Annotated in this window: 108 protein-coding genes, 1 tRNA gene, 2 pseudogenes and 1 riboswitch (1 of these 112 only partly in view); of the genes and pseudogenes, 46 read left to right on the top strand and 65 right to left on the bottom strand. The window is 39.9% G+C overall.

Features of this window, described 5'->3' with window-relative positions; all coding sequences use genetic code 11:
* Together dapE and PNEUHYL_RS07365 are read left to right on the top strand one after the other, a co-directional pair.
* A protein-coding gene (dapE, locus tag PNEUHYL_RS07370; RefSeq protein ID WP_059366674.1) for a succinyl-diaminopimelate desuccinylase crosses the window boundary here: on the top strand, nt 1-32 show its 3' portion. Its footprint begins 1,102 nt before the window's first position; only the last 32 of its 1,134 coding nucleotides appear in the window; the start codon falls outside the window, past its left edge; the stop codon is at nt 30-32.
* 2 nt (nt 33-34) lie between these two features.
* A complete protein-coding gene (locus PNEUHYL_RS07365) occupies nt 35-715 on the top strand; it encodes a M15 family metallopeptidase (RefSeq protein WP_059366671.1) in 681 nt (226 codons plus the stop codon).
* 203 nt (nt 716-918) lie between these two features.
* On the opposite strand, the gene rapZ is transcribed toward PNEUHYL_RS07365, so the two are convergent.
* The 6 genes from rapZ to yjgA form a co-directional block, all read right to left on the bottom strand.
* Nucleotides 919-1,776 (bottom strand): RNase adapter RapZ, encoded by an 858-nt coding sequence (gene rapZ, locus PNEUHYL_RS07360; protein ID WP_059366668.1) that lies wholly within the window; start codon nt 1,774-1,776, stop codon nt 919-921.
* Between the two features lie 18 nt (nt 1,777-1,794).
* Nucleotides 1,795-2,298 (bottom strand): PTS IIA-like nitrogen regulatory protein PtsN, encoded by a 504-nt coding sequence (ptsN, locus tag PNEUHYL_RS07355; protein ID WP_059366667.1) that lies wholly within the window; start codon nt 2,296-2,298, stop codon nt 1,795-1,797.
* A 2-nt stretch (nt 2,299-2,300) separates the two neighbouring features.
* The gene (gene lptB, locus PNEUHYL_RS07350; protein WP_059366665.1) at nt 2,301-3,026 is read right to left on the bottom strand and encodes an LPS export ABC transporter ATP-binding protein; all 726 of its coding nucleotides are present in this window, start codon (nt 3,024-3,026) and stop codon (nt 2,301-2,303) included.
* Between the two features lie 3 nt (nt 3,027-3,029).
* Complete coding sequence (lptA, locus tag PNEUHYL_RS07345; protein ID WP_059366663.1) at nt 3,030-3,545, bottom strand: lipopolysaccharide transport periplasmic protein LptA; 516 nt, start codon at nt 3,543-3,545, stop codon at nt 3,030-3,032.
* A complete protein-coding gene (gene lptC / locus PNEUHYL_RS07340) occupies nt 3,526-4,131 on the bottom strand; it encodes an LPS export ABC transporter periplasmic protein LptC (RefSeq protein ID WP_059366661.1) in 606 nt (201 codons plus the stop codon). The genes lptA and lptC overlap by 20 nt, the downstream gene beginning before the upstream one ends.
* Nucleotides 4,132-4,219: 88 nt before the next feature.
* Nucleotides 4,220-4,756: a ribosome biogenesis factor YjgA gene (gene yjgA / locus PNEUHYL_RS07335; protein ID WP_059366659.1), complete on the bottom strand. Its 537-nt coding sequence runs from the start codon at nt 4,754-4,756 to the stop codon at nt 4,220-4,222.
* A gap of 88 nt (nt 4,757-4,844) precedes the next feature.
* Between yjgA and pmbA the strand changes: the two genes are divergently transcribed.
* Nucleotides 4,845-6,200 carry a metalloprotease PmbA gene (gene pmbA, locus PNEUHYL_RS07330; RefSeq protein ID WP_059366656.1) on the top strand — a complete coding sequence of 452 codons (1,356 nt, stop codon included), beginning with the start codon at nt 4,845-4,847 and terminating at the stop codon, nt 6,198-6,200.
* Nucleotides 6,201-6,411: 211 nt separating this feature from the next.
* Complete coding sequence (gene hpt, locus PNEUHYL_RS07325) at nt 6,412-6,951, top strand: hypoxanthine phosphoribosyltransferase (RefSeq protein WP_059366654.1); 540 nt, start codon at nt 6,412-6,414, stop codon at nt 6,949-6,951.
* Between the two features lie 70 nt (nt 6,952-7,021).
* Here hpt and PNEUHYL_RS07320 read toward each other — a convergent pair whose 3' ends face one another.
* From PNEUHYL_RS07320 to moeA, 4 genes are all read right to left on the bottom strand, one after another.
* Entirely contained in the window at nt 7,022-7,510 is a 489-nt protein-coding gene (locus tag PNEUHYL_RS07320; protein ID WP_059366653.1) for a nuclear transport factor 2 family protein, read from the bottom strand.
* 5 nt (nt 7,511-7,515) lie between these two features.
* Nucleotides 7,516-8,586 carry an MFS transporter gene (locus PNEUHYL_RS07315; protein WP_059366651.1) on the bottom strand — a complete coding sequence of 357 codons (1,071 nt, stop codon included), beginning with the start codon at nt 8,584-8,586 and terminating at the stop codon, nt 7,516-7,518.
* A gap of 240 nt (nt 8,587-8,826) precedes the next feature.
* Nucleotides 8,827-9,558: a molybdopterin-synthase adenylyltransferase MoeB gene (gene moeB, locus PNEUHYL_RS07310; RefSeq protein WP_059366649.1), complete on the bottom strand. Its 732-nt coding sequence runs from the start codon at nt 9,556-9,558 to the stop codon at nt 8,827-8,829.
* Nucleotides 9,558-10,775 (bottom strand): molybdopterin molybdotransferase MoeA, encoded by a 1,218-nt coding sequence (gene moeA, locus PNEUHYL_RS07305; RefSeq protein WP_059366647.1) that lies wholly within the window; start codon nt 10,773-10,775, stop codon nt 9,558-9,560. Before moeA ends, moeB begins: the two co-directional genes overlap by 1 nt.
* A 180-nt stretch (nt 10,776-10,955) precedes the next feature.
* Here moeA and folE point away from each other — a divergent pair, with 180 nt between their 5' ends.
* The gene (gene folE, locus PNEUHYL_RS07300; RefSeq protein WP_059366645.1) at nt 10,956-11,612 is read left to right on the top strand and encodes a GTP cyclohydrolase I FolE; all 657 of its coding nucleotides are present in this window, start codon (nt 10,956-10,958) and stop codon (nt 11,610-11,612) included.
* A gap of 65 nt (nt 11,613-11,677) precedes the next feature.
* Here folE and PNEUHYL_RS07295 read toward each other — a convergent pair whose 3' ends face one another.
* From PNEUHYL_RS07295 to PNEUHYL_RS07235, 15 genes and pseudogenes are all read right to left on the bottom strand, one after another.
* A complete protein-coding gene (locus tag PNEUHYL_RS07295) occupies nt 11,678-13,060 on the bottom strand; it encodes an SLC13 family permease (protein WP_059366643.1) in 1,383 nt (460 codons plus the stop codon).
* A 588-nt stretch (nt 13,061-13,648) separates the two neighbouring features.
* Nucleotides 13,649-14,230, bottom strand: a pseudogene (locus PNEUHYL_RS07290) (NAD(P)H-dependent oxidoreductase).
* A 144-nt stretch (nt 14,231-14,374) separates the two neighbouring features.
* Nucleotides 14,375-15,203 (bottom strand): annotated as a pseudogene (locus PNEUHYL_RS13585) (TonB-dependent receptor domain-containing protein).
* Nucleotides 15,098-15,553 (bottom strand): hypothetical protein, encoded by a 456-nt coding sequence (locus PNEUHYL_RS13750; RefSeq protein ID WP_059366639.1) that lies wholly within the window; start codon nt 15,551-15,553, stop codon nt 15,098-15,100. The pseudogene PNEUHYL_RS13585 and the gene PNEUHYL_RS13750 overlap by 106 nt, the downstream one beginning before the upstream one ends.
* 143 nt (nt 15,554-15,696) lie before the next feature.
* A complete protein-coding gene (locus PNEUHYL_RS07280; protein ID WP_059366637.1) occupies nt 15,697-16,416 on the bottom strand; it encodes a TonB-dependent receptor plug domain-containing protein in 720 nt (239 codons plus the stop codon).
* Nucleotides 16,417-16,496: 80 nt separating this feature from the next.
* A complete protein-coding gene (locus PNEUHYL_RS07275; RefSeq protein ID WP_237184495.1) occupies nt 16,497-16,772 on the bottom strand; it encodes a PQQ-dependent sugar dehydrogenase in 276 nt (91 codons plus the stop codon).
* Complete coding sequence (locus PNEUHYL_RS07270) at nt 16,745-16,954, bottom strand: hypothetical protein (protein WP_059366634.1); 210 nt, start codon at nt 16,952-16,954, stop codon at nt 16,745-16,747. Before PNEUHYL_RS07270 ends, PNEUHYL_RS07275 begins: the two co-directional genes overlap by 28 nt.
* A gap of 301 nt (nt 16,955-17,255) precedes the next feature.
* Nucleotides 17,256-17,741, bottom strand: coding sequence for a pirin family protein (locus PNEUHYL_RS07265; protein ID WP_237184465.1), 486 nt, complete (start codon nt 17,739-17,741; stop codon nt 17,256-17,258).
* 36 nt (nt 17,742-17,777) lie between these two features.
* The gene (locus PNEUHYL_RS13745; protein ID WP_239690351.1) at nt 17,778-17,927 is read right to left on the bottom strand and encodes a cupin domain-containing protein; all 150 of its coding nucleotides are present in this window, start codon (nt 17,925-17,927) and stop codon (nt 17,778-17,780) included.
* Between the two features lie 211 nt (nt 17,928-18,138).
* The gene (nrdB, locus tag PNEUHYL_RS07260) at nt 18,139-19,269 is read right to left on the bottom strand and encodes a class Ia ribonucleoside-diphosphate reductase subunit beta (RefSeq protein WP_059366632.1); all 1,131 of its coding nucleotides are present in this window, start codon (nt 19,267-19,269) and stop codon (nt 18,139-18,141) included.
* A gap of 66 nt (nt 19,270-19,335) precedes the next feature.
* A complete protein-coding gene (gene nrdA / locus PNEUHYL_RS07255) occupies nt 19,336-21,606 on the bottom strand; it encodes a class 1a ribonucleoside-diphosphate reductase subunit alpha (RefSeq protein ID WP_059366630.1) in 2,271 nt (756 codons plus the stop codon).
* Nucleotides 21,607-21,880: 274 nt separating this feature from the next.
* A complete protein-coding gene (dolP, locus tag PNEUHYL_RS07250) occupies nt 21,881-22,462 on the bottom strand; it encodes a division/outer membrane stress-associated lipid-binding lipoprotein (protein WP_059366629.1) in 582 nt (193 codons plus the stop codon).
* 93 nt (nt 22,463-22,555) lie between these two features.
* A complete protein-coding gene (locus tag PNEUHYL_RS07245) occupies nt 22,556-23,140 on the bottom strand; it encodes a D-sedoheptulose-7-phosphate isomerase (RefSeq protein WP_059366627.1) in 585 nt (194 codons plus the stop codon).
* Between the two features lie 14 nt (nt 23,141-23,154).
* Nucleotides 23,155-23,514: a YraN family protein gene (locus PNEUHYL_RS07240; RefSeq protein WP_059366625.1), complete on the bottom strand. Its 360-nt coding sequence runs from the start codon at nt 23,512-23,514 to the stop codon at nt 23,155-23,157.
* A gap of 1 nt (nt 23,515) precedes the next feature.
* Nucleotides 23,516-25,237 (bottom strand): penicillin-binding protein activator, encoded by a 1,722-nt coding sequence (locus tag PNEUHYL_RS07235; protein WP_059366623.1) that lies wholly within the window; start codon nt 25,235-25,237, stop codon nt 23,516-23,518.
* A gap of 75 nt (nt 25,238-25,312) precedes the next feature.
* Here PNEUHYL_RS07235 and rsmI point away from each other — a divergent pair, with 75 nt between their 5' ends.
* Nucleotides 25,313-26,161, top strand: coding sequence for a 16S rRNA (cytidine(1402)-2'-O)-methyltransferase (gene rsmI / locus PNEUHYL_RS07230; protein ID WP_059366621.1), 849 nt, complete (start codon nt 25,313-25,315; stop codon nt 26,159-26,161).
* An 80-nt stretch (nt 26,162-26,241) separates the two neighbouring features.
* Nucleotides 26,242-27,690 (top strand): metalloprotease TldD, encoded by a 1,449-nt coding sequence (tldD, locus tag PNEUHYL_RS07225; RefSeq protein WP_059366619.1) that lies wholly within the window; start codon nt 26,242-26,244, stop codon nt 27,688-27,690.
* A gap of 115 nt (nt 27,691-27,805) precedes the next feature.
* Here the strand turns inward: tldD and PNEUHYL_RS07220 are convergent, their stop codons facing one another.
* The 3 genes from PNEUHYL_RS07220 to PNEUHYL_RS07210 form a co-directional block, all read right to left on the bottom strand.
* A complete protein-coding gene (locus PNEUHYL_RS07220; protein WP_059366617.1) occupies nt 27,806-28,486 on the bottom strand; it encodes a 3-keto-L-gulonate-6-phosphate decarboxylase UlaD in 681 nt (226 codons plus the stop codon).
* Nucleotides 28,487-28,560: 74 nt separating this feature from the next.
* Nucleotides 28,561-29,028 carry a PTS sugar transporter subunit IIA gene (locus tag PNEUHYL_RS07215; protein ID WP_059366614.1) on the bottom strand — a complete coding sequence of 156 codons (468 nt, stop codon included), beginning with the start codon at nt 29,026-29,028 and terminating at the stop codon, nt 28,561-28,563.
* 77 nt (nt 29,029-29,105) lie between these two features.
* The gene (locus PNEUHYL_RS07210) at nt 29,106-30,920 is read right to left on the bottom strand and encodes a PTS ascorbate-specific subunit IIBC (RefSeq protein WP_059366612.1); all 1,815 of its coding nucleotides are present in this window, start codon (nt 30,918-30,920) and stop codon (nt 29,106-29,108) included.
* 361 nt (nt 30,921-31,281) lie between these two features.
* On the opposite strand from PNEUHYL_RS07210, the gene ulaG reads away from it, so the two are divergent.
* The 5 genes from ulaG (at nt 31,282) to PNEUHYL_RS07185 (ending at nt 35,662) form a co-directional block, all read left to right on the top strand.
* Nucleotides 31,282-32,373 carry an L-ascorbate 6-phosphate lactonase gene (gene ulaG, locus PNEUHYL_RS07205; protein ID WP_059366610.1) on the top strand — a complete coding sequence of 364 codons (1,092 nt, stop codon included), beginning with the start codon at nt 31,282-31,284 and terminating at the stop codon, nt 32,371-32,373.
* 81 nt (nt 32,374-32,454) lie between these two features.
* Nucleotides 32,455-33,201, top strand: a complete 747-nt coding sequence (gene ulaR / locus PNEUHYL_RS07200) for an HTH-type transcriptional regulator UlaR (RefSeq protein WP_059366608.1) — start codon at nt 32,455-32,457, stop codon at nt 33,199-33,201.
* Nucleotides 33,202-33,236: 35 nt separating this feature from the next.
* The gene (locus PNEUHYL_RS07195) at nt 33,237-34,097 is read left to right on the top strand and encodes an L-ribulose-5-phosphate 3-epimerase (protein ID WP_059366606.1); all 861 of its coding nucleotides are present in this window, start codon (nt 33,237-33,239) and stop codon (nt 34,095-34,097) included.
* Entirely contained in the window at nt 34,091-34,786 is a 696-nt protein-coding gene (gene araD / locus PNEUHYL_RS07190; RefSeq protein ID WP_059366604.1) for an L-ribulose-5-phosphate 4-epimerase, read from the top strand. Before PNEUHYL_RS07195 ends, araD begins: the two co-directional genes overlap by 7 nt.
* Before the next feature lie 57 nt (nt 34,787-34,843).
* Nucleotides 34,844-35,662, top strand: coding sequence for a pyridoxal phosphatase (locus PNEUHYL_RS07185; protein WP_059366601.1), 819 nt, complete (start codon nt 34,844-34,846; stop codon nt 35,660-35,662).
* A 110-nt stretch (nt 35,663-35,772) separates the two neighbouring features.
* On the opposite strand, the gene torA is transcribed toward PNEUHYL_RS07185, so the two are convergent.
* The 8 genes from torA to PNEUHYL_RS07145 form a co-directional block, all read right to left on the bottom strand.
* The gene (torA, locus tag PNEUHYL_RS07180; RefSeq protein ID WP_059366600.1) at nt 35,773-38,253 is read right to left on the bottom strand and encodes a trimethylamine-N-oxide reductase TorA; all 2,481 of its coding nucleotides are present in this window, start codon (nt 38,251-38,253) and stop codon (nt 35,773-35,775) included.
* A gap of 30 nt (nt 38,254-38,283) precedes the next feature.
* Nucleotides 38,284-39,381 (bottom strand): NapC/NirT family cytochrome c, encoded by a 1,098-nt coding sequence (locus PNEUHYL_RS07175; RefSeq protein ID WP_059366598.1) that lies wholly within the window; start codon nt 39,379-39,381, stop codon nt 38,284-38,286.
* A 246-nt stretch (nt 39,382-39,627) separates the two neighbouring features.
* Nucleotides 39,628-40,710 (bottom strand): extracellular solute-binding protein, encoded by a 1,083-nt coding sequence (locus PNEUHYL_RS07170; RefSeq protein WP_059366596.1) that lies wholly within the window; start codon nt 40,708-40,710, stop codon nt 39,628-39,630.
* 133 nt (nt 40,711-40,843) lie between these two features.
* The gene (gene potC / locus PNEUHYL_RS07165; RefSeq protein WP_059366594.1) at nt 40,844-41,614 is read right to left on the bottom strand and encodes a spermidine/putrescine ABC transporter permease PotC; all 771 of its coding nucleotides are present in this window, start codon (nt 41,612-41,614) and stop codon (nt 40,844-40,846) included.
* Entirely contained in the window at nt 41,614-42,474 is an 861-nt protein-coding gene (gene potB, locus PNEUHYL_RS07160) for a spermidine/putrescine ABC transporter permease PotB (RefSeq protein WP_059366592.1), read from the bottom strand. The genes potC and potB overlap by 1 nt, the downstream gene beginning before the upstream one ends.
* Complete coding sequence (gene potA, locus PNEUHYL_RS07155) at nt 42,461-43,576, bottom strand: spermidine/putrescine ABC transporter ATP-binding protein PotA (protein ID WP_059366591.1); 1,116 nt, start codon at nt 43,574-43,576, stop codon at nt 42,461-42,463. Before potA ends, potB begins: the two co-directional genes overlap by 14 nt.
* 504 nt (nt 43,577-44,080) lie before the next feature.
* A complete protein-coding gene (locus tag PNEUHYL_RS07150) occupies nt 44,081-46,756 on the bottom strand; it encodes a PqiB family protein (RefSeq protein ID WP_059366590.1) in 2,676 nt (891 codons plus the stop codon).
* Nucleotides 46,731-47,996: a paraquat-inducible protein A gene (locus tag PNEUHYL_RS07145; RefSeq protein ID WP_059368839.1), complete on the bottom strand. Its 1,266-nt coding sequence runs from the start codon at nt 47,994-47,996 to the stop codon at nt 46,731-46,733. Before PNEUHYL_RS07145 ends, PNEUHYL_RS07150 begins: the two co-directional genes overlap by 26 nt.
* Before the next feature lie 210 nt (nt 47,997-48,206).
* On the opposite strand from PNEUHYL_RS07145, the gene proQ reads away from it, so the two are divergent.
* The 5 genes from proQ to PNEUHYL_RS07120 all read left to right on the top strand — a co-directional run bounded on the left by proQ (nt 48,207) and on the right by PNEUHYL_RS07120 (nt 53,799).
* The gene (proQ, locus tag PNEUHYL_RS07140) at nt 48,207-48,848 is read left to right on the top strand and encodes an RNA chaperone ProQ (RefSeq protein WP_059366588.1); all 642 of its coding nucleotides are present in this window, start codon (nt 48,207-48,209) and stop codon (nt 48,846-48,848) included.
* A 34-nt stretch (nt 48,849-48,882) separates the two neighbouring features.
* Nucleotides 48,883-50,958 (top strand): carboxy terminal-processing peptidase, encoded by a 2,076-nt coding sequence (gene prc / locus PNEUHYL_RS07135; RefSeq protein ID WP_059366586.1) that lies wholly within the window; start codon nt 48,883-48,885, stop codon nt 50,956-50,958.
* 62 nt (nt 50,959-51,020) lie between these two features.
* Nucleotides 51,021-52,484, top strand: a complete 1,464-nt coding sequence (locus PNEUHYL_RS07130) for a L,D-transpeptidase family protein (RefSeq protein WP_059366582.1) — start codon at nt 51,021-51,023, stop codon at nt 52,482-52,484.
* Nucleotides 52,485-52,558: 74 nt separating this feature from the next.
* Nucleotides 52,559-53,119: a peptidoglycan L,D-endopeptidase MepK gene (mepK, locus tag PNEUHYL_RS07125; RefSeq protein ID WP_059366581.1), complete on the top strand. Its 561-nt coding sequence runs from the start codon at nt 52,559-52,561 to the stop codon at nt 53,117-53,119.
* 53 nt (nt 53,120-53,172) lie between these two features.
* Entirely contained in the window at nt 53,173-53,799 is a 627-nt protein-coding gene (locus tag PNEUHYL_RS07120) for an MBL fold metallo-hydrolase (RefSeq protein ID WP_059366579.1), read from the top strand.
* Between the two features lie 38 nt (nt 53,800-53,837).
* Here the strand turns inward: PNEUHYL_RS07120 and argS are convergent, their stop codons facing one another.
* On the bottom strand, nt 53,838-55,571 hold the full coding sequence (argS, locus tag PNEUHYL_RS07115) for an arginine--tRNA ligase (RefSeq protein WP_059366576.1): 1,734 nt from the start codon (nt 55,569-55,571) through the stop codon (nt 53,838-53,840).
* Between the two features lie 79 nt (nt 55,572-55,650).
* On the opposite strand from argS, the gene PNEUHYL_RS07110 reads away from it, so the two are divergent.
* From PNEUHYL_RS07110 to PNEUHYL_RS07100, 3 genes are read left to right on the top strand one after another with little or no spacing between them, the layout of a single operon-like run.
* Nucleotides 55,651-56,217 carry a VOC family protein gene (locus PNEUHYL_RS07110; RefSeq protein WP_059366574.1) on the top strand — a complete coding sequence of 189 codons (567 nt, stop codon included), beginning with the start codon at nt 55,651-55,653 and terminating at the stop codon, nt 56,215-56,217.
* A gap of 4 nt (nt 56,218-56,221) precedes the next feature.
* Nucleotides 56,222-56,521, top strand: coding sequence for a hypothetical protein (locus PNEUHYL_RS07105; RefSeq protein WP_059366571.1), 300 nt, complete (start codon nt 56,222-56,224; stop codon nt 56,519-56,521).
* 26 nt (nt 56,522-56,547) lie between these two features.
* Complete coding sequence (locus tag PNEUHYL_RS07100) at nt 56,548-57,012, top strand: outer membrane lipoprotein (RefSeq protein WP_059366569.1); 465 nt, start codon at nt 56,548-56,550, stop codon at nt 57,010-57,012.
* 86 nt (nt 57,013-57,098) lie between these two features.
* On the opposite strand, the gene aroA is transcribed toward PNEUHYL_RS07100, so the two are convergent.
* The 3 genes from aroA to PNEUHYL_RS07085 form a co-directional block, all read right to left on the bottom strand.
* A complete protein-coding gene (gene aroA / locus PNEUHYL_RS07095) occupies nt 57,099-58,397 on the bottom strand; it encodes a 3-phosphoshikimate 1-carboxyvinyltransferase (RefSeq protein WP_059366566.1) in 1,299 nt (432 codons plus the stop codon).
* The gene (gene purU, locus PNEUHYL_RS07090; RefSeq protein WP_059366564.1) at nt 58,397-59,233 is read right to left on the bottom strand and encodes a formyltetrahydrofolate deformylase; all 837 of its coding nucleotides are present in this window, start codon (nt 59,231-59,233) and stop codon (nt 58,397-58,399) included. Before purU ends, aroA begins: the two co-directional genes overlap by 1 nt.
* A gap of 76 nt (nt 59,234-59,309) precedes the next feature.
* Complete coding sequence (locus tag PNEUHYL_RS07085) at nt 59,310-59,714, bottom strand: H-NS family histone-like protein (protein ID WP_059366562.1); 405 nt, start codon at nt 59,712-59,714, stop codon at nt 59,310-59,312.
* A 231-nt stretch (nt 59,715-59,945) separates the two neighbouring features.
* A riboswitch (Lysine riboswitch) is annotated at nt 59,946-60,116 on the top strand.
* A gap of 60 nt (nt 60,117-60,176) precedes the next feature.
* Here PNEUHYL_RS07085 and PNEUHYL_RS07080 point away from each other — a divergent pair.
* From PNEUHYL_RS07080 to ilvN, 3 genes are all read left to right on the top strand, one after another.
* Nucleotides 60,177-61,697, top strand: coding sequence for a Na+/H+ antiporter NhaC family protein (locus tag PNEUHYL_RS07080; RefSeq protein ID WP_059366560.1), 1,521 nt, complete (start codon nt 60,177-60,179; stop codon nt 61,695-61,697).
* Between the two features lie 271 nt (nt 61,698-61,968).
* Nucleotides 61,969-63,693 carry an acetolactate synthase 3 large subunit gene (locus PNEUHYL_RS07075; protein ID WP_059366558.1) on the top strand — a complete coding sequence of 575 codons (1,725 nt, stop codon included), beginning with the start codon at nt 61,969-61,971 and terminating at the stop codon, nt 63,691-63,693.
* The gene (gene ilvN, locus PNEUHYL_RS07070; RefSeq protein WP_059366557.1) at nt 63,693-64,184 is read left to right on the top strand and encodes an acetolactate synthase small subunit; all 492 of its coding nucleotides are present in this window, start codon (nt 63,693-63,695) and stop codon (nt 64,182-64,184) included. Before PNEUHYL_RS07075 ends, ilvN begins: the two co-directional genes overlap by 1 nt.
* Before the next feature lie 206 nt (nt 64,185-64,390).
* Here the strand turns inward: ilvN and lysS are convergent, their stop codons facing one another.
* Entirely contained in the window at nt 64,391-65,899 is a 1,509-nt protein-coding gene (gene lysS, locus PNEUHYL_RS07065; RefSeq protein ID WP_059366554.1) for a lysine--tRNA ligase, read from the bottom strand.
* Between the two features lie 311 nt (nt 65,900-66,210).
* Between lysS and cadB the strand changes: the two genes are divergently transcribed.
* Both cadB and PNEUHYL_RS07055 read left to right on the top strand, forming a co-directional pair.
* Nucleotides 66,211-67,533 (top strand): cadaverine/lysine antiporter, encoded by a 1,323-nt coding sequence (gene cadB, locus PNEUHYL_RS07060; RefSeq protein WP_059366552.1) that lies wholly within the window; start codon nt 66,211-66,213, stop codon nt 67,531-67,533.
* A 1-nt stretch (nt 67,534) separates the two neighbouring features.
* Nucleotides 67,535-69,673, top strand: coding sequence for a lysine decarboxylase LdcC (locus PNEUHYL_RS07055; RefSeq protein ID WP_059366550.1), 2,139 nt, complete (start codon nt 67,535-67,537; stop codon nt 69,671-69,673).
* A 110-nt stretch (nt 69,674-69,783) separates the two neighbouring features.
* Here PNEUHYL_RS07055 and PNEUHYL_RS07050 read toward each other — a convergent pair whose 3' ends face one another.
* Both PNEUHYL_RS07050 and prfB read right to left on the bottom strand, forming a co-directional pair.
* Entirely contained in the window at nt 69,784-70,677 is an 894-nt protein-coding gene (locus tag PNEUHYL_RS07050) for a LysR family transcriptional regulator ArgP (protein WP_059366548.1), read from the bottom strand.
* A 42-nt stretch (nt 70,678-70,719) separates the two neighbouring features.
* Nucleotides 70,720-71,818 (bottom strand): peptide chain release factor 2 gene (gene prfB / locus PNEUHYL_RS07045; RefSeq protein ID WP_110890447.1). Its coding sequence is split into 2 segments (ribosomal slippage): nt 70,720-71,742 and nt 71,744-71,818, totalling 1,098 coding nucleotides; the frame shifts between segments, so codons are not numbered across the junction.
* Between the two features lie 132 nt (nt 71,819-71,950).
* Here prfB and dsbC point away from each other — a divergent pair.
* From dsbC to yciH, 11 genes are all read left to right on the top strand, one after another.
* Complete coding sequence (dsbC, locus tag PNEUHYL_RS07040) at nt 71,951-72,637, top strand: bifunctional protein-disulfide isomerase/oxidoreductase DsbC (protein ID WP_059366544.1); 687 nt, start codon at nt 71,951-71,953, stop codon at nt 72,635-72,637.
* Nucleotides 72,638-72,724: 87 nt separating this feature from the next.
* Nucleotides 72,725-74,452, top strand: a complete 1,728-nt coding sequence (gene recJ, locus PNEUHYL_RS07035) for a single-stranded-DNA-specific exonuclease RecJ (RefSeq protein ID WP_059366542.1) — start codon at nt 72,725-72,727, stop codon at nt 74,450-74,452.
* The gene (locus PNEUHYL_RS07030) at nt 74,445-75,152 is read left to right on the top strand and encodes a thiol:disulfide interchange protein DsbA/DsbL (RefSeq protein WP_059366540.1); all 708 of its coding nucleotides are present in this window, start codon (nt 74,445-74,447) and stop codon (nt 75,150-75,152) included. The genes recJ and PNEUHYL_RS07030 overlap by 8 nt, the downstream gene beginning before the upstream one ends.
* On the top strand, nt 75,149-75,838 hold the full coding sequence (locus PNEUHYL_RS07025) for a 5'-methylthioadenosine/adenosylhomocysteine nucleosidase (RefSeq protein ID WP_059366538.1): 690 nt from the start codon (nt 75,149-75,151) through the stop codon (nt 75,836-75,838). Before PNEUHYL_RS07030 ends, PNEUHYL_RS07025 begins: the two co-directional genes overlap by 4 nt.
* 8 nt (nt 75,839-75,846) lie before the next feature.
* Nucleotides 75,847-76,518, top strand: a complete 672-nt coding sequence (gene cmk, locus PNEUHYL_RS07020) for a (d)CMP kinase (RefSeq protein ID WP_059366536.1) — start codon at nt 75,847-75,849, stop codon at nt 76,516-76,518.
* Between the two features lie 95 nt (nt 76,519-76,613).
* Nucleotides 76,614-78,263, top strand: a complete 1,650-nt coding sequence (gene rpsA / locus PNEUHYL_RS07015; RefSeq protein WP_059366535.1) for a 30S ribosomal protein S1 — start codon at nt 76,614-76,616, stop codon at nt 78,261-78,263.
* 136 nt (nt 78,264-78,399) lie between these two features.
* Nucleotides 78,400-78,684 (top strand): integration host factor subunit beta, encoded by a 285-nt coding sequence (locus tag PNEUHYL_RS07010; protein ID WP_059366533.1) that lies wholly within the window; start codon nt 78,400-78,402, stop codon nt 78,682-78,684.
* 85 nt (nt 78,685-78,769) lie between these two features.
* Nucleotides 78,770-79,069 (top strand): LapA family protein, encoded by a 300-nt coding sequence (locus PNEUHYL_RS07005; protein WP_059366530.1) that lies wholly within the window; start codon nt 78,770-78,772, stop codon nt 79,067-79,069.
* Entirely contained in the window at nt 79,069-80,259 is a 1,191-nt protein-coding gene (gene lapB / locus PNEUHYL_RS07000; protein WP_059366528.1) for a lipopolysaccharide assembly protein LapB, read from the top strand. The genes PNEUHYL_RS07005 and lapB overlap by 1 nt, the downstream gene beginning before the upstream one ends.
* A 12-nt stretch (nt 80,260-80,271) precedes the next feature.
* Nucleotides 80,272-80,967, top strand: a complete 696-nt coding sequence (gene pyrF, locus PNEUHYL_RS06995) for an orotidine-5'-phosphate decarboxylase (protein ID WP_059366526.1) — start codon at nt 80,272-80,274, stop codon at nt 80,965-80,967.
* A 2-nt stretch (nt 80,968-80,969) separates the two neighbouring features.
* Nucleotides 80,970-81,290 carry a stress response translation initiation inhibitor YciH gene (yciH, locus tag PNEUHYL_RS06990; RefSeq protein WP_059366525.1) on the top strand — a complete coding sequence of 107 codons (321 nt, stop codon included), beginning with the start codon at nt 80,970-80,972 and terminating at the stop codon, nt 81,288-81,290.
* 51 nt (nt 81,291-81,341) lie between these two features.
* Here the strand turns inward: yciH and PNEUHYL_RS06985 are convergent, their stop codons facing one another.
* The 3 genes from PNEUHYL_RS06985 to ettA are packed head-to-tail and all read right to left on the bottom strand — an operon-like array spanning nt 81,342 to nt 83,982.
* Nucleotides 81,342-81,683 (bottom strand): SirB2 family protein, encoded by a 342-nt coding sequence (locus PNEUHYL_RS06985; protein WP_059366523.1) that lies wholly within the window; start codon nt 81,681-81,683, stop codon nt 81,342-81,344.
* Between the two features lie 27 nt (nt 81,684-81,710).
* Entirely contained in the window at nt 81,711-82,256 is a 546-nt protein-coding gene (locus PNEUHYL_RS06980; RefSeq protein WP_059366521.1) for a hypothetical protein, read from the bottom strand.
* 55 nt (nt 82,257-82,311) lie between these two features.
* Nucleotides 82,312-83,982 carry an energy-dependent translational throttle protein EttA gene (ettA, locus tag PNEUHYL_RS06975; protein ID WP_059366515.1) on the bottom strand — a complete coding sequence of 557 codons (1,671 nt, stop codon included), beginning with the start codon at nt 83,980-83,982 and terminating at the stop codon, nt 82,312-82,314.
* Between the two features lie 341 nt (nt 83,983-84,323).
* Between ettA and zevA the strand changes: the two genes are divergently transcribed.
* Nucleotides 84,324-84,944, top strand: a complete 621-nt coding sequence (gene zevA, locus PNEUHYL_RS06970) for a zinc transporter binding subunit ZevA (RefSeq protein WP_059366510.1) — start codon at nt 84,324-84,326, stop codon at nt 84,942-84,944.
* 8 nt (nt 84,945-84,952) lie between these two features.
* Nucleotides 84,953-85,924, top strand: coding sequence for a zinc transporter permease subunit ZevB (zevB, locus tag PNEUHYL_RS06965; RefSeq protein ID WP_059366508.1), 972 nt, complete (start codon nt 84,953-84,955; stop codon nt 85,922-85,924).
* 103 nt (nt 85,925-86,027) lie between these two features.
* Here the strand turns inward: zevB and PNEUHYL_RS06960 are convergent.
* Nucleotides 86,028-86,103: transfer RNA gene (locus tag PNEUHYL_RS06960), tRNA-Asn, on the bottom strand.
* Nucleotides 86,104-86,503: 400 nt separating this feature from the next.
* Between PNEUHYL_RS06960 and uvrB the strand changes: the two genes are divergently transcribed.
* Nucleotides 86,504-88,540: an excinuclease ABC subunit UvrB gene (gene uvrB, locus PNEUHYL_RS06955; RefSeq protein WP_059366506.1), complete on the top strand. Its 2,037-nt coding sequence runs from the start codon at nt 86,504-86,506 to the stop codon at nt 88,538-88,540.
* A 23-nt stretch (nt 88,541-88,563) separates the two neighbouring features.
* Here the strand turns inward: uvrB and PNEUHYL_RS13970 are convergent, their stop codons facing one another.
* The 8 genes from PNEUHYL_RS13970 to melR form a co-directional block, all read right to left on the bottom strand.
* Nucleotides 88,564-88,911: an AzlD domain-containing protein gene (locus PNEUHYL_RS13970; protein ID WP_059366504.1), complete on the bottom strand. Its 348-nt coding sequence runs from the start codon at nt 88,909-88,911 to the stop codon at nt 88,564-88,566.
* Nucleotides 88,908-89,597, bottom strand: coding sequence for an AzlC family ABC transporter permease (locus tag PNEUHYL_RS06945; protein WP_059366502.1), 690 nt, complete (start codon nt 89,595-89,597; stop codon nt 88,908-88,910). Before PNEUHYL_RS06945 ends, PNEUHYL_RS13970 begins: the two co-directional genes overlap by 4 nt.
* Before the next feature lie 225 nt (nt 89,598-89,822).
* Nucleotides 89,823-90,680: a cysteine ABC transporter substrate-binding protein gene (locus tag PNEUHYL_RS06940; protein WP_059366500.1), complete on the bottom strand. Its 858-nt coding sequence runs from the start codon at nt 90,678-90,680 to the stop codon at nt 89,823-89,825.
* Entirely contained in the window at nt 90,664-91,428 is a 765-nt protein-coding gene (locus tag PNEUHYL_RS06935; RefSeq protein WP_059366498.1) for an amino acid ABC transporter ATP-binding protein, read from the bottom strand. The genes PNEUHYL_RS06940 and PNEUHYL_RS06935 overlap by 17 nt, the downstream gene beginning before the upstream one ends.
* Before the next feature lie 9 nt (nt 91,429-91,437).
* Nucleotides 91,438-92,106 (bottom strand): amino acid ABC transporter permease, encoded by a 669-nt coding sequence (locus PNEUHYL_RS06930; protein WP_059366493.1) that lies wholly within the window; start codon nt 92,104-92,106, stop codon nt 91,438-91,440.
* Nucleotides 92,096-92,755 carry an amino acid ABC transporter permease gene (locus tag PNEUHYL_RS06925; RefSeq protein WP_059366491.1) on the bottom strand — a complete coding sequence of 220 codons (660 nt, stop codon included), beginning with the start codon at nt 92,753-92,755 and terminating at the stop codon, nt 92,096-92,098. The genes PNEUHYL_RS06930 and PNEUHYL_RS06925 overlap by 11 nt, the downstream gene beginning before the upstream one ends.
* A 306-nt stretch (nt 92,756-93,061) precedes the next feature.
* Entirely contained in the window at nt 93,062-93,778 is a 717-nt protein-coding gene (sfsA, locus tag PNEUHYL_RS06920; protein ID WP_059366489.1) for a DNA/RNA nuclease SfsA, read from the bottom strand.
* A gap of 39 nt (nt 93,779-93,817) precedes the next feature.
* Entirely contained in the window at nt 93,818-94,753 is a 936-nt protein-coding gene (melR, locus tag PNEUHYL_RS06915) for a transcriptional regulator MelR (RefSeq protein WP_059366488.1), read from the bottom strand.
* 222 nt (nt 94,754-94,975) lie between these two features.
* Here melR and melB point away from each other — a divergent pair, with 222 nt between their 5' ends.
* On the top strand, nt 94,976-96,355 hold the full coding sequence (gene melB, locus PNEUHYL_RS06910) for a melibiose:sodium transporter MelB (RefSeq protein ID WP_059366485.1): 1,380 nt from the start codon (nt 94,976-94,978) through the stop codon (nt 96,353-96,355).
* Nucleotides 96,356-96,367: 12 nt separating this feature from the next.
* Entirely contained in the window at nt 96,368-98,506 is a 2,139-nt protein-coding gene (locus PNEUHYL_RS06905; RefSeq protein ID WP_059366479.1) for an alpha-galactosidase, read from the top strand.
* Nucleotides 98,507-98,725: 219 nt separating this feature from the next.
* Here PNEUHYL_RS06905 and yedF read toward each other — a convergent pair whose 3' ends face one another.
* Both yedF and yedE read right to left on the bottom strand, forming a co-directional pair.
* Nucleotides 98,726-98,995, bottom strand: a complete 270-nt coding sequence (gene yedF, locus PNEUHYL_RS06900; protein ID WP_059366477.1) for a sulfurtransferase-like selenium metabolism protein YedF — start codon at nt 98,993-98,995, stop codon at nt 98,726-98,728.
* Between the two features lie 27 nt (nt 98,996-99,022).
* Nucleotides 99,023-100,243 (bottom strand): selenium metabolism membrane protein YedE/FdhT, encoded by a 1,221-nt coding sequence (yedE, locus tag PNEUHYL_RS06895; RefSeq protein ID WP_059366475.1) that lies wholly within the window; start codon nt 100,241-100,243, stop codon nt 99,023-99,025.
* A gap of 201 nt (nt 100,244-100,444) precedes the next feature.
* Between yedE and ppk1 the strand changes: the two genes are divergently transcribed.
* A complete protein-coding gene (gene ppk1 / locus PNEUHYL_RS06890; protein WP_077664000.1) occupies nt 100,445-102,568 on the top strand; it encodes a polyphosphate kinase 1 in 2,124 nt (707 codons plus the stop codon).
* Nucleotides 102,569-102,668: 100 nt separating this feature from the next.
* Here the strand turns inward: ppk1 and PNEUHYL_RS06885 are convergent, their stop codons facing one another.
* Nucleotides 102,669-103,502 (bottom strand): FkbM family methyltransferase, encoded by an 834-nt coding sequence (locus PNEUHYL_RS06885; RefSeq protein ID WP_059366471.1) that lies wholly within the window; start codon nt 103,500-103,502, stop codon nt 102,669-102,671.
* Nucleotides 103,503-104,149: 647 nt separating this feature from the next.
* Between PNEUHYL_RS06885 and infC the strand changes: the two genes are divergently transcribed.
* The 4 genes from infC (at nt 104,150) to PNEUHYL_RS06865 (ending at nt 107,573) form a co-directional block, all read left to right on the top strand.
* A complete protein-coding gene (gene infC / locus PNEUHYL_RS06880; RefSeq protein ID WP_059366468.1) occupies nt 104,150-104,683 on the top strand; it encodes a translation initiation factor IF-3 in 534 nt (177 codons plus the stop codon).
* A 202-nt stretch (nt 104,684-104,885) separates the two neighbouring features.
* On the top strand, nt 104,886-105,083 hold the full coding sequence (gene rpmI, locus PNEUHYL_RS06875) for a 50S ribosomal protein L35 (RefSeq protein ID WP_034613912.1): 198 nt from the start codon (nt 104,886-104,888) through the stop codon (nt 105,081-105,083).
* Nucleotides 105,084-105,148: 65 nt separating this feature from the next.
* Nucleotides 105,149-105,502, top strand: coding sequence for a 50S ribosomal protein L20 (rplT, locus tag PNEUHYL_RS06870; protein ID WP_005596075.1), 354 nt, complete (start codon nt 105,149-105,151; stop codon nt 105,500-105,502).
* A gap of 133 nt (nt 105,503-105,635) precedes the next feature.
* Nucleotides 105,636-107,573: an ABC transporter ATP-binding protein gene (locus PNEUHYL_RS06865; protein WP_059366467.1), complete on the top strand. Its 1,938-nt coding sequence runs from the start codon at nt 105,636-105,638 to the stop codon at nt 107,571-107,573.
* Between the two features lie 38 nt (nt 107,574-107,611).
* Here PNEUHYL_RS06865 and PNEUHYL_RS06860 read toward each other — a convergent pair whose 3' ends face one another.
* From PNEUHYL_RS06860 to rsxB, 7 genes are all read right to left on the bottom strand, one after another.
* Nucleotides 107,612-108,985 carry a sodium-dependent transporter gene (locus tag PNEUHYL_RS06860; protein WP_059366465.1) on the bottom strand — a complete coding sequence of 458 codons (1,374 nt, stop codon included), beginning with the start codon at nt 108,983-108,985 and terminating at the stop codon, nt 107,612-107,614.
* A 44-nt stretch (nt 108,986-109,029) separates the two neighbouring features.
* The gene (nth, locus tag PNEUHYL_RS06855; RefSeq protein ID WP_059366464.1) at nt 109,030-109,665 is read right to left on the bottom strand and encodes an endonuclease III; all 636 of its coding nucleotides are present in this window, start codon (nt 109,663-109,665) and stop codon (nt 109,030-109,032) included.
* Nucleotides 109,666-109,864: 199 nt separating this feature from the next.
* Nucleotides 109,865-110,578, bottom strand: a complete 714-nt coding sequence (locus PNEUHYL_RS06850; protein ID WP_059366462.1) for an electron transport complex subunit E — start codon at nt 110,576-110,578, stop codon at nt 109,865-109,867.
* 1 nt (nt 110,579) lies between these two features.
* Complete coding sequence (gene rsxG, locus PNEUHYL_RS06845; RefSeq protein WP_059366459.1) at nt 110,580-111,206, bottom strand: electron transport complex subunit RsxG; 627 nt, start codon at nt 111,204-111,206, stop codon at nt 110,580-110,582.
* Nucleotides 111,206-112,285: an electron transport complex subunit RsxD gene (rsxD, locus tag PNEUHYL_RS06840; RefSeq protein ID WP_059366457.1), complete on the bottom strand. Its 1,080-nt coding sequence runs from the start codon at nt 112,283-112,285 to the stop codon at nt 111,206-111,208. Before rsxD ends, rsxG begins: the two co-directional genes overlap by 1 nt.
* Before the next feature lie 3 nt (nt 112,286-112,288).
* The gene (gene rsxC / locus PNEUHYL_RS06835; RefSeq protein WP_059366455.1) at nt 112,289-114,742 is read right to left on the bottom strand and encodes an electron transport complex subunit RsxC; all 2,454 of its coding nucleotides are present in this window, start codon (nt 114,740-114,742) and stop codon (nt 112,289-112,291) included.
* Nucleotides 114,743-115,324, bottom strand: coding sequence for an electron transport complex subunit RsxB (gene rsxB / locus PNEUHYL_RS06830; RefSeq protein ID WP_059366453.1), 582 nt, complete (start codon nt 115,322-115,324; stop codon nt 114,743-114,745).
* Nucleotides 115,325-115,343 lie beyond the last annotated feature (19 nt).

Here is a 115,343-nt window from a genome sequence, read left to right as displayed (position 1 = left end):
ATCAAATGTTAGTGAATTTATTGGATAAGTAAACATGAAATTAACTTCGGAAATGCTCACGGGAAAATCGCGCGAACATTTAGTGAATTTACCCACTCCGCATTCAATAAACCATTTTTTGCAGGCACAAGCCGTAAAAGCATTTCAAAGTTTGCAGCAACGTGCGGTCAAAAATGGCTTTAATTTACAACCGGCAAGTAGTTTTCGAGATTTTCAACGCCAACAGTTGATTTGGAACGGTAAATTTAGCGGTGAGCGTAAAGTACATGATGATGACGGTCATAGCTTGGATCTCACATTATGGGATGATTGGCAAAAATGCCAAGCTATTTTACGTTGGTCGGCGTTGCCGGGCGGGAGTCGGCATCATTGGGGAACGGAAATTGATATTTTCGATCCGGATCTGTTACCACAAGGGCAATCCTTACAGCTTGAACCTTGGGAATATGAAAAAGGCGGCTATTTTTGCGAGTTAAGTGAATTTCTTGTTAAAAATTTACCGCACTTCGATTTTGCGCTTCCGTTTATGCAGCAATCCATAGGCAAAAAAATGGGGCGTGAACCTTGGCATATTAGCTATTTACCCTTAGCGGAGCAGGCGAGGGCACAATTTTCATCTGAGGTTTTATTACATGCTTGGCAAAATGAAGAAATTGGCGGAAAGGATATTTTGCGGAAATATATAGAGCAAATTTTTGAACAATTTATGGTATAGCAAAAGTGCGGTCAAATTTGACGGTATTATGTAGCAGTTGTATAAACTTAAATTTTATCTCATAGGTAGGGACGCCACGTTGGCGTCCGCCATACAACTTTTTAAAATCATTTAATTCTTTACGGACGCCAGCGTGGCGTCCCTACATTTTTCTTTAAATTGTACATTTACTACATAATGCCGAAATTTGACCGCACTTTTGCTTATTTATTTTTATTCTTTTCTAAGGATTTATGCTGAATTTTGACATTTTTTCCTTTAGCTTGGAAATATTCGCCAAGTTGCTGGGCAATGTAAACCGAGCGATGTTTTCCTCCGGTACAACCGATCGCAATGGTTAAGTAGCTGCGGTTGTTTTGTTCTAACATTGGCAACCATGTTTCAATGTAGTTACGGGTGAGGTAGATGAAATTATTGACATCATCATGGCTGTTCAAAAAACGGGCGACCGGTTCGTCTAATCCCGTCATTGGGCGAAGCTCGGGATCCCAGTGCGGATTCGGCAAAAAACGAACGTCAAATACATAGTCCGCATCAAGAGGAATACCGTATTTAAAACCGAAGGACTCTACAACAATTTTGAGCTCTTTTTCCGTATTCCCCCGTAAGCATTCACGCAATTTTTCTGCTAAAGTATGCGTAGAAATATGTGTCGTATCAATAACGAAATTTGCGTGTTGGAGCAATGGTTCTAATTGTTGGTGTTCGGCATCAATGGCAGCCTCAAGGGAGAGATCGTTGGCTGAAAGAGGATGAAGTCGGCGAGAGTCGCTGTATCGGCGAATCAGTGTGCTACGATCAGAATCTAAAAAAATGATTTTAGTTGCGTAATGACGTTGAATGTCCGTTAGAATTTGCTCAAGAGATTGTGCCGATTCGGGTAAATTACGAATATCAAGGCTGATGGCGACAGCAGTTTGATTTTTGGCTAAAATCTCCGTGAGCTGGGGTAATAGATCCAGTGGAAGGTTATCAACACAATAGTAGCCCATATCTTCCAGCGCACGTAATGCCACTGACTTTCCCGCTCCGGAGCGACCGCTGATAATGATAATTTCCATACAGTTCCCCCTGTAAGATTATGTTTCACTCTCGGTTAAAGAATGCGTTTCTTCTGTTGTTTGATCCGCCATCTCAAAAACTTGCCAGATTTCACCCGCACTTTTCGCTGAACGCAATTGTTTAAGAAAATTTTTGTCTGTGATTTTTTCCGTTAAATGAGAAAGTACGGGAATATAGGTTTGGCACTGATTTTCCGGTACAAGCACGGCGAAAACGAGATCTATGGGTTTACCATCTTGTGCATCGTAATCAATCGGTGTTTCTAATTGAAGAAATACGGCAAGGGCTTTATCGGTTGCTTTCGCAGGTAATTTTGCTTTTGGCATTGCCACACCGTTGCCTAATCCTGAGTTCCCCAATTTTTCACGTTCAAATAAGCATTCAAAGCAAGCTTGTTCGCCTTTTTCACCGTGTAATTGTTCTACGATAAAATGAGCAATGGATTCAAATAATCGCTTTTTACTTGAAAAGCAAACACCCTGACGTATATTTTCAGGGTGAAAGAGTTCTGTTAATTTCATCTTTATAACTTAAATTCTTCGCCAAGGTACACGCGTTTTACATGTTCATCATTCATCACTTCTTCTGGAGTGCCGGTGGCGATGATTTGACCTTTCCCTACAATATAAGCCCGTTCACAGACATCTAGAGTCTCGCGCACATTATGATCGGTGATTAACACACCCAAACCGCGGTTACGCAGATCGGTAATAATCTTTTTAATGTCCGTAACGGAAATCGGATCAACCCCTGCAAAAGGTTCGTCCAATAAAATAAATTTGGGATTGGCGGCAAGAGCACGTGCAATTTCTACACGGCGACGCTCACCACCGGAAAGGGATTGACCAAGGCTATTACGAATATGTCCGATATTAAATTCTTCAATTAATTCATCCGCTCTTTCCCTGCGTTGTTCAGGTGTGAGATCTTTGCGAATTTCCAGCACCGCCATTAAGTTATCGTAAACGCTTAAACGGCGAAAAATTGACGCTTCTTGCGGAAGATAGCCTATGCCGCGTTGTGCACGGTTATGCATTGGTAAGAGACTAATGTCTTCACCGTCAATAGTAATTTTACCCTGATCTTGGCGCACAAGCCCTACGACCATATAGAATGTGGTGGTTTTGCCGGCACCATTCGGACCTAATAGCCCGACGATTTCATTAGAATTAACCGTAAGGCTGACATCAGAAACAACTTTACGATTTTTATAACTTTTAGCCAAAAATTCAGCATGTAATACGGACATCAGTTATTTTTTACCTTTTTGTTGTAATTGGGTCGGAATTAATACGGTTTTAACACGCGATTTACCGCCATTTGCTTTTAGCTGCTGTTTTTTCACATCATAAGTAATGCGTTCGCCATTTATTTTACTATCAAGTTGTCTGAGCTCCGCATTGCCTGTTAGCGTTAAAAATTCCGTACCGAGATCATAATGTACTTGGTTTGCTTTGCCGTCCACCGGTTTGCCATCGTCTAATAATTGGTGGAAAGTCACCGGCGTGCTGAAAGCTTCTACGGTTTCTTTTTTACCGGAGTTTTCAGGCGGTCGGGTGATGACCACTTTATTCGCTTTAATCAGAATGGAACCTTGCGTAATTACCACATTATCAGTGAAAGTAACCACACTGTTTTCCATATCCAAAGATTGGTTATCGGAGACGATGTTAATCGGTTGATTTGTATCATCTTTTAGGGCGAAAGCTGAAAGGGAGACCATCGCCAATGTTGTAGTGAGAAGAATCTTACGGGTTACTGATTTCATAATATGTTTTTACCTGTTCCTTTAGAGTTGCCACTTGTTGGCGCAAGTTACCCACCATTTTTAAGCCGGTGGAATTAAAATTTTGTCCGTTAATTTTTACCATTGTGTCGGATGTAATATCTTGTGTTTTTAAATTAACGACAGCCGATTGTGTTTCTACGCGTTGAAGTCGGGAAGTCGGTTCTAGGCTTTCTGCTACGACGTTTCCCTCTAAATAAAGGATTTCATCTTTTGTTAAAACAGCTTTTTGCGCACTTAACTTCCAACTTTGCGATTCCAGTAATTTTGCCGTTTCGTTTTTCTGTTTTTGATTATCGTCGGTGGTATCAAAAAGATAAACGAGCGGAGCGGTAAAATTTGTTTTCCCGTCATGACTAAAATGTTCAACTTCGTCTGAAATCGCTAAATATTGTTTTTTGCCGTCCGGTGAAAAGATGGTTGTTTCCATTTTTTGTCCGACATAATCAGGGCTATCCGGTGCTTTGACCAAACTTTGTAAATCACCATGATCTTGATTTAGTGAATAATACCAACCAAGCAGGCAAAGTGCCATAATACCGAGAATAATATTCCAACGAATATTCATAAAAATAGTTTGTCCTGTTTAAAATGGGGGCGAATCATACCATAATTTTGAGACCGCTCTAAAACCAAGTGCGGTCAAAAATAATTTTTTAATCCGGTAAAATAATCTCTTTCAATACCTGATAAATTTCACGATAAGCTTTCAAGGGTTTATTTTGTGCTTTTTCTTTTTGCGCCGCTCGAATTAAATTGCGTAATTGCTGGCGATCAGCTGTTGGATATTCATTGAGTAAATCGCTGAGTGCTGTATCCCCTTGTTCGACCAACTCATCACGCAATATTTCCAATTTTTGCAGCATTGCCTGTTGTAGATTATGTTTATTCTCAATTTTATCTAAGGATTCGCGAATCGGTTCAACATCAGTGCCACGTAATAATTTGCCGATATACTGCAATTGGCGGCGGCGCGCTTCTTTTTGCAAACGTTGCGCCAACTCAATGGCTTCTAATAATGAATCATCAAGTGGCACTTTAGTCAGATTGGTTTTGGTTAAGTTCACCAACTTTTCACCGAGTTGTTTTAGCTCCTCAGCATCACGTTTGATTTCACTTTTACTTACCCAAATGATTTCTTCTTGTTGTTCCTCTTCCCAATCAAATACTTCTTTTTTCTTACGCTTTGCCATGTTATTCCTTCTTAGAAATTTAGTGCGCATTTTAGCATAAACTTTGAAAATAAGATAAAATGCGAAAAATTTTTAACGGGAAAACAGAATGAAAACAGCAGAAAATCAGACCGCACTTTTGAAACAACAGGAGCAAGAATTGCGTCAAGCGGTGGGGGTCGCCCTTGCAGTCGCCCAAAAAGCCGGAGCGACCGCCGAGGTTGGCGTTACGAAAGTGAGCGGGTTATCCGTTTCAACCCGTTTGCAGGAAATTGAAAACGTGGAATTTACCAATGACGGCGCACTTGGGATCTCAGTCTATTTAGGACAACAAAAAGGCAATGCTTCAACTTCCGATTTAAGCGAACAGGCGATTAAAAATACCGTTGAAGCGGCTTTGGCGATTGCTAAATGTACTTCGCCGGATGATTGTACCGGTTTAGCCGAAAAAGAATTAATGGCATTTGAGGCTGCCGATTTAGCCCTTTATCACGCTGCTGATATTGATGTAGAGAAGGCTACGGCACTTGCGTTGCAAGCAGAAAAGGCCGCATTGGAGGCAGATAAACGAATTGTTAATAGTAACGGAGCGAGTTTTAACTCCCATACGGGTGTACGTGTATATGGCAATACGCACGGAATGTTGCAAAGTTATTTATCAAGCCGTTATTCTTTATCTTGTTCGGTCATCGGTGGGGTGGAAGATGGGCTGGAAAATGACTATGAATATACAGTTTCACGCAATTTTAACAAATTGGAATCGGCAGAATGGGTCGGGAAAAATAGTGCGAAAAAAGTCGTTGCCCGTTTGAATCCACAAAAACTCACCACCCGAGAAGTACCGGTGATCTTTTTAAATGATGTGGCGACAGGTATTATTTCACATTTTGCCGCCGCTATTAGTGGGGGAAGTTTATACTGTAAATCAAGTTTCTTGTTAGATCATTTAGGGAAACAAGTGTTACCGACATGGTTTAATATTAGTGAACGTCCGCATTTGTTGAGCCGTTTGGCCTCAACTCCTTTTGACAGCGAAGGCGTACGCACACAAGATTTGGAAATCGTACAAGACGGTATTTTACAGACGTATTTATTGACTCATTACAGCGGTAAAAAAATGGGCATGAAAAGCACCGGTCATGCCGGTGGGATTCATAACTGGTTGGTTCAGCCCAATTTAACCGGCGGATTGACCGCACTTTTAGGTGAAATGGGAACCGGATTATTAGTCACGGATGTGATGGGACAAGGCGTGAATATTGTGACCGGTGATTATTCCCGTGGTGCGTCAGGTTTTTGGGTGGAAAACGGAGAAATTCAATATCCGGTATCTGAGATTACCATTGCAGGACAATTGCCGGATATGCTGAGAAATATCGTAGCGATTAGTGATGATGTGGAGCATCGTTCTAATATCCAAACCGGCTCAATTTTGTTAGATAAAATGAAAGTCTCAGGTAATTAATTTTTGAGAATAATTCTTATTGACAAAATAATTGATTCTGCTACTATGCAAATACCTGTTTAGATGCGATTGCAGATTGCTCCAACAGGTAGAGAGTAAAAGTAAATTCATCCGTGTTGAAAAGCTGAAGATTTAAACTTCAGCTTTTTTTTGTTTTTCTTTGTATAATGGGCGGACTAATTGATCTCATTATTTAATTTAAGGACAAAAAATGAAAAAACATCATGTTGATGTATTAATTTCTGAAGCCGATGTGAAAGCGCGTATTGCCTCATTGGGAGAGGAAATTACGGCTTTTTATCAGCAAAAACAGGTCAATAAACTGATTGTTGTTGGCTTATTACGCGGTTCATTTATTTTTATGGCTGATTTAGTACGTGAATTGGCATTGCCGATAGAAATTGAGTTTATGACAACATCAAGTTACGGTAGTGGGATGACAACCAACCATGATGTAAAAATCAGCAAAGATTTAGAAGGCGATATTCGAGGCGAACATGTACTTATTGTCGAAGACATTATTGATACCGGTTATACGCTTGAGAAAGTTCGTGAAATTTTGAATTTACGTGATCCGGCGAGTTTGGCGATTTGCACATTATTAGACAAACCGTCGAGAAGAGAAGTTAGTGTGCCGGTGGAATGGGTCGGCTTTGAAATTCCTGATGAATTTGTTGTGGGCTGCGGTATTGATTATGCCCAACGATATCGCAACTTAGGCTATATTGGCAAGGTTGTATTGGAAGAGTAAGTTTTCAACATAGAAAGTGCGGTCAATTTTAATGAAGTTATGATACTTTGTTTTTGACCGCACATTGTTTTTACCGGCTGAGTGAATGTTCGGCATTTTTATCCCAATCAATCCACATTCTCTGGATTTTATGTTCCCCGTCTTGCATTTTCGTACGAAAATACATTTTTATTTTCATTGCCTCAATTTTTTCACCCAAGAAAGACGCTTTTAAATCATAGGTTGCGGTTAATCGGTTTTTACCAATCGGTAACACTTTAATTGCGGTTAGCATATCGTAGTATAGCGTGCCGTCTTTTAAATTGTTTATCCAGTCGGTTTTCGCAAAACGTTTCCGTTTCGAGTCGCGAATCACGGTGAGTACAAAATCGTCAGAGAGTAATTTATCCAGCTCAATGTAATTTCCCTTTTCAAGAGAGGTGACAAGTTGTGAGTATAAATCAGCTAATTCAGCCTGTTCGGTTTCCCGATTTTGCAGATCATAAAGGGCGGGGGCAATTGCGATTATACTGATGGTAAGTGATAGCAATAGCGAAAAGAAAATATGACGTAACTTCATTTTATCTACCAAATTAAAAAAACGACAGGAATAATATTCATCACAAGGGCTGTTGTACCGGCCAAGATAAGTTTTGAGGTGCCGAACATCAAGCCTTGATTAACGCCTTTATCCAATTTCACTAACATATTTGCTAGGGCGGTATTGGCGAATAATCCTACAAAGGCAAAGATAATCAAATAAATATAGGCTGTTATAAATGACAGAAAATCAATCACGTAGAACCATGGCACAATGAGTGTAATGACTAAGAGCGGGGCAATATAAGTTAGTTTTACAACGCCAAAACTTAATTTTCGAGAGAAATGGCTCTGAAATAGCACGGCAATTAGGTTATTAATAAAAAAAGCAATAGGGATCGATTCCGGATTATCTAATAGATTGCTGAAAATATAGGGGAAAATAATATAAAACGAAGTTCCCATAGCCAATGGAATAAATAATAACAAATGAGCAAAAACAAAGCGTTTGCTTAATACTTGGCGGATATGGCTTAGCCGAAATCGGGTTGCCCGTACTGTGCATGAGGTTTCTTGCACGGTTAGCAACATAAAAATTAGCATTGCCACTTCAATACCACAACTGACCCAAATCAACATTTCAGGCAGTTGAAACTGTAAAAAGGGTAAAGCAAGTAACGGTGCAAACATTGAAGCTAGGCTTTGAATACGTAAAAATTTACCTTGGGCTTTCGCTTTATCTTGGTAATTATTTGCTGCGGTAGAAAGGAGTAGGGCACGAGCATTTGTACCAAACAGTGTACTACCCAAACCAAAAAAGAAGGTGGTTAAGAGTAAAAGCGGGTAGTAATCCGTGGTGATAAGTAAAATATAGGCAATTGCATCCATTAAACAGCCGATCAACATCATTTTTGAACGGCCGAAACGATCGCCCCAATATCCAGCGAATAAAGAGAAAACTTGGCTGGCAAACACCAATAGGGAAAATGCAGTAGTAATTTGAGCGGTATCGAAACCTTTATTGCCTTGTAAGTAGATGAAAAAGACACTTTGCATGGCGGTATAAGCGATACCGGAGAAAAAACGCCGCCATAAAATTACATTTTGAATATTCATTTTTAGATACTTTCCGAAATTAACCGACGAATCATATCAATTATGGTGAATTTTCTCTTAGACGTTCATTGAATAAATCAAAGAGAAAGCCGATTCTAGTTTGACAATAGGGAGACATATAAACGCCCCATTGTTTATTGATATGATAAGGGTAATTAAAATATTAATGCTATAAGTTGATAGTTATGACCCGTGATTTTGAGTATTTTCGTTACAATAGCGAGCCGAAATAAAAAAATATTAAGCCGTTTTTATCGGTAATCTCATTTCTCTTATTTTCATTGTCATCCCATCGATCATTAACAAGCGACCGGATAAATTCTCACCAATGTTTAATCTAACCTTAATCGCCTCTAATGCTTGAATCGAACCTACAATCCCTACGATTGGTGCGAGCACGCCTGCTTCCACGCAACTTAACACGTTTTGCCCGAAAAGTTGGCTGAGATCATGGTAAGTCGGGGTGTTAGGTTCATAAGTAAAGACAGATACTTGTCCTTCCATACGAATTGCTGCACCGGAAATTAGCGGAACATGATTTTTCTTACATTGGCGATCAAGCCGATTACGGATATCGACATTATCGGTACAATCAAGAATAACCTGAAAGTGCGGTATAATTTCACCGAGTTTTTCTTCGTCCAATTTATCGTTAATTGTCTCAATCTCAATATGCGGATTGATTTGCTGCAAGGCAATTTTGGCAGAATCAACCTTTGGCATATTAAGTCTTGCATCACAATGTAGTATTTGACGCTGGAGGTTAGAAAGCGAAACCTGATCAAAATCCAGCAGGGTTAAATGCCCCACACCGGCAGCCGCAAGATATTGTGCTGCGGCACACCCTAAACCGCCTAAGCCGACAATCAACATTTTGCTGCCTTTTAGTTTTTCTTGCCCGTCAAAATCAATCGATTTCATAATAATTTGGCGGTTATAACGCAATTCTTCTTCATGGCTTAGTGTTGACATTATTGCCCCAATAGATGATTAAACGGTTCAATAGTAACGGTTTCACCGGCAGCAACATTACCGCGATCTTTTTCTAATACGATGAAACAATTACTTTTCACAAAAGAACTGAATAAATGCGAACCTTGGAATCCGACCGGTTGAACTTCGATTTGTCCGTTCTCATTCATTTGATAGTAACCCCGTTGGAAATCTAAACGACCCGGCGCTTTTTTCAAATTGGTTGTTGCGATGGCGGTAAAGTGCGGTTGTTTTTTCGGATGTTTTTGACCGCTTAATTGCAAAATTGCCGGTTGTACGAGCTGATAGAACGTGACCAAGGCTGAAACCGGATTGCCCGGTAATCCGCAGAACCAAGCATTTTGCAATTTTCCAAAGGCAAAAGGTTTGCCCGGTTTCATGGCGATTTTCCAGAAATTAACCGTACCGACTTTTTCTAACACGGCTTTGGTGAAATCCGCTTCGCCTACGGAAACCCCGCCGCTGGTAATGACTAGATCGGCTTGGCGTTGGGCTTCAACAAATGCCTTTTCAAATTCAACTTCGTTATCGGCTAATAAACCCAAATCCAATACCTCACAATTTAATTGTTGCAGCATAAGTTTTATAGTGAAACGGTTTGTGTCGTAGATTTGCCCCTCTTTTAATGGTTGACCGACCTGGACTAATTCATCTCCGGTAGAAAGTACTGCAACTTTTAAACGAGGATAAACTTTTACTTCAGCAATACCGAGTGAGGCAAGCAATGGTAAGGACACGGCATTCAGCGCATCACCTTGTTGTAAGACAATATCACCTTTTTTTATATCTTCACCAATACGGCGAATGTTTTGGTTGGCTTTCGGGTATTCGTTTAGTGTGATCGTACCGTCCTCATTGACGACAACTTGTTCCTGCATAACTACTGCATCCGTACCTGGAGGAATCATTGCACCGGTCATAATACGCACCGCACTTTGCGCTATCCATTCACCGTTGAAAGGATTGCCCGCAAAAGACTTGCCGGCAACGGAGAGGGTTAATGATTGCGCCAAATCCGCTAAACGTACCGCATAGCCATCCATCGCCGAATTATCAAAGGAAGGAACATTGATTGGGGATACCACATCTTCGGCACATACCTGGTTTGTCGCCTCGCTTAAAGAAAGCGTTTCGCATTGTGTCGGGAAAGGAAGCCGGCTAAGCATCTGGTTCAAAGCTTGATCTAACGAAAGCATAAAAATCCTGTGTAAACGTTGAGAAAATTTGTCGGGTATTTTATCGTGAAATCGTTTCTAATTTAAGGATTAAATTCTGAAATGATGAATGAGATCAATAAATATTGGTGATTTTTCTCATTTTACGATGTACTTATATTTTGCTAGAATGCCGCATTATTTTTTAGGAACGGAAAGTAAATGAGCAATATTTCACAAGATGCGCTAAATGTGCGTGATGCCCTGGTTGCCAAGGGCATAGAAACTCCAATGATAACCCTTAACCCAAATAAAGACGAACGCCGTTCCGGTATCGCCAGCCATATGCGAGAGGTGATGAAACTGATTGGGCTGGATTTAGGCGATGATAGTTTAGAAGAAACGCCGAATCGTTTGGCAAAAATGTTCGTTGATGAAATTTTTAGCGGAATGGATTATGCCAATTTCCCTAAAATGACAAAAATTAAAAATCAAATGAAAGTCAGTGAAATGGTGCAAGTCAATGATATTACCCTCACCAGTACTTGCGAACATCATTTTGTCACCATTGATGGCAATGTTGCTGTTGCTTACTACCCGAAAGATTGGGTAATCGGGCTTTCTAAAATTAATCGAATCGTTGCTTTTTTTGCACAGCGCCCGCAGGTACAGGAACGTTTAACCGAGCAACTTTTAACGGCTTTTCAAACTATTTTGGAAACTGACGATGTTGCCGTTTATGTGAAAGCGACCCATTTTTGTGTAAAAGCCCGTGGGGTAAAAGATACCAATAGTTATACGGTGACGTCCGCTTATGGCGGTGTCTTTTTGGAAGATCGTGAAACCCGCAAAGAGTTTCTAGCCTCAATCCAAAAATAAAAAACGTTATTAGAAATGACCGCACTTTAAGCAATTAAAGTGCGGTCGTTTTTTGTGGTTTTATTTTAGAGCCACATAAAATAGGCGAATCCGCCAATCACTGCAATACAGAATAAGTTCAGAATTAAGCCGACTTTTGCCATATCAATTTGTTTAACGTGCCCTGTCGAGAAAACAATGGCATTAGGTGGCGTTGCGATAGGAAGCATAAAGGCACAGCTGGCACCGCAGGCAATAATTGCCGCAAGTGCAATCGGCGGTAGAGCCATAGATTGTGCAACGGAAATAACAATAGGAATAATTAATGCGGCACTTGCCGTATTAGAGGTAAATTCCGTTAAAAAGATAATGAAACCGGCAATCGCAAAGCATAGTACCCAAAGCGGTTTCTCCTGTACAAATTGTACGATAGTATCCGCCATAATTTTACTCGCCCCTGAATCTTTCATCACAATGCTGAGGGTTAAGCCGCCGCCAAAGAGTAAAAGCACGCCCCATTCTACACGCTCTTGAATTTCTTTCCAGCGGGCAACCCCAGAAATGCAAATTAAAATAACGACGAGTAGGGCAATGACCGTATCGAAATTTTCAATGTTTTTCGGGAGTGCTAAGAATTGACTGATCAAGGGGTTAATCACCGATCCAAACAATAATAAAATGGTCATAAAAATAAAAATGCCAAGGGTAAGTATATTTTTCTGATTGAGTTCCACTTTTTCGATTGACGGTGAAAAATCGACCGAAAAATCAGGACGTAACACAACCCATAATGCAAAAATCATAGATGGAATTAAGAGCAGCATCACCGGAAATCCATAGGCTAACCATTCGGTAAACGTAACCTGAATTTGAGAGGCTAAAATGGCATTAGGGGCACTGCCGACAAGCGTTCCGATACCACCAATATTTGCACTAAATGCCATTCCGAGTAATACGAAACAATAGAGGCGATAATTTTTCTGAGCATTAATGCCTTTTAGCATACCCATCGTCAGAGGTAACATCATTGCGGCAACGGCGGTATTATTTATCCACATAGAAAGAAAAATTGTTACACCGAACAGATAGGCGACGGATAACTTTAAATTACCTTTCGCCAAGCGGATAATGTAGTTAGCGATAATTTTGTCGAGATTTTGGATTTGTAGAACCGCAGCAACAACAAATCCGCCAAAAAACATATAAATAATCGGTGTGGAAAACGGTGCTAAGGCTTTTTGTGTATTAATCAACCCCAAACCAATGGCTACGATCGGCACCATAAGGGAGGTTACAGTAATATTAAATGCCTCGGTCAGCCATAAAATCCCGACAAAAACCAGCAAAGCAAGACCACGATTTTCTTGTGGGGAGAAGGGTAGAATCTTAATTAAAACAAGTATTAGCATAAAATCTAAGGCGAGTATAATTAAACCTTTATATTTGGAAAAATATGTTGTTTTTTGCATTGTATAACCTCCATTATGAAGTTTTTTGTTATTAAATTGTATATTTCCCAATTAGGCTTTTAACAGAGTTTATAATTTAGATCAAATGATTTTAACAAATAACGGCAGGTTAAAAGGTTGGGTAAAAAATAAAAAATTTTGATGTTGTAAATAATCTTATAAAAAGTTTAACGGATAAAAATGTAATTTCTTAATCAAGAAAGTCAGTTAGGCGAAATGGTGAGAGAAAAAATAGTTAAGATGATGTGAAAGTCTCTTCGATAAGGAAATATTTAACAAAAAAAGAGCGGTCAATTTTTTATGTGAATTTGTAAAATTGTCCAACGTTATGTTAAAACGCACAAAATAAAAAAATCTATACAAAATAGAGGCGTTGAATACGTATTCTAAATTCACTGCCCGATAGTCGGCAGTATTGCCGTTAAACGTAACAATACGTTTACAAAGCAAAATTTTATTCCTTAGGGTAACGTCTGGATAAATCCGCTCGTATCAAAGCACGTTTAGGCGGTTAATTTTTATTGAGTAAAAAAGCTGGGGAAATCCCGAGCCTTTTTGTTTTCAATATGATAGTGATGAGCACCAATATTAACCAAACACGCGATTTAAATGCGCTTTGTAATCAGCGATGTATTTCGGCACATCAGGTGATTTAATCACATCATTACATATAAATGTCGGTAAGCGCTCGGTCATGCCAATAAACTCATTGGCTTTGTGGAAATGTAAATAAACCCCGTCCACACCTTGTGCTTCAAAGAAATCCCCTTCACGGCTAAAGGCTTCAATCGGCGCATTCCAAGTGAGCTACAACATATGTTTTTTACCGCCCAATAAACCGCCTGTGCCGTATCCCTCTGTCGGATTAACACGGTGACGACCGTCGCTTTGATATAATTTGCCGTGTCCTGCGGTAAATACTTCGTCAATGTATTTTTTTACTGTCCAAGGTTCGCCCATCCACCAGCCGGGCATTTGCCAAATTACCGCGTCCATCCATAAAAATTTTTCGATTTCCGTCGTAATCTCATAGCCCTGCTCAATGACAGTTTCTTGCACTTGATGCCCCAAGTTTGCCAATACTTCGCGTGCCGTGGCGTGCAGGGTATGGTTTAATTGCCCGTTAGAATGACCAAAGGTTTTTCCACCGTCTAATAATAAAATGTTCATTTTGCTCTCCTGATAGGTTTAATAATAGCTTAAGTGGTTAGATTTTTCGATTGTTTGGCGTTGGCACAATGCCCAATATATCCAATTTTAGATATCGCCGACATTGTGCCAAAATTTCGCTAAAACTAACCGCACTTTTAGTCGTTAGAATGCATATTTTACATTCATTCCAACATTAAAATTGCGTTTTAGTGCCGGTTCGTAATAGCGGCCGTTGGCGTCATTGATAACCACATTGGCATAATCTTTATCAAATAGATTATTGACACGTAAGTGGTGATCAATCTGCCAGTTGCCTTTTTCCCACAAGTAGCCCGCATAAGTTCCCACTACGGTGTAGCTTGGGGCGTATTCGCTATTCGCGTTATTGACCGCTACTCTGCCGTGATAACGGGCATCTGCACCTATGCGCCAGCCTTGTTGGTCGTGCCAGCCAAGGCTTGCGTAGACATTATGCTTCGCTACGCCGGCAATACGATTTCCTTGGCGAATATTCGCTCCGACAGTTTGGCGGAAACGAGCGTCCACAAAAGTATAGCTTAATTGCATTTTTAAATCTTGCCAAAGCGTACCACTCCAAGCCAATTCCGCACCTTGACGACGGGTTTTGCCGGCATTACGGAAGGTTGCCCGACCGCCCATGGTACCTGCCGAAACAATGTCATCTTTACTGTCGGTACGGTAAAGTGCCATTGTCAGTATTCCATCGCCCAAGCCTTTTTTCAGCCCGATTTCATAATTATCTGTAGTAAGCGGTTTGAGGTCGAAATTCAAGCCGGATTGCCCGTCCGGACGATAAGAATGTGCCTGTTTCAAAGCCACGGCTGTAAGAGGCATAGAGATTGGTATCTGCCAGCCCCTGCCAACTTAGCCCGATACTTGGCAGCCATTTTTCATCTTTTTTGCGCCCGCTGTCATCGCCGTTGCGTAGATAGTGATCCTTCGATTTAAATGTAGTCGTGCTGTATCGCAAGCCACTGTGAAAACCCAATTCGGCAAGAATGCCCATTGTGTTTGCACATAGGGCTCGATGTTGTAAATTTTATTGGTTTCATCACGGCGTAACGCACCTTTTACCTCATTGATCGTGCCGTTAAAATTTTCATAGCCTTTACGTTTATCTTGCATATAGTCGAATGCAAGACCTGTGATCACATTAAAGTTGTCGGTAAAATCGTGCTGTAAATACACATCCGTACCGGCATAATAGCGGGTGAAGTCAATCACGCCGCCAGCGTGCCCGGCGTTACGGATTTGGGTAATGCGGGGAATGGGCAAATACTGTTCAAGACTGCGTTCACCAAGGTAGGCGGTTAAATTCAAACGATTTTTTCATCTAATTTTTGGCGATAACTCAAGCCAAGTTGAGTTTGACGCACGTTTTTGCGTGCATTAAACATTTCAAGATTGGTCGCAACTTGATTACGGTTTGCTTTCCATTGTTCGTAGCTTAATGCTCCTGGATCTTATGCTTTAATATCGCTATGGTTGAAAGTAATGTCCACTTCCGCTTGGTTTTCCGTTGTCCAATCCGCTTTGAAATTCACCTGATTTTTGCGTGCGGCGCTGTGATCCCGCTCACCTTCCGTTGTGAAACGATTAACGCTCAATACATACGCCGGTACATATTTATTGTCGCCACCACCTTGTGCTTTGAAACTATAATGCCATGTACCGTTACTCTCGCCGTCCACACTGGTTTCAATGCTCGGTGGGTTTTGTCCTTTTTGGCTGTGTACTAAAATTGTGCCTGCCGAAGAATTGCCGTAAAGCGATGAAAAAGGGCCTTTAAGTATTTCAATGCGTCCGAGGGAATTAAGATCGATATGACTGGTTACCCCTTGACCGTCCGGCATGGTGGCGGGAATGCCGTCCACATATAACTGTACGCCGCCCCCCCCCATACGAGAACCGCGCGTGGAAAGATTAATATCTTGTGCATAATTATGCCGATCCACGGCAACCAAACCGGCAATGCCTTGCAAAGCTTCGCTTAAGCTGACATTCATTCCGCTTTTTTGGCGCACATCCTCTCCTTCGATTACATCAATGGAAGCAGGGGTACTAAAAGGGTTCATTTCTGCTCGAACAGCGGTTACGGTAATTTCATCTAATGTTGTTTCATTGTTGGCAAAACTATTGACTGCGCTAGAGGCAATCAATGTTGCGATAACCGTTTTCTTCATTTAAAAGAAAGGCATCTTTAACGATGCCTTGAAATATTTACAAATTTTGGTCGAGAACAGACCGTTTATAAGAGTTAGGATTATTTACCGGTGTATTCAAACACGACAATAGCGCCTTTATTTTGCATTTCGGTGTTCGGCTTGCCGTTTTTACCTAAACCATAACCAACCGCATCGGTCGCCACATAGATTTTGCGTGTATCCGGACTGATTACCGCATTACGGTAACGGTTATCGGTTTTGAAGTGTTTGCTGAAATCGCCTTGCACTTGTTCCGATTTGCCGTCTAATTTAACACGATAAATCGCACCGCTCTTTAAGGTGGTGATTAACAAGGAATTTTGCCACTCTTTGATCGCCCCGTCTTTCGGGTAGTAAATAATGCTTGACGGCGCAATGGTCGGCCAGCATAAGAATAATATAAAACGGTACGTTTTCCGCTTTTTGGATCGATTTTAACAATATTTTTGCCTTGACGATCGGTAATCCAAAGTCGGTTATCCTTCCCAAAGTATTTCTCAAGAGCTTTCCAAGCCATCGACTAACACTGTTGCGTTAAACGATTCGGCAATATCCACTTTATTGTCGGCTTTCGTATAAAGATTGCTACTAGTAACCGATAATATGTAAGCAAGTGTTGTTTTTTTTTATTAAATCTCCTAATAAGATTATGGTTGATAAAATCGTCGAGTAAAAGTGCGTTCGGAAAATCCAACGAATTTGGGATATTGAATTTACCGACCGACTAAAATGAAAAATGTCATTTTAGTGATTTTAAAGGGCTTGGCAAGAAGGGCTATAAATGAGCGGTAATCACCGCTCATTGAGGCTTTGCCGTCTTACGCCATGCTAAGTTCCATTGGTACTTCCATCAACAAAATTTCAGCATCGTCTGTTGCTTCCACGTTGAAGTTCTCAACATCCCAAACGCCTAAGCCATCACGTTCGGAAAGATCGAAACCAGCTACTTTTGCGGTACCTTTAATGACGAAGACATAGACACCATTTTTCGTGTCGTTTAAGCGGTATTCTTTCTTTGTACCTTTGTCAAATTTTGCCAAGTTGAACCATGCATTTTGGTGAATCCATACCCCTTCATCGTCTGCATTTGGCGATAAAATTTGTTGGAAATCGTTTGGTTTTGCGCCCTCCGCAATACTTATTTGTTGATAACGCGGTGTCACATTACGTTTATTTGGGAACACCCAAATTTGTAAAAATTTCACCGGTATATCCGCATTTGGATTCATTTCGCTATGGGTAATACCTGTACCGGCAGACATCACTTGAATATCGCCGTGATGAATGACACTGCCGTTACCCATATTATCGTGTGGGTGTGTACCAAAACCGCGTCCGCCCTAGACAAAGTCATCATTGATTACACGTAATGCACCGAAGTGAATACGATCAGGATCGTAATAATTGGCGAAACTAAACGTATGACGGCTTTTTAACCAGCTGTGATCTGCGTTACCATGAGAATTTGCTGAATGAAATACAGTTTTCATAGATACTCCTTAACTTTTTAAAATAAGCTACACATTGCTGTGCGTTCTTGATGTGGCGTATGCTACGCTTTCTTAAAAAAGAAAAAGACGATCTTTGTTAAAAGATTATTTACTAAGAGTGAATAATTGAAAGGGTTAGTATTTTAATGATTACGATCATTTAGAATATAAAAAGAGCCGGCAAAACCGGCTCTTTTAGCTATCATCTTAATTAAAGATCGAAATCGCCAAAATCTTTGGTATCCACTTTAGAATCAATCTGACCCACAAGATAAGAGCTCACTTCGACTTCTTGTGGTGCCACTTGTACGTTATCGGAAACCAACCAAGCATTGATCCAAGGGATTGGGTTGGAACGTGCTTGGAACGGCAATGGTAAGCCAACCGCCTGCATACGGATGTTGGTGATATATTCTACATATTGAACCAAAATATCTTTGTTTAAGCCGATCATTGAACCGTCTTTAAACAAATAATCCGCCCATTCTTTTTCCTGTTCCGCCGCAGCAAGGAATAAATCATAGGCTTCCTGTTTGCATTCTTCAGCAATTTCCGCCATTTCAGGATCATCCTGACCCGCCGCCATAATGTTTAAAATATGCTGTGTCCCAGTTAGGTGTAGCGCTTCGTCACGGGCGATAAATTTAATAATTTTTGCGTTACCTTCCATTAATTGGCGTTCCGCAAAAGCAAAAGAGCAGGCAAAAGACACATAGAAACGGATCGCTTCAAGGGCATTTACGCTCATTAAGCAAAGATAAAGCTGTCTTTTGAGGTTACGTAAGGTAACGACACATTCTTTGCCATCTACCGTGTAAGTGCCTTCTCCGTATAAACTATAAAGTTGGCTATCACGGATTAAATCATCATAGTAAGAAGAAATATCTCGTGCACGTTTGATAATTTCTTCGTTGGTGACGATATCATCAAAGACGATAGACGGATCATTCACAATATTACGAATAATATGGGTGTAAGAACGGCTGTGAATGGTTTCAGAGAACGTCCATGTTTCAATCCAAGTTTCCAATTCCGGAATGGATACCAATGGCAATAATGCCACATTCGGGCTACGACCTTGGATAGAATCCAGCAAGGTTTGATATTTTAAGTTACTGATGAAAATATGTTTTTCATGTTCCGGCAACGCAGCGTAATCGATACGATCTTGCGACACATCCACTTCTTCCGGACGCCAGAAGAAAGACAGTTGTTTTTCAATGAGCTTTTCAAAAGTCTCATATTTTTGTTGATCGTAACGTGCCACGTTTACATTTTGACCAAAGAACATAGGCTCTTTGAGTTGGTCGTTTTTGGTTTGTGAGAAAGTGGTATATGCCATTTGGGTTTCCTCTGTTTTTTAAAAAAATGCGGTCGATTTTAACCGCACTTTTAAAGGTTTGATTAATTAGATTTTACACGCCCCACCTGCGCAACCATCATCAAGATCTTCTTGGGCATCTTCAGCGCCGTCGCGGGTGTTTTGGTAGTAAAGGGTTTTTAAGCCGTACTTGTAAGCGGTTAATAAGTCTTTTAATAGTACTTTCATTGGGACTTTACTGTCTTCAAAACGTTTTGGATCGTAGTTAGTGTTTGCGGAAATCGCTTGATCCACGAATTTTTGCATAATACCGACTAAGTGGAGATAGCCGTCATTGTTTGGGATATCCCACAGCAATTCGTAATTGTCGCTTAAGTTTTCGTAATCCGGCACCACTTGTTTTAAGATCCCGTCTTTTGAGGCTTTCACGCTGACATGACCGCGCGGCGGCTCAATACCATTGGTGGCGTTAGAAATCTGTGATGACGTTTCTGACGGCATTAGTGCGGTGAGGGTCGAGTTACGTAAGCCGAATTCTTGAATATCTTTACGCAAACTTTCCCAATCGTAGTGCAACGGCTCTTGTGTGAGCGAGTCCAAATCTTTTTTATAGGTATCAATCGGTAAAATACCTTGTGAGTAGGTGGTTTGATTGAAATATTCGCAGGCACCTTGTTCTTTGGCTAAATTCATTGAAGCTTTCAATAAATAATATTGAATCGCTTCAAAAGTGCGGTGGGTTAAGTCATTCGCACTGCCATCAGAGTAACGTACGCCATTTTTCGCTAAGTAATAGGCATAGTTAATTACACCAATACCGAGAGAACGACGGGCAAGGGAACTGCGTTTTGCTGCGGCAACAGGGTAGTCTTGATAATCTAATAAGGCGTCTAATGCACGAACGGCAAGATTTGCTAATTCTTCCAATTCATCAAGATTTTCAATTTTGCCTAAGTTAAATGCGGAAAGAGTACAAAGGGCAATCTCACCGTTTTCATCATGAATATGATTCAATGGTTTGGTTGGTAAGGCAATTTCTAAGCATAAGTTAGATTGGCGTACCGGTGCCACTTGCGGATCAAATGGTGAATGCGTATTACAGTGATCCACATTTTGAATGTAGATACGACCGGTTGAGGCGCGTTCTTGCATTAACAAAGAGAAAATTTCAACCGCTTTAACGGAACGCTTACGAATGCTCGGATCTTGCTCGTATTTGAGGTAAAGTTCTTCAAATTTCTCTTGATCGGCAAAGAAGGCTTCGTAAAGTCCCGGTACATCGGAAGGACTGAATAAGGTAATATCACCGCCCTTAATTAAGCGTTGATACATTAATTTATTTAATTGCACACCGTAGTCCATGTGGCGCACACGGTTATCTTCCACACCACGGTTATTTTTCAATACCAATAGGCTTTCAGCCTCTAAATGCCATAACGGGTAGTAAACCGTTGCCGCACCGCCACGCACACCGCCTTGTGAACAAGATTTTACCGCCGTTTGGAAATACTTATAGAACGGAATACAACCGGTATGGAAAGCCTCACCGCCACGAATTTCACTGCCCAGGGCACGAATTGCACCGGCATTAATCCCGATTCCCGCCCGTTGGGAAACATATTTCACAATGGCAGAAGCGGTGGCATTGATGGAATCCAAGCTGTCGCCACATTCAATTAATACGCAAGAACTGAACTGACGAGTTGGCGTTCTTACCCCCGCCATAATTGGGGTCGGCAAGGAAATTTTAAATGTAGAAGTCGCATCGTAGAAACGCTTGATATAGTCCAAGCGGGTCTCTTGCGGATATTTTGAAAACAAACTCGCCGCGACCAATAAATACAGGAATTGTGCAGATTCGTAAATCTCACCAGTTACACGGTTTTGTACTAAATATTTCCCTTCCAGTTGTTTTACTGCCGCATAAGAAAAGGTCATATCACGCCAGTGATCGATAAAACCGTCCATTTCATCCCATTCTTCACGGGTGTAATCGTCTAAAAGAGCATGATCATATTTGCCCATGCGCACGAGTTTTTTGACGTGATCATATAAACGGGGCGGATCGAAATGACCGTAAGCTTTTTTGCGCAAATGGAAAATCGCTAAACGAGCAGCAAGATATTGATAATCCGGAGTATCTTTACTAATTAAATCTGCCGCAGCTTTGATGATGGTTTCGTGAATATCGGAAGTACGAATGCCTTCGTAAAACTGAATATGTGAACGTAACTCCACTTGAGAGACGGAAACATTTTCTAATCCTTCTGCCGCCCAAGTAATCACTCGGTGAATTTTATCAAGATTGATTTGTTCTTGCGAACCATCACGCTTGGTAACCTTTAAACTCTTGTTCATGAATACGACCCCTGCAATTGCTATGATATGTTTTTGAACACAATATATAGTGTTATAAAAATAATGATGCACAAGATAATGTGTTTTTTAGGTCAGATCAAGCAATAAATTTTTTGTTAAAACGATTGACAAAAAATTTGTTATTAAAAAACAAATACTTTTTTGATAATTGTAAAGATATGAATTTTTTCTTGAAAAAATACAAAAAGTGCGGTCGAAAATTGCCTTGTTTTTGACCGCACTTTGATGAATAAAATGATTTATTTTAGGAAGATTAGTTTAAATATTTGAATACTTTAACGACTTTTTGCACGCCGCTGATTTTGCTGGCGATCTCGGCGGCGGCATCCGCTTGTGATTGGGTGACATTGCCGAGTAAGAATACTTCGCCGTTTTCGGTGATCACTTTGACATCCGTCGATTTCACACGATCATCAATCAACATTTTGGATTTAACTTGCGTGGTGATCCAACTGTCTTTGCTAATTTGCCCGATAGTGATTTTAGCGCCGACTCGTAATTCATTATAGACATCGGTGACGCCATCTACACCTTTTGCCAGACTAGTGGCGGTTTCCTTTGTACTCTCACTCGGTACTTGACCGATTAACAATACGCGCGCACTGTAAGAGATGGCATTTACACGTGCTTCAGATTTGATTTGTTCATCTTTGTCTAGGGCATTTTCTACCTTAAATTCAAGGGTTTCATCATCTACCTGTGTACCCATTGTACGCGGATCCGTTGCCACTTTTGTGCCTGCTGCGGCACCGCCCAGTACTGCGGCGACACAGCCTTGTAACAGAACGGAGGCGCTTATAATAAATGCCAGTTTTTTAAATGAGGTTAGTTTCATTTTCTCTCTCCTTTATTTAAATGAATCAGTTAGTTAGTCAAATAAATGGTGAAATAGTTTAGGAGCCGGCCCCTAATGATAATCGGCATTCTATCAAACTCTTGGAAATAGTGTTTGATCAATCAATTCGCAAAGCGCATTAATCACAAATAAATGATTTTCTAAAATACGGCTTTCTTTATTGGTGGGAATGGAAATTTCCAAATCTTGTTCTGCTAATAGACCTTGAATAGCATCATTATTTGAACCAGTTAAAGCAATGACATTAATTTCTTTACTCACCGCATTGGCTATGGTGTTTAGTACGGCTTTTTCCACGCCAAGCGGAGCAAACGCAATAAGTAAATCGCCGGGTTTTGCCATGGCGTTAAATTGATGTTGATAGAGATTTTCCGGTGAATGATCGAAAACTAATGAAGATCCGACCGCACTTTCCAGACTCAGCAGTACGGAGGGAAAGCTTGGTCTTTCAATGTCATAGCGGTTAAGCAGGTTGGACACTAAAAATTGTGCGTTGGCATAAGAGCGTGCAATGCCGCAAGCAATGACTTTATTGCCGCCAAGTAAGCATTGAATGACCTTTTGGCTTGCATTGGCAATATTTTCTGTGAGTAAACTGGAGGCGGAAATTTGAATTTGAATACTTTCGCTATAAATGTCTTTAACTTGTTGTAACATAATTGAAAATAAAATTAGTCGAGAAAATTAGGAATCCATTGAATATCTTGTGTAGTTTTGCCGAAAGCGACGAGATCAAAACGGCAATCGGCATCTTCTAAGCTAAGATTATGATTGGCAAGCCACAGATTGGCGGCATCAAGCCATTTTTGTTGTTTGTTCCAATCAACACTCTCGATAGCCGAGCCAAAGTGCGCATTTGAACGTTGTCGTACTTCTACAAACACAATCGTTTGTCCGTCTTGCATAATAAGATCTAATTCGCCACATTTGAAATACTGATTTGCTGCAATAAAATTCAGCCCTTTTGATTCCAAAAAAAGGCGGGCTTGATGCTCAAAGCCCGCTCCTTGTTGACGTTTTAACGAAAACATATTAGTTGGCTACCGGTATCACTTGACCGTCTTGATATTGGAACCAAGTCATATCGCGCTCTACATTACAGTTTGGCCCTGCACTTAAGATGCCGGTTAAACCGCTTAATTGATAGCCCGGTACTTGGCGTAATTCATTGAAATGATTGATTAACAACCACGCATCCGAACCCATGGCATACAAACGCATTAGCTGATATTCACCACCGGTTGAGCCCGCCACTTTTTGATATTGTGCCGATGTAGATTCTTTGAAAAACGGAATATCGCTAAATTGTACGCCGTTCATTTGCGCTACATATTCGGCAGAATTGCTTGCCGCATTAGAACGTGAACTTGCGTAGATTTTTAAATTTGGTGCGCTATTTGCAAGATAACCTTTGATCTCCGCCAATTCATCAGGGGCTGCAATAGTATAAAGTGCGGTTGAATTTGTACCGTTTTCTTGCAGGAAATAAGGTACGTCAGCCGGTAAATTATAATAGCGAATATTGGCATCCGTTGAGGCTAATTGCTGCCAACGAACATTAAAGGCATTACCGACACGCTGACCTAGCTCATTTTGCGGCATCGCAACAACGGGGTGGCGTATTCCGTCATTCCACATTTTGGTTGCGGCCGATTCGGCTTCATCTTCCGGCGATAAACCGTAGTAGCACATTTGGTTAATGGCACGGGTATTCTGTGTTGAGTTTAAGGCTAATACATCAATTCCTTGCACTGATACAGGGTTATTAATGACCGCATCCACATTTTGTTTTAAAAGCGGCCCTACTAAGGCTTTCACACCGGCTTGTTTGGCTTGTGCGATAATCTCGTCAATGGAATAAGTCGATGAATCAAAAATTTGCACCGGAATGGTGGAATTTCCTTTGGCATCATTAAAACCAGATAGAATAGTATTACCTAAAATTTGCCCGTCTCCGCTAATCGGCAAGATTAAACCGATTTGCGCAAGATTGGTTTGTTGAAAGTTCAACAGGCTTTGTAATTCTTTTGGAAAGAGAGTGGCGGCGGCATGGTTTGGATAAGCGCTTTTCCACTGTTGTAGGGCTTGGCTTAACTGCACAGGCTGACGAATATTGTCGTTATAGGCTTTAATTAAAGTAAGCCAACCGCCTAATGCCACACTGCCGTCATCCGGTGCATTGTTGATCACCCCCGTATTTGCCGAACGCAGTAACGCCCAAGTTTTATCTACGTTGCTTTGGCGGCGTTGTACATCGGTGAGATTGCTATCCATTTTGATCCGTGCTTTTACTGCCTCAATCACATCTTTACGGTTTTCAAAAATGGCAGCCTGCGTTTCATAATAACGGGATTTTTGCGAGGCGCTCAGCTTATTTAAGTCAATTAAATGCAATTGGCTTTCCGCTACTTCATTTGCGCCTTTCGCAGCAGAGAGACGGGCTTCAATTAATGAGCGGTCAAGTTTTTGTGCCTCATTTAATTCGCCTAATTCAGATAATATTGCCTCGGATTGGGCGATTTTATTCTCTGTGATGAATGCGCGCGCAGCGAGTAATTTATAGGTTTCTTTATCTTCAACACTTTGGGTTTGTTCCAATTTGTTCATATAAAATTCAGAACTGGCGTTGGCATCACGTTGAAGTGTTTCGGTGAAGCTGCTGCCGAATAAATTGGAACAGCCGGCTAACGCCACGGATAATAAAATTGGCATTAAACGTTTTTTAAAACCTGTGCCTTGTAATAGAATAGACATATTCGCTTTTGCTCCATTATGAACGAATCAATAATGAAGTGATCTTACTTATCTCAAACCTTAAAAGCAAACAAAATGAATAATGTAACCGGAATTTTATATATCGTGGCAACACCGATAGGTAATCTGCAAGATATTACCCAACGTGCTTTGGATATTTTTTCACAAGTGGATTTAATCGCGGCGGAAGACACACGCCATAGCGGTTTGCTACTTAGTCACTATGGGATTAAAAAGCCGTTTTTTGCATTGCACGATCATAACGAACAGGAAAAAGCGGTTGTGTTGGTGGAAAAATTAAAACAGGGGAGCCATATTGCGTTAATATCCGATGCCGGTACGCCTTTAATTAGTGATCCCGGTTTTCATTTAGTGCGTCAATGCCGTGAGGCGGGGATCAAAGTAGTGCCTGTGCCGGGCGCCTGCGCGGCGATTACCGCACTTTGTGCTTCCGGTATTGCTTCGGATCGTTTTTGTTTTGAAGGCTTTTTACCGGCGAAAACGAAAGCACGCAAGGATAAGTTAGAAAACTTGTCAGAAGAAGACCGCACTTTAATCTTTTATGAATCCACTCACCGTATTTTGGATACCCTTGCGGATATGCAAGATGTATTGGGCAAAGATCGTTATGTGGTACTAGCCCGTGAAATAACCAAAACTTGGGAAACCATTATGGGTGATAAGGTTGGGAATTTACGAAAATGGTTAGCCGAATCGCCAAACCGGACTAAAGGTGAAATGGTCTTGATCGTAGAAGGTAAACCTAAGCAAGAAAATAAAGGGGAATTCTCTCCTCAAGCGATTAAGGCCTTAAGCTTGATTACGCAAGAATTACCGCTTAAAAAAGCGGCGTCCATTGTTGCTGAATTGTATGGTTACAAGAAAAACGCCCTATACCAATTTGGATTGAATAATTTTAACTAATATTTACCTCAAATATTTTCGTTTTTATAGTGAAAATTGATTGAGAGACGACAACGAATTTTATAAATTTCGGAGAACAAATGCTAAACCAAGTTTCAAACACATTACTTACCCCAAGCGATTTATCCACCAAAGAATTAATGAATATTTTTGACATGATGTCACATCGAAATATTGATTATGCCGATTTATATTTTCAGCTTAGTCAAGACGAGAACTGGGTTTTGGAGGACGGCATTATCAAAGAAGGGGGATTTCACATTGATCGCGGGGTTGGCGTTCGTGCGGTATCCGGTGAGAAAACCGGTTTTGCTTACTCGGATCACATCAGCCTTGCCTCACTGCAACAATGTGCTAATGCGGTGAAAGGGATTGCGCAACACAAACAAGGCAATATTATTGTGCCAACTACACTCAATACGGTTAATCCCATTATACGCTATGCCGCGATTAATCCGCTGGAAAGCCTTTCTAAAGAGAAGAAAGTTGAGTTATTACATTTGGTTGATCGTGCTGCTCGGGCGGAAGATCCGCGTGTCACCCGAGTTTCTGCCGGTTTAAGTGCCGTTTATGAAGAAGTGTTGGTGATGGCAACGGACGGTACATTAGCGGCAGATATTCGACCGCTTGTACGTTTGTCGATTTCCGTTTTAGTGGAAGAAAACGGCAAGCGTGAACGTGGAAGCTGCGGTTCAGGCGGGCGTTTTGGACTAGATTGGTTCTTTGAGACGGTTGACGGCGATATTCGAGCGGTGAATTTTGCGAAAGAAGCGGTTCGTCAGGCATTGGTTAATTTAACTGCGGTTGCCGCACCGGCCGGATTAATGCCGGTTGTGTTGGGCGCTGGCTGGCCTGGCGTATTATTACATGAAGCGGTAGGGCATGGGTTGGAGGGCGATTTTAACCGCAAGGAAAGTTCGCTCTTTACCGGTAAGATCGGCGAATTGGTTACTTCACCATTGTGTACGATTGTGGATGACGGCACGATTGCCAACCGTCGTGGTTCGCTGACGATTGATGATGAAGGGGTGCCGAGTCAATGTAATGTACTCATTAAAGAGGGCATTTTGCAGGGGTATATGCAAGATAAAATGAATGCACGATTGATGGGTGTCAAACCGACAGGGAATGGGCGTCGCGAGTCTTATGCCCACTTACCGATGCCACGTATGACAAACACTTATATGTTGGCGGGACAGAGTCACTTTGAGGATTTAATTACTTCCGTTGATCACGGTATTTATGCACCGCACTTTGGTGGTGGGCAAGTGGATATTACCTCAGGCAAATTTGTGTTTTCCACCTCGGAAGCCTATCTTATCGAAAAGGGTAAAATCACCAAGCCGGTAAAAGGGGCAACTTTAATTGGTAGCGGTATTGAGGTGATGCAGAAAATTTCCATGGTTGCCGATAAAAGCGAATTGGATTTAGGCGTTGGCGTATGTGGTAAAGACGGGCAAAGCGTACCTGTTGGGGTAGGGCAGCCGGCATTGAAGATTGATGAAATCACAGTAGGCGGAACAAATTAATCCCAAAATTAACCGCACTTTGGGTTTAATCAAAAGTGCGGTTAATTTTCCGTTTAAATGGATAAAAAATCGGATAACACCCTAAGGTTTATCCGATTTTTGTTTGATAGGTTAATTATGCCCAGTGTTTTTCAATTTCGGCACGGATTGCTTCGGCAGTGGCTTTACCTTTTTCGCCGACTAATGCCCGACCTGCGATAAAGGCTTTGGCATTTTTAATTTCTTTGAACAGCTGAATATCTTCCGGCACAATACCGCCGGTAATGGATAATTCAAGCCCGAGAGCGGATAATTTTTTCATTAATTCCACATCTTCCGCTGTCCAGCCTTTGCCGGCTAATTCCGCATCGCGCGAACGATGATAAATCGCCTGTTTTACGCCTAATTCAACCCATTCTTTGGCGTCTTTTTCGACTGTCCAGTTACCGTAGATTTCAATTTGAATTTCTTTTTTGACTTTTAGCTCAGGGTGAGCGGCATTAAATTCATCCGCCACTTTTTTACAAGCCGCTTTGGTTGCAGGGTGAGCGGCTGCGGAGACAGTCAGCCAGTCAGCGCCTGCTTCAAATGCCATTTTTGCCAAGATTGCACCGCCGTCGGTGGTTTTTAAATCACACACAATAATGTGGTTTGGGTGTAAGGCGCGCAAGGTGCTGACGGCTTTCATACCTTCCGCACAGGCTAAAATAGTGCCAACCTCAATAATTTCCACTAAATTTTCCGCTTGTTTGGCATCGGCGACGGCTTTTTCTAAAGAGAGAGAGTCGAGGGCGATTTGTAGTAATGGTTTAGACATACTTATTCCTTCTGTTAATTTGAAAAGGGGAAAAGTGCGGTTAATTTTGACCGCACTTTTTGAATTGGGTTAGATTAACTGTTTAGCGCTTTATCAATCGCCGCATAAACTTCATCGGCATTATTACAATGGCGGAAACGGTTTAAATCCACGCCGTCATCGCTGTCAGGATCATCAAGGACTTGGGTAATTTCCATTAAACCTTGCATATGTTGATCGGAATCACTGCCGGCAAGGGTAATTAACACATATACCGGATCCTCTTCTCCGTCAAAATAAATCGGTTCTTTTAAGGTGACTAAAGCAAACGCCGTTTTAATTACGCCTTCTTCCGGACGGGCGTGCGGCATCGCAAGCCCCGGCGCTAAAATGATATAAGGCCCCATTTTTTCGATATTGCTGATAATGGTATCGTAATAACGCGGTTCGATTGCGCCTGACGCCTCTAATAAATCCGTACCGATTTTAATTGCGGCTTTCCAATCTGCTGCGGTTTGGTTGAGTTTGATTGAATTGTTGGCGATAAGAGATTCTTTTAACATACTGAGATCCTTAAACTATGTAGTGTGAAGTTGTGCGATCAATTCTCGTCGAAAACCGACCGCACTTTAATTAAGCCTTATTTGCTGTTTTGAAATTTGTTGATGAGTTCGATTAATTCGTCACCAAAGGAATTTGGGTTTAGCATATTTTGTACGCCCAACACATATTTCCCTTCACCGACTTGAATTTCACCGGCTAAATGTTTTGACGAAACAATAATATCCGTGCTATCCAGTTTGCCTTTATAGTCGGTTACCGCACAGGAATCCATAATGTTAGGAATACCGCGTTTATCCAAATAACCTTTGATCTTCATTTTCATCATCATTGAAGAACCTTGACCCGAACCGCAGACAGCGAGAATACGCACCGGTTTTGTCGCATCATCAGAAACATCGTCATTTTTGACCGCACTTTGAGGTGAATGTTCTTGAGCAACAACTGATTCTTGTTCGCTTTCTTCCGCACCATAGCCGTCCATTTGTTCAAGGGTTTTACCCGCAGCCGCTGCAGCAGCTTCCGCTGCGCGTAATTTTTTCGCAGCAAATGCCATATAAACAAAGGCAGCCGCTAAGATAACAAAGAAGAAGAATGGCACGCTGACGATACCCTGTAATACCGGTGGGAAGAATAATGCCCAGTCTGCCATGCCCATCCAACCGTTAAAGGTTGCGCCTTGGGTTGCTAACAGGTGAATCACCCACGCCGAACCTAATACTTCGATGATCCCCATGACAAAACAGATTTTCATCACCGCACGCCAGCCGCCGAAATGGTTGGCAAATACGCCGATGGTTGCATTGGAGAAGAACATTGGAATAAAGCCCGGAATGATTAATACGGAAGCATCAAAGCCAAGTAATAGACCGACTGCAACGAATTGACCGATTGCCCCCCACATAAAGCCGAATACCATAGCATTTGGTGAGAAAGCGTAAATTGCCGCACAGTCAATCGCCAATACCGCATTAGGAATCACGCGTTCGGAGATACCTTTAAAGGCTTCGGACAATTCTGCAACGAACATCCGCACCCCGATAACAATCACTTGAATCGCAACAGCAAATTTTAAGCCGGTTTCAAAAATATAGATTGACCAGTGGGTTTTGCCCGCCATGGTTTGTAGGTTATCCAACCCGAAAGAGAGCAGAATAATGCCGAAGAAGACGGTCATCACTAATACGGTGGCAGAGATACTGTCGTGGAAAATATGTAACCATTTCGGTAATTTCATATTGTCAACACTGTCGTCTTTATTACCGAGTTTTGGTGCGAGCTTTACGGCGATCCAAGAAGCAATTTGCTGTTGATGTCCGATAGAAAAACCGGCTCCGCCTGTGACGGCTTGAGTCGGTTTATACATAATGTTGGATGAAATCCCCCAGTATAATGCCATAATGATGGCGGTATAAATGATGGTTTCCATCATCGACGCGCCGATCAGCATATAGAATACGGCAACCAATCCCGCCTGTTGGAACATAATATGTCCGGTCAGCATAATGGTGCGAATACCGGTAAAGCGTCTGAATACTACAAGTAAAATGTTTAGCGCTAAGGCTAATAACACCGCATAACCGACCCATGCGTAGTTATCCGCCATGGTTTCAATGGTTGCTTGCATACTGGTGTAAGGATCGATTACCGCGCCGGTTAAGCCGTGATATTCGGATAATTTGGTAATAATCGGTTTGAAACCTTTGACTAATTCGCCGGCGCCCACTTGGACTAACATAAAGCCGACAATTGTTTTTATCGTCCCTTTAATCACGGTCGTGGTGTCTTTGCGTAAAAGAATGTAACCGATACAGGCCACGATACCTAAGAGTAGTGGCGCTTTATTTAGCACCTGATCTCTAAAGACGATAAATAAATCTAATAATGTTTCCATAACAGAACCTCTGTTGACATTGTTTAAAATGGGAAAAACTTAACGTTTGAGTCTGTTTCGAAGAGTGTCGAAAAAGAAATCCGCTAAATAATAGCAATTATCTATGAATAAAAAAGATTGAATTTGATTTTTTGTGAGCAAAATCACATTTTATTTTTCTAATAGGTTCTTGTTATGTTAAGTAAAATAAATTTAATGTTATTTAGGTAATGGCTTACCTTTAAAGTTTATTAAATGAGTGAAAAGAATAGATTTAGATCTAGATCATAAAATCTAGAAAAAATATTTTACAAAATAAAATGATTTGATATGATTTGTTTTGATTGTTATTTGATTTTTTAAGTAAACGGAAGGAGTTAAAATGAGCAAAATTCAAGAAATCACGCGTGAAAGTTGGATTCTTTCTACTTTTCCTGAATGGGGCACTTGGTTAAACGAAGAAATTGAGCAAGAGGTTGTTCCGGAAGGTAATTTTGCGATGTGGTGGCTGGGTTGTGTCGGCGTTTGGATCAAAACCCCGGGTGGAGCAAATCTTTGTATGGATTTGTGGTGCGGACGTGGGAAAAGCACCAAAAAAGTAAAAGATATGGTACGCGGTCACCAAATGGCAAATATGGCGGGTGTGCGTAAATTGCAACCAAACTTGCGTGCTGCACCAATGGTGTTAGACCCGTTTGCGATTAATGAAGTGGATTTTATTCTTGCTTCTCACTACCATAGCGATCATATTGATGTGAATGTGGCGGCGGCGATTGTCAATAATCCGAAATTGGATCACGTGAAATTTGTCGGCCCTTGGCATTGTGCGGAACTATGGAAAAAATGGGGTGTACCGGAAGAGCGCATTATTATTGTAAAACCGGGTGATGTAGTGAAATTAAAAGATGTGGAAATCCACGCCCTTGATTCTTTTGACCGCACTTGTTTGGTGACTTTACCGGTTGAAGGTGCGGAAGAGCGAGGCGGTGAGTTAGCCGGTCTTTGCCCGTCTGACGAAGAAATGGGGCGCAAAGCGGTGAACTATGTGTTTAAAACGCCGGGCGGTAATATTTATCATGGTGCGGATTCTCACTTCTCTATTCAATTTGCCAAACACGGTAAACAATTTGATATTGATGTCGCGTTAAATAATTATGGCGAAAATCCGGTCGGTATCGCAGATAAAATGACCTCTGTGGATTTATTGCGTATGGCAGAAAGTTTGCGTTGTAAAGTGATTATTCCGGTTCATCACGATATTTGGACAAACTTTATGGCAAGTACTGATGAAATTATTCAATTGTGGAAAATGCGTAAAGAACGCTTGCAATACAAATTCCATCCGTTTATTTGGGAAGTGGGCGGTAAATATGTTTATCCGCGTGATAAAGATTTAATTGAATATCATCATCCTCGTGGTTTTGATGACTGTTTTGAACACGAGCCTAATATCCAATTCAAATCAATGTTATAGCAAAAAAAAGCCACCTTTTTACTTGAAGGTGGCTAGTTTTTTGTTCATTATTCGCATCAGAGAAATAGCAAGGAAAATATAATGAACGAAAATTATCGCCATAGACGGCTTTTACAATTGTTACTTGAGAAACAAGCACTTTCTACTATGGAAATTGTTGAACAACTTGATATTTCACCTGCAACAGCAAGGCGGGACATCAATAAATTAGCTCAGCAAGGCCGATTAAAGAAAGTGCGTAATGGCGCAGAGTCGATACAGTCCTCTTCACTAGATTATCAATACAGTGCGGCAATCAATAATATTGATGAAAAACAACGTATTGCTCAGGCAGCGAGTCAATTATGCCAAGAGGGCGATTCGGTTATTTTAACTTGTGGCTCAACAATGCAAATGTTGGGCGATCATTTATGCGGAAGAAAATTGCAGATCATCACAAACTTCATTCCGCTTGCCAATAAATTGATTGAAAACAATCACGAAGATATTGTGATTATGGGGGGGCAATATAACCGAAATAAAGCAATAACCCTTTCTCTTAATCAAAATGAAAGCCCTTATGCCGCCAATATTATGTTTACCAGCGGAAAAGGTTTTACCACTGAGGGATTGTATAAAACAGATATGATTATTGCTAATTCGGAACAACGGTTGTTCGCCAAAGCCGCTAAGTATGTGGTATTGCTTGACTGTACTAAATTGGGGCAACAAGTGGGGATGTTATTTACCGAATTAGCCCATATTGATTTATTGATTACCGGCAAAGATGCAGATGCCGAAATCATTGAAAAATTAAGAAATAAAGGGTTGGAAATCATCTTGACTTGATGACTTTCCACCACAACATTAAATAAGGAACAGAAATGCGAAAACATAAACTCGGTATCTATGAAAAAGCTCTACCCAAAAACATCAGTTGGCAAGATCGCCTGTCTATCGCAAAAGCCTGTGGATTTGATTTTGTTGAAATCTCTATTGATGAAACGGACGAACGTTTGGCTCGTTTAGACTGGAGTAAAAAAGAGCGGTTGCAATTAGTTAAAGCTATCGTGAATACGGGCGTTACTATTCCCTCAATGTGTCTTTCCGGACATCGCCGTTTCCCTTTTGGCAGCCGTGATGAAGCCATCCGTCAAAAAGCCTATGAAATTATGCAAAAAGCGATTCAATTCGCTGTCGATACCGGCATTCGTACCATTCAACTGGCGGGCTATGATGTCTATTATGAAGAACAAGACGAAGACACTATCGCACGTTTTCAACAAGGTTTAGAATGGGCGGTGGAATTAGCCGCCAGCAATCAAGTGACCCTTGCGGTAGAAATTATGGATACCCAATTTATGAGTTCCATTTCCCGTTGGAAAAAATGGGATGAGATTATTAAATCGCCTTGGTTTACCGTCTATCCCGATTTAGGCAATCTTTCCGCGTGGAATGATAATGTTGCCGAAGAATTAAAACTCGGTATGGATAAAATTTCCGCTATTCATTTAAAAGATACTTATAAGGTTACTGAAACCTGTGCAGGTCAATTCCGTGATGTGCCGTTTGGCGACGGTTGCGTTGATTTTGTCGCTTGCTTTAAAACCCTTGCCGAACTGAACTACCGCGGCGCATTTTTAATTGAAATGTGGACGGAAAAAGCCGATGAACCGATTGCGGAAATTATTAATGCCCGCCGTTGGATCGAACAAAAAATGAAAGAAGGAGGCTTCCAATGTTAGAAGCATTAAAAGAGAAAGTATTAAAAGCCAATTTAGCGCTACCAAAGCACAATCTTGTTACTTTTACTTGGGGAAACGTGAGTGAAATTGATCGCACTTCTAACCTCGTCGTGATCAAACCGTCGGGGGTTGATTATGAGGTAATGACGGCAGAAGATATGGTTGTCGTTGATTTATTTACTGGAAAAGTGGTTGAAGGTAGTAAAAAACCGTCTTCCGATACGCCGACACATCTTGAATTATATCGCCGCTTTAAAGACATTGGCGGCATCGTGCATACCCATTCCCGCCATGCCACAACTTGGGCGCAAGCAGGAGAGGATTTATTGGCATTAGGTACAACCCACGCCGATTATTTTTACGGCACCATTCCTTGCACTCGTAAAATGACACCGGCTGAAATTCAAGGCGAATATGAATTAGAAACGGGGAAAGTGATTGTCGAAACGTTCCAAAAACGCAATATCGATCCAAACCAAGTTCCGGCAGTATTAGTTAATTCTCACGGGCCTTTTGTGTGGGGAACAGATGCGGATAATGCCGTGCATAATGCGGTTGTGTTAGAAGAATTGGCTTATATGAATCTGTTTAGTAAAGTATTAAGACCAAGTTTAGGCTCTATGCAACAAGAATTATTGGATAAACATTATCTCCGTAAACACGGTAAAAATGCCTATTACGGACAGTAATTTTCCAATCAATAAGGCGGTTTTTTAACCGCCGTTTTTTATCTAAGAGGAATAAAAATGAATTATAAAGTCGTTGCTTTTGATCTTGACGGTACATTGTTAAATTCAGAAGGGCATATTTTGCCGGAAAATCAATTAGCAATTCAAGCCGCTGTAAATAAAGGAATTAAAGTTTTGTTGGTAACGGGCAGACACCATACTGCCGTAAAACCTTATTATTGTGAATTGGATTTAGATACACCGATTATTTGTTGTAACGGAACCTATGTTTATGATGTGGCGACGGATTCGACACCTTTTGCTAATCCGCTTTCTAAGCAACAGGCGCAATTAATTTATGATGTAGCGGAAAAACATCATTGTCATTTATTGATGTATTCCCGAGATTCAATGAATTATGCCCAACTTAATCCTCACATGGAAAAATTTCTGAAATGGGTAGAAACTTGCCCTGCGGATGTGCGCCCTGATGTACGTAAAGCGGACAGTATTCAAGATGTGATTGACTGCCATCACCCAATTTGGAAGTGTGTCATTAGCGCCGAGAATAAAGATGTTATGAATAATGTGGTTAATGAGCTGCCGATTTCTCAATTTAGTTGCGAATGGTCTTGGGTGGATCGTGTGGATATTGCCAATGCAGGCAATACAAAAGGTGGCAGACTACTTGCGTTATTAAAAGAGTGGAATATTGATCCGCAGGAAGTTATTGCTTTTGGCGACAATCATAATGACATCAGTATGCTAAGTGCGGTCGGCTTAGGGGTTGCGATGGGCAATGCGGAAGATGAAGTGAAAGCACAGGCAAAACAGATCACGACCTCAAATAATGAGGGCGGTATTGCAGAAGTATTAAAAGAGGCTTTATCACTATAATTTTCAGTTTTACATTCTTTTATAAAGACGAATTGTCATTCTAATGACTGTAACTAAAAAATAACCGCACTTTGAGTTGCTCGAAAAGTGCGGTTAGTTTTTCTGTTGTTTTATACCGAGTATTTAGGTTGTTTAAACACCGTCACTTCCGGCACGACACCCGTATATTTTTCCACTTGAACAATACAAGTATTCGGCGAGTTGCCCTGCGCTAATTTAGACGTCCCCTCATCACGGGTGAGCACGTTTGGACTACCATTTTTACATAGCGGTTTTTCGCTTTCACCTAGGCCGAGCGGATCATACCATGCTCCCTCATGTAATCCGAGCGTGCCTTTAATAATCCCTTCGGTAACCACTGCACCGGCTAATACCTGACCGCGAACATTGTGGATACGAACTATATCCCCATCAACAATACCGCGTGGTTTGGCATCCTCAGGATGAATTAATACCGGTTCACGATCATTCACCGCATATTTTTGGCGTAATGAAGTATGAGCCAATTGGCTGTGTAAACGATAGTAGGCATGAGGTGTGACTAACGCAAGCGGATAGTCTTCAGTGGTATTACCGGCAAATTCTTCCGGTTCCATCCAACTCGGATGACCTTTACAATCGTCATAATTCATCTTTGCGACGACATCAGAGTAAATCTCAATTTTGCCTGATGGTGTTCCAAGTGGGTTGAGTAGCGGATCTTCACGAAATTCCGCATATCGTACCCATTTTTTTGCTGTCTCGTTTGCTTCAAACATTAACGGTTTGTTTTCTTCCCAGAATCGTTCAAAACGAGGCAATGCAACACGATTGTGACGTGCGGCAGTGAAGGCGGTTTTATAGAAATCTTCCAGCCATTCCATTTCCGTTTTGCCTTCGGTAAATTCCTCTTCTTTCCCTGCGCGTTTGGCGAGTTCGGCAAAAATATCGAAGTCATTTTTTGCCTCAAATTGTGGCGCTACAACTTGTTTCATCGGGTAAATTGAGAACATAGAATAGTCCCCACCCATGGTTAAATCATTACGTTCGTAACTTGTTGTTGCCGGCAAAACAATATCCGCCATACGGGCTGTTGGTGTCCAATTTACCTCATTAACGATGAAGGTTTCCGGTTTTTGGAACGCTTTTACTAATAAATTTGTATTTTGATGCTGTGTGAATGGATTGCCGCCCGCCCAATATACGACTTTAATCTCTGGATAGGTGATTTTTGTCCCATTGTAGTCAATGGTTTTTCCCGGATTGAGTAGGGCATCTGCAATACGAGCCACAGGGAAAGAAAATTTTGCCGCGTCATCCAGCCAGGTTTTTTCACCCGTTCCGACAGACGGAGTTGCACTGATTGAACCAATAGTACCGCCCGTAGCTGTTGGTACACCACCATTTGCATAGTGATAGCTAAAACCAAAACCGCCACCCGGTAAACCAATTTGACCAAGCATCGAGGCAAGGGTAACCAACATCCAGTGGGATTGTTCACCGTGACGTTGACGCTGTATTCCCCATCCGCCCATTAGCATGGTGCGTTTGGTAACAAAATCATTTGCTAATTGTTTAATGATTTCCACCGGTACACCACAGATTTTGCTTGCCCATTCCGCAGTTTTAGGTTGACCATCCGTTTTACCGAGTAGGTAATCTTCAAATTTACTGTAACCTGTTGTGTATTTTTTTAAGAATGCTTTATCGTGTTTATTTTCGCTTACTAAGGTATGAGCGATTCCTAGCATTAGTGGCACATCCGTTGCAGTATTCACAGGAATCCATTCCGCGCCGAGCATTTGGCAGGTTTCACTTTTTATCGGATCGATACAGATAATGCGTTTACCTGTGGCTTGGAATTTTTTGAAATATTCGATTCCTTTCTGATCCGAAGACATCCAAGCAATACGTAATGTGGTGAGTGGATTTGCCCCCCAAAGCACAATAATATCACTGCTTTCAAGTAATACTTCCCAACTGGTTTGTTGTTCATAGACCTCAATCGTGCCAAGTACATGCGGCATAATCACTTGTGCCGCACCGGTAGAGTAGTCGCCTTTATAACCTACAAAGCCACCGGTAATATTCATATAACGTTGTAATAGTGTACGGGAGGCATGAAGTGCGCCGCTACTGAACCAACCGTAAGAACCGGCATAAATCGCACTTGAGCCATGTTGTTGGCGCACTTTATGGAGTTGATTATGCACAAGATCAAGTGCTTGTTCCCAAGAAACCCGAACCCACTCATCACGCCCGCGCATGGTTGTATCACTATTCCCCGGATTTTCTAAATAGCCTTTGCGTACCATTGGGTATTTCACACGGGTTTCGCTATAAAGTTGATCGGCGACCACGGTTTGTAATTCATTAGGAACAGCGGGTTCAATGGCTGCGCCGGATTTTACCGCTTTACCGTCCTGCACTACCACGCCAATTGGCCCCCAGTGTGCGGCGGTGACAACAGTTTTTAATTCAGGCTCTGCTGCAACCGTACTTTTAGACAGCACCGCACCGACCATACCACTAGAAAGCGACGCACTTGCTACGCCAAGGGATGTATTTTTTAAGAAGTCACGGCGTTTTTGATTAATATTATTCTTTTTCATTTCAACCTCGTTTTTAACATGAGAAGTGAATTATTTGGCAGCCATATCTTTGGCGCTACGTTGTAAATAAATAGTTAAAGCACGCACTTCATCTTTATTCATAGAAGTTCGATCTTTCATGGAATTCACTACACCAATCCATTGGTTTGCCGTATAGTGATCGGCACTAATTGCTGCGTGGCAACTACTACAATTTGCTTGATTTAACTGGCTACCGTATTGATTAAGTGCGGTTAAATCTGACGACATTTTTTCTTTTGGTACAGAAACAATAAAGCTCACTTCTTTCCAATTGGAATTGGTTACTTCATCATGTTTGGTTTGTAGGATTTTCATACCTTTACGCGCTTCTTCATCGACTAATGCGACGGTAATGCGTTTACCTAATTCTAGATAAATCACAGAATCTGCGCCAACTTGTTGCCAGCCGTGTAGGGTACCCTGTAATTGCTCGCCTTTTGCTTGCCAATTCGTTATTTCCGCATAAGGCATTAGTCGGATATCACCGCCTTGTTCACCTTGTGCCGAAGTCATTTCTGCTGCATAAATAGATGAATCTTGAGTGATATTCCCACCTAAAGAGGTTACTGATTGTGCCCCTTCATCACCGTGAGATTCAGGTAAGAAATGTACGATACCTTTGTGGCAATCAATACAGGTCTGTCCATTGGCTTTTGCGCTAATATGGGTTTGTTTGGCTAATTTTGCTTGTGCGGAAAGTTCCATTGCATCAAAACTGTGGCAGCTACGACAGGTTTCGGAATCCGTTGATTTCATTTCATCCCATACGCGTTGTGCCATTTCTGCTCGGTGTGCTTCGTATTTCTGTTTAGAATCCAGTTTGCCTTGCAATTCATACCACACATCTTTCAGTGCGATGAATTTCGCTTTCAGATAATGCCAGCCTTCTTGCGGAACATGACAATCGGCACATTCTGCACGAATACCTTTTGCATTCGCAAAATGGGTTGAACCTTCCCATTCTTGTTGCGGGTGAGTCATGGAATGGCAACTAACACAAAATTCCGGTGAGCTGGTTTTATGCATAATTGTTTGTGTTCCCCACAACGCCACTGCCCCTATGCCGATAAAGCAGAGTGCGGTCAGAATTTTGGTTGTTTTTGACATAGATGTACTCCAAATTGATAAAAAATAATAAAAAGATAAATAACTATTAATAGTTAACAGTATTTTAAAGAAATTGAGTTAATGAGTGATGATCTAAGTCAAGGAAGTGGGATATAAGAGGATTTTTAAGCGTTTTTATCTTAAATCATTATATAGTGATTTTTATAATGATTGGGGGGGGGAAAAGTGCGGTCAAAAATACAAGAAATTTTGACCGCACTTTAAAAGTGTTTGAATTAGTCGGGATTATTTCGCCGCTTTTAATTCTTGGTAATATTGTTCGTAGTATTGAATTGCATCACCTACATCATCCTGCCAATGGCTATTTTTTAATATTTCAGCTGTTGGATAGATTGACGGATCTTCGGTAATTTCTTTTGGTAATACTTTTTTCGCTTCAACGTTGGCAGTTGGGTAACCAATCGCGAGGGTTAATTTTTCAGCTGCTTTTGCACCTAACATATAGTTGATAAGTTTATGTGCGCCATCAGGGTTTTTTGAAGTTGCCGGAATCGCTAAGGTATCAACCCAAAGTACAGGGCCTTCTTTTGGAAATACCATGTCTAATGGTGCTTGCTCTTTTTTAGCGATACGCACGGAACCATTCCATAACTGACCGACTTCTACTTCACCGGAGATGAAAGAGTTAGCCGGGTTGTCAGAATTGAAAGAAAGAACATTTGGACGTAATTTCAATAATTCTTCATAGGCTTGTTTGATGATAGCCGGATCTTGAGTGTTCGGGTCTTGACCAATTTTTAACAGTGCAATGTTAAATACTTCACGGGCATCATCTAGTAATTGTACTTTATTGGCAAACTCAGGTTTCCATAAATCGCCCCAAGAGGTGAAATCCGCCCCTTTGTAAGTATTGGTGTTAAACGCAATACCCGGTGCACCCAATAATTGAGGAAGCGAGTATTTGTTTCCTTTGTCATAAGGTTTGTCGAGCCAATCAGGATCTAATTCTTTAATTACAGGTAATTTACTGTGATCAAGTTCTTTTAACATCCCTTCACGTGCCATTTTTGACACAAAGTAGTTAGAAGGTGCGATAACGTCATAACCGCCGGCTGCGCCTTGGGTTTTGAGTTTTGCATACATGGTTTCGTTTGATTCAAGACTTGAAACGATAACTTTAATGCCGGTTTCTTTGGTAAAATCATCCAATAGACCATCCGGAACATATTCAGTCCAAGTATATAAGTACACAGTATCATTAGCAGTAGCCGGTGCGTTTGCATTTTCAGACTTGCTTTCTTTATCATTACAAGCTGTTAAGGTTGCAGCCACCAAACCGGCGGTGATTAAACCTGCAAATTTTTTCATTTTTGTTTGTTCTCCGTAAAAGAGGGGTAAAAAAACCACCTACAGGAATTGTAGGTATAAAAAAACGCCTTGATTGTGCGTCAAGGCGTATTCTATTTGATATTAAAAGGTTTGTGAAACCTTTTATTATGTCTTAGTAATTATTTTTACGAGTAATGAGTTGGCTTAAAATTACCAGTGCTAATGAAAGCACAATCATGATGGTTGCCAGTGCATTGACTTCAGGTGTTACGCCGGTTTTTACCAATGAGAAGATACGTAACGGTAAAATTTCATAGCTGACACCACTCACAAATGAGGAAACCACAACATCATCCAGTGAGATGGTGAAACTTAATAGCCAACCTGAAACGATTGCAGGTAAGGCAAGCGGAATAATGATTTTGCGTAAAATCGTTACTTCGCTCGCTCCCAAGTCTTTTGCTGCCTCCAGCATTTTGGAATCAAATCCGTTTAAGCGGGAGAAAATTGTTACGGTAACATAAGGTAAACAGAAGGTAACGTGTGCCAAGAGTAATGACCAAAAACCTAATGAAATCCCTACAACCATAAACAATGCCAACAAAGACACGGCCATAACGATATCCGGCGACATCATCACAATAAATAACATACCGCTTACCGCTTGTTTACCGCGGAAACGATAACGATACAATGCGATTGCGGTTAAGCCACCCACAATGGTTGCTAAGGTGGCGGCAAAAAATGCGATGGTTACCGAATGGATCGCCGCTTGAATTAAGGTATCGTTATTGAATAAACGCTCGTACCAGTTCCAACTAAATCCTTTCCAACTCAAACCGTAGCGGTCGGCATTGAAAGAATTGGTTACCAAAATGATGATTGGGATATACAAATAAGCGTATACCACAAATATAAAGATATTACGTAGTAAACGGCTCATTATTCCAACTCCACTTTTTTATTTAGTAGTTTATTTGCACGATAGTAAACGAAGATAAGCAATGCCATCAAAATCGTTAAACCGATACTAATTGCAGAACCGAACGGCCAGTTACGGGAAATCAAGAATTCGCTCTTAATGACGTTCCCTACTAACAAGACTTTCGCTCCGCCTAATAAATCCGCTACATAGAACATTCCCATTGCCGGTAATAGTACTAATAAACAACCGGCAACAATACCCGGCATGGTTAATGGCAAAATAACACGGAAGAAACGTTGGAATGCATTTGCGCCTAAGTCTTTTGCGGCTTCAAGTAAACGTCCGTCTAATTTTTCAATGGCAGAGTAGAGCGGAAGAATCATAAACGGTAGAAGTAGATAAACTAAACCGATAATAACCGCAACTTCCGTATTCAAAATACGAATCGGCTCGCTCAAAATCCCCATTTCCATTAGCATAGTATTCAGTACGCCTTTCACACCGAGGAAGATTTTCATTCCATAAATACGGATCAACGAGTTTGTCCAAAATGGTAATACCACAAGAAACAATAAGAGCGGTCGGTATTTCGGGTGAATTTTGCTGACCATAAAGGCGAACGGATAGCCAATCAGTAAGCAAATAATCGTTGCAATGCCGGACATATACAAGGAATTCCACACCACCTGCGCATAAAGCGGGTTGAACAGGTTGATGTAGTTATCAAAGTTAAACGGCAAAGTGTAGAAGTTGCTACCATCTCGGGTTAAAAAACTTACCGCTAATACCAATAGGTTTGGAATCAGCACAAAGAAGATTAGCCAAGCGAAGATAATTGCAACAGTAATTTTCTGAAATTTGTTATTAATTATCTTCATCGTTGAGTACAACCTCCCAACCTTCGTGCCATGTAACGCCCACACGTTGTCCGACGCTGTGATCCATATGAGGATCATCTTCGTTAAAGAATTCGCTCACAAGTACACGCATACCGTTATGGTCAAATTCTACGGTAGATTCTAATGTCATACCTTTATAAGTGCGGTCAATAATATGGCCGATAATTGCCTTAGATTGTTCGTTTTCATCAAGTTCTTCAATCACAATATCTTCAGGACGAAGGAGAACTTGAAGTTTTTGATCTTTTTCTACCGGCATATCGGTATAGATATCACAGACACGACCTTCTACATTTGCCAGTACCACGTTCTCGGATTTACGTTCAATTACGGTTGCATTAAAGACGTTAATTTCACCAATGAAACGTGCGACAAATAAGTTTGCCGGTTCTTCATAAATCTCTCGTGGCGAACCGTCTTGGGCGATTTTCCCTTTACGTAACAACACGATGCGATCGGACATAGTGATCGCTTCTTCTTGATCGTGGGTGACGAAAATAAAGGTAATTCCCAATTGGCGTTGCAATACCTTAAGTTCGTATTGCATTTGTTTACGTAATTTATAATCCAAAGCAGATAATGATTCATCCAATAATAATACTTTCGGTTTATTAACCACTGCACGGGCAATAGCGATACGTTGCTGTTGACCGCCTGATAATTGGGTCGGTTTACGATCTGCCATCTCTTCCAACTGAACCATACGCAAGGCTTCCAACACACGCGGTTTGATTTCAGCCTCGGGTACTTTTTGCATACGTAAGCCGAAAGCCACGTTTTCAAAAATGGTCATATGTGGGAACAGCGCATAACTTTGAAAAACCGTATTAATGTGGCGTTTTTCTGCAGGGACATTGGTAATGTCTTCACCGTCCAGAATAATATGACCGGAATCTAGTTCCTCTAGGCCTGCCAATAAGCGCAAAACTGTTGTTTTACCACAACCGGAAGGGCCAAGAATAGTGACAAATTCACCGTTATTAATGGTTAAGTTAAAATCGTTAATGATGGTGTTAGAACCGTAAGATTTTTTGACTGAACGAAGCTCAATGATAGGCTTGTTTTGAACCGGATTTTCCACTAGCTTTGGTTTTCTCCCTAATTTCACCAATAAGTTGGTACTGAGTAGAAATAAAGACCTGCAAAGTTGCAGGGGCGACATAAAAACAAGCGCCTATGATATAGCGAATTGTTAATAATGAAAAGGATTTCATACACTTGAACATAAAAAAAATTACCGCGTTCAAAAGAAGGTGAAAAATCTATCGCACTTTCTGTTTTATGAGTTGATTTTTTCACTAATTGATGGGCGTTTTGCTGAAATTTATAGCAGAAATATGTCTGAATAACTAATATCAAGAGAAATGTAAATTTTTGCCTTGCTTTTGTAAAGATATGTAAATATAATCGCTAGCGTTTTATCGAGATTCCTTTTGATAAAGCTAAACTTTAGAGATTTTATTCATAAATTCCTTTTTTATCCCCTGTTTCAGCAGGGGATTTTTTTATGCATTTTGAAAAGAGCAGAAAAAATAACCGCACTTTGATTACCCCATCAAAAGTGCGGTTAAATTTTTCGTCGTTTTTATTGATTAGGGAGTGCTCCCGAGCTCCAATCAGGTGCTTTTACAGGGCGTTTAATTTGTAATAAAAAACGCTGATTTACCGAGGCTTGTGGTTGAACAACTGTACCTGACGGGGTAGAAAATGAAATGCCGCCTTTCAGTAGTTGTTGAACGCTACCGGTGTTAAATTCCGCTCCTTTCCAGCCTAAACTGAAGTCATAGCCGGACGATACCCAAAATTCAGAATTTTTACGTACTAAATGTTGGTATTTCGGTGTGATCGCAATATGAATAAGCACGCGATCACCTAAATCATTGAGATCAAATTTACGTATCGATCCAACTTCGACACCACGATAAAGCACAGGTGAACCTTCCGTTAAATTCATCGCATCATTGGTTTCGAGAATAAACGGTACGCCGTTGCTATATTTATTACGGCTCGGCGAAGTTTGTGCAAGATTAAATTGTGTTTTAGCTTTTCCTTTTCCGACTTCCACATCGATATAGGGCTGTAATAAACTATCTAAGTTTTCAATTGCTCCAGCTGAAATCTGCGGTGAAATAATCTTAAAGGTTGCCCCTTCTTTAGCAATCATGCCCATATAATTAGGGTTGATAAGGGCTTTTGCGGTAATTTTGTGTGATTTCGGATCTAACGTAATACTTTCAACTTCACCAATAGACAATCCTAGATAGCGTAAGCTCATACCTTTGCTCAAATTTGTTGCATCATCTGCGGTCAGAGTGATTACTTGCCCGGCAGATTTTGCCCGCAGCTCATTTGGATACAATGTGTTATTTTTTCCTGAACCGCTGTTATCAAAACTAATTGCTCCTTTTAACGAGCGGGCAATCGGTGTTGCCTGAATACTAATACCTTTCGGAGTAATATCCACTTGGGCGGCACTTTCTACCCAGAAGATACTTTTATCCGTTAATAAATGTTTATAAGGCGGATAAATATAAACATCCACATTAAAATGGTTTGTTTGAGGTTGAATATTGGTAATTTTACCTACTTCATATTGATGATACAGTATGAGAGAGCCTTTACTGATACTTGGTAACGTTGAAGTTTTTAACGTAATATCAGGTTCGACTAAATTGCCGGTAATGCCGGATTCCGCATTTTGTGTATTTTTGTAAAGCGGGTAAGTTTTGAGTGCATTGCCTAAGCCTTTTTTCGCAATAATACGAATGCCCCCTTGTAGCCATTTTTCCGGATGGGCGGATTCAAAACGAACCCCGTCTATGCCTAAATTGACATCGAAGTTTGAGGCCGCGACAAAAAGCGTATTTGGGTTAATTAAATTCCGATATGCGGAACCAATAGCCACTTGGTATTCGACACCTTCTACGTTAATTTGTTGTTTAACAATTTCACCAATTGCAATATTGTTGTAATAAACGGATTGCCCTTCCGATACACCGTAGCTTTCCGGCGCGGTGAGTTTAATTACCAGCGTGTTTGGTGCTTTTAACAGTAATTCGTTTTCTTTAACCACATCAAATTGCAATTTTTCTGTTCCATCACCCGGAATGATTTCAAAGTAATCGCCTCGGAAAAAACGTTGTGGATCGGCTAAATCAGCCAAACTCGGTTTTTTGTTACGAAAAATAATATGGGTATGGGTTTTTAATAAATTTATTTGGTTCGGATCAACAAGTAACGTACCTTTTAGCATACCTTCATTATTTTCATCAACAGTGAGTGCTGAAAGTACGCCAACTTTGTGTTCTTGAAAATAGACATCTGTACGGCCAGCTTCTAAACCGGCAACATTTGGTAGCGTGATACGGACTTCAATGCCACGTTTAGCCTCTTGTAAGCTTGAGTAGAGTGTATAGATTGTATTTTCGGTTGCATTTGCACTGTTTACCGGTGAATCAAAAGAAACGGCACCTTGTACAACGGCATTGAGACTCTCCATACTGAAGTTTAAACCGGACGGACTAATATTTGCGGTCACGCCACTGATATTCCAAAAGCGTGAGTCCTTTTTCACAAAATGCGTATATTCTTTGCCAATGACGACATCAATTTCAACTTTATTATTTTCATTAAAGCGATAATCATAAATTTTACCAACAGGTAATTTTTTGAAATAGACGGAAGAGCCGATAGAAATTGATCCTAAATCATCGGCAACCAAATGAATTAACAAATCACCGGGAGAAACTTGGGCGATAGGGCCTTTTTCTTGGGCAATAAATTGATCTTCAGTATCGCCGTCTCCTGGTTGTAGCGTAATATAGTTTCCCGAAACGAGAGAATCCAAGCCTGAAATACCGGCAAGCGAGACGCTTGGTTGTACTACCCAGAATTTTGTATTTTCACGCAGTACTCCGGTCGCTTCAGGGTAGATATTGGCAATGACTTCGACTTTTTGCATATTATCGGTAAAGTTGACTTTCTTGACGACACCGATTTGTAGTCCTTGATAGCGAATCGGTGTCTTATCAGCGACTAAACCGGATCCGTTTGTAAACGTAATCTTGATTGTTTTACCTTGTTCTTCAATAATTTGGAAGAAAAGAATTGCACCGATACAAAGGGCAATAAAAGGTAACAACCAAAAGGGAGAAACTTTTCGGTTTTTACGTAAAACGGCTTGAATCGTTTTATATTGCGAATCAACGTTTATAGTGTGATTCGTTGAATGTTCATTATTCGGTTGTTGTTTTTCGGTCATAAATTTTCCAAATAAGTCGGCTATCGAATTGTGAGGTTGAAATCATTGTGAGAAATACAGCTGCACCAAAGTAAAAAGCTGCCGGCCCCACTGTAAAATTAATAATCTGCCCCCGCGTGACAAGTGACATCATTAACGCAAGAACGAATAAATCAAGCATGGACCAACGTCCGATAAAGTGTACGATATGTAATAAACGTATTTGCCATTTAATAGAGTGTTGCCAGTTAAAGTGAACGCAGGCAAGTAGATAGAGCATAATTAAAATTTTACTAATTGGCACAAAAATACTGGCAAAAAATACAACAAAGGCAACAAAATAGCTTTTCATTTCAATAAATGAAATTACACCGGACATCAATGTATCCTCGCTTAAAACACCGGTCAGATAAACACCGGATATTGGCAATAGGTTTGCTGGAAAAAGCATAATAATACCGGCAATCAAGGTTGCCCAAGTACGCTGTAATTTTATTGACTCGGGGAGATCTAAATGTGAGTCACAACGAGGGCAAATATGCCGGTTATTTATCTGTTTTATGTCTGAATGAGGAAACGAATAATTGCAAGCGGTGCATAATTCAGTTTTATCTTCTGTTGATGAAAGCATTTTCTTGTGTTCGGGGTAAAATTCGTCCCATAGTTCGTTCAGATTAATTTTGATAAATAATAATGTGGTTAAAAGAGCGGTAAATATAAACGCTAGTAAATAGACATCAATTTCCAATGCAGCATATTCGCGCACTTTAAACATTGATACACCGAGTGCTACGAGATAAACATCAAACATCACCCAGGGCTTAATATAGCTTAAAAAAAGTAACACATTACGTGGACGCATATTAAGTAACTTAGCGAACCATAACATTAAAACCAAGAGAGCGAAAGAAATCGGCATTAAGACGGCACAAATAAATACCAAAAAAGCGGTGTACTGGTAGCCCGCAGTCGCCATTTTCCAAATTCCTTCCCATACAGAGGCACTCACTTTTACACCGAGTAAATCAATGCTTAATAGAGGGAATTTTAAGGCAAAGGGCATTAAAATAAGAATTGAGAGTGCAATCATCGCACAGCGATGTAACGACCAACGATTTGTTGTATTTAATACATGATGACAACGAGGGCACTCTGCATGTTCATTTTCGGGCAACGGATAAGGTACCGAGACGACTTTATCGCATTCACTGCAACGAGTGATTTTATTGTGAATGTTTGCAAGATTCGGTGTAGTCGCCATAATAATATTTTTGCTGTACAAAGTGCGGTCAAAAAAGATTGACTATTCTATCCTTATTCCTCTGTATTTGTGAAGTTTAAATGAACAAACGTTTATTTAAATTGATAGCGTAACAAATAACTTGTTCTCTAAACTTGTTTGGAACATTGTCAATCCTTATAAAAGTGCGATAAACTACGCAAGTTTTTTATTTCAATCCTAGGACAAAAAATGACAGATGCCCAACTTGATGTTCAACAAACTGAAAAAACATCATCAAACCCACAAAAACTGACAAACAATAAGGAAATTATTGCTTATTTAGCGGAAAAATTTCCACTTTGCTTTATTTTAGAAGGTGAGGCAAAACCGTTAAAAATCGGTTTGTTCCAAGATTTAGTCGAAGCCTTAAAGGAAGATGAGCGGGTAAGTAAAACGCAATTACGCCATGCGCTTCGCCAATATACATCCAACTGGCGTTATTTACACGGCTGTCGTGAAGGGGCAGAACGTGTGGATTTGTATGGTAATCCGGCGGGTGTACTGGACGCTGAACATGTTGCACATGCGGCAGAGCAACTTGCTGAAGCAAAAGCAAAATTTGCTGAGAAACGCAAAGCGGAATTGGTGGCAAAAAAAGCGCAACAAAAACGCCAACCGCGTCGCCAAAATAATTTGAAGTCAGTGCGTAAACCAAAAGTTGAATTAAGTGCGGTTGATTTATCCACACTTTCTAAAGGTGCGGCTGTTAAAGTAAAAGTAGGCGATCGTGCTAAGAAAGGCATTGTTGTTGAAGTATTAAAAGATTCGGCACGTGTAGAACTTGAAAATGGCTTAGTAATGAATATCACGTCTGATCGTTTATTCGCCTAATCGCAATATTGATATTTTATCGGGAAAAGATTAAATGAAATTGATAATGACCAAAAGTATTTTAGCTACTGCTATATTAAGTGCATTGTTCCTTCACTCCAATTTGGGGTTTGCTGTCGAATCTAAGTTGAAGTTAAGCGATATTCAGATTCCTTCAGCAACGGAAGAAAATCTGTTGGCGACAAAACGTGCGACAACGCGCTTAACACAGTCTCATTATCGAAAATTTCAACTTGATGATGCTTTTTCAGAGAAGATATTTGATCGTTATATCAAAAGTTTGGATTATAGTCGGAATACTTTTCTACAATCGGATATCGATGAATTACGTCAGAAATACGGTACGCGGTTGGATGATCAGTTAAACCAAGGTGATCTTTCAGCCGCCTTTGCAATTTATGATTTAATGATGAAACGTCGTTACGAACGTTATGTCTATGCACTTTCATTGTTAGATAAAGAACCGAATTTAAACGGTAAAGATCAAATTGAAATTGATCGTGAAAAAGCGGATTTTCCTAAAACGGAAGAAGAAGCAAACCGTCTTTGGGAAGAACGTGTAAAAAATGATGTAATTAATTTAAAACTAAAAGATAAAAAATGGTCGGAAATTAAAAACAAACTGGCAAAACGCTATAATTTAGCAATTCGCCGTTTAACGCAAACGAAAGCGGATGATATTGTTCAGGTGTATCTAAATGCTTTTGCACGCGAAATTGATCCGCATACCAGTTATCTTTCACCACGTACCGCAAAAAGCTTTAACGAAAGTATGAATCTTTCATTAGAGGGGATCGGTGCAACACTGCAATCAGAGGATGATGAAACCAGCATTAAGTCGCTTGTTCCCGGTGCACCGGCGGAGCGTAGCAAAAAATTAAAAGCCGGCGATAAAATTATTGGTGTCGGACAGGAAAAAGGTGAAATCGAGGATATAATTGGTTGGCGTCTAGAAGATATTGTTGACAAAATTAAAGGCAAAAAAGGTACGAAGGTTCGTCTTGAGGTTGAACCTGCTAAAGGTGGAAAATCACGTATTATTACCCTCGTGCGTGATAAAGTACGTATTGAAGATCAAGCTGCTAAATTAACTGTTGAGAAAGTCGAGGGTGAAAATATCGGGATAATTAAAATTCCAAGCTTCTACATCGGTTTAACGAAAGATGTAAAAAAATTATTGCTTCAGGCTGAGAAAAAACAGGTCAAAGGCTTGATTGTGGATTTGCGTGAGAACGGAGGCGGAGCCTTGACTGAAGCGGTGGCATTGAGCGGTTTATTTATCACCGACGGTCCTGTGGTGCAAGTTCGTGATGCTTACCAACGTATCCGTGTGCACGAAGATGATGATCGTGCAGAGCAATATAAAGGGCCATTATTGGTTATGATTAACCGCTTTAGTGCTTCTGCTTCAGAAATTTTTGCTGCGGCGATGCAAGATTACAATCGTGGTATTGTTATTGGACAAAATACTTTTGGTAAAGGAACCGTACAGCAAAGCCGTTCATTGAATTTTGTTTATGACTTAGATCAAACTCCTTTAGGTATTTTGCAATATACTATTCAAAAATTTTACCGTATTAATGGTGGATCCACGCAGTTGAAAGGCGTTTCTGCGGATATTCAGTTCCCTGAAATTATTGATGCGAAAGAATATGGTGAAGAAAAAGAGGATAATGCACTGCCTTGGGATAAAATTCCGGCATCCTCTTATTCGGAAACGGGCAATGTTCGCCAATATATTTCAGAATTAGAGAAAAAACACCAAGCTCGTGTTGAGAAAGAACCTGAGTTTATTGCGTTGAATGAAGAATTAAAAATTCGTGATGAACGCCGTGATCGCAAATTTATGTCTTTAAACTATCAAGAACGTAAAGCCGAAAATGATAGTGATGATGTGAGACGTTTGAAAAATATCAATGATCGTTTTAAACGCGAAGGGAAGAAATTATTAAAAAATATTGATGCTTTGCCGAAGGATTATGAAGCACCGGATTTCTTCTTAAAAGAAGCTGAAAAAATGGCGGCGGATTTGGTGAAATTGAGTTTAAAACAAGAAAAACCAAATGCACATATTCAACAAGAATCAAATAAATCAGTGATAAAAAAATAATAAATTTTGACCGCTCTTTGAATAAAGTGCGGTCTGTTTTATAAATCTTTAAAGGAACGCTTATGTCAAAAGGTATGGTTAAGTTGAGCGCACTGGCCTTATCATTATCAATGATGGTGTCAGGTTGTGCGTTGGCGGATTGGGCTAAAGAGACGGTTTCACCTCCTCGTCTATCGACGCTTGATATGTCGAAACTTTCCCCTGAAGAACGGGCTAAATTAGAGGCTGAAATCAAAGAAGATCAAGTCCGTTTGGCGGCTGAAAAGCAAGCTATGCTTGAGATGTCTCTTACTCACGAGATCGGTGAGCAAAATTTACAGTTTAAACCTATTCTTGCAAAACTTTATGCGGATAATAAATATGATTTATTGTGGCAAGATAAATCTGCGGAAAAACAATTTTTGCGGGAATATGCCGCTATGGTTGCGAGTAGTATTTCCAAACGTTCGGCTAAGTCTTTGGAGAGTTTAAGTCAAGCAGAGCAGAACGGTGGTCTAACGTATGATGTACTTTTGACTGACGCGTTTTTAGACTATATGTATTACAGTAAAAACGTGAGCCAGCAGGCGCAACGTTGGCTGTATGCTTCTAATTCATACAAGCCACAGACACCAAGTGATGAGCAAATTCAACAATGGTTAAGTGCGGTTAAAAATAATGACGTTTTAACTTATGTGGAAGGTTTATCTACTGATAATTCACATTATCGACAAACTATTCAAGCTTTGTCGTCAATGATATCCGGTTCGGGTTTAACACCGACCGGTAAAAAGTTAGCGATTAATGCACAACGTTTGCGGGTAATCCCTGATTTTCATAATGGTATTTTTGTGAATATCCCAAGCTATCAGTTGCAATATTATCGCGATGGACGACTAGTATTAGAATCTCGCGTCATTGTAGGGAAAGATCAGCGCCGTACACCGGTTATGTACAGTAAATTAAGTAATGTGGTTGTGAATCCGCCATGGAATGCGCCGACACGTTTGGTTAATGAAGATATTGTTCCGAAATTAAGACGGGATCCGGGTTATGCGGCTGCACACGGCTATAGTATTCTTGATAGTAAAGGAAATAGCGTTGATCCCTATTCCATTGATTGGAATAAAATCGGTAAAAATTTTCCATACCGTATTCGCCAAGCGCCGGGGGATAGCGCATTAGGTAATTATAAGTTTAATATGCCGAGCTCGGATGCTATTTATTTACATGATACACCGAATCGTGGTCTTTTCTCGCGTAAAGATCGGGCACTAAGTTCAGGATGTGTTCGTGTGGAAAAATCCTCCCAACTTGCCGATATTTTATTAAAAGAAGCCGGTTGGTCGGATAATCGTAAACAAAGTGTTTTGGCAAGTAAGAAAACGACTTCAGCTAGTATTCGGTCGGATAATCCTGTTTTCCTATATTATGTCACGGCATGGGTTGAAAACGGTCAAACTAAAGTGCTACCGGATATTTACAAATATGATAGTGTCATTGGCGACAGTGAAATTAACTGGAATATCGTAAAAAAATATTTGTAATATTGACCGCACTTTAGTGAACTAAGACTTATCTTTATAAGTCGAAAAACGAAAGAATGAAATGAGAGAAAATAATGAATAAAATTAATCAAAGCCGACGTAAATGGCTATCTCTAGGCGGTATCGTATTGGGTGCAAGTATTGTGCCTAATACGGTTTTAGCGATGGTTTCTACTGCTAAACCCCGTATTTTGGCACTTCGCAATGTTAATACTGGTGAACGTCTAAGTGGCGTGTTTTCATCAAAGGGTGGATTTTCAACATCAATGCTGAAAAAGCTTGATTATTTTATGCGGGATAAACGAACAAACCAAATTCACAGAATGGATCCGAACTTATTTCTGAAACTTTATCGTATTCAAAGTAATTTAGGGCTACAAACCGCTGAAATTCAGATCATTTGTGGTTATAGATCTCCGGCTACCAATGCAATGCGTCATCGCCAAAGCCGTGGAGTTGCAAGCAATAGCTATCATGTAAAAGGTCAAGCGGTGGATTTTCGTATTGATGGTACATCATTAGTGAAAATCAAACAGACGGCAGAAAAACTGAATAACGGTGGGGTAGGATTTTATCCGCGTAGCAATTTTATCCATGTGGATACCGGCTCGGTAAGAACTTGGCGGGGCGTGTAAAAGTATTGAAAAATTGACCGCACTTTGGTGCGGTTTTTGTTATGAGGAAAAAAATGAATATTGAGATTATTCCCGTTACTCCCTTCCAACAAAATTGTAGTTTGATTTGGGATAATGAAAAAAATGCCGCTATTGTTGATCCGGGAGGAGAAGCGGAAAAACTAATTCAGCAAATTGAAAAATTCGGAGTAAATTTAAAAGCCATTTTACTGACTCATGCCCATCTCGATCATGTTGGTGCGGTCGAGCAGATTAAACAGCACTTTAATGTCGAAATTTGGGGCTCACAAGAAAGTGATCGGTTTCTATTCGATAGTCTGCCGGAGCAGGCTGAACGTTTTGGTTTACCAAATATTAAACCGTTTTTACCGGATCGTTGGTTGAATGAGGGAGAGGTGGTTAATATTGGGGATTTTCGATTTGATATTTTGCACTTACCCGGTCATACTCCCGGCCATATTGGGTTCATTGAGCAAGAGAAAAAAGTTGCTTTTACCGGTGATGTATTGTTTCAGGGCAGTGTAGGAAGAACGGATTTTCCTCAAGGGAGTCATGAACAGCTTATTTCTTCTATCCGTGAGAAATTATTTAAGCTTCATAATGATATGATCATTATTGCCGGTCATGGCCCTTATACCACTATTCAACGTGAAAAAGCCACTAATCCTTTCTTAAAGTAAAAAATAAAGGCACATTTTCGTGCCTTTATTTGAAATAACTACATTTTTTCAACGGTTTTAATACCTAGCAAATCTAACCCTTGTTTTAAGGTTTTTTCCGTTAATAAAGCCAGTTTTAAACGGCTTAACTTAACCGTTTCATCTTCCGAATTTAGAATTGGGCAGTGTTCGTAGAACGAAGAAAATGCACCGGCTAATTCATATAAATAACCACAAAGGACATGAGGTGTACCTTCTCTGCCAACGGTTTGCACCGCTTCTTCAAATTGTAAAAGCTTGATAGCAAGGGAACGCTCTTTTTCATCAATTAGCATTAACGGAGTGTTGTAAAGTGCGGTCAATTCCACCTGAGTTTTGTTGAAGATTGAACGAATACGCGTGTAGGCATATTGCATATAAGGCGCAGTATTGCCTTCAAAACTGAGCATATTATCCCAATCGAATACATAATCTGTGGTACGGTTTTTGGAAAGATCCGCATATTTCACCGAACCAATTCCCACCGCCTCGGCAACGGCTGCTTTTTCGTCATTAGACAAATTATTGCTTTTTTCGTTAATTAATATTGTCGCCCGCTCAATGGCTTCATCTAATAAATCTGCCAATTTTACTGTTCCACCGGTACGGGTTTTGAATGGCTTGCCATCTTTACCGAGCATCATTCCGAAATTTTTGTGCTCTAATGAAAAGCTATCAGGTACGTAACCCGCTTTACGGGTAATCAGCCATGCCTGTTGCATATGCTGGCTTTGGCGAGTATCGGAAAATACTAAAGCCCGATCGGCTTTCAATGTTTCATAACGATATTTTGCCGCAGCGATGTCGGTAGTCGTGTAAAGGAAACCGCCGTCTTTTTTCTGTACGATGACCCCCATCGGTTCGCCTTCTTTATTTTTGAATTCATCTAAATACACGACAAGCGCACCATCGTCTTCAACCGCCAATCCTTGCTTTTTTAAATTCTCGACAATGCCAGGTAACATTGGATTATAAAGGCTTTCGCCCATTACATCTTTTTCCGTTAAGGTCACGTTTAAACGATCATAATTATGCTGATTCTGCTGCATAGTGATGTCCACTAATTGTTTCCACATAGAACGGCAGTATTCGTCTCCACTTTGCAGTTTCACCACATAATTACGGGCTTTCTCAGCAAATTGCTCATCTTCATCATAGTGTTTTTTAGCTTCTCGATAGAAGGCTTCTAAATCCTGCAATTCCATTTCACTTGCGTTTTCGTTTTGCATTTTTTCAAGATAAGCAATCAACATCCCAAACTGGGTTCCCCAGTCTCCCACATGATTGGCACGAATCACCTTGTGTCCTAGAAATTCAAGCGTACGCGCGACGGCATCGCCAATAATTGTTGAGCGCAAGTGGCCGACATGCATTTCTTTAGCTACGTTAGGTGAAGAGTAGTCAATCACAACAGTTTGTTTATCTAGAGTTTGAATACCTAAATTAGATTGGTTAAGTGTGTGGGAAATTTGTTCTGCAATCCAGTTTGGATTTAAGAAAATATTAATAAAACCGGGACCGGCAATTTCTAATTTTTCTGCAATATCCGCAAGATTTGCCTTCATTAATACACTTTGTGCAAATTCACGTGGGGCTAAATTCATTTTTTTTGCGGCAGCCATAATACCGTTTGCTTGGTAGTCACCAAATTGAGGTTTTCCTGATTGACGTACGAGTGCGTCACAAGATTCGTCAGCACCGGCTGCTATCATCGCTTGTTTAATTTTATCGGATAAAATAGATTGGATATTCACGCTTTTTCCTGTGTTTAAATTGAATATTAAAAATAATGGATTATGATAGCGTTCTTTATTGATTTCTCAAAGGGAGAATATGAAATTAAACGAAAATCTAATCGAACTTGAAGAAGAATTAGAGGAGTTTGAGCGAAAAATTCAAGAGCTTGCGAATATGATGGAGATTAATTTATCTGATTATGAAATCGATCATCTTGCTTTGCGGGTAAATAGTGAACAAAAAGCCAAAAATTGGCTGACACATTTATTAAAGTGCGGTAGAATTTTGTCCGGTAACATCATTAACGGTCGGTCTATCTATTTAATTCAATTAGACAAGCCTTTTGCCTTTGCCAGGCAATTTGTTGATGTTATTGAATTACCGTTTCCTAAAAATAAACAATATCCTCAAGAAACTTGGGAGCATATTGAGATTGTTGTTCCTTTCCTTCCAGATGAGCAGACTGAAGATTGGGTTGAACGAATCAATAAGCAATTTTTATGGCAACGATTATCCGAATTAACAATAAAAGTGAGTGAACCTAAAGCTGAAGGGGAACGTTTAGCAAATCCTTCTATTGCAGTGAGTTTCGTCGATAAAAGCGAAAATGATACTTGTATTAAAGTTCACCCTTATTCTATTAAAAAAATACTCGAGGTTTAGCACAATGAAAAAAATGACTTTAGCATTGACCGTTTTATTAAGCTTAGGTTTGGCAGCTTGTTCATCAAATAACCAAAAAGATGAAAGTGCGTATAAAGGTCAAGTAATTTTTAGTGAAATGAAAGGTGAAAACCTTCAATTGACTATTCGTAAAAATAATTGTTCTTACAAGGTTGAGGGCGAATCAGAAACAGTTACCCACGCGTATGATTCAACTTTAGTGGTGGGAGCTTGTGTAAAAGTGTCTGATAATGGAAACGGTTTAAAAAATATTTCTACTTGGTCTCCAAGAAATCCGATTTAATTTATAAGTTATAAGGTTGGTTAATTATGAAAAAAATGGCAGTAGCATTAGTGCTTGCTGTTACTCTCGGTGTAACAGGTTGTGCGAATACTGATATTTTTAGCGGTGATGTTTATTCTGCCGATCAGGCAAAGGAAGCTCGTTCAATTAGTTATGGTACATTAGTTTCTGTTCGTCCGGTAAAAATTCAAGCGGATAATCAGGGCGTAATCGGTAGTGTCGGCGGTGGTGTACTTGGCGGTGTTGCGGGTAGTGCAATCGGTGGTGGTCGCGGTCAAGCAATCGCTACGGCTGTAGGTGCGATTGCCGGTGCTATAGTTGGTAGCAAAGTTGAAGAAAAAGCGAGCCAAGTAAATGCTGTGGAACTTGTAATTAAGAAAGATGACGGAAAAAGCATTGTTGTCGTGCAAAAAGCAGATCCTAAATTTGTCGCTGGGAAAAGAGTGCAAATTGTTGGCGGTTCATCACTCAATGTTTCTGTAATTAACTAATGAATGGATTTTATTCCATGAAAAAAGCGAACATTATGTTCGCTTTTTTAGTTGTTTAAACACAGTCTAATATTTCCCGTATTTATTTAATCCCTTATACAAATTTTTTCAAATTCTTCAAAGAATGTTGGAAAAGTTTTTGCCGTACATTGAGGATCAAGAATAGTGACGGCGGTATCTGACAGAGCAACAAGAGCAAAACACATTGCCATACGATGATCATTATAGGTCTCAATATTTGCATGTTGAAATTTGTTTAATGGAAGCGGTTGAATGTGAATAAAATCTTCTCCTTCTTCAACTTCTGCTCCGATTTTTCTTAATTCAGTTGCCATTGCGCTGAGACGATCGGTTTCCTTCACACGCCAGTTATAAATATTGCGAATAGTTGTTTCACCTTCAGCAAAAAGTGCGGTTGTTGCTATAGTCATTGCGGCATCAGGGATATGGTTCATATCCATATCAATTCCGTGAAGTTTGGATTTTTCCACCTGAATAAAATCCGCTCCCCAAGTTACTTTAGCGCCCATTTTTTTTAACATTTCAGCAAATAAACGGTCGCCTTGTATGGAATTTTTTCCAATACCTGTGATTTTTACTTTGCCTTTGATCGCTGCGGCCGCTAAAAAGTAAGAGGCGGAAGAGGCATCACCTTCTACTAAATATGTACCGGGTGAAAGATAAGATTGGTTACCTTGAATACGGAAAGTTTTGTAGTCGTGGTTTTTTACATCTACACCGAAATCCTTCATCATTGCCAGCGTGATGTCAATATAAGGCTTGGAAACTAACTCTCCAATTAGTTCGATTTCCGTATCATTCTCTGCAAGGGGTGCTGCCATTAAAAGTGCGGTCAGAAATTGAGATGAAATTGAACCGTCAATTTTTATTTTTCCACCTTTGATACCACGATTTCGAATAGCAAGAGGAGGATAACCCTCGTTTTCCAAATAATGTATGTCTGCACCTGCTTGGCGAAGCGCATCAACTAAATGTCGAATAGGACGTTCTTTCATTCGGGGTTCTCCGGTAAGAATCACTTCACCCTCTGTTTCGCCTTTCAAACAAAGTGCTGCACTTAACGGGCGCATTGCTGTACCGGCATTACCAAGAAAAAGAGAAATCCCACCTTGAATATTAAACGCACCATCCAAACCTTTAATTTCGCAGGACGTTTTATCCTCAGAAAGTTGGTAATTGACTCCGAGTGCTTTGAGCGCATTCAACATATGACGAATGTCATCACTATCGAGCAAATTAGTCACTTTTGTTGTGCCTTTAGCTAATGCAGCTAGAAGCAGAGCTCGGTTAGATAAACTTTTTGAGCCGGGAAGGTTAATTGTGCCTTCAACCGCTTTAATTGGCATGAGAGTAATTGATTCCATTACAACACCACTGTTTTGTTTTTATAAACGAAAATTCTATCGTGCAGTGCTAGATCGAGTGCACGGCTGAGAACTGTTTTTTCTACATCCCGACCGGCATGCATCATCGCATCTGCGCTATAAGTATGATCTACATTAATTACATTTTGCATAATGATTGGGCCTTGATCCAACTCATTATTGATGAAATGTGCGGTAGCACCAATAATTTTTACGCCGCGTTCGTAGGCTTGATGATAGGGTTTTGCGCCAATAAATGCAGGCAAGAAAGAGTGATGAATATTAATTACTCTGTTTGGATAGCGCTCTACGAACTCAGGATTGAGAACACGCATATATTTGGCTAATACAATATAATCAGGGGCATACTCGTCAATTTTTGTCGCAAGTAATTTATCATGTTCAACACGGGTTAAACCTTCATGGCTAATGTAATGAAATGGAATATTAAAACGTTCGACCAACTCCCGTAAATTATCATGGTTGCCAATAACTGCGACGATTTCTACATCCAGCGCGCCGTAATAATTTTTCATTAAAATATCACCAAGACAATGTGCTTCTTTTGTGACTAAAATGACAATACGTTTGCGTTTTGAGCTAATTAATCGACAATTTGTTCCTTTCGGTAAACTATATTTGAGATCTTCAAGTAATGTTGTCTCATTAAAAATCCCTTCAAGTTCCGTACGCATAAAGAAATGTTTTGTTTCAAAATCAACAAATTCATTATTATGTAAAATATTTAATTGGTGCTTATAACAAATATTGGTAATCTTAGCGATCAACCCTTTATCATCAGGACAATCGGTAAGAAGTATTTTCTTTTCGATCATAGTCTTAATACAATGCTTTTATTATAGATAAAAGAGAACCCATAAGATATATGGGTTCTTTAGAGAGAGGAAATAATTAAATTTCAAAGTCTGATAAAGACTTACCGGCATCCAATGCCTTTTGAATTACGCTTGGAGTACGCCCTTGACCGGTCCACGTTTTTTGTTCCCCATTTTCAGTCGTGTATTTATATTTCGCAGGGAGCGGTTTACGTTTTTTACGGGAATTCGACGAGAAAGTACCGATAATGGCTTGCAATTCTTCAGCAGTAATTCCTTCCTGCTTAATTAATTCTTTATATTTTGCGATACGTGCCTTACGTTCAATTTCTGCTTGTTGAATTTCTTCCATTTGTACACGTTTTTCAGCAATCGCTTCTTCAAGTTTTTTTAATGTATTTTCAGCTTGTTCTAATGTTAAATCACGTACTACTGCACGAATGCTGTGACGGTTAGTAAATATTTTGATTAAATCAGCCATAATAAACCTCTATTTTATGATGTGTAAAAATATAAACCTTAGTTGCTCATGATAACGAAATTAATTCATAAGGTAAATCTTAAATTTAAATAAAATTAAGCTAAATGATGTGATGAACGTTATTTTTAAATATTTATTATGGTTATTATCTCATTATGGATCTTGACAAATTAAAGTGATTTATAGAATTTATTAGATTTTTCTTCTGTTTTCCTGTAATCTTCCGACTCCTTACAAAGTAGAGGTGCGATTACTATAAGTATTTTTTCCGAGTGGATAGCGATGACGAAAAAGGAAAGGAGTAGTTGCCGAAATCAGTTAAAAGTCGTTTTAACTGGTTGGTGGCGTATCTGAAAGGAACGTTACTGTCATAGTGAATAGCTATGGAGCGCTACGGTTAGGTGGGGGTCATTATTATCCCGTTTTCTTACCGTTGTCTCCATTAATTTTAGGTGTAACTTAATGGAACTTATCGATTATTCTTCTTCAATTTGGTCTATTTTTCCCGCATTGCTGGCGATTATACTAGCGATTGCAACACGTCGTGTATTAATTTCCCTGAGCGCAGGGATTTTAGTTGGTGCGTTGATGCTCAATCATGCCTCAATTTTACCTACCCTTATTTATCTGAAAGATAACATTATTTCCTTGGTGTACAATGATGGCGCAATTAATTCAAATATGAATATTGTTCTTTTTTTACTTTTGCTTGGTATTTTAACCGCACTTTTAACGGTATCCGGTAGTAACCGTGCATTTGTGGAATGGGCTCAAAAGCGGATTAAGGATCGCCGTGGAGCAAAATTATTAGCCGCTTCTTTGGTTTTTGTTACCTTTATTGATGATTATTTTCATAGCCTTGCTGTAGGGGCTATTGCCCGTCCTGTTACCGATCGTTTCAAGGTCTCTCGTGCAAAATTAGCTTATATCCTTGATTCTACTGCTGCACCGATGTGTGTAATGACGCCGGTTTCAAGTTGGGGAGCTTATATTATTACCTTAGTGGCAGGTTTATTAACCACCTATTCCATTACTGAATACACGCCAATTGGGGCATTTGTGGCAATGAGTGCAATGAATTACTATGCGATCTTTGCTTTACTTATGGTATTTTTTGTTGCTTATTTTTCATTTGATATCGCTTCCATGGCTCGTCATGAAAAAGCAGCAATGGCGCGTGAAAATCATGAGTTGGAAGAAGATTTGGGAACGAAAGGTCGTGTGCGGAGTCTGATCCTGCCGATAGTGATTTTGATCGTCATAACCGTTTCAATGATGATCTATAGTGGTGCCGATACGCTTGCCAAATCCGGTGTGCGGTTTTCCATATTAGGCGCTTTTGAAAATACTAATGTGGGTGTCTCTCTTGTTATTGGAGGCTCAAGTGCGGTCGTTATCTCAACGATTTTGATTATCTTGGATGGTCAGATCAGTTTTTTTGAGTATGCTCGTGCATGGAAACTAGGTATTAAATCTATGTTAGGGGCAATTGCAATTTTATTTTTTGCTTGGACAATCAATAAAATTGTCGGTGATGTGCAAACGGGCAAATATTTGTCTTCTTTGGTTTCTGATAATATACCCGTTCAATTTTTACCTGTTCTCTTATTCATTCTTGCTTCGGCAATGGCATTTTCTACAGGTACAAGTTGGGGAACCTTTGGTATTATGTTACCGATTGCAGCCTCAATGGCAATGAATGCAGCACCGGAATTAATGTTGCCTTGTCTTTCTGCTGTAATGGCTGGAGCTGTATGTGGTGATCACTGCTCGCCGGTTTCAGATACAACGATTCTTTCTTCTACCGGAGCAAAATGTAATCATATGGATCACGTCACAACCCAATTACCTTATGCTTTAACGGTTGCGATGGCAAGTTGTATCGGTTATATCACGGTTGGTTTTACAGAATCCGGAGTGGCCGGGTTTATTACAACGGCAGTATCCCTCGTTATACTCGTTTTTATCGTGAAAAAACGTTAAAAATGTGATCCGGCTCAAAAAAGCAAATAAAAAATAAAATTTTACTATTTTTATAAAATGCGACATAAAGTCGCATTTTTTTATATTTTAACTAAATTTATTTTATTTTATGTTTTATTTTTAGTATTTTTTAGTTTTTTATTTTGTTATTTTTGGGTTCCTATGTTGGTAGGGTATCTAGACAAAGATTTTTTTGCCAGTATGATGAATACAAATCCAGAAAATATCAGTTAATAATCAATTAAAGAGCGGTCAATTTTAGGAGTGAATTATGAAAAAATTATCCGGTGCTGAAATGGTAGTGCAATCACTACGTGATGAAGGGGTAGAGTATTTGTTTGGCTATCCGGGGGGAGCAGTACTTGATATTTATGATGCGATTCATACCCTTGGCGGAATTGAACACATTCTTGTACGTCATGAACAAGCCGCGGTTCATATGGCGGATGGTTATGCACGTGCAACAGGTAAAGTGGGCTGCGTATTAGTCACGTCAGGTCCCGGTGCGACCAATGCCATAACCGGTATCGCCACGGCTTATGCTGATTCTATACCAATGGTTGTGATTTCAGGACAAGTAATGAGCCATTTAATTGGTAGTGATGCTTTCCAAGAATGTGATATGGTTGGGATTTCTCGCCCTGTCGTAAAACACAGTTTTATTGTAAAAAAAGCGGAAGATATTCCTGAAATAATCAAAAAAGCATTTTATATTGCATCAACCGGTCGTCCCGGCCCTGTTGTTGTTGATATTCCGAAAGATACGGTAAATCCAAATCATAAATTCCCTTATGAATATCCAAAATCTGTTGAAATGCGTTCTTACAATCCAACGGTAAACGGGCATAAAGGACAGATTAAAAAAGCATTAAAAGCCTTATTAGTGGCAAAGAAACCCATTTTATTCGTGGGTGGCGGGGCGGTTGCCGCCGAATGTAGCGAGGAATTAACCCAATTGGCACAGCGCTTGAATTTACCGGTTACCTCTTCTTTAATGGGGTTAGGTGTTTATTCGGGAAGCGATAAGCAATTTTTAGGCATGTTGGGGATGCATGGAACCTATGAAGCTAATAATGCCATGCATGAAAGTGATTTGATCTTAGGAATTGGCGTACGTTTTGACGATCGCACGACAAATAACCTCGATAAATATTGCCCGTATGCAAAAGTGATTCAAATTGACATCGATCCGGCCTCGATTTCTAAAAATGTGAAAGTGGCGATTCCGATTGTAGGCAGTGCGAAGAATGTGCTGACGGAGTTTTTAAGTTTATTGGGAGAAGAAGGGGGAAACCACCCGCAAAATCATCTTGAGAATTGGTGGAAACAGATTAATGAATGGAAAGCAAAAAACTGCTTGGATTTCGACCGCACTTCGGGTGTGATTAAACCTCAACAAGTGATGGAAGCTGTTTATCGGATTACCAACGGAGAGGCTTATGTCGCTTCAGATGTAGGACAGCATCAAATGTTTGCAGCGTTACATTACCCGTTCAATAAGCCTCGTCACTGGATTAACTCGGGCGGGTTAGGCACAATGGGGTTTGGTTTACCTGCCGCGTTAGGAGCAAAACTTGCCCAACCTAACGCCAAGGTTGTTTGTGTTACCGGTGACGGCAGTATCCAAATGAATATTCAGGAACTTTCTACTGCAACCCAATATGGTATTCCTATTGTCATTATTTGTTTGAATAATCATTTCTTAGGTATGGTGAAACAATGGCAAGATTTGATTTATTCGGGGCGTCATTCGCAAACTTATATGAATTCCTTACCGGATTTTGTGAAATTGGCAGAGTCTTACGGACATGTGGGGATTAAAATTACGACACCGGATGAGTTGAAGAGTAAATTAGAAGAAGCATTCAAACTTAAAAATAAACTGGTATTTGTCGATATCAATGTCGATGAAAGTGAACACGTTTATCCTATGCAAGTGCGTGGTGGAGCAATGAATGAAATGATTTTAGGTAAAACAAAAGGGGAGAATGAATAATGCGTAGAATTTTGTCTGTTTTATTAGAAAATGAGTCCGGTGCGCTATCACGAGTAGTGGGTTTATTCTCTCAACGTGCATTCAATATTGAAAGTCTTACCGTTGCACCAACGGATGATCCTACGTTATCACGGATGACCATTGAAGCGGTGGGTGATGAACAAGTGCTGGAGCAAATTGAAAAGCAACTACATAAGTTGGTTGATGTATTTAAAGTGATCAATTTAAGTGAGCATGAACATGTTGAACGTGAAGTTCTACTGGTAAAAATCCGTGCAACGGGGGCATCACGTGATGAAATTAAACGTCTTACCGATATTTTCCGTGGTCAGATCGTGGATGTTACGCCTAAATCTTATACGGTTCAATTAACCGGTACAAAAGATAAATTAGATGCTTTTGTGGCGGCAGTGAAGGAAGAAACAACACTACTTGAAATTGTTCGTTCAGGGTTGATCAGTCTTTCCCGCGGTGAGAAAAATATTCTTTAATTTATCCTTTTGATTGATGAAAAAATCTATACTCATAATGAGAGTAGATTTTTTTATATTTTGTTGCATTGAGTACCTTTAAGCTGCTTATTCGGTAGTAAAGTGGATGTTTTAAATGAAAAATACAGCCAAATAAAGGTGTTTTTAGATGGTTGATACGAAAAAGGAAGCCAAACGGCTTCCTTTTTAAGTGTAGATTAATTCGTTTATCTTTGTCGCATTGCCGGGAAGAGGATTACATCGCGAATAGACGGCGCATTTGCATAAAGCATGGCTAGACGGTCGATTCCTAATCCTTCTCCTGCGGTTGGCGGTAAACCATGTTCTAATGCAACAACAAAGTCTTCGTCTTTAAACATGGCTTCATCATCCCCTGCTTCTTTTGCTGCAACTTGAGCATCAAAGCGTTCATTCTGGTCTTCTGCATCGTTTAATTCTGAAAAACCATTGCCGATTTCACGTCCGCCGATAAATAATTCAAAGCGGTCGGTGACTTCCGGATTTTCATCATTACGACGGGCAAGCGGTGAAATTTCTGCGGGATGTGCCATTAAGAAAGTCGGTTGAATTAAATGGTGTTCCGCCACTTCCTCAAAAATTGCATTGACAATACTGCCTAATCCCCAAGATTTTTGCACCTCAATGCCTAAACGTTCAGCGGTAGCTTTGGCTCGGTCGAAATCGTATAAATCTTCTTTTACAATGCCTTTCTCTGCACCATATTTGATGGTTGCGTCATGTAATGTAATACGCTCAAATGGTTTGCCAAAGTCAAATTCGTATTCACCGTATTTCACGATAGTTGTGCCAAGGATATCAATAGCGAGTTTACGTAATAATTCTTCGGTGTTATCCATTAAGTCATGGTAATCCGCATAGGCTTGATAGTATTCAAGCATAGTAAATTCCGGATTATGGCGAACGGAAACCCCTTCATTGCGGAAGTTACGATTTAATTCGAATACCCGTTCAAAACCGCCGACTACCAAACGTTTTAAATAAAGTTCCGGCGCAATACGCAAATACATATCCACATCAAGAGCATTATGATGTGTCACGAACGGACGGGCGGATGCTCCTCCCGGAATCGCTTGCAACATTGGCGTTTCTACTTCCATGAAACCTTTTGAAATGAAATATTCACGAATGCCTGCGACGACTTTTGATCTAATGATAAAAGTACGGCGGGATTCTTCATTAGAAATTAAGTCTAAATAACGTTGGCGATAACGCATTTCTTGGTCTGTTAAGCCGTGGAATTTATCCGGCAATGGGCGAAGTGCTTTAGTTAATAGTTGAACTTCACTTGCTTTAACCGTAAGCTCGCCAGTTTTGGTTTTAAATAATGTTCCTTTAATTCCGACAATATCTCCCAAATCCCATTGACCGACATCATCTTTATACACTCCTTCCGGTAGGTTATCGCGAGCTACATAAAGCTGAATTTTACCGCTCATATCCTGTAATGTGATAAAGGTTGCTTTACCCATTGCACGACGGGTCATAATACGGCCGGCAACAGTCACTTCAACATTTTTTTCTTTTAATGCTTCGCCTTCTTCTGATTCGTATTGATTATGCAAATCTTGTGCAAGCGAATCGCGGCGGAATTGGTTCGGGAACGCGTTACCTTTAGCGCGTAACGCAGCTAATTTTTCACGGCGAACGAGCATTTCGCCTTGAAGATCAATTTCTGGGGTTTGTGGTTCTGACATATTGAATCTCCTGTACAATTGTTGGGTTGATTATATCTGATTTATCAAGTGAACAAAACAATCACTTCTTTCATCTTCTTATAATTCAGTTTAGTTCCAGTTAAATGTTAATCATTTTTCTCTTCAGTCTAATTAAGCTCCCTACTACTTTATTATAAGTTAAATTAATTTTTAATATTAAATTATCAGTAAAAATTATGATCATGATCAATGTTAAGTTTATCTAATCAATATAATATTTGATTAGCCAATCTGATTTCGTTGTATTGGCTGACAAAAACGATACTCATGAAATTGTAAGGAGGAGATGAATGACATCATCTAAAAAAATAGGGCTTTTTACCTGTATTGCGGTGGTTGCAGGTAACATGATGGGAAGCGGAATCGCTTTACTTCCGGCAGGGCTTGCCAAGATAGGATCGATTTCTATTATTGGCTGGATTATTGCTACCATTGGTGCATTAGCACTTGCCTATGTATTTGCGAGGCTGAGTACGAAAAACCCACAAGAGGGAGGACCTGTTGCCTATGCAGGCGAAATTTCCCCGCTGTTGGGTTATCAAACCTCAATTATGTATTATCACGCTAATTGGATTGGCAATCTTGCCATCGCTATTACGGCGATTGCTTATTCTTCAGTCTTTTTTCCCATTCTTAATCAGCCAATTCCAGCGGCAATTGCAGTTATCGCTGTAGTCTGGTTATTCACTTTTGTAAATTTATTAGGTGGAGCTTGGGTAAGTAAATTAACATCTATCGGGCTAATCCTTGTTTTGATTCCTGTAGTTGGCACAGCAATTTTTGGCTGGGCTTGGTTTGATATAAATATTTACCAAGCTAACTGGCTTGGTGATCCAACGATTGATTCGTCCAAATCTATTATCAATTCTGTGTTGCTCTGCTTGTGGGCATTTGTTGGTGTGGAATCCGCTGCCGTAAGTAGCGGATTAGTGAAAAATCCACAACGTACCGTACCACTGGCTACCTTACTAGGAACGACTGTTGCAGGTCTTATTTACATTTCCGCATCACAGGCAATTTCAGGCATGTTTCCAAATGGAGAAATTGCACAATCTGGTGCGCCTTTTGCTATCAGTTCGGCAAAAATGGTGGGGGATTGGGTAAAACCTTTTGTATCTGCTTTTACTGCTATTGCTTGTTTAACTTCTTTGGGGTCTTGGATGATGTTAGTCGGACAGGCTGGCTTGCGAGCAGCCAAAGATGGTAATTTTCCGACTGTTTTTGCACAAACAGATAACAATAATGTTCCAAGAAAAGGCTTAATCATTGCGTCAACAATGATGACTATTTTAATGGTTCTCATCACTATTGTCAGTGCTAGTGGATCGAATGCAGCAGATTTATTCACTCAATTAACTAGCATTGCAGTAATGCTCACTATGTTCCCTTATTTCTATTCGGCAATTAACTTGCTCCGCTTTGAGGGGATGACTACCAAAAGCACTATCAGTCTTGTTGCTTCCGTATTAGCGATTTTATTTTGTTTTATCGCCTTAGCGGGAGCAGAGAAATATCAAATTACAGCCACAGTATTGGTTTCCCTCACCATTTTTGCCTTCTATGCCAAAAAGCTTGGTAACAAATCAGTCAATACAGTAAGTAAAGGAGTTTAATATGAAAACTATCGTTATGGGTTACAATAAAACGACGTATTATACCAAATCTCTAACACATTATTTACAGCGGCAGAACTATCAAGTGCTTGAAGTATGTTTGAGATCGGAGTTATTAAATTTGATTAAGAATAATACCCGAATTGTGGCTGTGCTACTTAATATGGATTTCTTCAACGATGATTTTTTTAGCCAAGAACTAGTGAAGAAAATGAATATGATTAATGAAAACTTACCTATTTTCTTGTTAAAAGACTCGGAAAATGATGAGGAGTTGGATTTTGAAAGTTTAGAAAATAACGTGCAATACATTGAGAGTAATCTTTATTCGGAGCAGGATATTTTGTACAAAATTGAAAAAGCGGTAACAAATTACTTAGACAAAATTACTCCTCCCTTAACTAAAGCCCTGTTTAAATATGTTGATGAGGGAAAATATACCTTCTGTACACCAGGACATATGGGCGGCACCGCATTTCAAAAATCACCAATAGGCACGATTTTCTATGATTTCTTCGGTGAAAATACCTTGAAATCTGATATTTCTATTTCGGTAGGAGAACTAGGTTCATTATTGGATCATTCTGGACCTCATGCTGAAGCAGAGAAATATATTGCCAAAACCTTTAATGCAGATCGCAGTTATATCATCACCAACGGCACATCTACCGCCAATAAAGTAGTAGGAATGTATTCTGTACCAGCCGGCAAAACAGTGTTGATTGACCGCAATTGCCATAAATCGCTTACTCATTTATTGATGATGAGTGATATTGTACCTATTTATTTCAAACCTACCCGTAATGCTTATGGTTTGTTGGGGGGAATTCCTCAAAGTGAATTTACCGATGATATTATCAAACAAAAAATTGCTACGACACAAAACGCCAGTTGGCCGGTACATGCAGTAATCACTAATTCTACCTATGATGGTTTGTTTTACAACACCGATAAAATCAAAAAAAATTTAAATGTAAAGTCCATTCATTTTGATTCTGCTTGGGTCCCATATACCAATTTCAGCCCAATTTACCGAGGTAAAACGGGAATGGGAGGTGTTCAACTACCGAATAAAGTGATTTATGAAACCCAATCTACTCATAAACTGCTAGCTGCATTTTCACAAGCTTCCATGATTCATATTAAAGGTAAGATTGACGAAGATGTTTTTAATGAAGCTTATATGATGCATACCTCTACCTCACCAAATTATGGGATTGTGGCATCTACTGAGGTTGCTGCGGCAATGATGAATGACAATATGGGAAAACGCTTGATCCAAGATTCTATTGAAAGAGCGGTTAAATTAAGAAAACTTATTCGTCAGTCGTATTTAGCTAGTGATGATTGGTATTTTAATGTTTGGCAGCCTGAGAATATTGATTGCATCGAATGTTGGGAGCTTGAGCCAAATCAATCTTGGCATGGTTTCAAACATATTGATAGTGAACATATGTATTTAGACCCAATCAAAGTCACGCTATTAACCCCTGGTTTGAGCAAAGAAGGGCAATTACAAGAAACAGGTATTCCCGCCGTATTAGTGTCCAAATTCCTTGATAGTAAAGGTATCATTATTGAAAAAACAGGACCTTATAATTTATTAGTACTCATCAGTATCGGTGTTGATGACACTAAAGCAGTAAGTTTGGTACAAGGATTAAATGAGTTTAAAGCTCTCTATGATCAAAATGTACTTGTGAAGGATATTCTACCTGAAGTGTATGCGGAGTCGCCGGAGTTTTATGAAAAAATGGGGATTCAAACCCTAGCCCATGGGATTCATCAATTGATTTGTAAACATAATTTACCGGAACTAATGTACAAAGCCTTTGATATTTTACCGAAGATGGTAATGACTCCAAATAAAGCTTTCCAGCTAGAATTGAGCGGTTCTGTGCAAGATTGTTATATTGAAGATATGATTGGAAAAATTAATGCTAATATGATCTTGCCTTATCCTCCGGGAGTACCACTGGTTATGCCGGGTGAAATGATCACCGAAGAAAGTCGCCCGATTTTGGAATTCTTACTAATGCTATGTGAAATAGGTACTCATTATCCTGGGTTTGCCACTGATATTCACGGTGCATATAAACAAGACGATGGGCGGTATAAGGTGAAAATTATCGTTGAATAATCATATTCATGGTTGTCACTTTATTTGTATAGGTAATAAATCACTCCGAACGAATACCCCACTTTGGTGGGGTATTTTTATCGATAAATATTTCAAAAGTGCGGTTTATTTTAAGAGCATTTATATTGCAATAATTTTTGACCGTTTTCAATTATACATCTAGTTAAACGTTGGATAGATTCCGATTCTAAATTGTAACGATGCCAATACAGTTTTTTGTGCTGTACTAATTGGGGTTCTAAATTTACAATTGTGCCAGCTGCAAGTTCTTTTTCAATTTGTTGGCGAGAAATCATAGTGCAGGCCACGTCCTGTAGAATGAGTGGTATATAGGCTTCAGAGGAAGGAATTATATGGCTAATTAAATTGCCGGGACTCATACCATAATATTCTTGCAGGAATAAATTGTGTTGATCAAATTCAGTAGAAAATGCCAGAACAGGTGCTTTTAGTAGGCTCTCTTGATTAACGCCATGAGGGAAGAATCTGTCTGCAAATTTTGGTGAAGATACAAAAACGTAGTCTAAAGAACCAATATAATCACATTTGCCGTTAATGATCGGTTTTGAATGAGTGCTTACTGCTCCGACAACATTGCCTGATAATAGGCTATTTAACGTATAAGTTTCATCTTTTACATTAATATCAAGACGTAAAGATGGATCCGTAAGTATTTCATTAACAGCGGGTAAAAACCAGGTGGCAAGGGAATCTGCATTAATGGAAATTGGGATTATTTCGATGTCTATGCCACCATTATCAAAAATATCGTGCTCAATTAAACGGACATGGTTAAGTAATTTTAATAACTTTTGCCCAAGAGCGGTTGGCTTTGGAGACGCTGTACGAGTGACTAATAATTCACCAAATTCATTTTCTAGTTGCTTAATCCGCTGTGACACAGCGGACTGAGTAATGCCTAATTTATTTGAGGCTTTTTCAAATCCCTGCTCTTTAATGATAAGATCAAGTAACTTCAAAGACTTATAATCAATATTTCTCATTTATTTCTCATCTATTTGCCTAGTTTTTTACTATTGATCTAATTATAAACCCGCCTTCAAACTGGCTTCAATAAAGCGATCCAAATCGCCGTCAAGTACGGCTTGCGTGTTACGATTTTCGATACCGGTACGTAGATCTTTTATGCGTGAATCGTCCAACACATAAGAACGAATTTGACTGCCCCAACCAATGTCCGATTTATTGTCTTCCATAGCTTGTTTATCTGCATTTTTCTTTTGTAGCTCCAGTTCATACAATTTTGCTTTTAATTGCTTCATTGCCTGATCTTTATTTTTGTGTTGGGAACGATCATTTTGACATTGCACGACAATACCGCTCGGAATATGGGTAATTCGCACCGCACTTTCGGTTTTATTGACATGCTGACCTCCGGCACCGGAAGCACGATAAACATCAATCCGTAAATCTGCTAGATTAATTTCAATATCAATATCATCATTGACTTCAGGATAAACAAACACGGCGCTAAAAGAGGTATGACGGCGGTTATTGGAGTCAAAAGGGCTTTTTCGTACTAAACGGTGAATGCCGGTTTCAGTACGTAGCCAACCAAAGGCATATTCACCGCTGATTTTGATGGTGGCAGATTTTAAACCTGCGACATCACCATCGGAAACTTCCATCAATTCCGTTTTAAAACCTTTGCTTTCCGCCCAACGTAAATACATGCGCAATAACATTTCCGTCCAATCTTGCGCTTCTGTACCTCCTGAGCCGGCTTGTAAATCGACATAACAATCAGAGGCGTCATGTTCTCCACTGAACATACGACGAAATTCTAATTGAGCTAGTTGTATTTCAAGCGTTTCTAATTCTGCGATGGCTTCTTTGAAGGTTTCTTCATCCTCAGCTTCTATTGCAAGCTCAAGTAATCCGTCCACATCTTCCAAGCCTTGTTCTAAATTATTGATGGTATTCACCACCTGTTCAAGCGCTACTCGCTCTTTTCCTAAGGCTTGGGCTTTATCCGGGTCGTTCCATACTTCAGGCTGTTCTAATTCAGCATTGACCTCTTCTAAACGTTCGACTTTAGTATCGAAGTCAAAGATACCCCCGAAGCACGGAAGTGCGGTCGGAAAGATCGGCGATTTTATTTTTCACGGGGTTTATTTCAAACATAATAAATTTGCTTTAACTCTAAACTGGTGGATTATATGCTATTTTCTTATTTTTGGGTAGCTAGGGTTGCAGAAATTGGTAATTTATCTATAATCCCAGATTCGCTTAATTTAGCAAATTTAGGAATGAAAAATGAAGAAAATGTTAACCGCACTTTTATGTGTTACGGCAGCAAGTGCAATGGCTGATGATTCAGCAATCAAAAGCCAATTACAAGCACTTGACGCGAAAAATATTGACATCAAAAATTCGCCTGTTCGCGGTGTTAAAACAGCCGTAACCGATGAAGGAATTATTTATGTAACGGAAGACGGTAAATATGCTTTTCAGGGGAAACTGTACGAATTAACAAACAAAGGTCCTGTGGATGTGAGCGGTAAGTTATTGGTGGATAAACTCAATTCTTATAAAAATGAAATGATTGTTTATCCGGCAAAAAATGAAAAATACGTTGTTACTGTCTTTATGGATATTACTTGCCACTACTGTCATTTATTACATCAACAATTAAAAGAATATAATGATCTTGGTATTACCGTGCGTTATTTAGCTTTCCCTCGTGGTGGCATGAGAAGTGAAACTGCAAAACAAATGGAAGCTATTTGGACTGCCAAAGATCCTGCTTTTGCTTTAAACGAAGCTGAAAGTGGTAGATTGCCGAAAGAAGTTAAAATACCTAATATTGTGAAAAAACACTATAAGTTAGGTATTCAATTCGGTGTAAGCGGCACACCGAGAGTTATTACTTCAAGCGGTGAGATAATCGGCGGATATTTAAAACCGTCAGATTTATTGGCTGCGCTGAAAGAAAGCAAGTAATAATTGATTTTTGTTGAATAAAAACAACGTTGTATTTTATAAAAGAGCTGTTGGTTTAACAGCTCTTTACTTATGAATTAATCCCCAGTGAATAAACTCATTAAACGCCGTGAAATCCCAATCGGAGGTTCTGTTTCCGAACATCCTTTATTGGATCGCCTTTATCGTGCCCGTCATATTAAAAACAGGCAAGAATTAGACCGCACTTTAAAATCTATGTTAAATCCGAATCAGCTTTATGGCATTACTCAGGCGGTTGCATTGTTGGTGTCGGCTTATCAAACCCAACAAAAAATTGTCATTGTGGGGGATTTTGATGCTGACGGGGCAACAAGTACGGCATTAGCGATATTAGCACTTCGTCAGCTTGGTTTTACGAATATTGATTATTTGGTGCCAAATCGCTTTGAACAAAGCTATGGATTGAGTATTCCCGTAGCTGAGATGGCGATTGAAAAAGGCGTGCAATTACTCATGACAGTGGATAATGGTGTATCTTCTTTTGACGGAATTACTTTTTTGAAAGAAAAAGGAATTCGGGTTTTAGTGACAGATCATCATCTGCCTCCAGATAGACTGCCACCGGCTGATGCTATTGTGAACCCTAACTTAAATCAATGTGATTTTCCTTCAAAATCCTTGGCTGGCGTAGGGGTCGCATTTTATTTGATGCTGGCGCTACGGGCGAAATTTCGTGAGTTGGGTATTTTTACGGCGGAAAACCAACCTAATTTTACAGAACTGTTAGACCTCGTAGCGCTTGGTACGATTGCTGATGTCGTGCCGCTTGATCAGAATAATCGTATTTTAGCTTATCAAGGTTTAATGCGTATTCGGGCTAAATATTGTCGACTGGGGATTATTGCTTTAGCGGAAGTAGCGAATCGTAATGTTGAGCAGTTTTCAGCAAGCGATCTTGGCTTTTCTATTGGCCCTCGTCTAAATGCGGCGGGGCGATTGGATAATATGTCTATTGGCGTGGAATTATTACTTGCGGAAGATATGCAAACTGCGCGTGAACTTGCTTTGGAACTTGATCAACTTAATCAAACACGCAAAGAAATTGAAGCGGGAATGAAACTTGAGGCACTGGAAATTTGCCGAAATCTCACCGCACTTTTTAATGCCTTGCCAACAGGTATCGTGCTTTATCAAGCGGATTGGCATCAAGGTGTGTTAGGCATCGTTTCGTCTCGCATTAAAGATCAGTATCATCGTCCGGTTATTGCTTTTGCGCAAGATGAAAAAGGAGTATTGAGAGGTTCTGCCCGCTCTATTGAAGGGGTACATATCCGTGATCTATTAGAACGAATTCATTCTCAATATCCCGATATGATCTTAAAATTTGGTGGACATGCAATGGCGGCCGGTTTAAGTATTCGTGAAGAATGTTTTAGCCAATTTCAACAAATTTTTAATCAAACAGTGCTAGATTGGTTGGATGAAACGCATTTACAAGGCATAATTTGGACAGATGGCGAATTAGGAACGAATGAATTCACCCTTGAAATGGCGGAATTGTTAAAAAATGGTGGCCCTTGGGGGCAGGCATTTGCCGAGCCTTGCTTTGACGGTGAATTTAAAATTTTGGATCAACGTGCAATTGGGCAAGGGCAAAATCACTTAAAAATGTTGGTTGAACCGAAACAGGGCGGCCCACTTTTAGATGCCATTGCCTTTAATGTTGATACCCGACTGTATCCCGATTTATCCATTAAACGGGCCCGTTTAGCCTATAAACTGGATATAAATGAATTTCGTGGTAATCGTAACATCCAATTATTAGTCGAGCATATTGAACCCATAGATGAGTAAAGTAAGAAAGTGGCGATGGGGCAATCTTGCGTTATTTGGTATTGCAACGCAATTTGCTTTCGCAGAAACGAATCCAAAAGATTTTTCTGTACAAAATCAACCGCACTTGCCGTCTGCAAATACATTAGGATTTGAAGACGGGCGTGATTATTTTTCCTATAAAGAACCGGTGGTTCATCCTTTGCGTGCAGATAAGAAAATCCGTATTCAATTCTTTTTTGATTATGATTGTCGAGTGTGTTCGTCCGCGCAAGATATTTTGGAATTCTATAGCCAAATGCGCCCTGACAAAATTGTGTTGGAACAATATCCGGTGGCAACCATCGAAAATCAATTTAGTGCAAAGGTGTTCTACACATTGAAAGCATTAAAAGCAGGGGAATTATCGGATGTATTATTATTTGAAACGGCAGAAAAATCACGTTATGTCGAACTGGCATCACCGGCAAAAATGCTAAAATGGGCAGAGAAGCAGGGACTTGATAAACAAATCTTTGCAAAAACCGAACATTCTTCGGAGATAAAGGAAAAAGTAAAAGATTCCATTGAATTAACGGAAGAATATGGTGTTTTTACCTATCCTTATGTGGTGATTGGTGGGAAATATGTACTCACGGCAAGCACGCTTTATAACGATGATTACAGTGTGGCTGTATTAGATTATTTAGTGAATAAATTGGAAAAGGAGAGAGAAAAATGAAAATAGGTATTGTTGGTGCAATGGCGCAAGAAGTCGAAATACTGAAAGGCTTAATGACGGATAAGATCGAAACAAGAGTAGCAAGTGCGGTCATTTTTGAGGGAAAAATTAATGGAAAATCCGTTGCTTTGTTGCAATCAGGGATCGGTAAAGTCGCCGCTGCAATCGGAACTACCGCCTTACTACAACTGACAAAACCAGATATTGTGATCAATACGGGATCAGCCGGTGGCGTAGCGAAAGGATTAAAAGTCGGTGATATTGTCATTTCCGATGAAACCCGTTATCACGATGTGGATGTTACGGCATTCGGCTATGAAAAAGGTCAACTTCCGGCTAACCCTGCTGCATTTTTGTCTGATGAGAAATTAGCGGATCTTGCACAAAAAACGGCTGAAGCACAGGGGCAATCGGTAAAACGTGGGTTAATTTGTTCCGGTGATAGCTTTATTCATAGCGAAGATAAAATTGCGGAAATCAAATCGGATTTCCCTCATGTGACAGCGGTCGAGATGGAGGCAACGGCAATTGCTCAAGTGTGCTATGCATTTAATGTGCCCTTTGTGGTCGTACGTGCGATTTCTGATAGTGGTGATGGGGAAGCGAGTCTGTCTTTTGAGGAATTTTTACCGCTTGCGGCGAAGCAATCTTCAGCATTGGTTTTAGGTATGTTAGACAAATTATAGGATTTCTTATGGGAATAATTATTACCGTTGATGGCCCAAGTGGGGCGGGAAAAGGCACATTGTGCTATGCGTTAGCGGAAAAATTAGGTTATGCCTTGTTAGATAGTGGGGCGATTTATCGTGTTACAGCATTGGCTGCGCTAAAAAGTGCGGTCGATTTATCCGATGAATTTGCGTTGGCGGAATTGGCAGGTAATTTGGATATTCAATTTGTTCCGCAAGATGGGGAAGTGAAGATTTTATTAAACGGAGAGAATGTAAGCCGTTTAATTCGCACTCAAGAAACAGCGGATGCCGCATCAAAAATCGCTGTTTTTCCACAAGTTAGAGCGGCACTACTGCAACTTCAACGGGATTTTGCCAAAAATAATAACCTCATTGCTGACGGACGTGATATGGGAACCGTGGTATTTCCCAATGCTCAGATAAAACTCTTTTTAGATGCAAGTGCCGAAGAACGTGCAAAAAGGCGCTACAAACAGTTGCAAAGCAAGGGAATTAGTGGTAACTTTGCACAGATTTTGGCCGAGATAAAGGAACGGGATTTTCGTGATAGAAATCGTGAGGTCGCTCCGCTTAAGCCGGCTGAAGATGCGTTGTTACTTGATAGTACAACATTGAGTATTGATGACGTGATTGCTCAAGCGATGGCTTATATTCAACAACGTAAAAATACTTAACTTTGTTTATTCAAGGATGAATAGACGTTTATTCTCAACCCCACATCTTATGGATAAAATGTGGATGTTATTAACTTTTAAAGAAGATTATTTATATGTCAGAATCTTTTGCTCAACTCTTTGAAGAATCATTAAAAGGCCTTGAAACCCGTCAAGGTTCAATCGTTAGCGGTACTGTAGTAGCTATTCAAAAAGGTTTCGTCCTTGTTGATGCCGGTTTAAAATCCGAATCTGCAATTCCCGTTGCTGAGTTCCTAAATGCACAAGGTGAACTTGAAGTTCAAGTCGGCGATACGGTGAATGTTGCATTAGATGCAGTTGAAGATGGTTTCGGTGAAACTAAGCTTTCTCGTGAGAAAGCGGTTCGTCACGAATCTTGGATTGAATTAGAAAAAGCTTATGAAGAAAAAGCGACTGTTATCGGTTTAATCAACGGTAAAGTAAAAGGCGGTTTCACAGTTGAGCTAAACGGTGTTCGTGCATTCTTACCTGGTTCTTTAGTTGATACTCGCCCTGCTCGTGATGCGGATCACTTATTAGGTAAAGAATTAGAATTCAAAGTGATCAAATTAGATCAAAAACGTAATAACGTTGTGGTTTCTCGTCGCGCAGTGATTGAGTCAGAAAATAGCCAAGAACGTGAACAAGTGTTAGAAAACCTTGTTGAAGGTTCGGAAGTTAAAGGTATTGTTAAAAACTTAACTGATTACGGTGCATTCGTTGATTTAGGCGGTGTTGACGGTTTACTTCATATCACAGATATGGCTTGGAAACGTGTTAAACATCCAAGCGAAATCGTGAATGTCGGTGATGAAGTAACCGTTAAAGTATTGAAGTTTGATAAGGATCGTACTCGTGTGTCTTTAGGCTTAAAACAATTAGGTCAAGATCCATGGGTTGCTATCGCTGAAAATCATCCGGTAAACAGCAAATTAACCGGTAAAGTAACTAACCTAACTGACTATGGCTGTTTTGTTGAGATCTTAGATGGTGTTGAAGGCTTAGTTCACGTTTCTGAAATGGATTGGACTAACAAAAACATTCATCCGTCTAAAGTGGTTAGCTTAGGCGATGTTGTTGAAGTCATGGTATTAGAAATTGACGAAGAACGTCGTCGTATTTCTTTAGGCTTAAAACAATGTAAACCTAACCCGTGGACTCAATTTGCTGAAACTCACAATAAGGGCGACAAAGTAACCGGTAAAATTAAATCTATCACTGATTTCGGTATCTTTATCGGTCTTGAAGGTGGAATCGATGGTTTAGTTCATTTATCTGATATTTCTTGGAATGTATCAGGTGAAGAAGCGGTTCGTAACTACAAAAAAGGTGACGAAGTTTCTGCAGTAGTATTAGCAGTAGATGCAGTTAAAGAGCGTATTTCTTTAGGTATCAAACAACTTGAAGAAGATCCGTTTAATAACTTCATCGCAATCAATAAGAAGGGTGCGGTAGTTTCTGCAACTGTGGTTGAAGCTGATGCAAAAGGCGCTAAAGTAGAGTTAGTAGGCGGAGCTGAAGGTTATATTCGTGCGGCAGATCTTACTGATGAAGTGGTGGCAGGTGATGTCGTTGAAGCGAAATACACCGGTATAGATCGTAAAGCCCGTATTGTTCATTTATCTGTAAAAGCAAAAGCTCAAGCTGAAGAAGCTGCGGCAGTTGCAAGCGTGAATAACAAACAAGAAGAAGTTGCTATTCCGAATGCAATGGCTGAAGCGTTTAAAGCAGCTAAAGGTGAATAATTAATTTATTCTGTCAGGCTGGGTTTGTCCCAGCCTTCTTTTTCTTCAAGTTTTATTGATAATTCATATGGTAAATGAATTATCAATAAAACTTGTTGTCATAAGCATACTAAATTAGAAATAAAGGAGAAATATGATGACCAAATCAGAACTTATTGAAAATTTATCTGCTAAACATCCTTCTTTACCTGTAAAAGAAATTGAAGCTATTGTAAAAGATATTTTAGAACTTATTGCACAATCGTTGGAAGAAGCGAACCGCATAGAAATTCGGGGATTTGGAAGTTTTTCTCTTCATTATCGTCAGCCCCGCCTCGGTAGAAACCCGAAGACAGGCGATTCTGTGAAATTAGATGCTAAATGTGTACCTCATTTTAAGGCGGGTAAAGAACTGAGAGAACGTGTAGATATATTCTCTTAGAAATAGATGAAATAGCGACACTTAGGTGTCGTTTTTCATTAGAAACTTTGGCATAATAAAGAAAACGTTTTCTAAAGGATCTTGTATGATTAAATACATTTTAGGATTTATAATTACTTTAGCCATCGTGCTTGTAGCAGTTACAATTGGTGCGAATAATGATCAAATAATTACGTTCAATTATATTTTTGCAGAAAGTCAGTTTCAACTTTCAACACTTGTTGCTATTTTGTTTGGTTTAGGATTAATTTTAGGATGGCTTATTACTGGTTTCTTCTACTTAAAATTGAAACTAAAAAATATGTCTCTTAGCCGTCAAATTAAACGTCAAACTTTACAAATTAATGAATTAACAAGCATTCGTGATAAGGCTAAGGCAGAATAATGCTTGAGTTGCTCTTTCTGCTTTTGCCTATCGCTGCTGCTTATGGTTGGTATATGGGGCAGCGTAGTGCTAAGAAAGATCAGGAAGGTATTAGTAATAAACTCTCCCGTGATTATGTTACGGGAGTCAATTTTTTGCTTTCTAATCAAACTGATAAAGCAGTAGATTTGTTTTTGGATATATTACAAAAGCAAGAGGCTGAAAATGATATAGAAAGTCGTTCACAATTTGAAGCCGAATTAACTCTTGGTAACTTATTCCGTTCTCGAGGAGAAGTTGATCGGGCGTTACGTATTCATCAGGCTCTTGATCGTAGTCCTAATTATTCTTTTGAGCAAAAACTTCTTGCTAAACAACAGCTGGCACGTGATTTTATGACTATCGGTTTTCTTGATCGTGCAGAAAATCTTTATATTTTATTGGTCGATGAACCGGAATTTGCTGAAAACGCATTACAACAACTTTTGTTAATTTATCAAAAAACAAAAGAGTGGAAAAAAGCGGTGAATATTGCCGAAAAATTAGCAAAAATTCATCCTAAAGCTAATAATGTTGAATTAGCTCAATGTTATTGTGAATATACTCAAAGTTTGAGTACTGAAAGTGCGGTCGAAAAACGTCGAATTTTACAAAAAGCGCTACAAATTTCTTCAAGCTGTGTTAGAGCTTCAATATTGTTAGCAGATTTAGATATTGAAGAAAGAGCTTATCAACAAGCAATTAAGACATTAGAAAATGTACTTTATCAAAACGCTGATTATATTGGAGAAGTTTTACCCACTTTAGAATATTGTCATAAAGAATTAAATCAGCTTGATAATTTTGAATTATTTTTAATCCGGGCAGGGCAAGTAACTAAGAATGATGAGGTTGATTTAGCACTTGCAAAATTAATTGAAGAAAAAGATGGAAAATCGTCGGCACAAACTAATCTTTACCAACGATTAACGAAAAATCCAAGCACACTTATTTTCCATCGTTTTATCCAATATCAAATTGATGATGCAGAAGAAGGCCGAGGAAAAGAAAGCCTGGTTTTGCTTCACAAAATGGTAGGGGAACGTATCAAACAGAGCGCAGTTTATCGCTGCTCAAATTGTGGTTATCAACTTCATAAACTACTTTGGAATTGCCCGTCTTGCCGTCATTGGGAAACGATTAAACCATTATCCGCACAAGAACATCATTAAAGAGGAAAATTTATGACTAGCAAAGTTATTGTTGCACTTGATTACGAAACAGAAGCAGAAGCGCTTGCGTTAGTTGATCAAATTGATCCAAGTTTATGCCGTTTAAAAGTCGGCAAAGAAATGTTTACCACGTTGGGAACGAATTTTGTAAAACAACTACATCAACGTAATTTTGACGTTTTCCTTGATTTAAAATTCCACGATATTCCGAATACTGTGGCTAGAGCAGTGCGTTCTGCCGCCGATTTAGGCGTATGGATGGTGGATGTTCACGCTAGTGGCGGTTTAAAAATGATGGAAGAAGCGAAAAAAATTCTTGAGCCTTATGGTAAAGATGCGCCACTTTTGATTGCCGTAACTGTTTTAACCAGTATGGAAGATTTGGATTTACTTCAAATTGGTATTAATGCTTCACCGATGGAACAGGTATTACGCCTTGCACATTTAACGCAGCGTGCAGGATTAGACGGCGTAGTTTGCTCACCGCAAGAAGTGGAAATTTTACGTAATAGCTGTGGTGCCGATTTCAAATTAATTACCCCCGGAATTCGTCCGATTGGTGCTGATTTTGGCGATCAACGTCGTGTAATGACGCCGGCCGCGGCAATTAAATCCGGTTCTGATTATTTAGTGATTGGTCGCCCGATTACACAAGCTGAAAATCCGGCGGAAGTGCTTCATTCTATTAACGCTTCTATTGCACCATAATTATGTCCGAATCTGTTTTAGTTTATTCCACTGAAAGTGGGCGAATTAAAGAAGAAAAAGCTCAACCATCAAGACCTAAGGGGGATGGTATTGTGCGTATTCAACGACAAACCAGCGGTCGAAAAGGTGCCGCTGTTTCTGTCATTACCGGATTAGATTTATTGGATGAAGAATTGAAAAAACTTGCTACGGAACTCAAGAAACGCTGTGGCACAGGCGGTTCTGTAAAGGGCGGTGATATTGAAATCCAAGGTGAAAAAAGAGAGTTGCTCAAACGATTACTGGAAGAAAAAGGTTTCACCGTGAAGATAGTAGGCGGTTAGAAAAATAAAAATCCATCTTTAAAGATGGATTTTTTATATCTCAATCTCAACTTAATGGAGATAAGCAATGAGAATCGCACCAATAAAGCTTATGAGAGAAAGCAGTAGAAATATTGGATTGGCTTTTACTACTTTTCTGCCAAAGAATTTTGCTGAAAAGATAACGTACAAAATGAGCAGACAGAGTTTAGCAATAAGCCAAGTTTCCAATTCAAAAGGCAATAGGAAAAATATGATTGCTCCGCTTACAATTAAAAGCGTATCTGCTAAGTGCGGTAAAATTTTTAACAGTTTTATGGCTCGCCAATCTTTCCCACTTAATTGCATTATGCCGCGAACAATTAAAAGCCCTAAACTTAAAAATGCACAGAAAACGTGCAAAGAAATTAACATAATCACTCCTAAATAAACACTCTATTTCTATTTGATTTCATAAAGAGTAACACCACACTCACGATTGGTGCTTATTGGTGCAACTTCATAGTCTTTACCGGCTTCAGGAATAAAGGTGATAGTATTTCCTTTACAGCCCTTTCCTTTGATAATAGTAGTAATTTTTTCCGTTGTTGTGTAATGCGTATGAGTGCTGTCCAGTGGAATAATTTCATTGGTTACTTGCACTTCGGTGTTAGCCGGAATAACAAATTCTTTAAAAAAGATGCCAGATAAGAATTTTGAATGTGCAGATGGATTTTTACTTAATAGTGTTTCCGGCATTCCAATACTCTCGTTTCCTTTAGCGCCAACCATTGAACTAAATGCTTGTGCTAAACCGCCTCCAATAGTCACTTTTTCTTTTTTACCATCGATATTGACTGTTAGAAAAGATGGTCGTCCGTTTTGTCCGTATAAACGAATTCTGGCATCTTTTGTGACATCATAAGGGGTATTTTGATTAGAGAGCTCGGTTGAAACACAGGCTGTCGCTCCCAATGCTATGATTGAAATGAGTAATAATTTTTTCATTTTGACTCCTGAAATTATAAAGTGCGGTTAAAATTAACCGCACTTTTCTTGCCTTTTATTTTGCAATACGTTTATATTTCATTCTGTGTGGCTGCAATGCCTCTGTGCCAAAGGTTTTCTTTTTCCACTCTTCGTAGTCGGAGAAGTTGCCTTCGTAGAAGGTGACTTTGCCTTCATCGCCATAGTCTAAAATATGGGTTGCAATACGGTCTAGGAACCAACGGTCATGGGAGATCACCATTGCACAACCCGGGAATTCCAAGATTGCATTTTCTAATGCACGCAAGGTTTCTACATCAAGATCATTAGTCGGTTCATCCAGTAAGAGCACGTTGCCGCCTGCTTGTAATAATTTAGCTAAATGTAAACGCCCACGCTCACCACCGGAGAGTTCGCCAACCCGTTTTTGTTGATCAACACCTTTGAAATTGAAGCGTCCGACATAAGCACGGCTTGGAATTTCAAAATTACCGATGGTGAGAATATCTTGTCCGTTTGATACTTCTTCCCACACGGTTTTTTTATCATCCATGGCATCACGGAATTGATCTACGGAGGCGAGAACAACGGTTTCTCCCATTGCAATAGAGCCGCTATCAGGTTTTTCCTGACCTGAAAGCATACGGAATAGAGTAGATTTACCCGCCCCGTTAGCCCCGATGATCCCTACAATCGCACCTTTCGGAATGGAGAAAGAAAGGTCATCAATTAGGGTACGATCTCCGTAAGATTTAGTGAGATTTTGTACTTCGATCACTTTATCACCTAAACGTGGACCCGGTGGAATAAAGAGTTCATTGGTCTCATTACGTTTTTGATATTCACCTGAATTGAGTTCCTCAAAACGTGCCATACGTGCTTTGCTTTTCGCCTGGCGACCTTTCGGATTTTGGCGAACCCATTCCAATTCTTTCTCAATAGATTTTTGACGAGCCGATTCCGCCGCTTGCTCTTGGGCTAGGCGTTTTTCTTTTTGCTCCAACCAAGAAGAGTAGTTACCTTCCCACGGAATTCCCTCACCACGGTCAAGCTCTAAAATCCAACCGGCCACATTGTCTAGGAAATAGCGGTCGTGGGTAATTGCTACTACCGTACCTTCATAGTCGTGTAAGAAACGCTCCAACCACGCCACTGATTCTGCATCTAGGTGGTTGGTCGGCTCGTCGAGCAATAGCATATCCGGCTTTTCAAGCAACAGACGGCAAAGTGCGACACGGCGGCGTTCACCACCCGACAAATGCTCAATTTTTGCGTCCCAATCAGGTAAGCGTAATGCATCGGCGGCACGCTCTAGCTGGTTATCTAAATTATGTCCGTCTTGTGCTTGAATGATTGCTTCCAACTCGGCTTGTTCTGCTGCGAGTTTATCAAAATCCGCATCAGGATCGGCATAAAGGGCATAAACTTCATCAAGACGAGTAAGCGCATTTTTAACTTCAGAGACGGCCTCTTCCACGGCTTCACGCACGCTTTGTTGCGGTTCTAACTTTGGCTCTTGTGGAAGATAGCCAATTTTAATGCCCGGTTGTGGACGTGCTTCTCCTTCGATCTCCTTATCAATCCCGGCCATAATGCGGAGTAGAGTGGATTTACCCGCCCCGTTTAAGCCAAGAACCCCAATTTTCGCACCGGGAAAAAAACTTAGGGAAATATCTTTTAAAATATGCCGTTTAGGTGGAACAACCTTCCCGACACGATGCATGGTATAAACAAATTGTGATGACATACTCGTTCTTTCTCACTGGTTAAAAAAGTGCGGTCATTTTACTTGATGTTTAGCAAATAAGCTAATGAGAAGGCAAAAAAAACCACCCGATTCGGGTGGTAGGAAAGTAGTTTAGCTATATATTTATGATTATTTTATTTAGGAACTTTATGAATATCAAGCAATCACTTGACGAGGTGCATAGTACATAAAACCTCTTGAAAAATAAAATTCAATCTTCTTGTTTATTGATGTAAGTCAATAAATTTCGATGACTTATTAATTTTTGATTATAAAGTAAACGTTTTTTAGAATTTTTTTGTCTATGCTAGAATAAACGAATTTTTTAGATGAGGGCTAATATGAAAAGACTATTACTACTTTCTTTATTTTATACCGATACGGTATTTGCTCATCCTCATGCTTTTATTGAAATGCAAAGTAAACCGTTGATTGAACAAAATCAATTAATTGGCTTTTCGATGAAATGGACATTGGATGAGCCAAGTTCTTCAGCGATTCTGTATGATATGAAGCAGGTGCGGAGTGAGGTTGAGCAACAAAAATTGATCGATGATGTGATGAATAATGTGGTGAACGAACATTATTTTAGTTATTTTTTTGATAAAAATAACAACAAAATTAAATATAAAAAACAAATACAAAATTATGGTGTAAATAAGAAAGAGGCAAAAGTTCAATACTATTTTGATTTTTTATTGGCACAACCTCAGCGATTAAAGAATAACGAATTTACGCTGATGACTTACGATCGGACTTATTATGTTTCTATGTATTATCCGGAGGAAAAAAGTGCGGTCGATTTTTCTGCACTTCCGGAAAACTGCAAAGGGGAAATCATTGAGCCAAATGTGGATGAGAAAATACGATTCTATGCCTCATCGCTCGATAAAACTCGGAAGGATGAGGATGATTCTCTCGGTATGCTTTTTGCACAGAAAATAAAAATTTGGTGTGAGTAGGTGTAGCTATGAAGTCTGTTTTTCCATTTAAATGGTTGATTGCATTACTTGCCGTATTTATTGGTATTTTTTGGTTGTTACCTTGGCTTTTTATGAAAACCATAGGGTGGCAGCAGATGTTTAACCGATTGATATCTGAAAATCTTCACGCTATTCAGCAACATTCTACTTCGGCAGGCGTGTTATTAATTACAGTAAGTTTTCTATATGGTGTATTGCATGCGCTTGGGCCGGGCCATGGCAAATTTATTATTGCAAGCTATTTATCTACGCATGAAAGTGAACTAAAACAAAGTGTGAAATTAAGCTTACTTTCCTCACTTATGCAGGGGATCGTGGCAATTACTGCAACCTCTATTATTGTGGTGATTCTAAATCTCTCCTCTCGCTATTTCAAATTAAGCCAATTATGGTTGGAACGTAGTGCGTTAATTTTATTACTCGGGCTTGGGGTTTATTGGATTTATCAAGGAACGAGAAAATCAGCAAAAGCCTTTCGTATTAAATCCGTTCGGCTGACTCATTTGCCGTTACAAAGTGCGGTCAAAATTAACCGCACTTTTAAAGCGGATTGTGGCTGTGGACATCAACATTTACCGAATGCGGCTCAATTAAAACAAGCCAATAGTTGGAAAAGCCAATTTCTTGTGATTATGAGTATTGGTTTACGCCCTTGTACAGGGGCAATTTTTGTGCTTTTCCTTGCTTATATGACGAATCTTTTCATTTGGGGGATTTTTGCTACGTTAGCGATGTCAATCGGCACAGGGCTGACGCTTTCCCTTTTTGCTATTTTAGTGCGTTATGCTAAGAATATAGCAATACAACTAGGGAAATGGTACGGGGCGAAAGCATTAAATCAATATAGCGGACAAATAGTAAAAATCGTTGCGGGTAGCATAATGATTTTCTTTGCGTTAACGTTACTTTACGGCACAACCCTTGAATCGATTGGTGGCGTAGTATTGTTTGGAAGGTAAAAGATAAAAATAAAACCCATCAAAATGATGGGTTTAACATCTTTTGGTTGCTAATTTAGAATTCGTAAAAGGAGACAAACAAATCCTAAACCAAAAGAGAAATTGGCTCCTCCTGCTGGACTTGAACCAGCGACATATGGATTAACAGTCCACCGTTCTACCGACTGAACTAAGGAGGAATAAATTCTGTATCACAGTGAATCGGAGGCGCATTTTAATGATCGAGTAATAGTTTGTCAACGGGTAAAATAAAAAAATTCAAAAAAATTTTAACGTATTTTTCTATCCACAAAGACTGTGGATAACTTTGTGGATTAAAATAAAATAAGATCCGGTAATGCTGATAAATACTGGGATTGTACAATGCGGGACAGTAATTGATTGCAAAATGACGTTTCCTTATTTATCAATTAGCTAAGTAAAGTCCAGTAAAAAATCTAAAAAAAGTTTCTAATTTTGTGAGGTTTTTCTCTTGACATTGCTAACACTGTGTAAAACTTACCTTTTTCACTCTATTTGGAGTAAGAAATATGCTAGAATAGCGCCAATAAAAACTCACTCAATTTTAACCGCACTTCTATGGCAGAAAAAATTAACAGTAAACCTTTTATTCTTCATTCTGATTTCAACCCTTCCGGTGATCAGCCTCAAGCCATTGAAAAACTCGCTGAAAATTTAGATGACGGGCTTGCCCACCAAACCCTTCTTGGGGTAACGGGATCGGGTAAAACTTTTACTATCGCCAATGTGATCGCAAAACTTAATCGTCCGGCGATGTTACTTGCACCAAATAAAACCCTTGCCGCCCAGCTTTATGCAGAAATGAAGGCTTTTTTCCCTGAAAATGCGGTGGAATATTTCGTTTCTTACTATGATTATTATCAACCTGAAGCCTATGTGCCAAGTAGTGACACTTTTATTGAAAAAGATGCCTCCATTAATGATCAAATCGAACAAATGCGTCTTTCCGCAACCAAATCTTTTTTGGAGCGCCGTGATACGATTGTAGTGGCTTCGGTTTCTGCTATTTACGGTTTGGGTGATCCGAATAGTTATTTAAAAATGATGTTGCATTTGCAACAAGGTGCGATTATTGATCAACGCCAAATTCTTGCCAAATTGGCAGAATTGCAATACACGCGTAATGATCAAGCCTTTCAGCGGGGAACATTTCGTGTGCGTGGTGAAATTATTGATATTTTTCCTGCAGAATCTGACGATATTGCCGTCCGTATTGAATTATTTGATGATGAAATTGAACGATTAAGTTTGTTTGATCCGCTGACCGGGCATCATTTAGGTGCGGTGCCACGCTATACGGTGTATCCGAAAACCCACTATGTTACGCCGCGTGAACGCATTTTAGATGCCATCGAAAAAATCAAAGCAGAGTTGATACAACGCCGTGAATATTTCATCAAAGAAAATAAATTGCTGGAAGAACAGCGCATTAGTCAGCGAACAATGTTCGATATTGAAATGATGAATGAATTGGGCTATTGCTCCGGCATTGAAAATTACTCGCGCTATCTTTCCGGTCGGAATGAGGGTGAACCGCCACCGACATTGTTCGATTATATGCCCTCTGATGCTATTTTGATTATTGATGAATCCCACGTGACCGTCCCGCAAATCGGTGGAATGTATCGTGGCGACCGTTCACGCAAAGAAACGTTGGTAGAGTATGGTTTCCGTTTGCCTTCAGCCTTAGATAACCGCCCGTTGCGTTTTGAAGAATTTGAACGCCTTGCGCCGCAAACTATTTATGTTTCCGCTACACCGGGGCCTTATGAATTAGAAAAATCCGGCGATGAAATTATCGACCAAGTGGTGCGTCCGACAGGCTTGCTTGATCCGGAAATTGAAATTCGCCCCGTTGCTATTCAGGTGGACGACTTGCTTTCCGAAGCACGCCAAAGAGCGGATAGAAATGAGCGTGTTTTAGTGACGACCCTTACCAAAAAAATGGCGGAAGATCTCACGGATTATCTGGATGAGCACGGTATTCGGGTGCGTTATCTCCATTCGGATATTGACACTGTTGAACGGGTGGAAATCATCCGTGATTTACGTTTAGGTGAATTTGATGTACTGGTTGGCATTAACTTATTACGTGAGGGTTTGGATATTCCGGAAGTTTCACTTGTGGCAATTTTAGACTCGGATAAAGAAGGTTTCTTGCGTTCTGGACGTTCGCTTATTCAAACCATTGGTCGTGCTGCACGTAATCTGAAAGGAAAAGCGATTTTATATGCCGATAGCATTACCAAATCTATGGAAAAAGCCATCACGGAAACCAACCGTCGCCGTGAAAAACAAATGAAATACAATGAAGAACACGGCATTATTCCACAAGCCTTAAACAAAAAAGTGGGTGAGTTATTGGATATTGGTCAGGGTGTTACAAATAAAGGGAAAGGCAAATCACGAGCCAAAATTGTGGCAGAACCGACCGCACTTTATAATGCCCCGAAAAATGCCAAGGAATATCAGCAACAAGTCAAAAAACTGGAACAACAAATGTATAAATTTGCTCAAGATCTGGAGTTTGAAAAAGCTGCGGCTATTCGAGATCAACTTCATCAATTAAGAGAACAATTTGTGATGAGCGAATAGGGCAAACCGGAAAACACTGTGTTTTACATAGGGAAGTAATAGAGTATTAAACTGTATAATGTTAGTGTGATTATAAAACTAGGTATTATTTTCTTTGTTACGATGGTCATGATAAATGTCCCTAACAATAGAAATGATATGATGATAGTTTTTGGGCTAAAATCATTTATCATATTTACGATGTCTTTCCCAGAAAACGCACTGTTAAAAACGATGATTCCAATCATAGCCTGAGCGCTATAACTTATGGATTTATATATAAATCCCTCTTTGTTATTTAAATGTTTATTCTCTTTCAAAAAGAAAGGCGATATTCTAAAGATAAAAATAGTTATTGCTGAGAAAAGAATCAAAAGGATAATATTTGTCATTTTTTCTTACCTATATATTCAATGAGTGCTAAAGAAATACCAATTAAAAAGGGTGCAATAATCATCGTATATTCTTTAAATAAGAAAACGAATAAAGGTGCTAATAATAAGCCTAGCCAATATGCGCTAATATCAAGATAATCCGGCCAATGTTTTGCTGCTAGAGCAGTAAATTGTAATGGTAAAACGATTTTAACGATTTCATAAAATAGAGGTGAGCTAATTTCAGAACCCGTATAATAACCTATAAATGTTGATAAAACAGAAACAATATAAATGGGTAGCCCTACACCTAAGAAATATAAAAAATAATTTTCTTCCTTATTTTTAAATCTAGAAATACAGGCTGAAAAAACAGAAGGAACAATTAGGACACTTGATAAGAATATCTTTCTATATGAAATATTTTTAAAATACCCAGATAACGCAGATGACATTAAAATAAATCGAGAATTTAATGCCAAAATGATTGGTATTAGAGATATTCCGGCGCCGTAACTCTGAATTAGCATGAATTGTAATGGTGTCGAAAAGATAAAAATACTGGTAGCCATCACTTCGGATAAACCTAAACCTTGGCTAGCACCTAAAGCCCCAATAGGGACATACAGAAAAATAAATGCAAGCCCAAAAGATATTGAATCTTTTAGACCCGCATTAAATGATTTATTTGAAAATAATTTCATTAGATGTATCTCGTTTGTTCTATACTAAAAAAACCGTTTTCAAGAACGATGGTATAGATCAAGAAAAATGTCAATGGTTTTGTTAATGAAATGTTAAAAGTGTGAATGAGATCACAATTTATATCATTGTTCGGACAACAACTCAGACCTTAGTTGGGCGCTTTATGTGATATTCGTGATTATAATTAAAGGGGCAATGTATTATTGCCCTTTTATTTTGTGAATTTATTTATATTCTACTAAGATATCGCTTTCAGTCACACTATCACCATAAACCGGCAATAAGGTTTTTTCGTAGGCTTGTTTGAGTACGCCTTCTTTTGAAAGTTTTTCAATTTCAGCGTTGAGCCAATTTAATAAATCCGGTGCATCTTTACGGACGGCAGGCGCAATCACATCTTGATCACCAAAACTTTTCACGCCTACGGTATAGCCCGGATTTTGTTTTACCCAAGCAAATAAGAAGGTGTTGTCATTGGATAGGGCATCCCCTCTGTCGTCTCGTAGCGCTTCAAAGGTTTCCGTGTTTTGTTCAAATTTCAATAATTTGATATTCGGATAATTCTTGGTGAAGAAAATATCCGCTGTGGTGCCTTTATCAACGATAAGTGTTTTGTCTTTTAATTGCTCAAGCTCCGTAATGACTTCACCATTTTTTGAAACCACGCCAAGCGCCACTTTCATATAAGGATTAGCAAAATCCACGACCTCTTTTCGCGCTGCGGTTACGGTGAAATTGGCGAGGATAATATCCACTTTTTGGGAAAGTAAATATTCCGCACGATTGGCGGCATCCACTAATACAAATTCCGCTTTATTTTCATCACCTAAGAGATCTTTGGTGATGGCTTTACCGATTTCCACATCGAAACCTTGGCTTTTGCCTTGGGCATCTACATAGCCGAAAGGCGGTTTGTCGCTGAATACGCCAATACGAATTTTGCCGGCTTGTTTCAACTGCTCAATGGTTGAGGCAGTTTGTGAAGCCTCTTTGCTTAGCGTATTGTCACCGCAAGCGGTAAGCCCTAGGGCAAGAGTCGCAGTGGCAAAAAGTGCGGTTAAATTTTTAAATGTTTTCTTCATAGTTTGTTCCTCTCGGTTCATAGTTTAAGATGTTTAAAAATGTTTTCGCCCGATCCGTGGTGGGGTTGGTGAAAAAATCTTCCGGTTTAGCTTGTTCGATAATTTGCCCTTTATCCATAAAAACAATGCGATTTGCCACTTGGCGGGCGAAGCCCATTTCATGGGTTACGATCAACATCGTCATGCCTTCTTTGGCAAGCCCTAAAATCACATCCAGTACCTCGCGTACCATTTCGGGATCAAGCGCAGCAGTGACTTCGTCAAACAACATAATCTCAGGATTCATACAAAGCGCACGAACAATGGCGATCCGCTGTTTTTGCCCGCCGGAAAGTTCACGGGGATAGGCATTTTTTCGATCAAATAATCCCACTCGCTTTAATAATTCGTCCGCTTGTTTTTCAGCTTCTGATCGATCACGTTTTTGAACCCTTAAAGGTCCGAGCAAAATATTGTCGATCACCGATAAATGGGCAAATAATTCATAGCTTTGAAATACCATGCCAATTCGTTGACGTGCATTGACCCAACTGATGTCTTTACCCAGCTCACCGGCATTTTGGAGCAATAATTGACCGCTCTTTATGGGCTCTAAGCCATTTAATGTGCGAAGTAATGTGCTTTTTCCACAGCCGGACGGGCCTAAAATTACAACGACTTCGCCTTTTTCTATGGAAAGATTAATGCCTTTTAATGCTTCAACCTCACCATAGTTTTTAACAAGATTTTTTATTTCTAATAATGTCATAGGTATTCCTTAGCTTTCCCAACGGGTTTCTAAATAACGGGAAAATAATGAGAGCGGATAACAAATCATAAAATAGAGCAAGAAAATGACGCCATAGATCCAAAGTGCCGCCGATTGATTGCTAAAAAGTGAATGTTCAATAATTTGCTGACCGACTTTAATCACTTCTATTACGCCGATTAACATCGCAAGGGAGCTGGTTTTCACCATGCGGGTGAAAAGATTAATGGCACTTGGGGTAACACGTTTTAAACTTTGGGGGATCAAAATATAAATAAAGGTTTGAAAAGGCGTTAGTCCTAAAGCATAAGCGGATTCAACCTGATGTTTTTCGATGGAGGTTAACGCGCCGCGCACAAGATCGCCCATTTCTGCGGTTCCCCAAAAAATAAATACCCAAATGCAGACGGTGATAGCGTCTAAATGTATGTCAAACCATTTTGCCAAGCCAAAATAGGTGATAAACAGTAGAACGAGCAAAGGGATGATGCGGACAAATTCTAAATAAACTTGGCAAATCACTTTAATTACGGCATTTTTGCTTGTCATTACCACCCCTAAAATTACCCCAAAAAGACAGGCAAAAAAGACGGAAACGAAGGCTATTTCAGCGGTCACCCAAAGACCGTTTAGCAATCTGGTGAAATTATTGCCTTGGAATAATAATTCAAATCCCATATTTTGCTCTCCGTGTGCGTTGTTCTAAATAACGAATAGAAATTGAGATAGGCAGTAAAATAATTAAATAAAACACCACTAATAAAAATAACGCTTCGTTGGTTTTATAATCCATTCCGATAATTTCTTTTGCTATAAACATCAGTTCTGCCACCGCAACGGCACTAATAACGGAGGTTTCTTTCATTAAAAACAGACAGTTCGCCCCAATCGCCGGTATGGAAATAGCCAATGCTTGTGGAAAAATCACGTAACGAAAGGCCTGAAATGGTGTTAAACCAATACTGAGCGCAGATTCAATTTGACCTTTGGAAACCGCTTCTAAGCCTCCACGAATCGCTTCCGCCATGTAGCTTCCGCCCAAAAAAGCTAAGCCGATTACCCCGCAAGTAAAACCGTCTAATTTGATGCCGACTTTTGAAAGCCCGAAGTAAAGGAAGAAAACTTGAATCAATAATGGGGTATTACGTGAAAGTTCAATATAACTTTTCACCAACCAATTTAATGCCTTAAAGTGATAACTATTGATGACTGCACAAATCGTGCCAATAATAAATGAGCATAAAATCCCCCAAAACGAGAGGGCAAGCGTTATCAATGTTGCATCAACAAAGCGTGGTAACACGCTGATAATGTAATCCCAATTCATTGTTTCTTTTATGACATAAGCGTTTTCGTAGGCATTATAGTAGAGAAGATTTTTCTCATCGGGAAAGAATTGAAATGAATTAGTTATAATGGAATGGAATAAATGAATTCTTGATATTGAGATTAAATGTTAGTTATGGTGAATAAAAAAAAAGCCTATTTGTGGGGAAATAGGCGGGAATGTGGAGTGATTATCATGACGCTGTATCTAACTGGAGATACAACCATTTGTTGTTAGAATGATTACATGATAATTGTTCTCAATAAGTCTGTCAATAAATAAATGCAAATAATTCTCAAAATTTTATTATTTCATATAAGGCACGGATTCAGCCAATGAAAGTGCGGTAGGAATTCCCTCTAAAATTTCAAATTTACCGGCGTAAGCATAAGCCTCTACACCTTGTTCTATTGCCTCTTTTAATAATCGATCGTAGTCGGGATCGATATATTCGGCAATTTTAAAACGATCAAACCCATTGTGCAGACCAGCAAACAATATTACGGCACGATGTCCTTGTTTTTTCATGGTCAATAATTCTCGCACGTGTTTTTGTCCTCGTGTTGTGACGGCATCAGGGAACATACCGAGATTACCTTTTACCAAGGTGATCGATTTCACTTCCACATAGCAATCGGGAAGTCCTTCACTTTTTAGTAAAAAATCAATACGGCTATTTTCTTCACCGTACTTGACTTCAGGATAGATGTCATCATACATCGCCAATTCTTTAATTTGCTTGTTTTTTAATGCTTCAAATACAAGCTGGTTGGAGCGATGGGTGTTAATACAGCAAAGTTGTCCGTTAGCAAGTTGGGTTAGTTCCCATGAGTGGGGGTACTTCCTTGTTTGACTATCGGAATGGGAATACCAGACGGTATCGCCTTTTTCTCCGCAGCCTGTCATCGCACCGGTGTTAGCACAGTGAATAGTCATTATTTCACCGTCAGGTAATTCAATATCGGCGAGAAAACGTTTGTAGCGGCGAATCAGTTTTGCTGATTGAAGAGCGGGAAGTTTCATAATATTCCTTATAAAGTGCGGTTGAAATTTAATGGTTTTTTATCTAATGAGATGATGAATTGGAAGATTTCCACGCATTTGCTTACGATAGTTCACTGGGGAAAGTCCGGTATATTTTTGAAAATTTTCGTAAAAGCGGCTTAAAGAATTAAAACCTGCTGTGAGTGAAATATCGAGCATGGTTTTATCGGTATCGGTGAGTAATGCCTTGGCGTGGTTAATCCTCATCATCGTAATATATTGTTTGATCGTTAGTTGCATTACACGTTGAAATAGTCCCATGGCATAGTTGGTATTCAAGCCGACCGCAGCGGCGACTTGAGACACGGTGAGGGCTTGATTAAAGTGACTAGCGATATAGTTAAGCATTTGAATCACATAATATTGAGTATGGCGTGAGGATTTACCGTTCATGTGATTTTCATAATTTGTCTTTAATAAAAGCTCCCACCCGTCAAGTTCTAGGCGTTTTAACAGTAATTGCACTTCACTATAGACTAATTGGTTGCGATTTTTATCCTCTTTTGTCAGCTCGTTTTCCCAGCGCATAATTTCAAACGTGCCGGCGAGCGCAGGGTTTTGGGATTGAATGACGACCCCATGAGTGATGTGAGTCACCAGCTTATCGGTTAATTGCCAAGAAAGAAACTGATGAACAGGAATATCAATTACCGCCATTTCAGTACAGTTTTTACGATCCACCAAACTATGCGGAATCGCCGCCCAGAAAACAGCAATATGATTTTTTTTGACTGTAATTTGTGAACCGTTGTAGAAATATGTTACGTCATCGTTAAAGGGGATATTGATTTCAATATGTCCGTGCCAATGATGGGCAGGCATATTCAAAGGGGGCTGCCATAGTTTTACCCGTAGCGATTGTTTTTCTAAAGGTAAGGAAAGGGGACTGGTTGTTTTACTACCCAGGGCGTTTTCCGGATCAAAATAATCCAACACAATATCTTCAGATTGCATTCATTACCTACGAAATATTACCAAGCAAAAGAGCGGTCAAATTATAGCGAATTTTTTGATAAATTCCTATTTTCCTAGAAATTTTTCCCGAAAATTCATTTTTTAATATTGAGATCTCATAAAGTGAGTTTTTAGGAATCTTGTATAAAGAAATGGTATAGGAAAGCACTTTTCCTTTTGTCATGATGAGGCTATGAAACTCACTAAAAGGAGGAGCTCATTATGAGTTTATCAATGAAAACCAAGATCAGTTTTGGATTGGGAGCTTACGGTAAGGATTTTGCCATCGGCATTGTGTATATGTATTTAATGTATTATTACACGGACGTGTTGGGGGTATCCGGTGCGGTTGTGGGCACTATTTTTATGGTTGCCCGTGTGTGGGATGCGCTAAATGATCCTATTATGGGTTGGATTGTCAATAATACACGATCTCGCTGGGGAAAATTTAAACCTTGGATTTTGATTGGCACGATTCTTAATTCAATTTCACTTTTTTCTCTTTTTTGCGCAGATTATTTCTCCGGTACGGCACTTGTCGTTTACATTGCAATTACCTATATTCTCTGGGGAATGACCTATACCTTAATGGATATACCGTTTTGGTCGCTTACACCGACTTTAACCCTTGACCAACGGGAACGTGAAGAAATCGTGCCTTATCCGCGTTTCTTTGCCAGTCTTGCCGGTTTTGTGACTGCCGGTATCTGTATGCCGTTTGTCGATGCAGTGGGCGGCGATGATAAAGGTTTTGGGTTTAGAATGTTTACACTTGTGATTATCGGCTTTTTTGTGGCTTCGACGATTATCACTTTAATGAATGTCAAAGAAAAATATTCTTTCGATGCAATTGAAAGCGGTGAACCGCAGAAAAAAGTACCGTTAAAAACTCTCATATCGCTTATTCCACGCAACGATCAGCTTTCAAGTTTGCTTGTAATGGCGCTTTGTTACAACATTGCAGGCAATATCATTTCAGGTTTCGCCATTTATTATTTCACCTATGTAGTGGGCGATAAAGAAATGTTCCCATATTATATGTCTTATGCCGGTGTTGCTAATCTCGCCGTGATAATTTTATTCGCCCGTTTGGCAAAACTTTTCTCACGCCGTATGTTATGGATTGGCATTTCTGTTAGCTCCATTATTAGTTGTGCAATCTTAGCTTATACCGGTATTACCGAACATCACAGTATTTTCCTGATTATTCTTGCCGGTATTTTTATGCAGATTGGTAGTGCATTGTTCTGGACACTCCAAGTGATTATGGTGGCAGATACCGTAGATTACGGCGAATACAAGCTCGGTATTCGTTCCGAAAGTATCGCCTATGCAGTACAAACTATGGTAGTAAAAGCCGGTTCCGCCGTTTCCGCGTTTTTAATCGGGGTATTATTAACAGCCATTGATTATGTACCTAATGTAGCGCAAAGTGAAAGCACCTTATTTTATATGAAAGTGATCATGATAGGCTTACCGATTTTCTTCTATGTGGTGAAATTGTTTGTCTATTTTCGTTATTACAAACTGCACGGTGATTTACTCGCCAAAGTCAATATCACCTTATTAGATAAATATCGCAAAGTTGAAACAAAATACTAAGAGGAAAGTGTTATGAGTTCACAATTAGTTCGCTTACAAAGCAAAGAGACGGATTTAATTTTACGCACAGAACCGGCAGAGATTCTCTATTTTGGTAAACACCTTGAATTGGATGAAATTACCGAAGCGGATGTGATGAGCATTGAACGTGGTGTAGCAAACGGTAGTCTTGATGTAGATACGCCAATTACCCTCGCCGCAGAAAACGGCAGAGGCTATTTTGGCGTTTCAAGTGTGGAAGGACATCGCAACGGTTATGATTGGGCGCCGGTATTCATTACCAAAAACATTGCGAAAACCGACCGCACTTTAGTGTTAGAAATGGAAGACAATATCGCAAAACTGGCTTTCAAGGCAGAAATTGAATGCGATGAAAATGGGGTGTTTAAATTCCGTCATACTTTAACTAACTTAGGCGAGGGCGAATTTACCGTAAATCGTCTCACCGTTACCTTGCCGGTGCCTGAATATGCCGATGAAGTATTAAGTTTCTACGGGCGTTGGTGTCGTGAATTACACGAAAATCGAGTATCACTTAAACACGGTGCGTTTGTCCAAGAAAATCGCCATGGACGCACCTCTCACGAATATGCCCCTAATCTGATTTTGGGAACACCTCATTTTAGTCAGCAACAGGGTAAAGTCTGGGGATTTCACTTAGCATGGTCGGGAAATCACCGTATTCGTGCAGATGTATTGATTGATGGTCGCCGTTTCGCCCAATTAGAAAATCTTTATTTACCGGGAGAAATTCAACTTCAACAAGGTGAAAGCCATAGCACGCCTTGGGTGTATTCGGTGTATTCGGAAGAGGGACTAAACGGTATGTCACGCCAATTTCACAATCATGTCCGCCAACATATTTTACATTTTGCTCATCCTGTGCGTCCGGTACATTTGAATATTTGGGAAGGCGTTATGTTTAATCACCACCCTAAACACATCATTGCAATGGCGGAGAAAGCCGCAGAAATGGGGGTAGAGCGTTTTATTATTGATGACGGTTGGTTTATTGGGCGTAATGATGATTTTGGCGGTTTAGGCGATTGGTATTTAGATGAAGAAAAATACCCGAACGGTTTAAACGAAGTCATTAATGCTGTGAAAAAACTAGGTATGCAATTTGGTATTTGGGTCGAACTGGAAATGATCAACAAACCCACCAAATTGTACCAAACCCACCCCGATTGGTTATTACAATTAGAGGGGTATGACCAACCGGAAGAACGCCATCAATATGTATTGGATCTCACTAAACAGGAAGTATTTGATTATTTGTTAGCGCGTATGGATTGGTTACTGGGCAGTCACGCCATTGATTATATTAAATGGGATCACAACCGCCGTCTTGTTCAACCGGGTAGTCGAGGGCGTGCAGCGGTGGTGGAACAAACTCAAGCCGCTTATCGTTTATTTGATGAATTGCAAAAACGTTATCCGCACGTTGAAATCGAAAGTTGTTCATCGGGTGGGGCGCGTATCGACTATGAAATTTTAAAACGTTCACAGCGTTTTTGGGCATCGGATAATATTGATGCCTACACCCGCCAACAAATTCACCGCGGGATGAGTTATTTTTATCCGCCTGAAGTAATGGGCGCGCACATTGGCGGTTCGCCTTGCCAAACGACGCATCGTTGCTTTTCCATAGATTATCGGGGATTAACCGCCTTATTTGGACATATGGGAGTAGAGCTTGATCCGGTGAAAGAAAGTGAAGAGGAATGTATCGGTTTTGCAAAATATATTGCCTTGCACAAACAACTTCGTCCGTTATTACACGGCGGAGAGGTATTCCGTCTTGATTATCATGATGATAAAACGCTTCTTCATGGCGTAGTGGCAAAAGATAAATCGCAAGCCGTAGTGCTTGTAAGCCAACTTGATATGCCGGATTACAAGCAAATGGGGAAACTCCGATTGCCTTACTTGCAAGCCAATGGGAATTATCAAGTCAGTGTGCTTTCTGTTCCGAATTATATCCGCGAGGGGAAAGCGGGGCATTTAATGAAAATTTTCCCACAATGGTTGCGTGATTGCTTTGACGGAAAAATCGTCTCTATCCGTGGCGAATGGCTTGCTAATGCTGGTTTAACTATTCCTGTGTTAGATCCGCAAAGTGCAATGTTATTGGAATTTAAAAAATTATAGATAATCGCATTATGTAGCCAATGCACAATTTAAAGAAAATGTAAGGACGTCACACCAGTGTCTGTAAAAATTAAATGATTTTAAAAGGTTGTATGGCGGATGTCAGTGTGGCGCCCCTACCTATGAGATAAAATTTAAGTTTGTGCAACTGCTACATAATACCGGAGATAATGAAAAGTGCGGTCAATTTTGACCGCACTTTTTGCTGCTGAAGGAGTTTTAGCGTTGAATCAAATATCTCAACTTTGTTCCATCTTGTTCAACACTCAGGAGCGTATAACCGTGGTTTTTGGTATCCACAGGAATATTATTGATGGATTGGGCACAATCACTTAATAATTCCAAAATTTCACCTTTTTGTAATTGTGGCATGGTTTCAAGCATTGCAATCGCTGGATAAGGACAAGGTTCGCCTAAGGTATCTAATGTATAATCCGGGGTGATGTCTTTCGGATCTTTATCTAATTTTTGAACAACGATAAATGCCATAATCATTTCCTTTTTAATCAATAAGAATTAACAACCGCAAGATGGTTGTGTCGCTGTAATTTTTGCTTTGGCTTTTGCAAGGAATCGGCGTTCCCACCAAACCACCGCAACTAAACAGAGAATTAATAAAGCGTAATTTACTAGTAAACCGCCTACCGGGCCGAAAGATTTAAGTAGGTTCAATTTTTCGTAATCCAAGGCGAGGGCAGGGGCGATGTCATCCCAAACGTAGGCAAGATAAGTAGAACCGATAATATTACCTAATCCCACCCACATAAAATGAACTTGTCCCTCCATGGCACGATACATCCAACCGGTTTCACAGCCGCCGGCTAACACGATACCAAAACCGAATAGTAATCCGCCGATAATTGTATTTGGCCCCGCCCACATAATTTTTGGTGAAACGCCCAATTGAATATAGGAGAAAACACCGATCGTTCCTACGATAATTCCATAAATAATGGCTTTTGCCATATAAGCACGACCGGTTACCCAGAGATCACGGAACGCAGAGGTAAAGCAAATTTGTGCGCGTTCGATTAATAAACCGAATGCTAAGCCGCAAAACATAGCGAACCCAAGTTTAATGGAATGTGTCATCACATAAAGTGATGTCATGAGATAGGCAAAGAAAATCACCATACCCAGCCAAAAACGACGAGAGGCTTGTTTGGGATCGGTTTCGTTTAATTTTGCCGCGCCTTTTTTTAATGCTAATTTCACGCGGAACATTGGGAGTAAGGTCACTTTTACTCCGATATAAGTCCCAAGTGCGGTAGCAATAGTAAAAAACCAAGCGTGGACAGAGAATTGCGGAATACCGGTGAAAAGTGAGGCAAGGTTACACCCCATGGCAAGGCGAGCGCCGAAACCGGCTAATGCTCCGCCGATTAAGGCTTGGGCAATACGGCGTTTATACGGTTGATTACGCCATTTAACGTTATTTGCCCAAAGTGCTGCGGACATACAGCCGGCGAACATCCCTAGAATCATCACACCGTCAATACGGGTAAAAATACTTCCTTCCATTCCAATGATTTTGTAATAGCTCCATTCGCTCAGATCGACACCAAGCATTTGTAACGCATGCCCTCCCCAACGGGTGAATTCTCCCGTTACAGCCCAGTAAGTACCGGTTACACCGAAATAATAAGCGGAAAGCAAACCGGCTGCGATCACGGCTGCGACAGGATTCCAATATTTAATGAGATAGTTTTGTTTGAATTGTTGCCAAATCTCTAACATAAGTTCTTAAATCCTTAAGAAAGTTAATGATTTGCAAGCAAAGGTATATGATGAAAAATAGAATTGAGAATACAATCAGATTTGTTCATTTCCTATACACAAACTTGCGATATATGAATGAATATGCTGTTAAAGCGGTTAGAGTATAAACAAAAATATGGGGGAAACAAAGGGAATTAATATTTTTGTCACGTTTTTGTCATTTTTATCGGTTATTTTTTCCATTCGAAATGTAACGATAAAAATAGGGATATTACAATGACTGATAACAATCGTTTTCTTTGTCGAGAAATGAGTTTACTGGCTTTTAACCGTCGGGTTTTAGCACAGGCGCAAGATCCGAATACGCCATTATTGGAACGGTTACGTTTTCTTTGTATTGTTTCATCAAATTTAGATGAATTTTTTGAAGTTCGGATTGCCAGTTTAAAACGTGAAAGTAAATTAAGTCCTTATACATTATTAGATAGTGGCAGAACAGCAGAAGAAGCGATTGCTTTTGCTTCAAAAGAAGCCCGTGATTTAATTAATGAGCAATATGCTCTATTTAATGATGTGCTTGAGCCGGAGTTGGCAAAAGAAGGCATTCATTTTTATCGCCGTTCAAGTTGGACTGAGGCGCAACGTGAATGGGTAAGTCAATATTTTGATCGTGAATTATTACCTATATTAACGCCCATAGGGCTTGATCCTTCCCATCCTTTTCCGCGTTTATTGAATAAATCGCTTAATTTTGCGGTGGAACTTGACGGCAATGATGCTTTTGGCAGACCTTCCAGTATGGCAATCGTACAAGCTCCACGAATTTTACCTCGAGTGGTAAAAATGCCGTCGGATATTTGCCAAGGCGAAAACGGGTTTGTTTTTCTTTCTTCTATTTTGCATTCTAACGTACATAAATTATTTTTAGGTATGACGGTTAAAGGCTGTCATCAATTTCGCCTTACCCGAGACAGTGATCTGAGTGTGGAATCGGATAGAGATAGATTAGACAACCTACGCACTGCAATACAAAGTGAGTTACATTATCGCGAATACGGTGACGGTGTGCGTTTAGAAGTGGCGGATCTTTGTCCGGCACATATTTATGATTTTTTACTGGCACAGTTTAAGCTCGGCAGCAATGAACTTTATCGGGTGAAAGGCCCGGTTAATCTTATTCGTTTGAATGCTATTCCCGATTTAGTTGACCGACCTGATTTAAAATTTCCTCCGGTTACTCCTAGCCCGCTATCCAAGAAAACAAAAATTGATTCGATTTTGAATCATGTCAGGCAAGCCCCTATCTTATTGCATCACCCTTATCAATCGTTTGATCCTGTGGTTGAAATGATTAGCGAAGCCGCAAACGATCCGGATGTATTGGCAATTAAGATGACGATTTATCGCACAGGTAGCCGTTCAGAACTGGTTAATGCCTTGATGAAAGCCGCGCTTTCAGGCAAACAGGTTACCGTTGTTGTTGAATTAATGGCGCGTTTTGATGAGGCTAATAATGTTAACTGGGCACAACAGCTTGAAAATGCAGGTGCTCATGTTGTTTATGGTGTCTTTGGTTATAAAGTACATGCCAAAATGGTACTGATTATCCGGCGTGAAAAAGGTTTACTTAAACGTTATGCTCATTTAGGCACAGGGAATTACCATCAAGGAACATCCCGTATTTATACGGACTTTGGTTTAATCACCACCGATGAACAAATTACCGATGATGTTAATACCTTATTTATGGAAATTACAGGATTAGGTCGTCCGGTAAAATTAAACAAACTCTATCAAAGCCCTTTCACTTTACATCAATCGGTTTTGTCTCACATCAAGCAAGAAACTCGAAATGCACAAGAGGGCAGAACGGGGCGAATTATTGCAAAAATGAATTCATTGGTCGATACCGGTGTGATCGAAGCTTTATACGAAGCCAGTCAGGCAGGTGTGCAAATTGATTTAATTGTGCGAGGAATGTGTACATTACGTCCCGGTGTAGAAGGGCTTTCCGAGAATATCCGTGTGCGTTCTATTGTTGGGCGTCAACTTGAACACGCTAGAGTTTATTATTTCTATAATAATGGTGCAGAAAATACCTATATTTCTAGTGCAGATTGGATGGGGCGTAATTTTTTCCGCCGAATTGAAACTGCCACACCGATTGAATCCCCGGAGCTCAAAGCCCGTGTGATTGAAGAATGTCTCACAATGGCATTAAAAGATAATACGAAAGCATGGGAAATGCTGCCTGATGGCAGCTATAAAAAAATTGTTCCTGCAGAAAATGAAGTACCTTTTAGCTTACAAAATGCTTTATGGGAAAAGTACGGGCATTTATAGTTCAATAAGGGGAAATATCCTCTTATTCATTTCACATATATCTTCTTAGATAAACAGAAAAAGCATTTTGAATTCAAAATGCTTTTTAAATATTCTTTATTTAATTTTGATACGTTAGTCGTGGTACTTGAGATAAATCCATTTCAGGTTTGGCTAATGTTTCTATCGGTAAAGTTGAGGTTTTTGTGCGATGAAAACAGGCTAGGTTATAGTCTAAACCGGAAATGGTTTTTTCCTGATTGAAATAATTATTAGGCTGATAGCGATCAGAAATAAACCAGAAACATTGATAATCAAGTTGATTTAAATAATTCAATATTGCCTCGGATTTGTGGGGATGGGCTTCAATAAAAATAACAGGTTTGTATTGGTTAATAATATTGGTCGCTCCTTTTAATACATTGAGATCAAATCCTTCCGCATCAATTTTCAGTAAGGATAGCTCCGTTAATTTTTGAATCTCGGGATGTTTATCCAAAGTAACAACTTGAACCCATTCGTTATGCGTAGATCCTTGAAAATTCCCTTCCGTATCAAATCCTTTATCCAAAGAAAAGCTGCCATAATTCCAAACCGTATCATAATTTGATGAGGGGATTTCAATCTCTTCTTTTTGATTACTTACGCCTTGGTGATAAGTGTAAACATTAGTGAGATGATTTAATGAAATATTGGCACAGAGAGTTTGGAAAATAATACGTTGGGGCTCAAAGCAAAATAATTTACCTTGTGGCGCAAATTTTGCAAGTGGGACGGAGTGTATCCCGATATTTGCTCCCACTTCAATAATATTACTGTGGCTAGACAAAATGCTCCGGAAAAACTGCACTTCAACTTCCGACCATTCACCATAAGCTTTGACAAATTGACTAATAAAATCACCTTCAATGAGATTAAATAGTCCCCATTTTGTTTGTTGTAATGAAGTACGCATAAATTTAACTAATATTAGAAATTAAGTTCGGATATTATAAATTGTTTTTAAGAGAAAGGCAATTCTTTGTATATTTTTTTATTATTAATGTAGCAGATATAATAAAGTGCGGTTAATTTTATATGAGTTTTTATTGATAACTAAAACTATATTTATAAAAGGTATTTATTTTTATTTTGGTAATACCGGATTTGCAAGGTTTATATATTTTGAAAATAATCTTATGAAGAGGGAGAGAGATTGATCTAAAAATGAAATGCGTTTAATCGACAATTAACGAGATTTCGTCTATTCGGCAGAGAAAACAAAAAACAGACTATTGAAAGGTATTCAATGAGATCATCATAATGCATAATCAAGTTGTGCTTTGGAATTCTTGACATAAATGACGAAATTAGACAACGGCAAACAGTTATCAATATAGGCTTTGTTTAGAAACTGCAAGGATTAGTCGCTTATCAAATCTTTTTGTAACGTATTGGTGTAGAAATTCGTATAAATGGCTAAATTTTGTTGCATAAAATATGCGGATACTATAGAATTCGTGCGTTTTTGCTCGTTTTACTCGGGTAATAAAATTTGGAATCTTTTGTGTGTTACAGAGGATTTTTGCATAAACCAATAGAAGGAATACGATTATTAAAACCGTGAAAAAAGCGCCGGCAGTAAATCGCCCAAATCGCATTAATGATGAAATTCGCGTAAAAGAAGTTCGTTTAATTGACCAAGATGGTGAACAATTAGGGATTGTTCCTATTCAACAAGCCTTAGAAATGGCGGAGCAAGCAGAGCTTGATCTCGTTGAAATCAGTCCAAATGCAGAGCCGCCGGTTTGCCGTATTATGAATTACGGTAAATTCCTTTACGAAAAGAGTAAAACTGCAAAAGAGCAAAAGAAAAAACAAAAAGTTGTTCAAGTTAAGGAAATTAAATTCCGTCCGGGCACTGACGAAGGTGATTACCAAGTTAAATTACGTAGCCTTATTCGTTTTTTAGAAGATGGCGATAAAGCCAAAATTACCGTACGATTCCGTGGGCGTGAAATGGCGCACCAAGAGATCGGTTTAGATGTGTTGGAACGTGTAAAAAATGATTTGGCTGAGATTTCCGTTGTGGAATCGGCACCGGGTAAGTTAGAAGGTCGTCAAGCCGTGATGGTGTTGGCACCGAAGAAAAAATAAGAATTTTTTATTGAGATATTCATTTCAATAAAAATCTTTTCACTTAGGTGAAAAGTCATTGTATGTTGGGCACACTACGCAGCCTAACTACTTTGAGAAAAGGCAATTTGCCTTAATAGTGGAAATAATCAGTGCCTCCAAGTAACTTTTTAGTTCGCCTGATTATGTTGTTTTAAACAAAAAATGCGGAGTTATTTTAACAATGCCTAAAATCAAAACAGTACGCGGCGCAGCTAAGCGCTTCAAAAAAACTGCTTCCGGCGGTTTCAAGCGTAAACAATCTCACTTACGTCATATTTTGACTAAAAAATCAACTAAACGTAAACGTCATTTACGTCATAAATCCATGGTTGCGAAAGCAGACCAAGTTTTAGTCGTGGCTTGCTTACCATATGCATAAGCCGTTATTTAAGCAAAACGTACGATTTAGTTCATTTTAGAAAAATATACATAGGAGATTAAATAATGGCTCGTGTAAAACGTGGTGTTATTGCAAGAGCACGCCATAAGAAAGTTCTTAAGGCTGCTAAAGGTTATTATGGTGCACGTTCACGCGTGTATCGCGTTGCTTTCCAAGCGGTGATCAAAGCAGGTCAATACGCATATCGTGACCGTCGTCAACGTAAACGTCAATTCCGTCAATTATGGATTGCACGTATCAACGCAGCGGCTCGTCAAAATGGTTTATCTTACAGCAAATTTATCAATGGCTTGAAAAAAGCGTCTGTTGAAATCGACCGTAAGATCCTTGCCGATATTGCAGTATTCGACAAAGTAGCTTTCGCTGCATTAGTTGAAAAAGCAAAATCTGCACTTTAATTTTTTAAAGTTTAGAGAATGAGGACGCTGAAAAGCGTCCTTTTTTCTTATATTTACTTTCATCTTTTCGCTTTTCCCTGCAAACCGTATAAAATAGTGCGGTCAGTTTTAGTTAAATTTTTACGAGGTTATTGTGGCATTAATTAGCTTAACGAATGGCTATCTTTCTTTTAGTGATGCTCCATTGTTGGATCATACCGAGCTCCATATTGAGCCTAATGAGCGCGTTTGTTTGGTCGGGCGAAATGGTGCGGGCAAATCAACATTACTCAAAATTATTGCCGGCGACGTCTTGTTGGATGATGGCAATATTCAATATGAAAAAGATTTAGTGATATCCCGTCTTGAACAGGATCCGCCTCGTAATGCGGAAGGTAATGTATTTGATTATGTGGCGGAAGGTATCGATCATATAACGGATTTATTAAAAGAATATCACCGTATTTCCATTCAATTGGAAGAAAATTATAGTGATCAAATCTTGAATCAATTTGAACAAATTCAGGCAAAGTTAGAACATGCTGATGGTTGGCGGTTTGAAAATAAAATCAAAGAAGTTTTGCTCAAATTGGGATTAAATCCGAACACAAAATTGACCGCACTTTCCGGCGGTTGGTTACGTAAAGCGGCTTTAGCCCGTGCCTTAGTGTGCGATCCGGATGTGTTGTTACTTGATGAGCCGACTAACCACTTAGATGTGGAAGCAATTGAATGGCTGGAAAATTTCCTCTTAGAATTTAACGGTAGTATTGTTTTTATTTCCCATGATCGTTCTTTTATTCGCAAAATGGCGACCCGTATTGTTGATTTGGATCGCGGACAGCTGGTTTCTTATCCGGGGAATTATGATTTGTATCTCACGACAAAAGAAGAAAATTTACGTGTAGAAGCACTTCAAAATGAATTATTTGATAAAAGATTAGCGCAAGAAGAAGTGTGGATTCGCCAGGGAATAAAAGCACGCCGTACTCGTAATGAAGGACGGGTGAGAGCATTAAAAGCAATGCGTGAAGAACGTAGCCAACGCCGTGATGTGATGGGAACGGCAAAATTACAACTTGATAGCTCAAGCCGTTCCGGAAAAATCGTGTTTGAAATGGAAAACGTGAGTTATGAGGTGGCGGGTAAGACCTTGTTAAAGGATTTCAGCACAACTATTTTGAGAGGCGATAAAATTGCACTAGTAGGAGCAAATGGCTGTGGTAAAACCACTTTTATTAAATTACTACTCGGTGAAATTCAACCGACAAGTGGAAAAATTCGTACGGGGACAAAATTAGAGATCGCCTATTTTGACCAATACCGCTCGGAGCTTGATCCGGAAAAAACAGTTATGGATAACGTTGCCGACGGTAAGCAAGATATTGAAGTGAACGGTATAAAACGCCATGTACTGGGGTATTTACAAGATTTCTTATTTCCGCCTAAACGGGCAATGACACCGGTGAAAGCCTTATCCGGTGGGGAACGTAACCGTTTGTTGTTGGCAAAATTATTACTTAAACCGAATAATTTACTGATTCTTGATGAACCCACCAATGATTTAGATGTGGAAACCTTAGAATTGTTAGAAGAAATTTTGACGGATTATCAGGGCACATTATTGATCGTGAGTCATGATCGTCAGTTTATTGATAATACCGCCACTGAATGCTATTTATTTGAAGGAGAAGGCGTAGTCAATAAATATGTAGGCGGTTTCTTTGATGCAAAACAGCAGCAAGCCAATTTTTGGGCAGCTAAAGCCGAACAAGAGATGACGAAGAAATTGTCAGCTAAGCCACAAGAAAATACTGTCAAAACCGACCGCACTTCTAATAAGTCAAAGTCCGTTAAATTATCCTATAAGGAGCAACGGGAATTAGAACAACTCCCGCAGCAATTGGAAGAATTAGAGGAAAAATTGACCGCACTTCAAGCGGAAGTTGGTGAGCCTACGTTTTTCCAACAATCACATGAAATTACAGAGGCGAAGCTAAAGGAGTTGGCTGATATTGAATCCCTGCTTGAACAAACATTTTTGCGTTGGGAAGAATTGGAAGAGAAAAAAACGATTGCAGAAAGTAAGTAACAAAGAAAAACCGAGCATTGGCTCGGTTTTTTTATGGATTAAAATAAGTTACTGATGAAAATCACGATAATAATCACAGGTACAACAAATTTTACATAGTTAAACCAAATTTTGGTGAAGGTCGAATCAGGTGTTTGAGAGAGCTCTTTTTTGGCTTCATCTTTTAATACAAAACCAACGAAAATTGCGCAGCCTAATGCGGTGAGCATAAATAAAATATTGCCACTCGCATAATCATAGAAATCAAAAATACTTTTACCGAAAATAGTAACGTCTTTCCAAAGATTATCGCCTAGAATGGCCGGAATGTTGCCCGCAAGAAAAATCCCTCCTAGGGTTAAAATGATTGCTTTGCTACGGCGCATACGAAGTTTTTCTTGTAATGCGGTAATAATGACTTCGTAAATAGTAATAGAAGTCGTGAGGGCTGCAATTAATAATAAGCTAAAGAAAATGATGGCAAAGAATTTTCCCGCCCATAAATGGGAGAAAACAATCGGTAAACTTTGGAAGACTAAAGTTGGGCCGGCATTGGGTTCGATACCAAAAGTGAATAATGAAGGAAAGATCATAAAACCGGCAAGTACCGCAATTATGGTATTGGTAAAACCGGTAATGACAGCTGTGTGAATGAGGTTTTCTTCCTTATTAAGATAGCTTGAAAGGGTAATTAAAACACCAAAGCCAAGGCTCAAAGCAAAGAAGACTTGTCCTAATACAAAAATGAAAAGTTGAGGAGTAATCTTACTGAAATCCGGTTTTAAATAGAAAGTAATCCCTTCCATTGCACCCGGCAAGGTAATATTGCGGATCACCATACCGATCAAGAAAATAAACAGTAACGGCATTAAATATTTGACCGAACGTTCAATACCGCCAATGATACCTTTTGCCAAAATAATGTAATTGACGATGACAAAAAGGAAGGTGTAAAACATAATTTCATAAGGGCTGTTGCCAATATGAAGATCATAGAAGTTTTTGGCGACATCTTTTGTAATGGGGGTTGAAATATCAAGAGTACCGTTGATTAAGTTTAGGATATAAGAAATAACCCAGCCACCCAGTACCATATAATAAGCCATAATACCAAATGCCCCGAGCAACCCCATATAACCGATGATCTTCCAATGTTTTGAAATATGTTTGCCTTTATCTAGAATTTTATCGCCAAAAGCATCAATGGAGTTTACTCGTAAACGGCGACCTATTACATTTTCCACTAAAATCATTGGAATTCCGATTACAATCATGGCAAGACAAAAAAGCAGTACGTAAGCGCCGCCGCCATTTTCTCCGACAAGATAAGGGAATCGCCAAGTTGCACCGAAACCAACGGTTGCGCCGGCAACGGTCATTACATAAGTCAGTCGGCTAGACCAAGTTTGACGTTGTTGTTTATTTGTTGTCATTGTCTTTCCTATTAATAAAAGTGCGGTCAAAAAATGAGTTGTTTTTAATATTCGGTTTTTTCTTTATATTCGCAGAGATCCTCAATAATACAGGAACCGCAACGGGGCTTTCTGGCAACACAAGTGTAACGACCGTGTAAGATCAGCCAGTGATGCACATCTACTTTAAATTCATCGGGCACCACTTTTAAGAGTTTTTCTTCCACTTTGACAACATCTTTACCCAGTGCAAAATTAGTGCGATTGCATACGCGAAATATATGGGTATCGACTGCAATGGTGGGGTGACCAAAGGCGGTATTTAATACCACATTCGCAGTTTTTCGTCCAACGCCGGCAAGAGCTTCTAAGGCTTCACGATTTTCCGGTATTTCACCGTTGTGTTTTTCAATGAGATCGCGGCAGGTTTTAATGATGTTTTCTGCTTTACTATTATAAAGTCCGATCGTTTTAATGTAGCTTTTTAAGCCATCCAAGCCCAGATCTAAAATCGCTTGTGGAGTATTGGCAACGGGAAAAAGTTTTTCTGTCGCTTTATTTACCCCTTTATCAGTGGCTTGCGCCGATAAAATCACCGCGATTAATAATTCGAAGGGCGAATTATACTGCAATTCGGTAGTCGGGTGGGGATTTTGATCCCGTAGTCGGGTTAATATTTCAATTCTTTTTTTCTGATTCATAATTTTATTTCCTTCTACTTTCTTGCTGTGCAAGAAAGTAGCAAAGAACACACCCCGATTAAATCGCTTTTCCGACCTTTGTTGTCATTTCTTTACGGAAAATTTGTAAACTCGCCGTTGGCTCAAACAATACAAATTTTCCTAAAAATGCCAAGTCGGTCGGGCTATTTACACGGGGAAGATTAAGTGTGTGTTCAATCTATATTTTTCTTCGGTTATCAATTCTATTTTTTAGGGCAAGGAGTAATCCCAATCCAATAAATGCACCCGGCGGCAGGATGAAGAGTAAAAAGCTGCTATCCGTTTGGTAAATATGGAAAGTGAGAAATTTTGCTTGTTCGCCAAAAAGATTTTCGATACCTTCAAAAATCGTCCCTTGCCCGAAAATTTCACGGAGTGCGCCAAGCATAGTAAGGCTTAAAGCCATACCGAACCCCATCGAGAAACCGTCCCAAATAGACTGTAAAAGATTATTTTTGGACGCAAAGGCTTCAGCTCGACCAATGACAATACAGTTTGTCACAATCAGTGGAATAAAAATACCAAGAGATTGATACAATCTGTAGGTGTAAGCATTCATTAATAATTGCACCACGGTGACAGTCGTTGCAATGATCATCACATAAATAGGAATGCGAATTTCGTGAGGAATTTGCTTGCGAAAGAGCGAAATTACCGTATTGGTGCAAATTAAAACCAGCATGGTTGCAAGCCCTAAACCGAGAGCATTGGTCGCAGTACTGGAAACTGCCAATAAAGGACAAAGCCCTAATAGCTGCACGATTGCTGGATTATTTTTCCAAATGCCTTGTATAAAAATTTCCCGCCATACGGATTTTTCCGTCTGATCCTTAACGTTGTTTTGAGGTAGCGCTTCTTCAAGTGCGGTGGTTTTTTCCGTTAAATTTGTCATATTATTCCCTTTCTTGAATCGCAATCTGTTGCAATGTTGCCTGATTGTTAAGCATGGTTAGGGCCGAACGTTTTACTTGATTTACAATGGCGCGGGGAGTAATGGTTGCTCCGGAGAATTGATCAAATTTTCCGCCGTCTTTTTTGACCGCCCAATCGGTTAAATTAGTTTCATTAATAGACTGATGATCGAAAGATAAAATCCACTTGGAAATACGGAGTTCGATTTTATCGCCTAACCCCGGTGTTTCATGATGCTCGATCACCCGTACGCCTAACACGTTGCCCTCAGGCGTTAAACCGACAAGTAAGCGAATATCGCCGGAATAGCCGTCCGGTGCGGTTGTTTCATAGACATAGGCTGAAAGATGATGGTCTTTCTTTGCGAAATAAACTTTTTGAATACCGGCTAAATCTTCTGACTTTGGCGTCACTGCACTTTCTAGCAAATTATTATCAAAATAGCTTTGTGGGATTACTTGGAGCAGGAGTTCCCGTTGTTGTGCCGCCATGGCTTCATCAATTTTACCTTTTGTCAGAAAAAAAATGCCGGATGAAATAGCACTACAAAGTAGCGCAATAAAGCCTAAAATCACGCCATATTGAGAAGTAGTTTTAATAATGCCCATTAGTTTTTTCTCCCTTTTATGCCGTAGCCCGCAACACGAGGGCGGGTGTAATGGTCGATGAGAGGAACGCAGATATTACTTAATAAAATCGCAAATGCAACGCCGTCAGGGTAATTGCCGTGATAGCGGATAAGATAGGTGAGAAGTCCTACTAATGCGCCAAATACGATTTTTCCACGCGGTGTAATGGAGGCTGTAACCGGATCGGTCGCAATAAAAAATGCGCCAAACATCATTGCACCGCTGAACATTTGGCTCACCGCACTTAAATGTGTCCCCCCCGTTATGGCGGTAATGGTTGCCAAGCAAAAAAATGTGGTGAGCATTGCTACGGGGATTTGCCAATGAATGGTGCGTTTTAAGATTAAAAATACGCCGCCGAGTAAAAAAGCAAGATTGACTTGCCACCACCCCTGTGCAAAGTCCGTACCGTTCCCCATAAAAATTGGCATTTTAATCAGTTCATAGAAATCCGTTAATTCTTTGTGATTAGAATAAAAGATTTTTGCACTGTCTAACGGTGTAGCCTGCGTGATGCCGTCAATACTATGGGTAAGTTGTGGCAAGGAAAATCCATCGGTGGTTAAGCCAGAAAAAATTAATGCGACAGCATCGGAGAGTGTAGGCGGTTCCTGCAATAAATGAATTGGCGGTATCCAAGTAGTCATTTGTAATGGGAACGAAATTAATAATACGACATAGCCAATCATTGCCGGATTAAAGGGGTTTTGCCCTAATCCGCCATACACATGTTTACCCAGTAGTACCGCACAAAGTGTACCGATAATAATAATCCAATAAGGGGCATAGGGAGGAATTGCCACGGCTAAAATCAAGGCGGTTAGAACTACGCTGAAATCGGAAAGATAGGATAACGGCTTTTTACCGCGTAATTTCATTGCTAACAATTCAGCAAGTAACGCCACAATGATCGCTAATACCGATTGAATGAGTACACCGAAACCAAAATAATAAATTTGTGTAAATAGAGCCGGCATCATGGCTAAGATGACCCAAAGCATAATACGAGCTGTTAACTTCCCTGAATGTGAGTGAGGAGAACTGACCATTTTAAACATTGTTTATTCCTGTGCATTATCTGATTTCTGTTGGGCTTGAGCCAATTTCTTGGCTTTCGCACGGGCAATTGCAGCAGCCACAGCGGCTTTTTTCGGATCAAGTGCGGTTGGTTTTTCGCCTGTTTCTTGTTCCGCATTTTCCGTTGTTATATCGCTATCATGGTTAGTCTGAGCCAATTTTTTGGCTTTCGCACGGGCAATAGCGGCAGCCACAGCCGCTTTTTTTGGAGCAAGTGCGGTTGGTTTTTCGTCTGTTTTTTGTTCCACACTTTCCGTTGTTATATCACCATCATGGTTAGTTTGAGCCAATTTCTTGGCTTTCGCACGGGCAATAGCGGCAGCCACAGCGGCTTTTTTCGGATCAAGTGCGGTTGGTTTTTCGTCCGTTTTTTGCTCCGCATTTTCCGTTGCTATATCGCTATCATGGTTAGTCTGAGCCAATTTCTTGGCTTTCGCACGGGCGATAGCGGCAGCCACAGCGGCTTTTTTCGGATCAAGTGCGGTTGGTTTTTCGTCTGTTTTTTGCTCCGCATTTTCCGTTGTTATATCGCTATCATGGTTAGTTTGAGCCAATTTTTTGGCTTTTGCGCGGGCAATAGCGGCAGCCACAGTCGCTTTTTTTGGATCAAGTGCGGTTGGTTTTTCGCCTGTTTCTTGTTCCACATTTTCCGTTGTTATATCACCATTATGGTTAGCCTGAGCCAATTTTTTAGCTTTCGCACGGGCAATAGCGGCAGCCACGGCGACTTTTTTCGGATTTTCTGAGGCTGTTTCTTCGCTATTATTAAGATGTTCTGTTTTTATTTCCGTTTGTTGGCGGGCTAGACGACGTGCTTTACGCAATGCCGTTATATCGCTATTATCCGGTAAAATTTCGCCTTTTTCTGTTGTTAATGTTTTCTGCTGAGTTATTTCTTCCGAACCGGCTTTTTTCGCTTTGAGACGTGCTAATGCTGCTTTTACCGGATCTTCGCCTTTGGTTTTGGCTAATTCTTCGCGACGGGCTTCAGCTGCGCGTTGAGAACGGGCTTTACGTTCCTGTTCTTCACGTTCCATACGTGCTTGTTTCGCTTCAAAGCGAATTTTTGCTTCTTCCGCTTTTTTCTGTTTTTCTTTTATTTGCCAAATTTTTGCTTTTTCTTGGCGGAAATATTGAATAAGCGGGATATGGCTCGGGCAAACATAAGCACATACGCCACATTCAATACAATCTTTTAAAGCATATTCTTCCGATTTTGTGTGATCTTCACTGCGTGCGAACCAGTAAAGTTGCTGTGGCATTAAATTTACCGGACAAGCGTCCGAGCAGCTTGAGCAGCGAATACAGGCTTTTTCCGGCTCCGGTTCGGTATATTCAAAATGATCCGGCGCAAGCAAGCAATTGACGATTTTGGTGACCGGTGCATTTAAATTCGGTAGCTCCAAGCCCATCATTGGGCCGCCGACGAACACAGGGAAACGTTCATCAAATTGATAACCCGTATGAGTTAATGCGTGATAAATTGGCGTGCCGAGACGTACCCAATAATTCCCTTTTTCTTGAATTTTATCGCCGGTTAATGTAACTACGCGTTCAATTAAAGGTTCGTCATTGATGACAGCTCTTTTTATCGCAAAAGCAGTCCCCACGTTGTGCATTAAAACGCCAATATTGGAGGAGCGTGAGCCGCTTGGCACTTCCATACCGGTGAGTAAATAAATGAGTTGTTTTGCTGCGCCGGACGGGTATTTCGTTGGGATTACGCGTACATCAATATCATTTGCGCCGTGTAGCGCCGCATTAATTGCTTCAATGGCGTTAGGTTTGTTATCTTCAATGGCGATAACTACTTTTTCAGGGCGTAGGATATAGCGTAAAATACGCACGCCTTCAATAATTTCATCGGCATGTTCACGCATTAGGCGATCATCACAGGTGATGTAAGGTTCACATTCCGCACCGTTAATAATCAATAATTTGACTTTTTTATCCGCTGATTGGATCTTGGCGGCGGTAGGGAATACGGCGCCTCCCAAGCCCGCAATGCCGGCAAGATAAATTTTTTCGATAAGTTGTTCCGCAGTTAGGTGAAGAAAATCTTCAATCGGGTGTTGTTCAATATGTTGATCCAAACCGTCAGCCTGTAAATGAATAGTCATTTCATCAAGCCCGGAAGGATGTGCGGCGACATAGGGGGCAATATTTTTAATTGTGCCGGATGTCGGTGCATGAACGGGGAGTACGCGTAAACCGTCACCTTGCGTTAAGGCTTGTCCTTTTAAAACATAATCACCGACGTTCACTAAAACATTACCCGCCTGACCTGAGTGTTGTTTGAGCGGAATATAAAAATCCTTGCTTAAAGGAAGTATTCTGATCGGTTGATGGTTAGATTGATCTTTCATTTCCGGAGGATGAATTCCCCCTTTGAAATCCCATAGTTTACCGGAATTAAAACGAGATAAAACGTCCGCCATTTATTCCCCCACAACCCGTTTTTTTTCGCTACCGTTCACATTCACTACCGGAATAACCAGCTTTGCGTCAAATTTCCAATCCCAACTATCAATACCTTTTTTTACCGGAATCATTGAGATGCAATCTGTCGGGCAAGGTGCGACACAAAGTTCACAGCCGGTGCAAAGATCGGGAATAATAGTGTGCATCATTTTATTTGTCCCAATAATGGCATCGACCGGACAGGCTTGAATACATTTGGTGCAGCCAATACACATATTTTCATCAATAAACGCCACGGTTTCGACCGGTTCTTCCATGCCATCAACTGCCGGCACGTCAACACCTAGAATCTCTGCAATTTTTACTATGGTGTCCCGCCCGCCCGGAACACATTTGGTAATTGAATCACCATTGCAAACTGCTTCCGCATAGGGTTTGCAGCCGGGATAACCGCATTGACCGCATTGGCTTTGTGGTAATATGGCATCAATTTTTTCTACAATAGGATCGGCTTCCACTTTTAGTTTTAAGGAAGCAAATCCCAAAATAGCACCGAAAATGAGCGCAAGCAGACTGATGACAATAAGTAGAATAGTCATTATTTCTTCATTTTCCCTG

The sequence above is a fragment of the Rodentibacter caecimuris genome (genome assembly GCF_001019715.1).
Lineage (GTDB): Bacteria > Pseudomonadota > Gammaproteobacteria > Enterobacterales > Pasteurellaceae > Rodentibacter > Rodentibacter caecimuris.
This window is presented reverse-complemented; position numbering and strand designations above follow the sequence as displayed.

Bases quoted from the DNA above. Each gene is read 5' to 3' on its own strand.
- pmbA (WP_059366656.1), top strand. From the start codon at position 4,845: ATGAAAACAGCAGAAAATCAGACCGCACTTTTGAAACAACAGGAGCAA.
- nrdB (WP_059366632.1), bottom strand. From the start codon at position 19,269: ATGGCATATACCACTTTCTCACAAACCAAAAACGACCAACTCAAAGAG.
- PNEUHYL_RS07195 (WP_059366606.1), top strand. From the start codon at position 33,237: ATGCGAAAACATAAACTCGGTATCTATGAAAAAGCTCTACCCAAAAAC.
- rpmI (WP_034613912.1), top strand. From the start codon at position 104,886: ATGCCTAAAATCAAAACAGTACGCGGCGCAGCTAAGCGCTTCAAAAAA.
- PNEUHYL_RS07050 (WP_059366548.1), bottom strand. From the start codon at position 70,677: ATGAGAAATATTGATTATAAGTCTTTGAAGTTACTTGATCTTATCATT.
- PNEUHYL_RS07110 (WP_059366574.1), top strand. From the start codon at position 55,651: ATGAAATTAAACGAAAATCTAATCGAACTTGAAGAAGAATTAGAGGAG.
- yedF (WP_059366477.1), bottom strand. From the start codon at position 98,995: ATGGCATTTATCGTTGTTCAAAAATTAGATAAAGATCCGAAAGACATC.
- dsbC (WP_059366544.1), top strand. From the start codon at position 71,951: ATGAAGAAAATGTTAACCGCACTTTTATGTGTTACGGCAGCAAGTGCA.
- PNEUHYL_RS06860 (WP_059366465.1), bottom strand. From the start codon at position 108,985: ATGACAACAAATAAACAACAACGTCAAACTTGGTCTAGCCGACTGACT.
- PNEUHYL_RS06905 (WP_059366479.1), top strand. From the start codon at position 96,368: ATGAGTTCACAATTAGTTCGCTTACAAAGCAAAGAGACGGATTTAATT.
- PNEUHYL_RS13745 (WP_239690351.1), bottom strand. From the start codon at position 17,927: ATGAAAACTGTATTTCATTCAGCAAATTCTCATGGTAACGCAGATCAC.
- PNEUHYL_RS07120 (WP_059366579.1), top strand. From the start codon at position 53,173: ATGAATATTGAGATTATTCCCGTTACTCCCTTCCAACAAAATTGTAGT.
- PNEUHYL_RS13970 (WP_059366504.1), bottom strand. From the start codon at position 88,911: ATGACAAATATTATCCTTTTGATTCTTTTCTCAGCAATAACTATTTTT.
- yjgA (WP_059366659.1), bottom strand. From the start codon at position 4,756: ATGGCAAAGCGTAAGAAAAAAGAAGTATTTGATTGGGAAGAGGAACAA.
- PNEUHYL_RS06985 (WP_059366523.1), bottom strand. From the start codon at position 81,683: ATGTTAATTTCTTTGCACGTTTTCTGTGCATTTTTAAGTTTAGGGCTT.
- PNEUHYL_RS07320 (WP_059366653.1), bottom strand. From the start codon at position 7,510: ATGAAGTTACGTCATATTTTCTTTTCGCTATTGCTATCACTTACCATC.
- nrdA (WP_059366630.1), bottom strand. From the start codon at position 21,606: ATGAACAAGAGTTTAAAGGTTACCAAGCGTGATGGTTCGCAAGAACAA.
- sfsA (WP_059366489.1), bottom strand. From the start codon at position 93,778: ATGAAACTTCCCGCTCTTCAATCAGCAAAACTGATTCGCCGCTACAAA.
- PNEUHYL_RS07100 (WP_059366569.1), top strand. From the start codon at position 56,548: ATGAAAAAAATGGCAGTAGCATTAGTGCTTGCTGTTACTCTCGGTGTA.
- PNEUHYL_RS07170 (WP_059366596.1), bottom strand. From the start codon at position 40,710: ATGAAAAAATTTGCAGGTTTAATCACCGCCGGTTTGGTGGCTGCAACC.
- PNEUHYL_RS06850 (WP_059366462.1), bottom strand. From the start codon at position 110,578: ATGACAAATTTAACGGAAAAAACCACCGCACTTGAAGAAGCGCTACCT.
- rapZ (WP_059366668.1), bottom strand. From the start codon at position 1,776: ATGGAAATTATCATTATCAGCGGTCGCTCCGGAGCGGGAAAGTCAGTG.
- PNEUHYL_RS07280 (WP_059366637.1), bottom strand. From the start codon at position 16,416: ATGAAGAAAACGGTTATCGCAACATTGATTGCCTCTAGCGCAGTCAAT.
- melR (WP_059366488.1), bottom strand. From the start codon at position 94,753: ATGCAATCTGAAGATATTGTGTTGGATTATTTTGATCCGGAAAACGCC.
- lptC (WP_059366661.1), bottom strand. From the start codon at position 4,131: ATGAATATTCGTTGGAATATTATTCTCGGTATTATGGCACTTTGCCTG.
- araD (WP_059366604.1), top strand. From the start codon at position 34,091: ATGTTAGAAGCATTAAAAGAGAAAGTATTAAAAGCCAATTTAGCGCTA.
- PNEUHYL_RS06935 (WP_059366498.1), bottom strand. From the start codon at position 91,428: ATGACATTATTAGAAATAAAAAATCTTGTTAAAAACTATGGTGAGGTT.
- PNEUHYL_RS06930 (WP_059366493.1), bottom strand. From the start codon at position 92,106: ATGGGATTTGAATTATTATTCCAAGGCAATAATTTCACCAGATTGCTA.
- potC (WP_059366594.1), bottom strand. From the start codon at position 41,614: ATGAGCCGTTTACTACGTAATATCTTTATATTTGTGGTATACGCTTAT.
- PNEUHYL_RS07245 (WP_059366627.1), bottom strand. From the start codon at position 23,140: ATGTTACAACAAGTTAAAGACATTTATAGCGAAAGTATTCAAATTCAA.
- torA (WP_059366600.1), bottom strand. From the start codon at position 38,253: ATGAAAAAGAATAATATTAATCAAAAACGCCGTGACTTCTTAAAAAAT.
- melB (WP_059366485.1), top strand. From the start codon at position 94,976: ATGAGTTTATCAATGAAAACCAAGATCAGTTTTGGATTGGGAGCTTAC.
- lysS (WP_059366554.1), bottom strand. From the start codon at position 65,899: ATGTCAGAACCACAAACCCCAGAAATTGATCTTCAAGGCGAAATGCTC.
- moeB (WP_059366649.1), bottom strand. From the start codon at position 9,558: ATGTCAACACTAAGCCATGAAGAAGAATTGCGTTATAACCGCCAAATT.
- lptA (WP_059366663.1), bottom strand. From the start codon at position 3,545: ATGAAATCAGTAACCCGTAAGATTCTTCTCACTACAACATTGGCGATG.
- PNEUHYL_RS07240 (WP_059366625.1), bottom strand. From the start codon at position 23,514: ATGTTTTCGTTAAAACGTCAACAAGGAGCGGGCTTTGAGCATCAAGCC.
- PNEUHYL_RS07010 (WP_059366533.1), top strand. From the start codon at position 78,400: ATGACCAAATCAGAACTTATTGAAAATTTATCTGCTAAACATCCTTCT.
- PNEUHYL_RS07085 (WP_059366562.1), bottom strand. From the start codon at position 59,714: ATGGCTGATTTAATCAAAATATTTACTAACCGTCACAGCATTCGTGCA.
- PNEUHYL_RS06940 (WP_059366500.1), bottom strand. From the start codon at position 90,680: ATGAAGAAAACATTTAAAAATTTAACCGCACTTTTTGCCACTGCGACT.
- PNEUHYL_RS07030 (WP_059366540.1), top strand. From the start codon at position 74,445: ATGAGTAAAGTAAGAAAGTGGCGATGGGGCAATCTTGCGTTATTTGGT.
- rplT (WP_005596075.1), top strand. From the start codon at position 105,149: ATGGCTCGTGTAAAACGTGGTGTTATTGCAAGAGCACGCCATAAGAAA.
- prc (WP_059366586.1), top strand. From the start codon at position 48,883: ATGAAATTGATAATGACCAAAAGTATTTTAGCTACTGCTATATTAAGT.
- PNEUHYL_RS07215 (WP_059366614.1), bottom strand. From the start codon at position 29,028: ATGTTAAAAGAATCTCTTATCGCCAACAATTCAATCAAACTCAACCAA.
- yciH (WP_059366525.1), top strand. From the start codon at position 80,970: ATGTCCGAATCTGTTTTAGTTTATTCCACTGAAAGTGGGCGAATTAAA.
- PNEUHYL_RS07150 (WP_059366590.1), bottom strand. From the start codon at position 46,756: ATGACCGAAAAACAACAACCGAATAATGAACATTCAACGAATCACACT.
- potB (WP_059366592.1), bottom strand. From the start codon at position 42,474: ATGAAGATAATTAATAACAAATTTCAGAAAATTACTGTTGCAATTATC.
- rpsA (WP_059366535.1), top strand. From the start codon at position 76,614: ATGTCAGAATCTTTTGCTCAACTCTTTGAAGAATCATTAAAAGGCCTT.
- tldD (WP_059366619.1), top strand. From the start codon at position 26,242: ATGCTAAACCAAGTTTCAAACACATTACTTACCCCAAGCGATTTATCC.
- PNEUHYL_RS07210 (WP_059366612.1), bottom strand. From the start codon at position 30,920: ATGGAAACATTATTAGATTTATTTATCGTCTTTAGAGATCAGGTGCTA.
- uvrB (WP_059366506.1), top strand. From the start codon at position 86,504: ATGGCAGAAAAAATTAACAGTAAACCTTTTATTCTTCATTCTGATTTC.
- rsmI (WP_059366621.1), top strand. From the start codon at position 25,313: ATGAATAATGTAACCGGAATTTTATATATCGTGGCAACACCGATAGGT.
- dolP (WP_059366629.1), bottom strand. From the start codon at position 22,462: ATGAAACTAACCTCATTTAAAAAACTGGCATTTATTATAAGCGCCTCC.
- moeA (WP_059366647.1), bottom strand. From the start codon at position 10,775: ATGCTTTCGTTAGATCAAGCTTTGAACCAGATGCTTAGCCGGCTTCCT.
- PNEUHYL_RS07055 (WP_059366550.1), top strand. From the start codon at position 67,535: ATGAAAACTATCGTTATGGGTTACAATAAAACGACGTATTATACCAAA.
- ptsN (WP_059366667.1), bottom strand. From the start codon at position 2,298: ATGAAATTAACAGAACTCTTTCACCCTGAAAATATACGTCAGGGTGTT.
- PNEUHYL_RS07005 (WP_059366530.1), top strand. From the start codon at position 78,770: ATGATTAAATACATTTTAGGATTTATAATTACTTTAGCCATCGTGCTT.
- cadB (WP_059366552.1), top strand. From the start codon at position 66,211: ATGACATCATCTAAAAAAATAGGGCTTTTTACCTGTATTGCGGTGGTT.
- zevB (WP_059366508.1), top strand. From the start codon at position 84,953: ATGAAGTCTGTTTTTCCATTTAAATGGTTGATTGCATTACTTGCCGTA.
- PNEUHYL_RS07075 (WP_059366558.1), top strand. From the start codon at position 61,969: ATGAAAAAATTATCCGGTGCTGAAATGGTAGTGCAATCACTACGTGAT.
- PNEUHYL_RS07270 (WP_059366634.1), bottom strand. From the start codon at position 16,954: ATGGCTTGGAAAGCTCTTGAGAAATACTTTGGGAAGGATAACCGACTT.
- PNEUHYL_RS07185 (WP_059366601.1), top strand. From the start codon at position 34,844: ATGAATTATAAAGTCGTTGCTTTTGATCTTGACGGTACATTGTTAAAT.
- mepK (WP_059366581.1), top strand. From the start codon at position 52,559: ATGAATAAAATTAATCAAAGCCGACGTAAATGGCTATCTCTAGGCGGT.
- PNEUHYL_RS07315 (WP_059366651.1), bottom strand. From the start codon at position 8,586: ATGAATATTCAAAATGTAATTTTATGGCGGCGTTTTTTCTCCGGTATC.
- PNEUHYL_RS07220 (WP_059366617.1), bottom strand. From the start codon at position 28,486: ATGTCTAAACCATTACTACAAATCGCCCTCGACTCTCTCTCTTTAGAA.
- yedE (WP_059366475.1), bottom strand. From the start codon at position 100,243: ATGTTAGAGATTTGGCAACAATTCAAACAAAACTATCTCATTAAATAT.
- hpt (WP_059366654.1), top strand. From the start codon at position 6,412: ATGAAAAAACATCATGTTGATGTATTAATTTCTGAAGCCGATGTGAAA.
- PNEUHYL_RS06945 (WP_059366502.1), bottom strand. From the start codon at position 89,597: ATGAAATTATTTTCAAATAAATCATTTAATGCGGGTCTAAAAGATTCA.
- cmk (WP_059366536.1), top strand. From the start codon at position 75,847: ATGGGAATAATTATTACCGTTGATGGCCCAAGTGGGGCGGGAAAAGGC.
- PNEUHYL_RS07235 (WP_059366623.1), bottom strand. From the start codon at position 25,237: ATGTCTATTCTATTACAAGGCACAGGTTTTAAAAAACGTTTAATGCCA.
- PNEUHYL_RS07295 (WP_059366643.1), bottom strand. From the start codon at position 13,060: ATGCAAAAAACAACATATTTTTCCAAATATAAAGGTTTAATTATACTC.
- PNEUHYL_RS06980 (WP_059366521.1), bottom strand. From the start codon at position 82,256: ATGAAAAAATTATTACTCATTTCAATCATAGCATTGGGAGCGACAGCC.
- rsxC (WP_059366455.1), bottom strand. From the start codon at position 114,742: ATGGCGGACGTTTTATCTCGTTTTAATTCCGGTAAACTATGGGATTTC.
- PNEUHYL_RS07130 (WP_059366582.1), top strand. From the start codon at position 51,021: ATGTCAAAAGGTATGGTTAAGTTGAGCGCACTGGCCTTATCATTATCA.
- pyrF (WP_059366526.1), top strand. From the start codon at position 80,272: ATGACTAGCAAAGTTATTGTTGCACTTGATTACGAAACAGAAGCAGAA.
- rsxD (WP_059366457.1), bottom strand. From the start codon at position 112,285: ATGTTTAAAATGGTCAGTTCTCCTCACTCACATTCAGGGAAGTTAACA.
- rsxB (WP_059366453.1), bottom strand. From the start codon at position 115,324: ATGACTATTCTACTTATTGTCATCAGTCTGCTTGCGCTCATTTTCGGT.
- PNEUHYL_RS07265 (WP_237184465.1), bottom strand. From the start codon at position 17,741: ATGGGTAACGGCAGTGTCATTCATCACGGCGATATTCAAGTGATGTCT.
- ulaG (WP_059366610.1), top strand. From the start codon at position 31,282: ATGAGCAAAATTCAAGAAATCACGCGTGAAAGTTGGATTCTTTCTACT.
- PNEUHYL_RS07025 (WP_059366538.1), top strand. From the start codon at position 75,149: ATGAAAATAGGTATTGTTGGTGCAATGGCGCAAGAAGTCGAAATACTG.
- PNEUHYL_RS07080 (WP_059366560.1), top strand. From the start codon at position 60,177: ATGGAACTTATCGATTATTCTTCTTCAATTTGGTCTATTTTTCCCGCA.
- lptB (WP_059366665.1), bottom strand. From the start codon at position 3,026: ATGTCCGTATTACATGCTGAATTTTTGGCTAAAAGTTATAAAAATCGT.
- lapB (WP_059366528.1), top strand. From the start codon at position 79,069: ATGCTTGAGTTGCTCTTTCTGCTTTTGCCTATCGCTGCTGCTTATGGT.
- PNEUHYL_RS07145 (WP_059368839.1), bottom strand. From the start codon at position 47,996: ATGGCGACTACACCGAATCTTGCAAACATTCACAATAAAATCACTCGT.
- ettA (WP_059366515.1), bottom strand. From the start codon at position 83,982: ATGTCATCACAATTTGTTTATACCATGCATCGTGTCGGGAAGGTTGTT.
- zevA (WP_059366510.1), top strand. From the start codon at position 84,324: ATGAAAAGACTATTACTACTTTCTTTATTTTATACCGATACGGTATTT.
- purU (WP_059366564.1), bottom strand. From the start codon at position 59,233: ATGATCGAAAAGAAAATACTTCTTACCGATTGTCCTGATGATAAAGGG.
- PNEUHYL_RS07105 (WP_059366571.1), top strand. From the start codon at position 56,222: ATGAAAAAAATGACTTTAGCATTGACCGTTTTATTAAGCTTAGGTTTG.
- PNEUHYL_RS06925 (WP_059366491.1), bottom strand. From the start codon at position 92,755: ATGAATTGGGATTACATTATCAGCGTGTTACCACGCTTTGTTGATGCA.
- aroA (WP_059366566.1), bottom strand. From the start codon at position 58,397: ATGGAATCAATTACTCTCATGCCAATTAAAGCGGTTGAAGGCACAATT.
- rsxG (WP_059366459.1), bottom strand. From the start codon at position 111,206: ATGGGCATTATTAAAACTACTTCTCAATATGGCGTGATTTTAGGCTTT.
- PNEUHYL_RS06885 (WP_059366471.1), bottom strand. From the start codon at position 103,502: ATGCGTACTTCATTACAACAAACAAAATGGGGACTATTTAATCTCATT.
- nth (WP_059366464.1), bottom strand. From the start codon at position 109,665: ATGAATCAGAAAAAAAGAATTGAAATATTAACCCGACTACGGGATCAA.
- PNEUHYL_RS07175 (WP_059366598.1), bottom strand. From the start codon at position 39,381: ATGTCAAAAACAACCAAAATTCTGACCGCACTCTGCTTTATCGGCATA.
- PNEUHYL_RS07365 (WP_059366671.1), top strand. From the start codon at position 35: ATGAAATTAACTTCGGAAATGCTCACGGGAAAATCGCGCGAACATTTA.
- ilvN (WP_059366557.1), top strand. From the start codon at position 63,693: ATGCGTAGAATTTTGTCTGTTTTATTAGAAAATGAGTCCGGTGCGCTA.
- proQ (WP_059366588.1), top strand. From the start codon at position 48,207: ATGACAGATGCCCAACTTGATGTTCAACAAACTGAAAAAACATCATCA.
- ulaR (WP_059366608.1), top strand. From the start codon at position 32,455: ATGAACGAAAATTATCGCCATAGACGGCTTTTACAATTGTTACTTGAG.
- folE (WP_059366645.1), top strand. From the start codon at position 10,956: ATGAGCAATATTTCACAAGATGCGCTAAATGTGCGTGATGCCCTGGTT.